This is a genomic window from Rickettsiella endosymbiont of Aleochara curtula (assembly GCF_964030935.1).
Lineage (GTDB): Bacteria > Pseudomonadota > Gammaproteobacteria > Diplorickettsiales > Diplorickettsiaceae > Aquirickettsiella.
In genome coordinates this window covers 403,699-519,041 of record NZ_OZ034990.1, presented here as the reverse complement: position 1 = coordinate 519,041, position 115,343 = coordinate 403,699, and the positions used below count along the sequence as shown (strand labels likewise).

General features: G+C 39.2%; 95 protein-coding genes, 2 tRNA genes, 1 pseudogene and 1 riboswitch (2 of these 99 only partly in view). Of the genes and pseudogenes, 60 read left to right on the top strand and 38 right to left on the bottom strand.

Annotated features, from left to right (window positions below):
* The 18 genes from AAHF87_RS02195 to AAHF87_RS02110 form a co-directional block, all read left to right on the top strand.
* Window positions 1–1,121: the 3' portion of a class I SAM-dependent methyltransferase gene (locus tag AAHF87_RS02195; RefSeq protein WP_342146713.1), read on the top strand. Its footprint begins 64 nt before the window's first position; only the last 1,121 of its 1,185 coding nucleotides appear in the window; its start codon lies off the left edge, out of view; the stop codon is at window positions 1,119–1,121.
* 53 nt (window positions 1,122–1,174) lie between these two features.
* Window positions 1,175–1,393 (top strand): hypothetical protein, encoded by a 219-nt coding sequence (locus tag AAHF87_RS02190; RefSeq protein WP_342146712.1) that lies wholly within the window; start codon window positions 1,175–1,177, stop codon window positions 1,391–1,393.
* 20 nt (window positions 1,394–1,413) lie between these two features.
* Window positions 1,414–1,977, top strand: coding sequence for a Dot/Icm secretion system protein IcmQ (icmQ, locus tag AAHF87_RS02185; protein ID WP_342146711.1), 564 nt, complete (start codon window positions 1,414–1,416; stop codon window positions 1,975–1,977).
* 64 nt (window positions 1,978–2,041) lie between these two features.
* A complete protein-coding gene (gene icmP / locus AAHF87_RS02180) occupies window positions 2,042–3,169 on the top strand; it encodes a type IVB secretion system coupling complex protein DotM/IcmP (RefSeq protein WP_342146710.1) in 1,128 nt (375 codons plus the stop codon).
* Window positions 3,170–3,310: 141 nt separating this feature from the next.
* Entirely contained in the window at window positions 3,311–5,671 is a 2,361-nt protein-coding gene (locus tag AAHF87_RS02175; protein WP_342147861.1) for a TraM recognition domain-containing protein, read from the top strand.
* Window positions 5,672–5,673: 2 nt separating this feature from the next.
* Window positions 5,674–6,195 carry an OmpA family protein gene (locus tag AAHF87_RS02170; RefSeq protein ID WP_342146709.1) on the top strand — a complete coding sequence of 174 codons (522 nt, stop codon included), beginning with the start codon at window positions 5,674–5,676 and terminating at the stop codon, window positions 6,193–6,195.
* Between the two features lie 159 nt (window positions 6,196–6,354).
* A complete protein-coding gene (locus tag AAHF87_RS02165) occupies window positions 6,355–6,582 on the top strand; it encodes a type IV secretion protein IcmL (protein ID WP_342146707.1) in 228 nt (75 codons plus the stop codon).
* A 31-nt stretch (window positions 6,583–6,613) separates the two neighbouring features.
* Window positions 6,614–7,252, top strand: a complete 639-nt coding sequence (locus AAHF87_RS02160; protein WP_342146706.1) for a type IVB secretion system apparatus protein IcmL/DotI — start codon at window positions 6,614–6,616, stop codon at window positions 7,250–7,252.
* 5 nt (window positions 7,253–7,257) lie between these two features.
* On the top strand, window positions 7,258–8,208 hold the full coding sequence (locus AAHF87_RS02155; protein WP_342146704.1) for a DotH/IcmK family type IV secretion protein: 951 nt from the start codon (window positions 7,258–7,260) through the stop codon (window positions 8,206–8,208).
* An 8-nt stretch (window positions 8,209–8,216) separates the two neighbouring features.
* Window positions 8,217–10,574: a TrbI/VirB10 family protein gene (locus AAHF87_RS02150; protein WP_342146702.1), complete on the top strand. Its 2,358-nt coding sequence runs from the start codon at window positions 8,217–8,219 to the stop codon at window positions 10,572–10,574.
* Window positions 10,575–10,766: 192 nt separating this feature from the next.
* The gene (locus AAHF87_RS02145; RefSeq protein ID WP_342146700.1) at window positions 10,767–11,483 is read left to right on the top strand and encodes a hypothetical protein; all 717 of its coding nucleotides are present in this window, start codon (window positions 10,767–10,769) and stop codon (window positions 11,481–11,483) included.
* Between the two features lie 5 nt (window positions 11,484–11,488).
* Window positions 11,489–12,109 carry a type IV secretion protein IcmC gene (locus AAHF87_RS02140; protein WP_342146699.1) on the top strand — a complete coding sequence of 207 codons (621 nt, stop codon included), beginning with the start codon at window positions 11,489–11,491 and terminating at the stop codon, window positions 12,107–12,109.
* A 117-nt stretch (window positions 12,110–12,226) separates the two neighbouring features.
* Window positions 12,227–12,580 (top strand): type IV secretion protein IcmD, encoded by a 354-nt coding sequence (locus AAHF87_RS02135; protein WP_342147859.1) that lies wholly within the window; start codon window positions 12,227–12,229, stop codon window positions 12,578–12,580.
* Window positions 12,581–12,826: 246 nt separating this feature from the next.
* On the top strand, window positions 12,827–13,240 hold the full coding sequence (locus tag AAHF87_RS02130) for a type IV secretion protein IcmD (RefSeq protein ID WP_342146698.1): 414 nt from the start codon (window positions 12,827–12,829) through the stop codon (window positions 13,238–13,240).
* Window positions 13,241–13,243: 3 nt separating this feature from the next.
* Window positions 13,244–13,840 (top strand): type IVB secretion system protein IcmJDotN, encoded by a 597-nt coding sequence (icmJ, locus tag AAHF87_RS02125; protein WP_342146697.1) that lies wholly within the window; start codon window positions 13,244–13,246, stop codon window positions 13,838–13,840.
* Window positions 13,841–13,850: 10 nt separating this feature from the next.
* On the top strand, window positions 13,851–16,874 hold the full coding sequence (locus tag AAHF87_RS02120) for a type IV secretion protein IcmB (RefSeq protein ID WP_342146695.1): 3,024 nt from the start codon (window positions 13,851–13,853) through the stop codon (window positions 16,872–16,874).
* Window positions 16,875–16,940: 66 nt separating this feature from the next.
* On the top strand, window positions 16,941–17,531 hold the full coding sequence (locus tag AAHF87_RS02115) for a hypothetical protein (RefSeq protein WP_342146693.1): 591 nt from the start codon (window positions 16,941–16,943) through the stop codon (window positions 17,529–17,531).
* Window positions 17,459–18,904, top strand: a complete 1,446-nt coding sequence (locus tag AAHF87_RS02110) for a hypothetical protein (protein WP_342146691.1) — start codon at window positions 17,459–17,461, stop codon at window positions 18,902–18,904. The genes AAHF87_RS02115 and AAHF87_RS02110 overlap by 73 nt, the downstream gene beginning before the upstream one ends.
* Window positions 18,905–18,909: 5 nt before the next feature.
* On the opposite strand, the gene AAHF87_RS02105 is transcribed toward AAHF87_RS02110, so the two are convergent.
* Window positions 18,910–19,323 (bottom strand): putative toxin-antitoxin system toxin component, PIN family, encoded by a 414-nt coding sequence (locus AAHF87_RS02105; protein WP_342146690.1) that lies wholly within the window; start codon window positions 19,321–19,323, stop codon window positions 18,910–18,912.
* Entirely contained in the window at window positions 19,320–19,580 is a 261-nt protein-coding gene (locus tag AAHF87_RS02100; RefSeq protein WP_342146688.1) for an AbrB/MazE/SpoVT family DNA-binding domain-containing protein, read from the bottom strand. The genes AAHF87_RS02105 and AAHF87_RS02100 overlap by 4 nt, the downstream gene beginning before the upstream one ends.
* A gap of 126 nt (window positions 19,581–19,706) precedes the next feature.
* On the opposite strand from AAHF87_RS02100, the gene AAHF87_RS02095 reads away from it, so the two are divergent.
* Complete coding sequence (locus AAHF87_RS02095; RefSeq protein ID WP_342146686.1) at window positions 19,707–19,859, top strand: hypothetical protein; 153 nt, start codon at window positions 19,707–19,709, stop codon at window positions 19,857–19,859.
* Window positions 19,860–19,894: 35 nt separating this feature from the next.
* Here AAHF87_RS02095 and AAHF87_RS02090 read toward each other — a convergent pair whose 3' ends face one another.
* Both AAHF87_RS02090 and AAHF87_RS02085 read right to left on the bottom strand, forming a co-directional pair.
* Complete coding sequence (locus AAHF87_RS02090; protein WP_342146685.1) at window positions 19,895–20,161, bottom strand: BolA family protein; 267 nt, start codon at window positions 20,159–20,161, stop codon at window positions 19,895–19,897.
* Window positions 20,158–20,697: a septation protein A gene (locus AAHF87_RS02085; RefSeq protein ID WP_342146683.1), complete on the bottom strand. Its 540-nt coding sequence runs from the start codon at window positions 20,695–20,697 to the stop codon at window positions 20,158–20,160. Before AAHF87_RS02085 ends, AAHF87_RS02090 begins: the two co-directional genes overlap by 4 nt.
* A 196-nt stretch (window positions 20,698–20,893) precedes the next feature.
* On the opposite strand from AAHF87_RS02085, the gene AAHF87_RS02080 reads away from it, so the two are divergent.
* From AAHF87_RS02080 to AAHF87_RS02065, 4 genes are all read left to right on the top strand, one after another.
* Entirely contained in the window at window positions 20,894–21,520 is a 627-nt protein-coding gene (locus AAHF87_RS02080) for an L-threonylcarbamoyladenylate synthase (RefSeq protein WP_342146681.1), read from the top strand.
* Window positions 21,521–21,655: 135 nt separating this feature from the next.
* Window positions 21,656–23,026 carry a glutamate--tRNA ligase gene (gene gltX, locus AAHF87_RS02075; RefSeq protein WP_342146679.1) on the top strand — a complete coding sequence of 457 codons (1,371 nt, stop codon included), beginning with the start codon at window positions 21,656–21,658 and terminating at the stop codon, window positions 23,024–23,026.
* A gap of 147 nt (window positions 23,027–23,173) precedes the next feature.
* Window positions 23,174–25,537: a hypothetical protein gene (locus AAHF87_RS02070; protein WP_342146677.1), complete on the top strand. Its 2,364-nt coding sequence runs from the start codon at window positions 23,174–23,176 to the stop codon at window positions 25,535–25,537.
* A gap of 98 nt (window positions 25,538–25,635) precedes the next feature.
* A tRNA-Ala gene (locus AAHF87_RS02065) sits at window positions 25,636–25,711 on the top strand.
* Between the two features lie 39 nt (window positions 25,712–25,750).
* On the opposite strand, the gene AAHF87_RS02060 is transcribed toward AAHF87_RS02065, so the two are convergent.
* A complete protein-coding gene (locus tag AAHF87_RS02060; protein ID WP_342146675.1) occupies window positions 25,751–28,414 on the bottom strand; it encodes a hypothetical protein in 2,664 nt (887 codons plus the stop codon).
* 236 nt (window positions 28,415–28,650) lie between these two features.
* Between AAHF87_RS02060 and AAHF87_RS02055 the strand changes: the two genes are divergently transcribed.
* Window positions 28,651–29,463, top strand: coding sequence for an HAD family acid phosphatase (locus tag AAHF87_RS02055; RefSeq protein ID WP_342146674.1), 813 nt, complete (start codon window positions 28,651–28,653; stop codon window positions 29,461–29,463).
* An 8-nt stretch (window positions 29,464–29,471) separates the two neighbouring features.
* On the opposite strand, the gene AAHF87_RS02050 is transcribed toward AAHF87_RS02055, so the two are convergent.
* From AAHF87_RS02050 to AAHF87_RS02030, 5 genes are all read right to left on the bottom strand, one after another.
* Window positions 29,472–30,308, bottom strand: coding sequence for an alpha/beta hydrolase (locus AAHF87_RS02050; protein WP_342146673.1), 837 nt, complete (start codon window positions 30,306–30,308; stop codon window positions 29,472–29,474).
* Between the two features lie 81 nt (window positions 30,309–30,389).
* Complete coding sequence (locus AAHF87_RS02045) at window positions 30,390–31,205, bottom strand: M15 family metallopeptidase (protein WP_342146671.1); 816 nt, start codon at window positions 31,203–31,205, stop codon at window positions 30,390–30,392.
* A 29-nt stretch (window positions 31,206–31,234) separates the two neighbouring features.
* Window positions 31,235–32,239: an LD-carboxypeptidase gene (locus AAHF87_RS02040; RefSeq protein ID WP_342146669.1), complete on the bottom strand. Its 1,005-nt coding sequence runs from the start codon at window positions 32,237–32,239 to the stop codon at window positions 31,235–31,237.
* Window positions 32,240–32,410: 171 nt separating this feature from the next.
* Complete coding sequence (locus tag AAHF87_RS02035) at window positions 32,411–36,106, bottom strand: pentapeptide repeat-containing protein (protein ID WP_342146668.1); 3,696 nt, start codon at window positions 36,104–36,106, stop codon at window positions 32,411–32,413.
* A gap of 213 nt (window positions 36,107–36,319) precedes the next feature.
* On the bottom strand, window positions 36,320–38,695 hold the full coding sequence (locus tag AAHF87_RS02030) for an Rne/Rng family ribonuclease (protein WP_342146666.1): 2,376 nt from the start codon (window positions 38,693–38,695) through the stop codon (window positions 36,320–36,322).
* Window positions 38,696–39,504: 809 nt separating this feature from the next.
* Here AAHF87_RS02030 and AAHF87_RS02025 point away from each other — a divergent pair.
* The 4 genes from AAHF87_RS02025 to AAHF87_RS07280 all read left to right on the top strand — a co-directional run bounded on the left by AAHF87_RS02025 (window position 39,505) and on the right by AAHF87_RS07280 (window position 43,733).
* A complete protein-coding gene (locus AAHF87_RS02025) occupies window positions 39,505–39,840 on the top strand; it encodes a hypothetical protein (RefSeq protein WP_342146665.1) in 336 nt (111 codons plus the stop codon).
* A gap of 193 nt (window positions 39,841–40,033) precedes the next feature.
* Window positions 40,034–42,649, top strand: a complete 2,616-nt coding sequence (gene gyrA / locus AAHF87_RS02020) for a DNA gyrase subunit A (protein WP_342146663.1) — start codon at window positions 40,034–40,036, stop codon at window positions 42,647–42,649.
* An 8-nt stretch (window positions 42,650–42,657) separates the two neighbouring features.
* Window positions 42,658–43,191, top strand: coding sequence for an orotate phosphoribosyltransferase (locus tag AAHF87_RS02015; RefSeq protein WP_342146661.1), 534 nt, complete (start codon window positions 42,658–42,660; stop codon window positions 43,189–43,191).
* 38 nt (window positions 43,192–43,229) lie between these two features.
* Window positions 43,230–43,733, top strand: a complete 504-nt coding sequence (locus AAHF87_RS07280) for a CvpA family protein (RefSeq protein ID WP_425287992.1) — start codon at window positions 43,230–43,232, stop codon at window positions 43,731–43,733.
* A 3-nt stretch (window positions 43,734–43,736) separates the two neighbouring features.
* Here the strand turns inward: AAHF87_RS07280 and AAHF87_RS02010 are convergent, their stop codons facing one another.
* Window positions 43,737–45,425, bottom strand: a complete 1,689-nt coding sequence (locus tag AAHF87_RS02010) for an ankyrin repeat domain-containing protein (RefSeq protein WP_342146660.1) — start codon at window positions 45,423–45,425, stop codon at window positions 43,737–43,739.
* Window positions 45,426–45,641: 216 nt separating this feature from the next.
* On the opposite strand from AAHF87_RS02010, the gene AAHF87_RS02005 reads away from it, so the two are divergent.
* The gene (locus AAHF87_RS02005; protein WP_342146659.1) at window positions 45,642–46,154 is read left to right on the top strand and encodes a CvpA family protein; all 513 of its coding nucleotides are present in this window, start codon (window positions 45,642–45,644) and stop codon (window positions 46,152–46,154) included.
* 126 nt (window positions 46,155–46,280) lie between these two features.
* Here AAHF87_RS02005 and AAHF87_RS02000 read toward each other — a convergent pair whose 3' ends face one another.
* On the bottom strand, window positions 46,281–46,820 hold the full coding sequence (locus AAHF87_RS02000; protein ID WP_342146658.1) for a carboxymuconolactone decarboxylase family protein: 540 nt from the start codon (window positions 46,818–46,820) through the stop codon (window positions 46,281–46,283).
* Window positions 46,821–46,845: 25 nt separating this feature from the next.
* Window positions 46,846–47,385, bottom strand: a complete 540-nt coding sequence (locus tag AAHF87_RS01995) for a peroxiredoxin (RefSeq protein WP_342146657.1) — start codon at window positions 47,383–47,385, stop codon at window positions 46,846–46,848.
* 110 nt (window positions 47,386–47,495) lie between these two features.
* On the opposite strand from AAHF87_RS01995, the gene AAHF87_RS01990 reads away from it, so the two are divergent.
* Both AAHF87_RS01990 and AAHF87_RS01985 read left to right on the top strand, forming a co-directional pair.
* A complete protein-coding gene (locus AAHF87_RS01990; RefSeq protein WP_342146655.1) occupies window positions 47,496–48,395 on the top strand; it encodes a LysR substrate-binding domain-containing protein in 900 nt (299 codons plus the stop codon).
* A gap of 138 nt (window positions 48,396–48,533) precedes the next feature.
* Entirely contained in the window at window positions 48,534–49,556 is a 1,023-nt protein-coding gene (locus AAHF87_RS01985) for a hypothetical protein (RefSeq protein WP_342146654.1), read from the top strand.
* Between the two features lie 507 nt (window positions 49,557–50,063).
* Here the strand turns inward: AAHF87_RS01985 and AAHF87_RS01980 are convergent.
* Window positions 50,064–50,915, bottom strand: coding sequence for a UDP-2,3-diacylglucosamine diphosphatase (locus AAHF87_RS01980; protein WP_342146653.1), 852 nt, complete (start codon window positions 50,913–50,915; stop codon window positions 50,064–50,066).
* A 237-nt stretch (window positions 50,916–51,152) separates the two neighbouring features.
* Between AAHF87_RS01980 and gltX (AAHF87_RS01975) the strand changes: the two genes are divergently transcribed.
* Both gltX (AAHF87_RS01975) and cysS read left to right on the top strand, forming a co-directional pair.
* Window positions 51,153–52,556 (top strand): glutamate--tRNA ligase, encoded by a 1,404-nt coding sequence (gene gltX / locus AAHF87_RS01975; protein ID WP_342146651.1) that lies wholly within the window; start codon window positions 51,153–51,155, stop codon window positions 52,554–52,556.
* The gene (gene cysS, locus AAHF87_RS01970) at window positions 52,540–53,940 is read left to right on the top strand and encodes a cysteine--tRNA ligase (protein ID WP_342146649.1); all 1,401 of its coding nucleotides are present in this window, start codon (window positions 52,540–52,542) and stop codon (window positions 53,938–53,940) included. The genes gltX (AAHF87_RS01975) and cysS overlap by 17 nt, the downstream gene beginning before the upstream one ends.
* Window positions 53,941–53,966: 26 nt before the next feature.
* Here the strand turns inward: cysS and AAHF87_RS01965 are convergent, their stop codons facing one another.
* Together AAHF87_RS01965 and AAHF87_RS01960 are read right to left on the bottom strand one after the other, a co-directional pair.
* Window positions 53,967–56,699, bottom strand: coding sequence for a hypothetical protein (locus tag AAHF87_RS01965; protein ID WP_342146648.1), 2,733 nt, complete (start codon window positions 56,697–56,699; stop codon window positions 53,967–53,969).
* 264 nt (window positions 56,700–56,963) lie between these two features.
* Window positions 56,964–58,478 carry an MFS transporter gene (locus AAHF87_RS01960; protein ID WP_342146647.1) on the bottom strand — a complete coding sequence of 505 codons (1,515 nt, stop codon included), beginning with the start codon at window positions 58,476–58,478 and terminating at the stop codon, window positions 56,964–56,966.
* A gap of 101 nt (window positions 58,479–58,579) precedes the next feature.
* Between AAHF87_RS01960 and AAHF87_RS01955 the strand changes: the two genes are divergently transcribed.
* The 3 genes from AAHF87_RS01955 (at window position 58,580) to AAHF87_RS01945 (ending at window position 61,558) form a co-directional block, all read left to right on the top strand.
* A complete protein-coding gene (locus tag AAHF87_RS01955; protein ID WP_342146646.1) occupies window positions 58,580–59,494 on the top strand; it encodes a L,D-transpeptidase in 915 nt (304 codons plus the stop codon).
* Between the two features lie 151 nt (window positions 59,495–59,645).
* Window positions 59,646–60,206, top strand: coding sequence for a DedA family protein (locus tag AAHF87_RS01950; protein WP_342146644.1), 561 nt, complete (start codon window positions 59,646–59,648; stop codon window positions 60,204–60,206).
* 92 nt (window positions 60,207–60,298) lie between these two features.
* Window positions 60,299–61,558, top strand: a complete 1,260-nt coding sequence (locus AAHF87_RS01945; protein WP_342146643.1) for a hypothetical protein — start codon at window positions 60,299–60,301, stop codon at window positions 61,556–61,558.
* Window positions 61,559–61,634: 76 nt separating this feature from the next.
* On the opposite strand, the gene AAHF87_RS01940 is transcribed toward AAHF87_RS01945, so the two are convergent.
* Window positions 61,635–65,045 (bottom strand): UvrD-helicase domain-containing protein, encoded by a 3,411-nt coding sequence (locus AAHF87_RS01940; protein ID WP_342146642.1) that lies wholly within the window; start codon window positions 65,043–65,045, stop codon window positions 61,635–61,637.
* Window positions 65,042–67,693 carry a PD-(D/E)XK nuclease family protein gene (locus AAHF87_RS01935; RefSeq protein WP_342146640.1) on the bottom strand — a complete coding sequence of 884 codons (2,652 nt, stop codon included), beginning with the start codon at window positions 67,691–67,693 and terminating at the stop codon, window positions 65,042–65,044. Before AAHF87_RS01935 ends, AAHF87_RS01940 begins: the two co-directional genes overlap by 4 nt.
* A 429-nt stretch (window positions 67,694–68,122) precedes the next feature.
* Here AAHF87_RS01935 and AAHF87_RS01930 point away from each other — a divergent pair, with 429 nt between their 5' ends.
* Complete coding sequence (locus AAHF87_RS01930) at window positions 68,123–68,479, top strand: DUF4383 domain-containing protein (RefSeq protein ID WP_342146638.1); 357 nt, start codon at window positions 68,123–68,125, stop codon at window positions 68,477–68,479.
* Window positions 68,480–68,590: 111 nt separating this feature from the next.
* On the opposite strand, the gene AAHF87_RS01925 is transcribed toward AAHF87_RS01930, so the two are convergent.
* The 5 genes from AAHF87_RS01925 to thiM form a co-directional block, all read right to left on the bottom strand.
* Window positions 68,591–72,313 carry an ankyrin repeat domain-containing protein gene (locus AAHF87_RS01925; protein WP_342146636.1) on the bottom strand — a complete coding sequence of 1,241 codons (3,723 nt, stop codon included), beginning with the start codon at window positions 72,311–72,313 and terminating at the stop codon, window positions 68,591–68,593.
* Between the two features lie 168 nt (window positions 72,314–72,481).
* Complete coding sequence (locus AAHF87_RS01920; protein WP_342146634.1) at window positions 72,482–73,132, bottom strand: TenA family protein; 651 nt, start codon at window positions 73,130–73,132, stop codon at window positions 72,482–72,484.
* Between the two features lie 99 nt (window positions 73,133–73,231).
* Window positions 73,232–74,104 carry a bifunctional hydroxymethylpyrimidine kinase/phosphomethylpyrimidine kinase gene (gene thiD, locus AAHF87_RS01915; RefSeq protein ID WP_342146633.1) on the bottom strand — a complete coding sequence of 291 codons (873 nt, stop codon included), beginning with the start codon at window positions 74,102–74,104 and terminating at the stop codon, window positions 73,232–73,234.
* Entirely contained in the window at window positions 74,091–74,732 is a 642-nt protein-coding gene (gene thiE / locus AAHF87_RS01910; protein ID WP_342146632.1) for a thiamine phosphate synthase, read from the bottom strand. The genes thiD and thiE overlap by 14 nt, the downstream gene beginning before the upstream one ends.
* The gene (gene thiM / locus AAHF87_RS01905) at window positions 74,729–75,583 is read right to left on the bottom strand and encodes a hydroxyethylthiazole kinase (RefSeq protein WP_342146630.1); all 855 of its coding nucleotides are present in this window, start codon (window positions 75,581–75,583) and stop codon (window positions 74,729–74,731) included. Before thiM ends, thiE begins: the two co-directional genes overlap by 4 nt.
* Window positions 75,573–75,705, bottom strand: a riboswitch (TPP riboswitch). Its footprint overlaps the gene before it by 11 nt.
* 153 nt (window positions 75,706–75,858) lie before the next feature.
* Between thiM and scpB the strand changes: the two genes are divergently transcribed.
* The 3 genes from scpB to AAHF87_RS01890 all read left to right on the top strand — a co-directional run bounded on the left by scpB (window position 75,859) and on the right by AAHF87_RS01890 (window position 78,008).
* Window positions 75,859–76,452, top strand: coding sequence for an SMC-Scp complex subunit ScpB (scpB, locus tag AAHF87_RS01900; protein WP_342146629.1), 594 nt, complete (start codon window positions 75,859–75,861; stop codon window positions 76,450–76,452).
* 46 nt (window positions 76,453–76,498) lie between these two features.
* Window positions 76,499–77,047 (top strand): gamma carbonic anhydrase family protein, encoded by a 549-nt coding sequence (locus AAHF87_RS01895; RefSeq protein ID WP_342146627.1) that lies wholly within the window; start codon window positions 76,499–76,501, stop codon window positions 77,045–77,047.
* A 61-nt stretch (window positions 77,048–77,108) separates the two neighbouring features.
* Complete coding sequence (locus AAHF87_RS01890; protein WP_342146625.1) at window positions 77,109–78,008, top strand: transporter; 900 nt, start codon at window positions 77,109–77,111, stop codon at window positions 78,006–78,008.
* Window positions 78,009–78,193: 185 nt separating this feature from the next.
* Here the strand turns inward: AAHF87_RS01890 and AAHF87_RS01885 are convergent, their stop codons facing one another.
* On the bottom strand, window positions 78,194–80,221 hold the full coding sequence (locus AAHF87_RS01885; RefSeq protein ID WP_342146623.1) for an alkyl/aryl-sulfatase: 2,028 nt from the start codon (window positions 80,219–80,221) through the stop codon (window positions 78,194–78,196).
* A gap of 152 nt (window positions 80,222–80,373) precedes the next feature.
* Here AAHF87_RS01885 and rluB point away from each other — a divergent pair, with 152 nt between their 5' ends.
* Genes rluB through AAHF87_RS01870 form a run of 3 tightly spaced genes read left to right on the top strand, consistent with a single transcriptional unit; the run spans window position 80,374 to window position 81,662 of the window.
* A complete protein-coding gene (gene rluB, locus AAHF87_RS01880) occupies window positions 80,374–81,111 on the top strand; it encodes a 23S rRNA pseudouridine(2605) synthase RluB (RefSeq protein WP_342146622.1) in 738 nt (245 codons plus the stop codon).
* Between the two features lie 18 nt (window positions 81,112–81,129).
* A complete protein-coding gene (locus AAHF87_RS01875) occupies window positions 81,130–81,270 on the top strand; it encodes a hypothetical protein (RefSeq protein ID WP_342146621.1) in 141 nt (46 codons plus the stop codon).
* A gap of 5 nt (window positions 81,271–81,275) precedes the next feature.
* Window positions 81,276–81,662, top strand: a complete 387-nt coding sequence (locus AAHF87_RS01870; protein WP_342146620.1) for a type II toxin-antitoxin system death-on-curing family toxin — start codon at window positions 81,276–81,278, stop codon at window positions 81,660–81,662.
* A 64-nt stretch (window positions 81,663–81,726) separates the two neighbouring features.
* On the opposite strand, the gene AAHF87_RS01865 is transcribed toward AAHF87_RS01870, so the two are convergent.
* Both AAHF87_RS01865 and AAHF87_RS01860 read right to left on the bottom strand, forming a co-directional pair.
* Window positions 81,727–82,251 carry a hypothetical protein gene (locus tag AAHF87_RS01865; RefSeq protein ID WP_342146618.1) on the bottom strand — a complete coding sequence of 175 codons (525 nt, stop codon included), beginning with the start codon at window positions 82,249–82,251 and terminating at the stop codon, window positions 81,727–81,729.
* Window positions 82,252–82,362: 111 nt separating this feature from the next.
* Window positions 82,363–83,490, bottom strand: coding sequence for a glycoside hydrolase family 3 N-terminal domain-containing protein (locus AAHF87_RS01860; RefSeq protein ID WP_342146617.1), 1,128 nt, complete (start codon window positions 83,488–83,490; stop codon window positions 82,363–82,365).
* 269 nt (window positions 83,491–83,759) lie between these two features.
* Here AAHF87_RS01860 and sdhC point away from each other — a divergent pair, with 269 nt between their 5' ends.
* From sdhC to AAHF87_RS01815, 9 genes are all read left to right on the top strand, one after another.
* Window positions 83,760–84,131: a succinate dehydrogenase, cytochrome b556 subunit gene (gene sdhC, locus AAHF87_RS01855; protein WP_342146615.1), complete on the top strand. Its 372-nt coding sequence runs from the start codon at window positions 83,760–83,762 to the stop codon at window positions 84,129–84,131.
* Window positions 84,125–84,481, top strand: a complete 357-nt coding sequence (gene sdhD, locus AAHF87_RS01850) for a succinate dehydrogenase, hydrophobic membrane anchor protein (RefSeq protein ID WP_342146614.1) — start codon at window positions 84,125–84,127, stop codon at window positions 84,479–84,481. Before sdhC ends, sdhD begins: the two co-directional genes overlap by 7 nt.
* Window positions 84,482–84,484: 3 nt before the next feature.
* Entirely contained in the window at window positions 84,485–86,254 is a 1,770-nt protein-coding gene (sdhA, locus tag AAHF87_RS01845) for a succinate dehydrogenase flavoprotein subunit (RefSeq protein WP_342146612.1), read from the top strand.
* A 172-nt stretch (window positions 86,255–86,426) separates the two neighbouring features.
* Window positions 86,427–87,125: a succinate dehydrogenase iron-sulfur subunit gene (locus AAHF87_RS01840; protein ID WP_425287991.1), complete on the top strand. Its 699-nt coding sequence runs from the start codon at window positions 86,427–86,429 to the stop codon at window positions 87,123–87,125.
* Window positions 87,126–87,152: 27 nt separating this feature from the next.
* Window positions 87,153–89,945 (top strand): 2-oxoglutarate dehydrogenase E1 component, encoded by a 2,793-nt coding sequence (locus AAHF87_RS01835; RefSeq protein WP_342146610.1) that lies wholly within the window; start codon window positions 87,153–87,155, stop codon window positions 89,943–89,945.
* Between the two features lie 38 nt (window positions 89,946–89,983).
* The gene (odhB, locus tag AAHF87_RS01830) at window positions 89,984–91,216 is read left to right on the top strand and encodes a 2-oxoglutarate dehydrogenase complex dihydrolipoyllysine-residue succinyltransferase (protein WP_342146609.1); all 1,233 of its coding nucleotides are present in this window, start codon (window positions 89,984–89,986) and stop codon (window positions 91,214–91,216) included.
* A 204-nt stretch (window positions 91,217–91,420) separates the two neighbouring features.
* On the top strand, window positions 91,421–92,596 hold the full coding sequence (gene sucC, locus AAHF87_RS01825; protein WP_342146608.1) for an ADP-forming succinate--CoA ligase subunit beta: 1,176 nt from the start codon (window positions 91,421–91,423) through the stop codon (window positions 92,594–92,596).
* Between the two features lie 62 nt (window positions 92,597–92,658).
* Complete coding sequence (gene sucD, locus AAHF87_RS01820; protein WP_342146607.1) at window positions 92,659–93,528, top strand: succinate--CoA ligase subunit alpha; 870 nt, start codon at window positions 92,659–92,661, stop codon at window positions 93,526–93,528.
* Between the two features lie 43 nt (window positions 93,529–93,571).
* Window positions 93,572–94,540 (top strand): cysteine synthase family protein, encoded by a 969-nt coding sequence (locus AAHF87_RS01815; protein WP_342146606.1) that lies wholly within the window; start codon window positions 93,572–93,574, stop codon window positions 94,538–94,540.
* A 90-nt stretch (window positions 94,541–94,630) separates the two neighbouring features.
* On the opposite strand, the gene AAHF87_RS01810 is transcribed toward AAHF87_RS01815, so the two are convergent.
* The 3 genes from AAHF87_RS01810 to AAHF87_RS01800 all read right to left on the bottom strand — a co-directional run bounded on the left by AAHF87_RS01810 (window position 94,631) and on the right by AAHF87_RS01800 (window position 99,076).
* Window positions 94,631–95,116 carry a hypothetical protein gene (locus tag AAHF87_RS01810; RefSeq protein WP_342146605.1) on the bottom strand — a complete coding sequence of 162 codons (486 nt, stop codon included), beginning with the start codon at window positions 95,114–95,116 and terminating at the stop codon, window positions 94,631–94,633.
* 270 nt (window positions 95,117–95,386) lie between these two features.
* Window positions 95,387–97,147 (bottom strand): glycosyl hydrolase family 18 protein, encoded by a 1,761-nt coding sequence (locus tag AAHF87_RS01805; RefSeq protein WP_342146603.1) that lies wholly within the window; start codon window positions 97,145–97,147, stop codon window positions 95,387–95,389.
* 195 nt (window positions 97,148–97,342) lie between these two features.
* Complete coding sequence (locus AAHF87_RS01800) at window positions 97,343–99,076, bottom strand: hypothetical protein (protein WP_342146601.1); 1,734 nt, start codon at window positions 99,074–99,076, stop codon at window positions 97,343–97,345.
* Between the two features lie 222 nt (window positions 99,077–99,298).
* Here AAHF87_RS01800 and AAHF87_RS01795 point away from each other — a divergent pair, with 222 nt between their 5' ends.
* Window positions 99,299–99,622, top strand: coding sequence for a hypothetical protein (locus AAHF87_RS01795; RefSeq protein ID WP_342146599.1), 324 nt, complete (start codon window positions 99,299–99,301; stop codon window positions 99,620–99,622).
* Here the strand turns inward: AAHF87_RS01795 and ychF are convergent.
* The 3 genes and pseudogenes from ychF to AAHF87_RS01780 form a co-directional block, all read right to left on the bottom strand.
* Window positions 99,608–100,700 (bottom strand): annotated as a pseudogene (gene ychF, locus AAHF87_RS01790) (redox-regulated ATPase YchF). The gene AAHF87_RS01795 and the pseudogene ychF overlap by 15 nt on opposite strands.
* Before the next feature lie 11 nt (window positions 100,701–100,711).
* Window positions 100,712–101,302: an aminoacyl-tRNA hydrolase gene (gene pth / locus AAHF87_RS01785; protein ID WP_342146597.1), complete on the bottom strand. Its 591-nt coding sequence runs from the start codon at window positions 101,300–101,302 to the stop codon at window positions 100,712–100,714.
* A gap of 9 nt (window positions 101,303–101,311) precedes the next feature.
* The gene (locus AAHF87_RS01780; RefSeq protein ID WP_342146596.1) at window positions 101,312–102,022 is read right to left on the bottom strand and encodes a 50S ribosomal protein L25/general stress protein Ctc; all 711 of its coding nucleotides are present in this window, start codon (window positions 102,020–102,022) and stop codon (window positions 101,312–101,314) included.
* Window positions 102,023–102,135: 113 nt separating this feature from the next.
* Here AAHF87_RS01780 and AAHF87_RS01775 point away from each other — a divergent pair, with 113 nt between their 5' ends.
* From AAHF87_RS01775 to AAHF87_RS01760, 4 genes are all read left to right on the top strand, one after another.
* On the top strand, window positions 102,136–103,131 hold the full coding sequence (locus tag AAHF87_RS01775) for a hypothetical protein (protein WP_342146595.1): 996 nt from the start codon (window positions 102,136–102,138) through the stop codon (window positions 103,129–103,131).
* A gap of 177 nt (window positions 103,132–103,308) precedes the next feature.
* Window positions 103,309–103,839, top strand: coding sequence for a TcdA/TcdB catalytic glycosyltransferase domain-containing protein (locus AAHF87_RS01770; RefSeq protein ID WP_342146593.1), 531 nt, complete (start codon window positions 103,309–103,311; stop codon window positions 103,837–103,839).
* 32 nt (window positions 103,840–103,871) lie between these two features.
* A complete protein-coding gene (locus AAHF87_RS01765) occupies window positions 103,872–104,396 on the top strand; it encodes a hypothetical protein (RefSeq protein WP_342146591.1) in 525 nt (174 codons plus the stop codon).
* Window positions 104,397–104,520: 124 nt separating this feature from the next.
* Window positions 104,521–107,067, top strand: coding sequence for a hypothetical protein (locus AAHF87_RS01760; protein WP_342146589.1), 2,547 nt, complete (start codon window positions 104,521–104,523; stop codon window positions 107,065–107,067).
* Between the two features lie 76 nt (window positions 107,068–107,143).
* Here AAHF87_RS01760 and AAHF87_RS01755 read toward each other — a convergent pair whose 3' ends face one another.
* From AAHF87_RS01755 to lolB, 4 genes are all read right to left on the bottom strand, one after another.
* On the bottom strand, window positions 107,144–108,094 hold the full coding sequence (locus AAHF87_RS01755; protein WP_342147857.1) for a ribose-phosphate pyrophosphokinase: 951 nt from the start codon (window positions 108,092–108,094) through the stop codon (window positions 107,144–107,146).
* A 59-nt stretch (window positions 108,095–108,153) separates the two neighbouring features.
* A tRNA-Gln gene (locus tag AAHF87_RS01750) sits at window positions 108,154–108,228 on the bottom strand.
* Complete coding sequence (ispE, locus tag AAHF87_RS01745) at window positions 108,208–109,086, bottom strand: 4-(cytidine 5'-diphospho)-2-C-methyl-D-erythritol kinase (RefSeq protein ID WP_342146588.1); 879 nt, start codon at window positions 109,084–109,086, stop codon at window positions 108,208–108,210. The genes AAHF87_RS01750 and ispE overlap by 21 nt, the downstream gene beginning before the upstream one ends.
* A 144-nt stretch (window positions 109,087–109,230) precedes the next feature.
* Window positions 109,231–109,842 carry a lipoprotein insertase outer membrane protein LolB gene (gene lolB, locus AAHF87_RS01740; protein WP_342146587.1) on the bottom strand — a complete coding sequence of 204 codons (612 nt, stop codon included), beginning with the start codon at window positions 109,840–109,842 and terminating at the stop codon, window positions 109,231–109,233.
* A 39-nt stretch (window positions 109,843–109,881) separates the two neighbouring features.
* Between lolB and AAHF87_RS01735 the strand changes: the two genes are divergently transcribed.
* Complete coding sequence (locus tag AAHF87_RS01735; RefSeq protein WP_342146585.1) at window positions 109,882–110,607, top strand: 16S rRNA (uracil(1498)-N(3))-methyltransferase; 726 nt, start codon at window positions 109,882–109,884, stop codon at window positions 110,605–110,607.
* A gap of 218 nt (window positions 110,608–110,825) precedes the next feature.
* On the opposite strand, the gene AAHF87_RS01730 is transcribed toward AAHF87_RS01735, so the two are convergent.
* Window positions 110,826–111,047, bottom strand: a complete 222-nt coding sequence (locus tag AAHF87_RS01730; protein ID WP_342146583.1) for a hypothetical protein — start codon at window positions 111,045–111,047, stop codon at window positions 110,826–110,828.
* 210 nt (window positions 111,048–111,257) lie between these two features.
* Between AAHF87_RS01730 and rnr the strand changes: the two genes are divergently transcribed.
* On the top strand, window positions 111,258–113,483 hold the full coding sequence (rnr, locus tag AAHF87_RS01725; protein WP_342146581.1) for a ribonuclease R: 2,226 nt from the start codon (window positions 111,258–111,260) through the stop codon (window positions 113,481–113,483).
* Between the two features lie 9 nt (window positions 113,484–113,492).
* On the opposite strand, the gene AAHF87_RS01720 is transcribed toward rnr, so the two are convergent.
* Window positions 113,493–114,305, bottom strand: a complete 813-nt coding sequence (locus AAHF87_RS01720) for a hypothetical protein (RefSeq protein WP_342146579.1) — start codon at window positions 114,303–114,305, stop codon at window positions 113,493–113,495.
* A 290-nt stretch (window positions 114,306–114,595) separates the two neighbouring features.
* Between AAHF87_RS01720 and rlmB the strand changes: the two genes are divergently transcribed.
* A protein-coding gene (gene rlmB, locus AAHF87_RS01715) for a 23S rRNA (guanosine(2251)-2'-O)-methyltransferase RlmB (RefSeq protein ID WP_342146578.1) crosses the window boundary here: on the top strand, window positions 114,596–115,343 show its 5' portion. 5 nt of this gene lie beyond the right edge of the window; the window shows 748 of its 753 coding nt (coding positions 1–748); its start codon is at window positions 114,596–114,598; its stop codon lies off the right edge, out of view.

Sequence of the window (115,343 nt, the reverse complement as noted above, 5' to 3'; positions counted from 1 at the left end):
TGTGTCAATTGATTCGCAAAGAAATACGGCATCAGGTATCGGCTTCCATCAGTTTTGCACGATTTATGCAGTTGGCATTATACGAGCCAAAGTGGGGATATTATACCGCTGCTTTAGATAAATTTGGTAAAGCCGGTGATTTTACTACCGCGCCTGAGATTTCTCCTTTATTTGCGCGTTGCATCGGCCGTCAGTGTCAGCAAGTCTTTTCAAGCTTAGGCGGTCAGTCCGATATTTTAGAAATCGGAGCGGGCACTGGTCAATTGGCCATGGATTTATTGTTTTTCTTGGAAAAAGAGCAGAGTTTGCCTAGGAACTATAAAATTTTCGAAATCAGTCCCACACTCAGACAACGTCAACAAGAACGATTACAGCAACATATTCCGCATTTATTCCCTTTAATACAATGGTTAGACGAATGGCCAGACCTTCCCATTAAAGGAGTGATTCTCGCCAATGAAGTGGTGGATGCTTTGCCCGTGCATCAGTTCTTTTGGTCTAAAAATAGCATACTGGAGGTACGTGTCGGTATTGAAAAGGATGATTTTAAGTATCATCTGGCTCCTATTGATAGCTTACGCGCAAGTCGATTAAGCCAGTTACAGGCGGCTTATTTTCCCGAAGTAAAGGACTATCAGTCAGAAGTGTGTATGGGATTATCTGATTGGGTGGGTAAGCTGAGTGATGCCTTAGAACAGGGGTTGGTGCTAATTATTGATTATGGTTTCCCCGCGCGCGAGTATTATCATCCCGATAGAGCAAATGGCACGTTGCTGTGTTACTACCAGCATCGTGGTCATGCTGATCCCTTAAGTTTAGTAGGCTTACAAGATATTACGGCTTCGGTCGATTTTAGCGGTCTAGCAGGAGCTGCGCTGCAAGCGGGCTTAAATGTGGCTGGCTACACCTCACAAGCCGCCTTCTTGCTTAACAATGATTTGTTACCTTTAATAGAAAAATGTTATGATGAGGTGTCCTCGATGGATGTCAATCGACATGTGCATGTATTAACGTCACCGAGTGAAATGGGAGAGCTTATTAAAGTGATGGGCTTGACCCGAAACTGTGAGTTTTTCCCGCTAAATGGATTTAAATTATACGATAAACGGATGCGTTTGTAGATTGGGTTTATTGAGTTAAAAATTGGTAACGTACAATAAGGATCAAGTTGGCTATGATTTTTTCTGACCGTAAAAATGTTGATAATGATTTTAATGAAGTAGTAAAAACTACTTTAGAAAACTTACGCTACTTAAGTGGTCGGATTAATAGCGTTTCCAAGAAAATAGAAAACCCCAATTTGCTCATTGCAACTAATTGTATTAACTCAATGCGCGATGAAATCCAAACAGTGACTGTTTGCGGGTCTACTCAGACTTTGCACTATAGTTAATTTTCTTAGGGCTTAAATTTATGCTTCAGACTGAGCAAGAAATTCAAGCCGCTTTAGAAATAAAGAAAATATTGGATGAAGGGATCGCAGCGGGTCCATGGCAGGGCAATTTATTTTTAAAAGGGATACAGAAAAAACTAGAAGAGATACGGAATGACTTTGTCACTAAAGTCGGTTTAGATCACCATGAGCAAATGGCAAATGATTTGCTGGCAGCGAGTAGTTGTGAAAATACCGAAGTGTATATTGCCCTTTATCAATCGCAAGGCAGCAACATGAATAAATGGCAAGAAGTTGTCGTTTCATTAGTTAAATATGCTATGGGACGACCAATTTATTGCAATGAAACGGATGTCCGTGCAGCGATTCGTTTAAACGATAGAAATTTAAATCATGCATACGTTGCAGTAAACGTGCACAGCGATGCGATTTTGTCCGATGAGAAGGGCGGCCGTACTGATCGCGAAGGACGTAAGTTAATTAGCTTATCAGAAGCGGCAATACAGCTGAAGAATATCGTGCGCTTGGTACATGCCACGGGACAATATAAGTTGGTTAGAAATTTTTTAGTTAAACAAAATTGAATTAAATAGAAAAACGTACTCCAACAACTCGAGTGTGAAGAGTATACAAAAAAATAAATAACTTATGGCCGCACCAGCACAACAACAGCAATCCGGAGATAACTCACTTGCTCCATTATGGATCATTTTATGCATCTTTTTGTTAGGATGGTTGCTTTGGGCCTTTTTTCACACACAAATTGTTGCCTTTGCCTTACAGATTAAATTCTGGGAATCGCGTTTAATTTCGTTGGTATTGCCTTCTATGGCACTGCTTCCGGCGAGTATCCAGGACTTAATTCCCGCGCAAGTCGCCTTTCCACAATTATTAGATATTAGTCGTGAAGTCGGTAGTTATATACGTTACCCGATTATTGTGGTTCTTGTAGTATTAGCGTTAATTATTTATTTCGGTCATATTAATTTACAGTTTAAAAAGTTTTACAATATGGACACGCTTGCAGAAGCAGAACGGAAAAATTGGCCACAGATTTCGCCGGTCATTAAGCTTGATTTAGTTAAGGAAGATATTGATAAAGGGCCTTGGGCGATGGCATCATCACCGATGCAATTTGCCAAAAAATATCAACTGTTAACGGAAGAAAAAATCATTCCTTCCATGACTATGACAGCAAAAATGCATAATCAAAGGACGGTAAGTATCAAGAGAGAGGCCGCACATCACGTTTTCGTTATGCAATGTGGAGAATATTGGCAAGGTAGCCACTATTTAAAACCGGAGACTAAAGCTTTATTTGCCATATTTGCTGCAAGAGCTAATCGCGATCGCGATGGTGCATTGAAATTATTATTACAAATCGCCGAATCGACCAGCAGTGGACGACTTGATTTTTCGGGGGTTGACGCCTTATTAGAAAAACATAAAAACAATAAATTGGTCCAACGAGTGATGCATAGTCACGCGTATGTTTTAACGGTAATGGCTTCGATGTTAGTTTTAGCAAGGAGGGAAGGGGTTTTAGCAACGGCGGATTTCTTATGGCTTAAGCCGACCGATAGATTATTATGGTTTATGTTAAATTCAGTTGGCCGTCAAACCTCTTTTGCAGAAGTAAGCGGTCCATTTGCGCACTGGAATGTCGAGCGAGCAATGGGCCGAAGACTCATGGTTCCTATGGTAGACGAAGCGGTGAATGGTTTGGAAGCTGCGATTAAAGACATACTTTATATTCCTGATTCGGAAGAAGGGTGAGAGGTATATTATCGTCATTGCGAGCGCGTAGCGCGCGGCAATCTAGAAAATACGTAACTGAATGGATGGCCACGCTCAACTTCGTGAGCTCGCCAGGACGGAATATTAATAAAGCTGAGAGTTGATTACGGTATGGTAGCTATAGCACGTGGTTTAGAACAAAAACACGAACAAGATCCGCGTAAATTATTACGAGATACGCGTACGCTATCCCAGCGTTTTGTCGATTTTTTCAAAAACCCTTCGGCAGTGACGATTTTATTAGTAGGTTTTGCCTCGGGCGCATTTTTTATTCCGGCTATTGCCGATATTATTTTTCTACTCGGTATCTTTTCATTTCTTTATGCTTATACACGGAAAACCAACTTACCGTTTCGGATGCCGCAACGTTCGCATCGATTAGATCACAACGATTTGAAAGCTGGGACCAATAAGCCGCAAAAAGCCCGCGGCATCTGCTTGTTTGGTAATGAAATATCAAGTGGCGAAGAATTATGGTTTAGCAACGATGATATGCGCACACATTGTTTAATCTTTGGCTCTACCGGTAGTGGTAAAACCGAAGCATTAATATCGCTGGCTTTCAATGCATTGGTACAGGGCAGTGGTTTTATTTATGTGGATGGAAAAGGCGATAACAGTTTATTTGCAAAAGTTTTTTCTATGGCCCGTTCCATGGGGCGTGAAGATGACATTTTGGTCGTCAATTTCATGACCGGTGCGCGGGATATTGTCGGACCACAAGAAAAACGCTTGTCGAATACCATGAATCCCTTTGCTAATGGTTCTTCGAGCATGCTATCGCAGCTCGTGGTCAGTTTGATGGATAGCAGTAGTAATACACCAGACGGTGATATGTGGAAAGGTAGGGCGATAGTCTTCGTTGAAGCGTTAATGAAATTATTGGTTTATATCCGCGATCAAGGTGGAATTTTATTAGACGTTAACGTCGTACGTAATTATTTTGAGTTAACACGCGTAGAAAATATTGTTATCGATAAAATATTTCCACGTGATGGTCAAGAGCCTTTGAGCTTAATGGACGTGCCGGAAGTTGTACTAGAACCGATTACCAATTATCTTATTAACCTACCGGGCTATGATAAATCCAAAAAAGGCAAACAAGTCTCGCAAGTATTAGAACAGCATGGATTTATTACCATGCAATTAACCCGTGTGTTTGGTTCCTTAGCCGATACCTATGGCCATATTTTACGAACTAATTTGGCAGAAGTTGATTTAAAAGACGTCGTTTTAAATCGTCGTATACTGTTGGTGTTATTACCTGCTTTTGAGAAATCACCGGACGAATTATCTAATCTAGGTAAAGTAATCATTGCTTCTTTAAAGGCCATGTTAGCCGCTGGTTTAGGTGAGGAAGTGGAGGGAGATTACCGCGATATTATTGAACGTAAGCCCACCAATTCTTTAACGCCTTATTTATGCGTATTAGATGAATATGGTTATTACGCTGTGCCTGGGTTTGCAGTGGTTCCCGCACAAGCACGGTCTTTAGGTTTCTCTATCGTTTTTGCAGGGCAAGATTTACCTGCCTTTCAAAAAGCTTCAAAAGAAGAAGCAGCATCGATAGGTGCAAACTGTAATATTAAACTTTGTATGAAATTGGAAGATCCACTGGAAACCTGGGATTTCTTTTCCAAAAGCGCGGGCGAAGCTTGGGTGACCAAGGTCGATGCTTTTCAAACACGTGCTGAAAGTGTGATGAATAATTATGCTGATACACGCAGTGCATCTTCAGAGAAACGCGCGCGTATCGATTTGCTCGACTTAAAAGAACAGCGTGAAGGTGAAGCACACATTTTATTTAAATCGAAGATTATTCGTGCACGCTTATTTTATGCGAATCCACGACCGGTGGCACGCATGCGGCTTAATCAATTTTTGAAAGTGGGCTTACCGACTAATCGTTATTTGTTAGATTTGCAAACACGTTTGCAAAATTTTCGGCAAGTGACGGATAAAGAACAATTTTCTCTGCAAAAACTCGACGAATCACCCATTATTACCACGTTGTCGCAAACCTTGTCCGAACATTCTGATCTCAGTCCTATTGCTGCTGCCATGCCTGCCTTATTAGCATTAAATGAGCCTACAGAGACCACTAGAGAAGAAAGTGTCATCGAGGAAGAAGTATCATTACCAGTAAATGAATTGAATGTATTTACTCCATTAACCGCGACACCCGAATTAGCTAGTCTGATGGTGGTGGATAATCCAGAGCAATTTAATGCGGCATTTTTGAAACGTGCTGCGACGCAAAAACAAGTTGCCATAATAGAAAAAGTATCGGGTAAATTTGAAAAACATGCTAATAGTATCGCCACTGAGATTGTTCAGGATATGGCGCTAGCAACCCATTACCCACCCACGCTGCATAACATCTTCCCAGGCGCGGAAGTGGCTAAGGACGTAAATAAATTGCTGGCAGCTATTAAGAAAGAGCGTGAAACGAGCGAACAAAAATCGGATGCAGCGAGTTAATTATGAAAAATCGAATTTTTGTAGTATTTATTTTTTTGTTACTTACCGCCTGTGCGAGTACACCCAAAAAACCACTGAGCCCAGCCGCTCAGCACGCAAATTTGTTAAGCGCGATTAGCAAAGCAGGTGTGCGTAGATTGGAAGTGGGCGATGAATTGCGATTAATTCTTCCTAATGCATGTTTCTTTGTAAACGGCACTTCTCGGTTAAAAGTCAGTGCTTATCCTACATTAGGTTTGCTCGTGACCCTGCTGAATCAGCGAAAAAATATGGGTATTGATGTGTTGACGTTTACTCCCACACCCGATTTAGAACAAGAAACCTCGGACTTAGCAAAACAACAGGCCTTAGCTATTCAAGATTATCTATTAGATCATGGCTTAAATACACGAATTATTGTCGCGAGAGCCTGGGATAGAAATGATCAAAGCGATGAGCGAGGCGTGAGATTTGACGGAGATCAACCGCAAATTCTATCGACTGAGATAAGAACCCGGCATTTACTCCCGGAAGATAGTGAGTGAGGGAAGGGCCTAATAAAATTTAGGAAATGAATGAGTAAATAATCATAAAAACCCTTTTTTTTGGGGAAATTAAATAGTGTATTTAAGACTAGCTTTTTTGACGACTATTGGGTTATAGTTCGTTGAAATAAGGCCGAATTTGACAAAAAGAGGGTCACCGTGGGGAACCGGATTGAGTTGCTTAAATCGCGTAAAGGGTTTTATCGGGATAATTACAACCGCGTCTGTAATGCGCTCTTGCTAACGTTATTTATTATTTTGATGCTGAGTGCATTGGTTATTTATCTGACTATTTTTACGCCTACGCCTGATTTTTATGCAAGCTCTCAAGACGGAAAATTAATCCGTTTAGTTTCATCTGATTTCCCTAGCATTGCGCGTACTTAATTAATAAAAATAATTTTAAATTGAGATGACCATGAAAGAAGATGCCTTACAAGTCGTTAAATTACGTAACGAATTTTATCGGGATAATTATAGAAAAGTTGTCGCCGCTTTGATGTTTAGTTTTTTCGTTATGCTAATTTTGGCCGGCGCCCTATTTTATATCGTCGCACACCCACCTGCACCCCGTTATTTTGCCAGCAGTAGTGATGGTCGTATTGTTCCCTTGGTGCCTTTTTCACAACCGAATTTAAGTAATGCCGCGGTATTAGAATGGTCTAATACCGCGGCTACAGCCGCTTATAGTTATAATTTTGTTAATTATCGACAAGCACTACAACAAGCCGCTGATTATTTTACGCCTGAAGGAAAACAAATGTTTTTTTCGGCGATTAAGAGTTCGAATAATTTACAGGCGGTGATCAGCAAAAAGTTAATTGTTTCGGCTGTAGCGACAGGTGTTCCGGTCATATTAGAGCAAGGTCTATTAGCGGATCGTTACACCTGGAAGGTGCAAATTCCGATGCTGATTACTTTCCAAAGTGCTAGTCAGTTTTCTCAGCAAGCAGTGACAGTGACGATGTTGATAGTTCGGGTCTCGACCTTAACATCGCCACGTGGTATCGGTATTGCACAATTTATTGTATCGGGAGGCGGGGGTATAACCGGTTAACAGGTATGTATTTTTTAACTGTCCAAAAAACAAAGTTACGCGCTATTTTTAATTTTTTAGTGTTCATCCTATTGGTCAATATTTCGGGGCTGTCGATAGCTGCAGAAAGTTCAAGCAAACCGGACACCACTGCATCTGGCAATTCCGCCGAGACTACTGCCGATAGTAAAGATTCGGTTTCTATTCAATCATTGAATAAAGCCGCTTTTGGATCGATGGCACAAACCATGCTGCCGATGTCACCGGAGCAAATAAAACGTTTAAGAGAACTGTTCAATCAGACGCAAGCAGCCGCTGCTACTACGCCGGGTACGCCACCACGTCCCACTATTTCATCGCAATATGTGAAATTAGAACCTGGCGCTACACCAACGGTTATCCGTTTAGCCGAAGGTTACGTGACGACACTGGCATTTCTTGATTCCACCGGTCAACCCTGGCCGGTGGATAATTATGATATCGGTAATCCACAAGCGTTTAATATTCAATGGGATAAAAAAAGTAATTTATTGATGATACAAGCAACCTCCTTATATAACGTTGGAAATCTTGCTATACAGCTACGTGGTTTAGAAACACCGGTGATGGTGACACTAATTTCCGGTCAAAAAGCGGTAGATTATCGAATTGATTTACGAATTCCTGGTAATGGACCCAATGCAAAAGCACTCTTAGGTAGAAATTTACCGCAAAGTGCCGATCCGGCCTTATTAAATATTTTAGAAGGTGTCCCGCCAGCAGGAAATACTGCATTAAAAATTTCGGGCGGCCTCGCCCAAGCTTGGCTAGTAGGCGATCATATTTATTTGCGCACACGTTTAACCTTAATTTCACCCGCTTGGATTGCAACCATGTCGAGTCCAGATGGTATGAAGGCATATGAAATGCCTAAAACACCCCTAATCTTGGGTTTTGAAGATGGACAGTCTATCCAATTAAAAGTTGAAGGGTTTTAAATAATTTTATGAAACTTCAATTACAAAATATTACGCGTTTATTTAAAAATATTCGTACGCGCAGCATTATCATACTAACCGGCTGCATACTGTTATTTGGTTTTTTATATGGTTACATTCATCTTTCTAAAAAATCACCCGTCGAAGAATCGTCCATACAATTAAAAGGATCTCCAGCTAATATCCAATCTGTTCCTGGTGGTGTAGAACAATCACCGTCTGCCGACTACCAACGTTTGCAAGCACAACAAAACCTGGAGCAAGCGGCTATAGCCGAAAAAACCGGTGCGAGTGCTATTCCGACCTTATTGGACTCTAACCAGTTTAATCAAATAGGACAGAGTGTTAATGGTAGTTCGCCTTGTCCATCGATGAATAATGGCTGTTCACCTTGTGATGCCTGTGCAAAATACATGGCGTGTGCTGGCGTACAGTTGGCACTAACGCCAGTATCCTCGCTACAGCCTAGCCAATTGAAGTCGGGAACTTTAATCTATGATACGCAAGGAAAAGTGATTGGGCATCTGGGTGTCGATGGCAAAGTACGGGATGCTAATGGGCAAATTATAGGCCAAGTGGGCCCGGATGGTTTAGTCCGATCAGAAGATGGAACGGTTATTGGGAGTGCTGCTGTCCCTGCGATGGGGGATGCCGTTTATGATGTGGCAGGCCGATTAATAGGTACGGTAGGTCGAGACGGAAAAGTGAGGGATGCAAAAGGTCGCGTAATTGGCGTCGTAGGTCCGGATGGTATCGTACGTAATCTAAAAGGCGCAGTGATTGGTAAAGTAGTCGTTCCCAAAGCTAGCATTGTTATTCCGGCTTATGATAAAAAAGGTCATCTCATTGGTACAGTGGATGCCGATGGTAAGCTAAGAGATGCCAATGGACATATTATTGGTGAAGTTGATGCGGATGGTTCGGTTCGAAATGCGGAGGGTGATATTATCGGTAAAACCGGTGTCAATATGACCGGCGCCCCAGTTTATGATCCCGAAGGCCATTTGCTAGGCACTATCGGCGCTGATGGTAAGTTAAGAGACGCTGCAGGAAATATTATCGGAGAAGTCGATGCCAACGGTGTGGTGCATAATCCAGCCGGCAAAATTATCGGCCATGCTTATTTAAAGGGAACCCACGAAAAAAGACATGCCATTCCAGGCACGCCGGTTTACGACCATCAGGGTAAATTATTAGGAACACTGGATAGCGACGCTGAAGTACGCAATGCACAAGGTAAGGTCATTGGTAAATTAGATACTGACGGTTTGGTACGCGGATTACATGGGGAAATAATTGGAAAACTCGGCGCAACCGCACCTGGCACACCGGTATATGACAAGCTAGGCCATTTAGTGGGTACCGTGGGTAGTGATGGGATCGTTAGAGATGTACAAGGTAAAGCTCTAGGAAAATTAGGAGCGGATGGCATCGTTCGCGATTCGCAAGGGAATCCTATAGGGAGTATTACACCACCACACAGAAATACTACTGCATTACCAAGCAACGATAATAATGCAACAACGACTAATGCAGCGGTTAGCTTACTCTCAGAAACTACAAATAAACCCAATCCAGAATTACAAGCCATTTTAGATAGACAAGCACAACAAATCTCAGCTCAGAAAGCCGATCAATTGCAGCAACAAATGCAAGGTTCGATGAGTACACAAGCTAGCCAACTTTTTGCAGCGTGGACTTCGCCGAATCAGCAATATGTCGCAGGAACTCCGGATTTAAATCGTCTCGGGGCTGGTTTAGGTGGCGCATTGACTGGATCTCCAGCAGGCGCCAGAGCCCCTGCTGTAAAAGCGGGAACGATTATGTACGCAGTGCTATTAACGGCGGTCAATAGTGATGAGCCAGGCCCCGTACTTGCTGAGATTGTACAAGGTAAATTTAAAGGCGCCCGTATAATGGGTACCCTAAGTAATCAAGGTCAAAAGGTTTTACTTTCCTTCAATACCTTAACCTTACCCAAATTATCCGAAAGTGTGGCAATTAATACCGTTGCTATTGATGAGAATACCGCCCGTACCGCTTTATCCAGCGATACCAATAATCATTATTGGTTACGTTATGGGACTCTATTTGCTTCTGCTTTCATCCAAGGTTATGGACAATCTTTTATAAATTCGGCGCCAAATTATAATATTTCGCTATTCCCATCGCCAACGCCCGATCAGCCACAAAAAAACAATCTATCGCCACGCGATAGAGTTTTTGTCGGTTTAGGTCAAGTCGGTTTGCAATATTCATCCGTATTGAGAAATATATTCAATACACCGCCGACAGTAAAAGTTTTTTCAGGAACACCCATGGGCATATTATTTCTTTCCGATTTAGCGGCATTACCGACGAGTTAAGTTTTATGCTTAATTATATTTACAGACCTGTGTACAGTACAAAAATTAAAAATAACTCGTCATGGCGAGGCCGAAACGTGAGTGAGGCCGTGGCCTGCCACGCACCTACGGTGGTCGCAATGACGATTAATATTTTACCCGCTCGCAATGAGGGTAAAGCTTTATTACTATTCACAGCAAAATGAGGCGATAATGGATAAGAAAAATTATAATTCTGATGAAGAATACAAACTTCAGGATTCAACAACAGAATCAGAGTCACACTTTTCTGGCGCAACGAATAGCCCCGATCCGGCATCGGCTATTTTGGAAAAGACCCAACGCCATCATATTTTTTTAATTGTATTTATTATTTTTGCTAGTTTGGGCATTTATAAACTAGTAGGAACCATAGTACACAGAATGCATGCTACGTCTAAACTTATCGTCGACCATCCGCCAAAACCTGCTGTACCGGTAATCACAGCGGCGGTGCAAGCTAACATGGCGCTGGATAATCGTTTCAATCATGTAGAGCAAGAACAACGTGAATTACAATCGCATTTGCAAGCGTTTGATTCGGATCTAAGCGATATTAAATCCACTTTAGCGGATCTTAATTCGCGATTAGTCGATATGAATGAGCAAACTCAATTGTTACGGTCGCAACAAGAAGCTTTTTTGCAAAAGCAGCAAAAAACAGAAACTAAACTAACCGAAAGAAAAAAATCCGCGCCTAAACCTATTTATTATGTGCGTGCCATTATTCCGGGTCGTGTGTGGTTAACTTTGCAAGATGGTTCGACGCTCACTTTAGGAATGGGCGATAAATTGGTAGGTTATGGTGTTATAACAGCGATAGATCCCAATCAGGGGACTATCACATTGAGTTCAGGCGCCATTATTGGTTACAACCCAGATGATAGATAATTAATATGCGTTTATTTGAAGGTAACATCAATTTAATGAAAAAGCAGTGGAGAAACGCTCTCTTTCTGCTGTGTTGTTTGTTGCTCAGTGGATGCAGTAAGGGGATTGATTACCCCAATATTGAACACATGCTGCTAACCGTGACGGATCAATTTCCTAATATTTACCGTTTGATTACCGCCTTAGCCTATTTGATGGGCATCGCTTTTATTTTTCGAGGAGTCTATCAGTTAAAGGTGTATGGCGATCTGCGGACCATGATGTCGGTACAAACTAACTTTAAAGCCACTATGATGGTTTTTTTTGCGGGTACAGCACTGCTTTATGCGCCGACCGCCTTTAAAAGCATGATGTTATCGACTTTTGCGACGACTTCGGTGGAAGATCCAATGAGTTATGCGCCGGCTACGAGTCTGTCGACATTATTAGCTTCGCGGGCAGTTTTGCTCTTTGTTCAATTAATAGGTACTATCTCGTTTATTAAAGGCTGGGTGAGCTTAACCCATGTATCGAATCCCAATGGTAGAAGTACCATGGGTAAAGCCGTTACGCATATAGTCGCGGGTCTTTTAGCGATTAATATCGAAGGTACAAAACAAATGCTAGAAGCTAGTTTTGGTATGTGAGTAGAGTGGTTCAATATTATAATTAGTATGCTTGGAGAGAATAAAATGAAGAATAAATTGCGGAAAACTAAGCTGATACAACGCAGCGTGTCTAGCTTGGGCCAATTATCCCTATGGATGAGTGTCTATTTTTATACGAGTTTAGCACTCGCTGCTGATTCAAATGACGATAATTTAGGTAAGGTGGCCAGCACGATTACTAGCTCATTTGGTCAATTAGCTAAGTTGATTACTGCCGGGGCGTATATGGCGGGAATTGGTTTTTGTATGGCTTCGATGCTGAAGTTTAAAGCGCACAAAGATAATCCTACGCAGATCCCGATAGGAACGCCCATCGCGTTACTGTTTATTGGTGCCGCACTGATATTCTTACCGAATATATTCAAAATTGCCGGTTACACGATTTTTGGTGGAACCAGTGGAGCAGGTGGTACGGGCGGTGTTACAGGTCTTCCAGGAGGGGATTTGTAAAGCAACCTTGGAAAACTATATGAGTTATAGGGTGTTTAGCTATAAACACCCTTAACTTATTTTTTATCCTAGGAGTTTGTTGCTGAAGATCATGCTAAAGTTTTCATCCGTTATTGCGAGCATATAGAATAGGATTCGTCATTGCGAGCACCGCAGGTGCACGGCAATCTAGACATTCGTTCACCATGACGGTGATTTTTGCGATATTCTCCTGAATAGAAGAATGATTTAAGGATTAAAAAATGCATGAAGAATAAAAAAATGGTTTTGGTTAAAAAATTAAGTGTCCAGCGCTTAATGTCCTTACTAACGGTGATGTTTTTTACCAGCTTGAGTTATACCGCGGTGAGTAGAGCCGATGTAATGACCTTAGGGGATATGGCTTTAACGATTACCAAATCGTTTGAGGGTTTAGCCAAACTGATTACCGCCGGTGCTTATATGGCGGGGATTGGTTTTGTAATGGCCTCGATGCTGAAATTTAAAGCGCATAAAGATAATCCAACGCAAATTCCGATAGGAACGCCTATCGCTTTATTATTTGTAGGATCAGCGTTAATTTTTTTACCGCATATATTTATTATTGCCGGTTACACGATTTTTGGCGGGACCAGTGGCGCAGCTGGAATTTCGGGTACGACTGGATTGCCGGGTCTTTAAACGATGTATCCAATTAAATTAAATGTAAATCCTCATGGCTGGCGCCTGTTTATGCAACGTAAGTTGGATCGGCGCTTTGAGGAATTTAGTCAAAAAATTTGGCAGCGAGATGAATTTACGTGTCAATTTTGTGGCTTACAATCAAAAAAACATCAAGAGGTAGTTAATTTAGATCAAAATTATCATAACAATAAATTATCTAATTTAGTTACCGCTTGTAGTTTATGTACACAATGCTTTTTTTTAGAATCAGTTGAAACCTATGGCGGAGGTAATTTAATTTATTTGCCGGAAATAACGCAAAATCATTTGAATGGTTTTTGTCATTTGGTGTTTACGGCGATAAATAATGAAACCAAATATAAAGAGACCGCGCAAAATGCTTATCGAAATTTAAAGTTACGCGCTCAGGTTTTAGAAGATGAGTGGGGTGCACAACTGCAGGAGCCTGCAATTTTCGGTCAACTCATCATAGAATCTGAAAATAAAGGTTTGCTGGACAAGAAAATTTTTAGCGCTATACGTTTATTGCCTTCGCGCGCAGGGTTTAGGTATCAGAGTACAGAGTGGTCACGTTCAATAACAACACTTTTACAATAAAAAAAATTGCATGGCTAAATTTCTAGATTCATTTTTAGATGGAATAGATTCCTTCCTAGCCTGGTTGAGTACCTCACTTAAGCAGACGGTGGAATCCTATTGCGATTTAGAAACCGCCGATAGTCCTAGCGTACTCGTCGCCCATGACGGTTCGCTCATTTCAGTGATTCAGATTGTGGGTGTGACACAACTGATAGGAACCACTGAATTTCAGCGCATGCACGAAGGATTAACCCAGACCTTGCAAACCGCACTTTCGCGTTCAGGTCATGCTTTGCAAGTGTTATTTCAATACGATAGGCAAATGGTTTCCGAGCTACTAAAAGAAATTTTAGAGCCTGGCAAGCAAACCAGTCAACGCTTAAATTTAGACTTAAGTGATTTATTTGCCGAGCGAACTAATTTTCTGGCGAAACACTGTGCCTCAGAAAGTGTTTATTTTGTTTGTTGGACGCGTCCGACAAGCTTAACCACAGAACAATATCAGCGCTCAAGCAAAGATAAACTAAAATTTATTCGCGAAAAGAAAATTCTTCCTTCCATATTGACACAAAATGTTATTGCGGCTATTCCTGATTTACGCGACACGCACGATGCATTTATCCGTTCGATTCGCCATGATTTAGCGGATTTAAATATTGCTGCCAACTTATTGGAAGTACATGATGCGTTGCATGCGATACGTTCGGTAGCTGATCCTGCTTTTACTGATAAAGATTGGCGCCCGGCATTACCTGGCGATAAAATTTCACTGAAAGAATATGATCGCTCGCGCAATACTATCTCCGATGTGCTGTGGCCTTCATTGGCGCGCCAAGTATTACCGCGTGATGCCGAGAATTTGGATTTAAGGACCGTTCGCTTTGGCGATAGAATTTATTCTTGTGTGTTTATTGATTTGTTACCGAAAGAAATAAAAACCTTTAATTCCTTACTACAACGTACTTTGTCGGCAAGAATTCCCTGGCGTATCTCATTCTTTATCGAAAGTGATGGGTTACGTACTATAAAATTACGATCGGTATTGGCTTCTATATTAAGTTTCTCATCGGCACAAAATCGCTTACTGAGTGATGCAAATAATTTATTACAATATGTGGCTATTAATACCGATGATGCGGTGGTGAGATTACGCGTAGCCGCATGCACGTGGGCACCCGAGGGACAAATAGGTTTATTACGTACGCGTGCTGCAGAGTTGGCGAAAGCTATCGAAGGCTGGGGTTCTTGCGATGTTTCTGAAGTTTCTGGCGATCCATTTGGCGGTCTTGCTTCAACATTATTAGGTATATCCGCAGAAAGTGTTGCAACACCGACAATACTGCCGTTTTCGCAGGTCGTGTATATGTTACCGATTACCCGACCGGCATCACCCTGGAAAACCGGTGCTCAATTATTCCGTACTCCTGATGGGAAGCCTTGGCCATTTCAACCGGGCTCTAGCGAACAAACCACGTGGATCGATCTAATTTACGCACGTCCTGGTTCAGGAAAATCCGTATTATCCAATACGTTAAATTTGGCATTGTGTTTGGCGGGTGGTTTACAACGTTTACCACGTATTGCCATTATTGATATTGGTCCTTCGAGTAGCGGCTTAATTTCTTTATTGCGCGAGGCATTACCGTTTGCGAACCGGCATTGGGTGGCGTATCACCGTTTACGCATGACAGCGGATTATTCGATTAATCCGTTTGATACACAGTTGGGTTGCCGTTATCCGACACCGCAAGAACGTAGTTTTTTAGTGAATTTTTTAACCTTATTAACTACGCCCTTAGGCGCGGTAAAGCCCTATGATGGTATTTCTGACATGGCTGGATTGGTTATAGATGAGCTTTACAAAAATCTATCGGATGAAGGTATGCCGTATCCTTACACCGCGGGCATTGAACCCTTGGTCGATGGGATATTAGAAGAAATGAGTTTTATTCCTGATCAGCGTACCACTTGGTGGGAAGTCACCGATGCCTTGTTTATTTCTGGATTCCCACATGAAGCGATGTTGGCACAACGCTATGCGATGCCTTTGCTGGCTGATGCCGCCGCCATTTGTCGTACCCCTATCATTGAAGATTTGTATGGAAAAATAACCGCGCCGACCGGCGAGAGTTTAATTAATGCATTTTCCCGTATGATTTCTGGCGCCATACGCGAATATCCGATTCTATCGCGTGTGACGCGTTTTGATTTGGGCGAGGCGAGAATAGTCTCATTAGATCTAGATGAAGTCGCAAAAAGCGGTGGCGATGCATCGGATAGACAAACCGCTGTTATGTATATGTTGGCGCGTTATGTACTTGCGCGACATTATTATTTGAGTGAAGAGAACTTAAATGATATTGCTAGCCAATATCGTGATTATCATAAGCAACGTATTGCTGAGTTGCGTGAAGATCCTAAACGTATTGTATTTGACGAATTTCATCGTACCTCAAAAGCAAAAGCAGTGCGTGATCAAGTGATCGTGGATATGCGTGAAGGTCGAAAATGGAATATTCAAATCGCGTTACTCTCTCAATCCTTAGATGATTTTGATGAAGTCATGGTTGAGTTCGCCACCTCTATTTATATTATGGATGCAGGTCCTGCACAATCAGTGGAAAAATCCGTAGAAACCTTCGGCTTATCACCCACTGCTAAAATTGCATTGCGTACGCGTGTGCACGGTCCACGTGAAGGTGGTGCTACCTTCCTCGCGCAATTTGCTACAAAACAGGGCATGAATACGCAATTACTGACCTTAACCTTAGGTCCTGTCGAATTATGGGCGTTTAGCACTACGGTAGAAGATGTGAGTTTACGTAATCGACTTTATCATCATTTAGGACCAGTAGAAGCACGACGCGTATTAGCACGCTTATTTCCCAATGGCAGTATCAAAAAATTGGTAGAAAGACGTTTAGCGAGCATAAAAGAAGATCACGGTGTTATCACTGAAGATTCTTGCTTAGGAATCATTGAACAAATTGCCGAAGAAATTTTAGTTAATTACCGTAAAGATCCGGAAGTGTCTGCACTTGCTGTCACTTAACGGTGTTTAGCGATCTGTTGATTTAAAACATAACTCAAAGAACATTAACAACAAGGATGAGTCGATATGACGAGAGACAATCAGGAAGATAGTTTTGATTTTTTACAAGAAGATGAAGTCAGCAAATCGAAACAGGAGGTACTCAACACTATCCGTTTTGGAAATAATAGTTTAGATAAACAATTTAAACGCGATATTGAATTAATGAGTTTAGCGATCGTGCAATGCGGTCCGTCAGAGCAAGATAAAATGAAAGCAGATACGTTGTTAAAAGGTATGTTGTTGTTATTTTTTGGTAAGGTTTGTTATCGGCATAAGTCCGATCAGCTTTTTTACCATCTTGAAACTTTAAACGCCTATTTTAAACATACTACATTAACTCATTTTCCTATTGCCGCCATTTTACTGCATGGCAGTCGCATATTGATAGAGTTTCCTAGCGGGATAGCGCGCGAATTTGTGGATTGGTTTATTATCGACAAGAGTAGTTGGCGTTATTTGGCGACGCATGGTATTAGTGCACTAACCGAACCTGAAGTTATACCTAAAAATCTCAAAGATAAAACATCCTATCCAGGAGTTAAATGTTTAAAAGAAGAAAAAGTCAATGGCGCACACAGGCGATTAATTTATTGTCGAATTCCATTTCCGGATTAATGGCCAACGCTTATTTTGGTTTCTCAGCGTGTGCACCCTTACCAGACAAGATGGATATTGCAGAACATTATGGGATCGATTTAGCGTTGGGAGGCGTAGGTAATCAACATTTTGCTTCAAAGAAAATTATTCAAAATAATGGTGAGCATGGCCATTTATACATTAATTTTTACCAAGGTTTGACTGAGAAAAAGCAGTCTGGATTATTATTAGGTATAGAACAATCCGCGCCAGGAAAACCTGATCAATATGGGGGAGAACATGATTTAAGCGCCAGTGATAAAGCATATAGTGCTTCCGGAGGGGATTTTTTTTGCAAAAAACCGACACTATTGGAAATTTATCAAAAAGATTATCGAGGATTAACCGTTCTTCCTTTCGCTAATTATTATGATAGTCTTTGGAACTTTATCACCGAAGAAACCTTTAATTTAATTAAAACTAACTTTGAAAAAAGTAAATGTTTGTTAGGCTTATTAACAAAAGAAAAAAGTCTCGCCTTTATTAATCAAATCCTAGCTGCTCCGGGTGGAGCAAACCAACAAGACTTTGATCAATTATTTGATTATTATTTCGAAGAAATTCCACAAGTCAAATTAAAAGTTAAAAAATCTAGTAAAGTGCAGGATAATTTAAAAGCTTTGCAGCAGGTTGTGCAGCGTTTAAAAATTGAAAATAAGCAACTAAAAGACAGCATCAATGCTGATTTTCTTAATATGAAAACTGAAATGCAATTAGGAAAAAATACTATAAACAAGCAATTTCAAGAATTAACCGCTATTAGAGAATATTTACAAAACTTAAGCATTGAAAAAAATAATTTGGATATAAAGTTACAGGAGTGGTCTGTTGAATTAATCCATCTGCGCGACCAAGAAGTTAAATTACAGGTTGAGAACAACAAGTTATTAATTAGCTTGGCACAATGCTTTATGCAAGACGTGATCTTGCAGATGGGTTGGTCAGCAGATAAATCCCAGAAGAAAAAGATCTTAACAGGCTTACAGCAAAAAACTCAGCTAAATGAGATGAATACCGAACAATTAACTTTTTTGTTAAAAAACTTTATCAGTGTCAGTTTAATGAATCGCTATTATTTCAAAGGAGAAACGCATACCGCTAAAGCAAGTTTGTCATGTTTAAACTCGCCGCAATATCAGTCTTTAGCGTTACTTTTACAAGTTGACAAAAATGCACAATACCAGGATTTATTAGGTTTAGTGTCTGATAGCGATGCGAAAAAAGAATATTTTATTTCAGCAAAATACAAAAAGAATCTGTATCGTTTTTATCAAAAACCGGACTCGAAAAAAATTCAACTCTCAAATGATAAATTTAGCTTAGCGATGCAACGCATAGTCTATATGCCGTAACTTATTCAGGTAGGGTTCAAATATTTTTTTACAAATTCAATAGGATTAATAATTTCAATATCTTTATACCCATTTACGCTCAGTAAATCGTTATCGCCACTAACAATCAATTGGCAATTTGCTGCCAAAGCGACGGCAATAAATTTGTCATCATCAGAATCACGTGAAATAGGTGTTTTCAACTTTATTGGTGTGAAAAGTTCACTGTCTCTTATCATCAAATTAATAAAAGGTGCTATATCAACGTTAGGGTATTTTTTGGCTAAAATATCACTTACTCTACAATATTCATCTAAAATTTCTAAAGAAGATACAATTTTGAGTATTTTCTCGTGCCAAGCATTCAAAATTTTTGCAGGAGTACCTGACCAAAATATTCCAGAAATGAAAACATTCGTATCTAAGATAAGCTTAATCATTTTTTACGTGCTTTTTTAATGGCAGCACTGACAGATGCTTTTGTTAGGCCTGCTCTTTTTACCGCACGGCGTGTTTTTTTAATTAGGGAGTGGTATTCGCTTTGTTCAGGGGGAAATATAGTTTTTAAAATAACAACACCTTCCTCTGCTATTACTATAAATCGATCTCCCGTGTGAAGACCCATTTGTTCTCTAATTTCTTCAGGAATGACTATTTGGCCTTTAGATGATAATCTAGTGGTCGCTAATGTACTCATAATTGCTCCTTGTATTCTTACCAGTAAGAATGATTATAATGAAATAAAGTTTATTTTTCAAATTCTTAATATTTCTGCCAATCGGAGAAATGCTGGTCAAACTTACCGGAGGATAAAGAAACTATCATGACATTTGCACAACTACTTGAAGAAAGAGGCCGTAAAGATGAGCGCCACAAAATGGCTAAAAACCTTTTAGCAGAAGGCTTGTCTTTAGATTTAGTAAGGAAAGTCACCGAACTCTCGGATTTGGATTTAGTTGAATTGGAAAAAGCTTAAATGATAGGTCCGAGTATGAAGGGTATTAATTGCATCTACGGAATGATTTCTATTCTTAAGGCATGAATCTCACTGCCCATGGTATCACCGAGTGCTGCATAAATAAGCCGATGGCAGTCAACTAAAGATTTATTTTTAAATAGAGGTGATGAGATCTGCACAGCAAAATGACCAGCACCTTCTTCAGCGTGCCCTATATGCTGATCACCTTCATCAATCACTTCCAAAAATGTCGTCGCGAGTGCCTGATAGAGTTTTTTGTGTATTGTGGAAGCGGTATCGAGTGTAAGGTTATTTTTCATGTTTTTTCATCAGTTCGAATATATCGCGCTAAATAAATAGCTTGCACGATTATAAATACAAACGTAATTCCCAACAAGCCGAATAACTTAAAATTTACCCAGGTATTGGTATCAAACGTGTAAGCGACCCATAAATTAATTCCGCCCATTAAGGTGAAAAAGATGATCCAATTTCTATTTAAAGAGGACCAAAGGTGTACGGGTAGGACAATATTCGTTTCTAACAGATGTTGGATTAAAGGTTTTTTACCAAAATATTGAGTCACTAACGCGCCACAAGCGAGTAACCAGTAAAGGGCAGTGGGCTTCCATTTTATAAGTAATTCATTATGCAACAACAGAGTCCCGCCCCCAAAGAAGAGGATGAGGACTAAGCTAATAAGCTGTATACTAGGTACGGTACGGTGCTTTATCCAGTAACTGATTACTTGTAACAAACTGATAATAATAGCGGCTGCGGTTGCTACATAGATGCCAAAAAGCTTGTAAGCAATAAAAAAGACAACTATAGGTAGAAAATCGACGAGTAAGTGCATTGAATGAAGGTAGTAGAGACTCGATACACCTTAGTATACTCACAGTAATAGGATTTTTGTCAAGTGCTGTGTCCTTGCAGCAATCCGGTATAGTCAATATGTACATGAGAATTGCGAGTTAGCGGCAACACTGACAAAAAATCAAATGCGAAGAGTATATATAACAGTATGAGTTGTTTAGAAAAGGGTTAGCAATGTGAGCCAGTTTCTCAAGATCCATCCGGAAAATCCGCAGCTGCATTTAATTCGGCTTGCGGCGAATATGTTGATGAAAGAAGGAGTCATTGTCTATCCGACAGACTCGGCCTATGCCTTGGGCTGTCAATTGGGTAATAAAAAAGGCATACAACGCATTAGACAGATACGTCAGTTAAAGGACCAGCATTGCCTGACCTTACTCTGTCGCGATATTTCGGAAATGGCGCTGTTTGCTCAATTAGAAAACCCTATTTTTCGTTTAATAAAAGCCAATACGCCGGGTCCTTACACCTTTTTGTTACCCGTCACTTCACAGGTGCCACGCTATTTAGTCAACGCTAAACGTAAAACCATTGGTATAAGAATTCCTGACAATAAAATTGTGCATGCGCTTATGGAGATGATTGATCAACCCTTAGTGAGTACTACGTTGATTTTGCCCAATTCGGATTTACCTTTAATAGAACCTGAAGCTATGTGTGATATTTTAGGTAAACGCATTGATTTAGTGATAGAGGGTGGTTTTTGCGGTTTAGAGCCGACGACAGTCATCGATTTATCTACTAATACGCCAGAAATTATTCGTTGCGGTAAAGGGGATATTAAACCGTTTCAATCCATTTGATATACTCTTCGCACTTGATATTGTCTGTGTTACCGTTCAAATCGCAATCCTCATGTATAACCCATACATTCCGGTTGCTCATCTTTGCGGCGCCGTGACAAATCCCCTTGCTGTGAGTATAAAAAAGGTTAATTTATGAAAGTTCGTACTCGTTTCGCACCCAGTCCCACCGGTTACTTGCATATCGGCGGTGTTAGAACAGCGCTATATGCTTGGTTGTACTCAAAAAATCAGCAAGGCCAATTTATTTTACGTATAGAAGATACTGACACCGAACGATCCACCGCAGAGGCAACGGATGTCATTTTGCAAGGTTTGCAATGGTTAGGTTTGAATTATGACGAGGGTCCGATCTTTCAAAGTCAGCGTTTACGCCGTTACCAAGAAGTCTTAGAGAAGTTGTTAACGGAAGGTAAAGCTTATCGTTGTTATTGTTCTAAAGAACGTCTAACTGAATTACGCGAAAAGCAACTTGCCGAACACCAAAAACCACGTTATGACGGTCATTGTCGAGATAGAACATCAATATTTCTGGATCAAAGTTACGTAGTGCGCTTTCGTAATCCGTTAAATGGTGAAGTGGTCGTCGATGATCAAGTGCATGGGCAAGTTGTTTTTCAAAATAGCGAATTAGATGATTTAATTATTGCGCGCAGTGATGGCTCGCCGACGTATAATTTTACGGTTGTCGTCGATGATAGTGATATGCAGATTACGCATGTGATACGTGGCGATGATCATTTGAATAATACGCCCAGGCAAATCAATATATTATTGGCATTAGGTGTCCATATGCCAGTCTATGCTCATTTACCGATGATTCTAGGCAGTGATGGTAAAAAACTTTCTAAACGTACCGGTGCGGCGAATATTTTAGAATATCGGGATCAAGGTTATTTAGCGGACGCCGTTTTAAATTATTTGGTTAAATTAGGCTGGTCACATGGTGATCAAGAAATTTTCTCCCGCAAAGAAATGATAAGCTATTTTGATTTGCAGCATTTAAATAAAGCACCCGCTGCGATTAACCCAGATAAACTCATTTGGCTTAATCAACATTATTTAAAAAACGATGACGCAAACCAAATTGCCTCGTTATTAGCGAAAGAATTTCAGCGTTTAAATATTCACACGCAAAAAGGGCCAGACTTAATTGACGTAGTGCTTTTACAGCGTGAACGAGTCAAAACATTAACTGAGATGGCCGAGAAAAGTGCTTATTTTTATTTGGCACCTAGTTTGGATAAGCAAAGCATTTCAGCCGATATAATCGCGATATTAAAAGTTTTGCAGGCTAGGTTTCAAGCATTGGCTGTTTGGACGGACGAATCCATACATAACGTACTGATCGAAACCGCTACTGAACTTTCTTTAAAATTAGGTAAAGTGGCTCAACCTTTACGTTATGTTATGACCGGCTCAAATATATCACCACCCATTAATGCAACCTTACGCGTGTTAGGAAAAGCAGAAGTTTTACACCGTATAAAACGAGCGTTAGATTGAAGCCAGTGTGTGATCTTCATATTACTCCATAATTATATTCTTTAGCCCTTTAATATTTATTTTTTTTAAATTAATTTAATTATTTTAATTGTAAAAAAATAAAAAAAATGCTGTAATAAATAAATGGGAAAATAAAATGGAGTTTATATGATAATGATGCAAAAAAAAGCTGATTTCTCTTCATGGCCGATTTCTAAAAGTTTAAAAGCTTTATTATTAAAACAGGAAAAATGGATTGATTATTTTTCCGTTTCGCCGAATACTTTGTCTATTATTTTAAATACTTTTTATGAACAAATTAAATCCGTCGATTTTTTTTCTCATCCTTCAGAAACTAATTTATTTTTTGAATTTCTAAGAAAATTTGTTGAATCTAAACCGCAAAACGATAATGTGTTGAAAGAGTTTAGTCAAATTACCGCTGAAATTCTGGACAAACTAAGTTTAGAATCTCGTTTCGATAGCCAGCAAGAAAAGGTAGTGATTCATTACCTTAAGCTATTAGCGTTGATGTTAGAACCTGGTTATCGCTATCTCTTTGAAAAAGCTGAAATTAGTATTTGGACTAATGATTTTCAAAAGATTTCTAACCGATCGTTTAACTCGTCTGAACTTTTATCAAATTTTCGCAATACTTTGCAGTTAAGTTTTCAATCCAGGTCGTTTATTAAAAATTATCCTGCTTTAATACGGACTATTAATGAGTTAGCTTGTTCATTAGATAAAACCCACGTTGATTCCAATGAACTGGCGGCGATGAAATTGTTTGATACCTTAGGTGTATTGGATCATACTTTAAAAACTAGCCGCATTTGGAGTGTAAAAGTCAATCACGCCACGATAAAACAATCAATACAAGATACGCGCAATGTACTTTATGATCAATTCAGACCGTATGTAGAAGAGAATTTCTTGAAATACATATTTTATAAATCTTTTTTAGCACAAAGTTACCCCAATTCAACTAATCTTACCGCGTTATGTGACAGCAAAAATTATCGAGCGCAATGTAAGTCCGATTATATCCGTTATAAGGATAACTATAGCTGTGCAACGGATCAATTATCTCATTTTTCCATAGATATCAAAAATAATAACTGTTCTAAATCAGATTTGGATCGTTTGTGCGTTGCCATGAGAAATGTAGAATCCTTTGTTTCTTGGATGGAAGAATTTGGATTTGAACTTAACTATAATGCCAGTGAATATGTGTTACATTTAGCTGATTCCAAAAAGAATTTTTTAATCGATAAATTTATTTTTGAACGTGACGATCCTCCAGAAGCATCCCATACTGTTTTAGCCACATACTTTCCTCCTGAAAAATTCAGTTCTAACAATACTTTATTAGGATCGACCTATACTTACGTGACTGAGCTTTCAGCGCTGAATCATGAATATATTCATCATTTATATGCCCTGTTTGTCAGGGATCTTGAGTTAGATTTGACGTTGACGGAAGGAATTGCTGAATTATATGCAGGTGGTATTTGTCCAAAGAGACAGATCAATGATCTTAGAAATTTTGTAAACGATACGTTTATTTTTGAATTTTTAAAAGCGCGCAGATATCCTTTTTATTTTAATGCACTTAAATGGGTCGGTTATTTAATCAATGAAGATCCGGAATTATTTAAAATTCTAGTCAATTATTTGCAAAAAAATGATTTGGAAGGTTTTTATACCCATATCGATAGCTTCATCGGTAATACTTCAAATATTGACAAGTTTGTGGTTTGGTCGAATCAGCAGGTTAATCTCTGTAATCAGTATCTTAATTTCTATCCAGACGCGCATGAACAGGCATTTATTTATTTAGATTCCATCAAACCATTGTTAAATCTATCAGAAACGCCTTCCTCACCATTGCCAGTATTTCATTCATCTAGAAGAATGGTTAAAAGAAGTTTGAATTCAGCAAATAATGCCGGAGTTGACGAATTAAGCAAGGCATGGCCTTTGTCATTATGGTCATTAGGGGGCGGATTTTTTTCAGCGGGCTTGAATGATGTAGGCCTAGCGAATAAAGAGAGTTGTCCTTCTCTGACCGCGTATATTAATTATGGATTTAGACCTTTTGTGTTTGCATCAGTCAATGCGGGTTTAAATAGTATTTTGTTCGATGAAACGGCAGAAGTAGAAGAAAAATTTGCCCGACTTTTTAGCTATTGGGTAATGGGTAGCCTTGGCGTTATCATAGGTCAACCGCTGACGCAAAAGATGGCTGAAAAAATTCACAATAAATTAGTTTGTTTTTTTGTGCAATCGCTTACTTGGGCCATGTTATGGAACCCTAGTTTATTTATAACGGCAGATAGTAAAATTTTACCTATGCTTTTTCTGCAGTTACTCCAGGGAGTACTTTATAAAATGGGCGAGGAAACCTATCAGTTCACTAAGCGCGCGTGTAATTATACCAGCAGTTTTTGGTATAGAAATGAATTGCCGTTAGCAGTTACTGAGCAGAACCTAAATGATGAGGAAATTAAACAGATAGCTAACAGTCTTTAGCCAAACTTATTACTAAACTAGCTATATTGTGCATTGTTGTGGCTTAGCACTCAATTCGCAGTTGACAGCGTTTTGTGCTGCGGTAAAATGCTGAGCACGGGGCTATAGCTCAGCTGGGAGAGCGCTTGCATGGCATGTAAGAGGTCAGCGGTTCGATCCCGCTTAGCTCCACCAATTTTAATTATTTAAGCTAGACGAATAACCAAGACTCATTTAAAAACTGAGGCTTCTACCCATCGTCGGAATAACATTAATTTTATCTTGTATCGATTTAAATAAATCCCTGAATTTTTTATCATCTATAGTTTGGTCCTTATTTATTTCCGATAAAATATTCTCTTTTAGTAGATCATACTTTTCATCTAATAAATGATGGAGAGCAGTTAATAATATCTGTTTTCTTTCCACAGTCGTTCTAGGGTTAAATTGCTGTCTAAAAAACTGAGAAATTCTAGTTTTAACTTCGGTGTTTGTAGAGAGGCTTAGATGGCTAACATTATGACTTAGATCCAAGACCTCATGCATTTGATTATGCATAGGCTGTATAATTAATAGGCACTCCTTAATTTTCTCGTTTAGCTTTTCGAAAGATTGTTTCAGCGCTACTAATCTTTCAGAAACTTCAGTTTCCTTTATTGGTTTAGGTATATTTGTTTTTTTAGGAGAGGGTATTTCCCCTAAAAAATAAGCCCTTTCTTTGCTCATTCTATTCTTTTCAAATTGTCCAAAATTTAATGAAACCTTTTTGTGAATATCTGAATATTCTAACGTTCTAAATTTTTCAGCTTTATCCCATGCATGATAATGAGTGTTATCTTGAATTTGATTTCTTAGGTTTTTTATAATCTGAAGCGTCATCAGGGCTTTTTCAGCATAAACTTCCATCGCGGATATAAGTGTTATAATTTCAGGTAAAGAAGCATTGATATGCTTATTATTATCATGATCAGTTTGATTAAAAAATCTTGTACCAAACTTATCCGTTGTATTAAGTATGGCGGCGCTGTATTTTTTTTGGTAGATGCGTAAATTATTTTGTAATTGACTGGTAAAATTATCGAATAAACTACTCAGTAAAATTAAAATTACATGTATATCCTGAAGTCGAGGGCCAATCGATAAAATAGTATGTTTGAGTGATTCCAAACCTAAATTTTCATATCCAAGATGTTTATAAATATCCGAGATAATTTGTTGTTCTTTTTCTGAAGGCTGAGCTATATCACCTAAAGATGCTGAAATAGTTTGTTGGATTTGATCTAATGCACATAACCGATTTTGTTTTAATCTTTCCTCTTGTTGAGTTCTTGCAACACTTTCATCTTCAACTTTTTTTAATTGATCTTCATTAAATTTTCTAGCAACTATCTCTGTTTTTTTCTTATTTAATGCAGCTAATTTAGCTTCTAATTCTTCAGTCTCTTTTATTTTTTTGCTTCCATCTTCCTCTATGAGTTCGCTGGAAAATTGTGCTGCGTTCTTTTCATATTCTGAAATAGTGTTCTTTAATTCTTTCCATTTAATACTTAATTCATGCAGTTTTTTCCACACTAAAAAAGTTGATTCTTCATCAACAAAAATTTCTATAATATCGTCATCTATATTTTTATCTATATAGAGTTGTGTAAATTCTGCTATGGAACCGAAAATGTTGTGTTCAGTAAGATTATTTTTTAGTATCTCTAATCGACTATTCAAATCTTTATTTTCGGAAGCGTTTAATTTAGCGATATATTTTTTAAGTATGCGCTCCTTGGTAGTTTTCTGCAATTTTTGTTTATCTATATTTGGATCAAATAATTTCTGCATATATACCGAAATCAGATGTTCTTTATTCATAAGCAGATCATAACTTAGCTGCATTTTTTCCATAATCCCCTGGTAGGATTTGTATTTATCAAATAGATCGACTTTTTGCTCAAGGCTTGCAGCTGAAGATAAACCAACATCTAAAATCTTATCCAGAAAAAATATCAGTTCCTCCAAAAGAGGTAATCGTAAAGATTGCTTATCTCCTAAATTTAATAATCTTTCCTTCAGATTCTTTAAGATTGGAAGTAGCGTATTCTCTTTATGTAGATTTTCATAATAGGTGTATATTGTATCCACAATACTAAGTGGACTGGGCAATATAAGTGATTTGTAATCAGAGTCTAATGGATAGTCAGCGGCTAACATTTGATTGAAATGTTGACACTTTTCTAAAGTATTAAAGGCAAGCATGATTAATTTAAATTGTAACTCCAACTCAGAACGGGTATTACTAACCCACATCATCATCGCGCACAAATAAGTCGCTTGTATTTGCTTAAACAATGGAATATCGCTATCTATGGAGACTAGTTGCTTTAAACTATGAAAATACAATCCGTGCATTTTCTCGCAAGATTTAAACAAGCTAGCTAAATTCCAGCTATTACGACTATCTTGAGAATAATAAGGAAGAAAGGCATTCATTAATACAAAAATTTCTTTTATAGTACTTAATTGTAAGGAATACTCTTTTTGTTTTAAATCACTTAATACCGATGCTATTTCTAAAACCGTCGCCATTTTTTGAATATCTTGATCATCAAGATCACAGGCATTATCAAACAGTTTTTCGAATTCAGGATTGGTTCTTGTTTTAAAACGAACCTGCTCGATTTCTGCTTTTAGTTTGGTGCCCTCTTTACTTATTACATAGTTTTCAAAATGTTTTTTTAGGATTAGAAAATCAATATTGTGGGCATCAGGTTTTTTATCTAAAAGAACAAAGGCAGATTGTGCGGCATAAACTTGCCAAGTTTTAAGAGAGATTTTATCGGGATTTGCAGGGGCGTCTAATATAGTTGTAGGTTTCGATTGGGTAGTTTTTGTTTTTTTACGCTTAGGCATATTTTTTGTCCTTTTTTATTATGCTATGGGACTGGGTAACGCAAAAATACGAGGATTTGTTGGTGGTCGGTCTTCAATATAAATTTCAAAACTATCATAGGTGAAAAAAATGTACTTTTCAATTTAATGAAATATCGGCTTGGACATGGCTTTTTACATAAAAATAAATTATAACTAGGTTAAGACTTTTTAGCAGGGATCGCACAACATTTTAACTATTTGAATTGAGCAAAAACATGAAAAAAATGTTACTGTCCCTACTGTTAGCGCTTTTCAGTAGTATCGCTTTTGCTGGTAATCAATTTGTCATTGTTTGTGCGCCGGCCGCACAAAAAAATCCTAGCATTTTGCAAGCGGTCAAATGGTATCGCGATTCGGCAGAGAAAAAAGCCAGCTATCGACAAGTGTATAACATGGGTTCGGTATATGTTAAACAATGGGTACAAGTGCATCATCCAAAGGCCAAAACTTGGGGCGTGGTGTTAGATATTGATGAAACAACCTTAGATAACTCTTGGTATTTTTATCAATGTGGTAACTTAGCGGCAAATCCGGCAGATTTTTCGCATTTTGTGACCATACCGCAAAAATCCCAGGCTTTACCTGGCGTAGTAGCGTTTACGCAATTAGTTCATCAATTAGGCGGTTACGTCAGTTTAATTTCTAACCGCGATGGTTCGTATGTCGATCAATCTGGAATTACGGCGCTCGAGGCCACTGTTCAGAATTTAAAACAACAACAGCTTGTTTTCGATCAAGTCATTTTAGCAAACAATAAAAAATCACCACATCCAGCCGATAAAAATCCGCGTTTTAATGCGGTGACGCAGGGTTGTTATCAAGCGGATGAGATGGTGTGGTCTAACAAACTGCCTCCACATCCAGTAATCGCTTATTTTGGTGATAATATCCAAGATTTTCCAGAGTTTAAACAAGCAAGCGCCTATGCCTTGCCTGACAGTGCACAGCAATATGCAAAGTTTGGTGATGGTTATTTCATTTTACCGAATCCTTTATATGGTAGCTGGCAAGCTAATCCTTACGCATAACTTGTTAATTAGCCTTGTTTAAAAAAAGCGAGTAGATCGTGGTTGATTTGGTTTTTCTGCGTCGAGCATAAACCGTGCGGTGCATGCGGGTAAATTTTTAATGTAGCATCTTTTACAAGCTTGACCGTAAGTAATGCTGAGCTTTGAATCGGTACGATTTGATCGTCATCTCCGTGCATAATTAGTGTTGGCCTATCAAATTTTTTTAGATCGGTTCTGAAATCAGTTTCAGAAAACGCCTTAATGCAATCAAAAACTGCTTTGAAACCCGCTTGCATGCCGAGTAACCAGAATGAATCTCTGAGTCCCTGAGAGACTTTCGCATCGGGTCGATTAGCGCCATAGAAGGGCGCTGAAAATTCTTTAAAAAATTGTGAACGATCCTTCAATACATTCTGACGAATTTCATCAAATACCTGCATGTCAAGACCGTCAGGATTAGCGACTGTTTTTAACATAAAAGGTGTAACGGCACCTATAAGCACGGCTTTCGCTACTCTTTTTGTTCCATGTCGACCTATGTAACGTGCTATTTCGCCACCGCCAGTAGAATGGCCGACATGGATAACATCTTTTAGATTGAGTTCAGTCACTAACTTAGCCAGATCATCGGCATATGTATCCATATCATTACCATGCCATGCTTGACTGGAGCGACCATGACCACGTCGATCATGTGCAATGCAACGGTAACCCTGCTCGGCGAGAAACAGCATTTGATCTTCAAAGGCATCGGCATTCAGCGGCCAGCCATGGCTAAATACTACCGCTGGTCCCTTGCCCCAATCTTTATAATAGAGTTTGATAGCCGTTTTATGTTCTTCACCAACCTTTATATAACTCATGACGACTCCTCCTTGTGAAAAAATTTTTCTGGCATGCAGCTGGGTGAGCACTGGTTGCTGCGTTCCTTATTTTTCTAATCGTTATCGAATAATCTTTGCGACACACGCCGCGCGCGCAGCAGCATGCGGACAGGTTGAACTTTTTGCCATACAATCGGTATAGGATCTGGCGTATTGTTCAAAGGCATGTCGTGCCTTGCAAGGTGATAAGTTAATGAGCTGCTCGACAAATTTCCGGCTACCAATTTCGAAGTGTTGATAATCAATCGGATAATTCCAATAGCCACCCCAACCAATAAAACCATTTTCAGCAAAGATGTCAATGGCGTCCTCAGCCATACCGGCTCGAAAATCTTTTTTAGGCCGGTAATTTAAGCGATTGATGGACTGTTTTGCTGCCAGCGCAGGTAAAATAGTGGCATGACCTAGTTCATCAAACGAAATATAGGGATTTTGTAATGGATTGACATCAATAGCAACGCCATACGCGTGTAAGGACCAATTCGATCCGCCGGTTATCGGCCGACCATTAAAGGCAGAAGTATTATTATCGTTCATCGAAGCTTGATCATCACCATTATAGGTTTCCATCAATACTGCTTTGTTGATTGGAAATTTTCGCTTGAACAACGTATCAAAAATGCTTTGTGTACGTTCTGCAAGCGCATCGAGTACGACAACTTGCCCTTTATCTTCTCGACCCGCAAAATTGATAAGTGGAAAACTTACCGTTCTTAAGCGGTCGCAGGGGACGGGATTTTTATCGGTGATCACACGCTGCTTTTTCATTTTCTCACACTGCTCGGTGCTTATCGGCTTGATGGCAGCCGTACCAGGAAAACTCAGTGCGTTGGATAAAATCAGTGCACATGCTATTTTTAATATTTTTTTAGGCATCCTATTCACTCCTTGTTATTGTAAAACTTTTAAAAACTAGTAATTTTAGTTTGTTTAAGTGTGCAATATTCCTGTTTTGATGGGCAATTTATTGCAGCGCTGCGACCAAATATAAACGGTTTATTTTCTCTACCATGCCCGAAATAAGGAAAGTAATAAACTGGGATAGTGGTTTTTTTAGCAAAATCTTTAATCACAGTTTTATACATGAGTCGTTGTTCATCGGTAGGATCCAAGGGGTAAAACTGTCCAAACACAATAGCCCTAGGTTTAAAATCAGTTTTGTATAACAGTTGATGCAAGCTACGATCCAGTTGTCTGAAGCTCACGCCGGTATCTTCTAGAATTAATATATCCTTCGTAAAGTCATGCTCATAACGTGTTGCAAAAAAAGCTTGGATTAGCGTGAAATTGCCGCCTAATAGTGTTCCTTGTATGGGTGGTAACGCAAACTGATTTAATGGAATTAAATTTTGATAAACAATACCTTGAGTGAATAAGTTTTTAATCGATGGAATACTTTCTCGATCATTGATATTGATTTTCTCAGTATCTGGCTTGGTCATTTCTTTATTGTAAGCGGCCACCACGGCATGTACTGAGGGCCAGTTTAAAACAGTATTAACAAAATAGTGGATGGCGGTGACATCACTAAAGCCAACAATAATTTTTGGCTTTAGTTTTTTTAACTTATCTGTATTCGCATATAATGCCGGAAATAGGTTGATAGCGCCGGCGCCACCACGAACCATCCAGATAATATCAATATGCTTATCGGATAGTGCTGCGAGCAGCGCGTTCGCGCGACTTTGGTCAGTATTCACATAGCCAAAATCGGAAACAACCTGATTTAAATACTGTGTGTTAACGATATAAGATTTTTTTTCAAGTTCTTGTTTTATTTGCTCAATATTATCTTCATTGTATTGCGTGGAACTTGAAATAAGCGCCACTCTACGGTAGCTTTTTGCTAAAATAGGATTAGCAACGGTTAAACTCAATGCGGTAACAAGAAAAATTATTTTTTTTAACATAGATGTATATCCTTAAGCAGTAACCTTTATTAAATCTATGCTTCTTGATTATAAAATGCAACAGCAATTCCTTGTAGGTTTAGCTTGCAATCAGAAATTGTTTATGAATTTAATGCCTGCTAATAAATACCCACTAAGTTGATTAATGGGTATTTAATTCGACAATTCATATTATCGGGGGATACCCATTCCTAGGGGTTGACCGGGTATTTTATAGTATGTTTGTCTATCGAGTTGTTGTTGTGCGTGCTTTATTTTGGGATTAATATGCGTTCGACTTTCTTTATTCATGCATTTTGCTAAAAATGTGAAAGCAAAAAGCATTTCGTTGCTATTACTAGATGCTGTAGCTTGTGATAGACCCTTAGTTGGTTTGCTTTGTTGGTGATGTGCATGGCTGCCTGCTAACTCTTTTCGAATAGATTGCTCCCTCCATTCCAGACTTTTTACGCCATTAACATTTGTATTAAAAAAACTTGGTGCAGCTATACATAGATTGTTTTTATCAGGGTTTGTGTTGCTCGGTTTATTCTGATGTTGCTGGGTCGGATTAGATTTATAAGTACTATTATTATTGACGCTTATTTTTTCTGATTTTTGCTGAGATGAATTTTCGAGACGCGCGGCTTTTGGTCTGTTTTTTATCTGAGTTAATTCCTGTTTGTACGGAGTTGTTGCAATCATTGCTTGCTTGTTGTGCGTGCTGGCAGGAGCAATCGCTGTTGTTATGTGTGCTTGTTTGATTTTCTTTTTTATTAAACGAGCTTTTTGCTGTTTTAATTGTCCACGATCATAATCTACGTAGTAATTATATGCCGTTTCCCAGGGTTTATCGTGAGTAGATGGGGTAGCAGAAAACATTTTGTCACTCAGCCATTTTACACTCTCTTTAATGGTCTTTACGCTAGTTTGAAGCATTCCAGTTGAGCGAACGCTATTACTTGCTGTGGGCGCCGCTACAGAAGGAGCAGGTGTTAAAGGGATAATGCTAATAGAACGACGTTTTCTTTCCCAGTTTGCATCGGTATCGATATAAAAAATAATCGGATTATAACAATCATCTCGAAAAAGAGAGGAACTGGGGAGCTGCCCCTGCTGATAGGCATTTCTAAATAATGTATTTTTATATTGATGTAAACTTTGATTCCACGAGCTAGCTGCATGGCGTATTTTTTCCGCTTCTTCTAAAAGAACGATTTTTTGGTTAGTAAATTCCAAGGAAAAGCTCAATCCTTTTTCTAATTCTTGGTGAAAACCTTCTAATACTATATTACATAGTTGGTTGATTTCTAAGTTTGGAGTGTACGCATTGGTTAGCACCAAGTCCTCTCCATTATAAAAAAAACTGTGATGATCAATGGTTCTAGGTATAAAAATACGACTGTTTGATTCTAATTGATGAACCGATATGAAATCGGTACTACCAGCGTTTACCTTAAGTTGTAATGGAAGAGGCGTTAACTGCAGGTTTATACCATGTAGCGTTAATTGGGTGGTGGCAGTGTTGGGAATAATCTTTAAATTCCTATACCAGTGATCGCTGCGTGCATTTTTTAAACGCACCGAAATAACCGGCACACTGAATTGAAAAGTTTCATTCTTAGAAATAATTAGACTGCGCTTTAAGATGATATCGTTATCTTTTTTTAATAAAAGAATCGCTAAGCTCGCATTGAAATCTTGTTTAATTTGCTTAGCTAAAGGCCGAAAATCTAATAGGCTATTATATCTACCTTTACTTGTTGCATAGAGAGTCACATTGGGTAAGGGAAAATGATTTTGAGTTAATAGAGTAGGCCCCCCACTAATCACAAATTTTTTGCCATGACTGTTATCCACCAGATGGCTGATATGTACAGGATGATTTTGCAGTATTTGATGGTTGCAATCGCCGATATTGAGCAACTCATTAGTAACAGGATTAAGCATGGTCATACTAATATTAAGACGTTTTGCTAGTTTAGTGTAGGCCGGAGTGAGCGCCGCTAACGTTTGATTATTGATCGTTTCTGCGAGCCAGTTTTTTTCTTTAGCGAACATCATTTTAGTATTATCAGTGAACTGTAAAATATGCCGATTAGGTAAAATAGAGCTTAAATTTTGTGAAAAACTTACGATGGCTTTAGTGGAACTTACTGAATTGACGAGCTGTATCAGCGTATGACGTAGGACATCGTTGTCGGATAAAGTAACGTTCCAACAGCTTTGCTCGCAGCGAGTAAAAACATCTGGAAATTTTTGCAAGAGTGGCGTGTATTGAGTCCTATTCAGCGTGCCCGTTAAGCTAGCAATTTGTTGCTCATTAAAATGAGTTTCTGGTGTTAATTGATAGAAAAAAATAGTCTCCGGCGCTGAAGGCCATTTATAGATCGAAATTGATTTAATTATGCCTAATAACGCTTGAATTTCAGTTGAAAGAAAATCAAAACTGACATCGTAACTTAAAGTACGGTTGGCAATAGCTGCATTTTTTTGGGTAGTGACAGTATTAACATTAAAAAGTGTACTATTTAATGAAACATAAATTGGGTTTGGCTGCATTATGTTTTGTGATTCACTAAAATCAAATTCGAGCGAAGAGGGCGTGGTGACTGACAAATTATCGACCGACGAGCTATTTTTTAAATCTCGCGCTTTACTTTCAATTTCTAGCATCGCCGTATTAAGCATAGGACTTAATTTTTGAAAATGAATTAAATCTTTTATCGTAGTTTGTGCCTGAGTAGTGACGTTTACGACGTCTGCCAAATATAACCATTGGCTTTGCGTCGCTTCATCTTTATATTTTAAATACCAAAGAAACGATTGCCCATTAATCACTATTTCTTTAACATCGCAAGTGTATTGACCGTCAAAAGTGAAAATATCGACATCAGCCCAAGAAATTTTGCAGGCAATTGCTCTAGGCATATCCACCGGTAGACAGCGTTCCATTAACGCCAGTCCTATACTTTTGTCTTGAGTCGATTGCTGCGGACTTAAGGTATATCTGGCAGGATACTTTCGATAGCTGAGTGATTTAATATCTTCCCATTCAAAATAAGCGGTTTGATCATAGGGGATGCTTACTTGATTGATTGAAGTGCCTTCTATGTTAATATCGGTTTTATTGCTACCACTCAGATTAGCCTGATCAAGATTAGCCCCTCTAAAATTAGCGCGACTTAAATTAGCAAAATATAACGAAGCGTTTTTTAAAATGGCTCGAGAAAAATTGACGTCTTGTGCATTAGTTCCCGCTAAACTAGCATCTCCTAAATCGCAATCAGAAAAATTAGCTTCACGTAAATCAGCATTATCAAGCTGACAGCGTTGCAAATCTGCTTTTTCTAGATTAGCTTTTCTTAATTGGCAATTTTTCAGATTGGCTCTTTTTAAAATACTTTTTTTAAAAATCACCTCGTTCAACGTTGCTTGACTTAAATCGGCCTGGGTTAAGTCCGCGCGCGTCATGTCTGAGCCTACTAAGCGCATGGATTTTAACGTTGAGTATTTTAAATTGGTACCGATAAAGTTCGATTCTGAAAAATCTAGATGAGATAATTCTACATTTTCTAAATTGGCATTCGACAAATCTAAATTTTTGAAGAGACTCGTAGCATCATTCGTTTGATTATTATTCCTGGAAAATTCTGCATTAATTTGTGTAAAATTGACTGCACGTAAATCCCAGCCTTTAAAGGTTTTTAATTCAAGACCGGTTAGAAATAGTTTGAATAACTCAGCGGAGAGCTCAGCAGTTGATTTATCTGTGTTGCCGGGTTGGTTAAATGCACTTAATTTTTCTGTATTATTGATTAGATAAGTTTTAAGTTGGAGGACGCTGGGTAAATTTAATTGATCCAATATGTAATAATAGCGCTGCATATTATTTCCTTATTATTGATGGTTTATATCCTTTTCAGCACATATCATACAATAAATTTTTTAAATAAAAAATAATAAATTTTATGAAAATTATTTGCAATATTTAATTTTTCAAAATTAAATAGCTAAAGGGAGAGTAGGCTTAAGCAAGCCCTCGATAATCGATACCGAGGGTGAAAACTTAAATGCATGGGCTAAAAATAGTGGTATGAATTAATTTTTAGTTTTTTGATCTTCATAATGACTATAACTACGATGACGCAATTTGGGCTCGCCACCATATCGTCGTGTATTGCGACGCTGTGTAGTTGGATTACTCGTATTAGTAGGTGTGGTAGAATTGATAGAGTTGTTAGTTATAGCTTCAGCAACTGGTTTTTTCTCTATAGTCGGTGCAGATTTTTCCATCGCTTGTTGTTGAGGAATGACTTTTCTTTCCGTGGTATTTAACGCAGGCTTAGGTGTTATATGCTCTGCTCGATGTGCTTGCTGGTTTGATTTATTTTCGTGTTTATTGATTGTTCTTTCAGCGGGTTTCCTTTTATTAGGTAATGGTTTTCTTTCTACGGGTGCAGCAACCGGGGTAGCAACCGGTTTAGTCGTATGTTGCGGGTTTTGTTGTTGATGAGGTGACTCATTACGTTGCTGATGATGTTTATTATACCGATGATGGGATGGTTTGCTGCCGTTATGATGGTGCTGTCCACCATTGCTTTCGCTGCCATGTTCTCCGTCTTTGTCACGTCTGTCATCGCGGCGGTGATTGCGCAGGCGATTATTACGATTTGGTTTCGAATAACGTCGTTCTGAAGAGTGTCTATGGGGAGCATCTTTGGGATGACTGTGTGTAAACGCGGTGCCGGTCTCTTTTTTCAGGGGTTTATTACTAGGCTCAACTTTAGTTGTTTTGCCTAAATCTTTTAACATGCCTAGCAATCGACTTAATAAGCCTAATTGGGTTTTAGTTTTATGTTTGCTCAGTGCAAAAGTCAGTGGTTTTACAGCCGGGGTTTCTATAGGTTTAAGGTTAGGTGCGTTATAGGGTAGCGGTGATTCTGTGCAAGATTTATCAAGCATTTGATAGCTAGCGTTTTCGCTGGCCTGTAGATTAATGTTATGGCCTAGACCCGTAATTTTATATTGTGGAGATTGCCAATACGGGTTAGGAATTAACAATATGTTTATTTTATAGCGTTGCTCAATTTGCTGTATGGCCAGACGTTTTTCATTAATGAGATAAGTAGCCATATCGACGGGTATTTCGACGCGTATTTGTTGAGTTGATTTCTTTAACGCTTCTTTTTCTACTGCACGCAATAGGGATAAGGTTAATGATTCGATAGTTCGTATGGTGCCTTCACCATTGCATCGTGAACACAGGGTCTCATTGGCCTTTCCTAAGGAATGACGCAAACGTTGTCGTGACATTTCTAACAATCCAAATGCGGAAATTCGACCGATTTGTATACGTGCGCGATCTTTTTTAGTGGCTAAACGTAAACAATTTTCAACTTTGCGTTGATTGTCTTCTGAACTCATATCGATAAAGTCAATGACAATCAAGCCACCTAAATCACGTACGCGTAATTGATGGGCAATTTCTTTAGCGGCTTCAAGATTGGTGGCAACCGCCGTTTCTTCAATATCTTCATTTTTGGTAGAACGACCAGAGTTAATATCAATGGAAACTAAGGCTTCGGTGCGATCGATAACGATGGTAGCGCCTGATGGAAGTTCTATTTTGCGCTTAAACGCAGATTCAACTGCTTCTTCAATATCAAAATACATAAACAAAGGGATAGTATTTTCGTACAGGGTGATTCGGGAAACAAAATCAGGTCGAATTTGCTCGATGTAATGCTTAATTTTTTCGTAGATTTTTTTGTCATCAATAATAATTTCGTCAATATCACGTCTTAAATAATCACGTATCGAACGTGTAATCAGATCGCCTTCTTGAAAAATTAGAAATGGAGCGGAACGCTCGTTAAAGGCTTTTTGGATGGCGTTCCATTGTTGCAAGAGTAAATTTAAATCATTTTGTAGTTCATGGAATTCACGACCGACACCTGCGGTACGCAGAATGAGACCCATTTCCCCAGAAAGTTCCATTTGACTGAGTAGATCCTGCATTTCGCGACGTTCTTCTCCTTCGATACGACGGGAAATACCACCCGCGCCAGGATTATTTGGCATCAGTACTAAGTAACTACCCGGTAAGGTTATATAAGTCGTTAAAGCGGCCCCTTTATTGCCACGCTCTTCTTTTTCAATTTGCACCATCACTTCCTGGCCGACTTTCAGCGAATGTTTAATGGTGTGTGACTCATGATTTCTCCCCTTGCAGTAAGTAGGGGCAATTTCTTTGAAGGGTAAAAAACCATGACGATCAGCGCCATAGTCGATGAATGCAGCCTCTAAGCTGGGCTCAATGCGGCTGATTTTTCCTTTATAGATATTGGATTTTTTTTGTTCTTGACCACTATATTCAATATCTAGGTCGGAGAGTTTGTTTTCTTCGAGCAAAGCAACGCGGATTTCTCCGGGTTGATTAGCATTGATTAATATTCGATTCTTTTCATTATGCATCGTTGAATCCTATTTTGTATGAAGGCTCAACTAAGCTTGCTTATCTGTAAACGTGGTAATCGCGGTTAAAAAAATTAAAACGGTTGCTATACCCTGAAACAATGACCACTTAATGAATTTAAAAAGGGTAAGTGAATCAATAGGATTCTTTGCATAAGCTCTTTTTTGCCTTTGAGCTAAATAGCATAGGTTTCAAATAACTGATTTTTAACACGGATTACACGCTTGCATATTCTCAATATATCTTTTTTATGAACAATAATACTGCCCATAAAATCCGCACCGGAAGAATATCGTTCCAAATAAAAGGTTGCAAACTTAAGAAGCCGGACTAATTTTATGATTTTGGGATTAGTTGATCACCAAAAACAATTTAAATTTATAAAAAATTAAAATTTTTTACTTTAGTTAGCTCTATAGACAAAACGTTGATTTCTTATCATTTCGCTCTGTTTTGTGTCAGTTAAATAGAGGGGATTAACCGAGCTATATGCTGACACGGGAAACTAAATCTAGGATTCATTATAACAGTATTTAGTAGGTTGGCAATCAAAACAGGGCCTGGGGCACAGGGCTTTAGAGCAGTTTTACCAGGGGTGGCTAATCCCCTGGGGGCGGGAGTTATGCTCAGGACTTAAGCACGGTTGAGCCTAATGTTTATCAGATTTTGTTTTACTTGAAAGTTTTGCTATGCTTAAGTTGGCTTCTACTATGAGCTATGGATTTGTCAGTGGGCTTGTCAGCCCTAGGCTGACAACTTGTTCTTTTAATGCTTTTTTGCACTACTTTTTAGATGGGGAATTTTGCTTATGTATAAGAAGTTTTTGGTTTCAATGCTGCTGACGGCGGCGTTAGTCGGCTGTAATCATCAGCCTTCTGATAAGCAAGGAGATCAATCAGATACTGCGATGCCGGTTCAAGACCAAATGGTTAATCCAGCGAATTCATCCAGCTCGGATGAGCAAATACCGGTTAATCCGCATGCTGTGGAGCCTACGCAAACACCACCTACCGATAACACTACGCCCGCTACGCCAGCAACACCGGATACATCTTCTAACAATGGAGCAGCGACCGATACGACTACACCGGCGGCACCTGCTAATAATGGTGATTCAGCTAATTCTGCGGCTGGGGCACAATAAGTCAATTGATATTGGTCACCTGCTTTTTTGAGACTCGTTTAAAAACAAGCGACGAGTGAAAGGCTTCTTGAATCGATCCTGTGTTGTTTAAATGCAGCACAGGATACTCTTCTTACTCGAATTTTTGCTGCTAATTTGTGCCTATTTATGGTACTATTTAACTCTTTTTACGTATCATAGGTTTTGAGCTTTTATGGCAGAATCAGTGGCTAATGAAATCATTTCGGTAACAGTTGAAAAGGAACTAAAGCAATCCTACCTGGCGTACGCTATGAGTGTCATAGTGGGTCGGGCATTGCCGGATGTACGAGATGGCTTAAAGCCCGTACATAGACGGGTTTTATTTGCCATGAGCGAGCTGGGCAATGATTGGAATAAGCCACATAAAAAATCCGCCCGCGTGGTGGGTGATGTTATTGGTAAATATCATCCACATAGTGATGGGGCGATTTATGACACCATCGTGCGTATGGCGCAAACCTTTTCCATGCGCTCTGTATTGATTGATGGACAAGGTAACTTTGGTTCGGTTGACGGTGATTCTGCAGCTTCGATGCGTTATACCGAAATTCGGATGTCGAAGTTGGCACATGCCTTATTGGCGGATTTAGCCAAAGAAACCGTCGATTTTGCTCCCAACTACGACGAAACGGAACAGATTCCTACCGTATTACCGACGCGCGTGCCTAACCTGCTAGTTAATGGTTCTTCAGGTATTGCCGTTGGTATGGCGACTAATATCCCACCGCATAATCTTGCTGAAGTTATCGATGCTTGCGTCGCTTTACTCGCCGATCCAGAATTGACCGTAGAACGCTTAATGCAGTTTATTAAAGGACCTGATTTTCCTACGGCTGGTTTAATTTATGGTAAACAAGGCATCGTTGAGGCGTATCACAATGGTCGTGGGCGAGTATTTGTTCGAGCGCGTATCGAACTTGAATTAGACGAAAAATCGAATAAGCAACGAATTATAGTGACCGAGTTGCCTTACCAAGTAAACAAAGCAAAACTTATCGAAAAGATTGCTGAATTGGTAAAAGAAAAACGTATTGAAGGTATTACGGCATTACGCGATGAATCCGATAAAGACGGTATGCGTATGGTTATCGAAGTCCGCCGTGGTGAAAACGTGGATGTGTTATTGAATAATTTATTTTCGCAAACGCAATTACAAGTCACGTTTGGTATTAATATGGTGGCTTTGGTTGATGGCAGACCGGTCTTACTCAATCTCAAACAATTAATTACTGAATTTTTGGCACACCGACGTGAGGTGGTGACACGGCGCACGATCTTTGAATTACGTAAAGCAAGAGAACGCGCGCATATTTTAGAAGGCTTGGGTATTGCCTTAGTCAATATCGATCCGATGATTGCCTTGATTAAGGCGGCTAAGGATCCAGCGGATGCTAAATCGCAACTGTTAGCGCAAGCCTGGCAGCTAGGTATAGTGGCTGAAATGCTGACTAAAACCGATTTGCTAGAAACGCAATTAAGCGTAGATGCAGCGCATGAATATGGTGTAAAAAAAGGCGAGAATAGTTATCGATTATCGCCCGAACAAGCCCAAGCGATCTTAGAACTGCGTTTACATCGTTTAACGGGTCTCGAGCAAGAGAAAATTTTAAAAGAATATCGCGATCAGTTGGATATTATTATTGATTTACTCGATATCTTAAATCAACCCGAGCGCTTACGTCAGGTTATACACGATGAACTGGTGGCAATTAAAGAAGAATTTGCCGATCCGCGTCGTACTGAAATCATCAGTGTCGATGCTGAAATTAATGAAGAAGATTTGATTCCAGCCGAGGATGTGGTGGTGACATTGTCACATGAAGGCTATGTCAAAAGACAAAGCTTAGATGTTTATCAAGCACAACGTCGCGGCGGTAGAGGAAAATCCTCAGGTGATGTTAAAGAAGAAGACTTCATTGAGCATTTATTAATTGCTAATACGCACGCCACCTTATTGTGTTTTTCTAGTGTGGGTAAAGTGTATTGGCTTAAAGTCTATAAATTACCCGAAGGGAGTCGCATCGCTAAAGGTCGACCCATCGTTAATTTATTGCCTTTAAGCGAAAATGAACGGATCAATGCGGTATTACCCGTGCAGAATTATAGTGCTGAGCATTTTATTTTCATGGCAACCGCGAATGGTACGACCAAAAAAACCAGCTTAATTGATTTTTCACGGCCGCGTAATGACGGTATTATTGCCATTGATTTGCGTGAAGGGGATCGTTTAGTGGGCGTCGCATTAACTGATGGACAGCAAGATGTTTTATTATTTACCGATGCGGGTAAGGTCATACGCTTTAATGAGAGTAAGGTGCGTTGTATGGGACGTACCGCCTGCGGTGTGCGCGGCGTTAAATTACAAGCGGGACAGCAAGTTATTTCTTTAATCATTGCTAAACCAGAAGGATTAATTTTAACGGCAACTACGCATGGGTATGGTAAACGCACACCTGTTCCTGAACATCGTTTAACGAGTCGTGGTGGTAGTGGCGTAGTGGCGATTAAAACCACCGAGCGTAATGGGAATGTTGTGGCAGCGGTGCAAGTATTGCCTTCTGATGAAGTGATGTTAATTACCAATAAAGCGACTTTAGTTCGTACACGGGTTGCTGAAATTCGCGTAGCGGGTCGACATTCACAAGGTGTGCGATTAATCCGCCTGAATGAAGGTGAAACCTTAGTGGGTTTAGAACGTATCGAAGAAGATTTGGTCGCTGCAAGTCCAGAACAAACCGATACATTGATAAATTTAACGGCCGAAAAAACTGATAACGATGTTAATTAGGTTCCTCGATGGAAAAGCAAAAATTACTCGAAGCGCTAATTAACATTGATGTGATTAAATGGGGCGAATTTACTTTACGTAGCGGCGAAATCTCGCCGATCTATATCGATTGCCGTGGCATTATTTCCTATCCACCGCTATTACGCGCCATTGCCAACGTTTTATGGAATAAGGTAAAACACCTTAAACCGGATTTGTTATGTGGCGTACCGTATACCGCATTGCCTATAGCTACAGCTATTTCACTCGATCAAAACCTACCGATGCTAATGTGTCGTAAGGAAATTAAAGAATATGGAACTAAAAAACAAATCGAAGGTGTTTTTAAACCCGGCCAATCCTGTTTAATCGTTGAAGATGTCGTCACCACGGGCGGCAGTGTGTTACAGATAGCACAGAGCTTAAAAAAGCATGCGTTACAAGTAAAAGATATTGTCGTGTTAGTGGATAGGCAACAAGGCGGCACAGAAGCGTTGCAAGCTGGGGGCTATCAATTACACAGTGTCTATACTTTAGATGAACTTATCAGTATGCGTGCATAACAATATCAGCTAAAAAATAAATAGAATAAAGGTTCAATATGCAAGCAGAGTTAAACTGGATGGACGGTGTAATAGTCATTATGCTATGCCTGTCCGTTACGTCGAGCGTAGTACGTGGATTGCGTAATTTTTTTTACGAGTTAGGTACGCTTGTACTTTTGTTTTTTATTCCCTTGTACGCCATTCCATTCTTTAAAGATTTTCAGCCCTCGAATAGCACTATTTTTTTTATTAGTGGTATATTTCTTTTAGGTTTGAGTTGGCGTCTATGGAATAGTATTCGCTACAGAAAACAAAATAGTGTTCAACTGAGTTGCTGCAATAGGACTTTATCAGGAATATTAGGTTTAATCCGTGGTATTTTATTAGTAGAACTCTTAGTATTTATCATTTGTTCTATTAATAGGCAAAGTTTACACGGCTCACTATTAACCAGTTATTTTTTTTCAATGTTAAACAAGTTGCCTGTGGAAAAAATACTATGGATTGTTTGGGTAACGCCTTTATACATTTTTTTCTATCTTCCTTCAAAGCTATTCTAGAATTCAATTTTTTCTTAAAGCGGACATAGTTTCGTGACTGAGAATTTCCTTACGTTGGTTTAATCTGGAAAGCGTGTCATTTCTATGTTCTGCTTTGGGTATTATGGTTAACAATTTATCTTCAAATAAGCTGACTAAAGATAAATTGCTCACTCTTTCAGCGGCCTTTATACTTTCATGATTTTCTTTATGAAGATCAATTTCAGGTTGCTGTAAAAGAAATTTTACTATTTCTTCATGGCCATGTTCACATGCTAAATGCAAGGCTGTATTACCTTTTGAGTTACCGATATTAAGTATATCAGCATCACAGGTTTCTTGTATTTTAGCTAGATCGCCTGTAGCCGCAGCAAGCAGAAAAACAATACTTTTTCTTTTTTGTGCGATAGAAATTTCTTCAGCTGATCCCAAGCAGTGGGTTACCATGGTTTGGCTAGACCGCTGCGCGCTATCTGTTCGCAATGATCTGAATTTATACGCTAGATTTTCTCTATTTTCCATACATTGCTGAATATACGTTTTTTTTGATTTTTTAATTTTTCTATCTGGATTAATCCAGATAATTTCTAAACAGTCTCTAACATCTTCGATATCGGTAGAGATGAGTAACTCATAGGGGCTTTGGTGTTGTGTATTTTTCGCATTTTTATTCGCTTGATTTGCCAGCAATTCATCGACAATCGACGTATTTCCTAACAGAAAAGCGTAATGTAGCGGTGAATTACCGTCTTCATCAGGCCGATTGATATCGACTTTTAGTCCAATTAGTTTTTTTGCAACTTCGAAGAGGCCTACCTTGACCGCTAAGCATAAACAAGTTTTTCCTTCGCTATCGACGAGATTGAAATTAAATTTTGGTTTGGCATGCGTAATTAACAGATCGATAAACTTTACTGCGTCTTTTTCATCTTCGTTAGCAATCAGCGTATGTAAAGCGGTATTTTTGTAAGAACTAGGATTTATTTCATGACTGGCTTGTAGATTCGGATTGACACCTTGTTCTAATAGCCATTGAAATTTCTCCATGGTGTCGACTCGTGAGACCGCAGCACTTTGCAGTAAATTACCCGAACAAAACAGTTTATGCAGATTAAGTTGACCTTTTTTTATGGCGGTTTGTATCTCGGCTAATTTAAATCGATTGCCCGGTAAAAAATAGCGTGCAACGTCCTCGTTAAAAAAATAATCGGAGTCAAAAATTTTCGCATTGCGCACCAGATTGAAGTTTTTTATTTTGAAGGCGGTAAAAGCCCGATTTGCCAGCGCATCTTCATCCTTAAAAGGTAAATGCGGAAGCTTTTCTTTTAATTTACTGACAATAAAACTGCAGCTTTCAGAAAAGGCATAATCTAAGGCAGAATACCCTTCTTTGTCAGTTGAGTTTTTGTGTCCCGCCCCGGCTTTTAATAAACGATAGACGGTTTTTTTATCGCCTTGCTTAGCGGTTAAATGTAGGGGTGTTAGGCCTCGATGATTGGCTACATCCAATTGAATACCAGGGCAGGTTAACAAGAGTTTTGTGACGCCATAATGTTGGTTTTCTATCGACCAATGTAACGCGGTATTGCCATTAGTGCTTTTATGATTGATGAAATTTTTATCGAGTAAGTTCCTAACTTTGTCTATATCACCTTCCGCTGCAGCGCGCCGTAACTGAGTTCCTGCGTCAAGATTAGGTTTAGTTTGTAACATGACGACTTCCTTGTCATTGAATAATTTTAAAAAAAGTAATAGACAGGTAAATTGATTTTTACTTAAAAGCACTATCGATCTTTTTTTGTCCTATAAAAACTGTCTAAACTTTTAAACGCTGAATATCACTACTTAAAAAAGTAGTTTATACTATAGAACCCAATTGGGTTCTATCCACGCTTTTAAAGTTCTTTACACTATTTTAAGGTTTTTCTGATGTCTACATTTAATTGGATCGATTATACCATTATCGCCATCATTGCACTGTCGGTATTGATTAGTGTTATGCGTGGTTTTGTACGTGAAGTGATTTCGTTGGTGATATGGGTAGCTGCGATTGCGGTGAGTTTTATTTTTTATCGCTATATTGCCGATTTATTGGTAAATTTTATTCACTCCGATTCGGTTCGATTAGTGGTCAGTTTTGTCGGTTTATTCCTAGTGACATTAGTATTGGGTATGTTGATTAATTATTTAATTGGCCAACTAGTCTCGAATACTGGCTTAAGCGGCACCGATCGCGTGTTAGGAATTATTTTCGGTATTGCGCGCGGAATTTTAGTCGTCGTCTTATTGATGATGTTAGTTACCTTAACGCCCTTTGCCAAAGAGTCCTCTTGGCAAGAATCGGTGTTAGTACCACATTTTCAACCTTTAGAAGATTGGTTAAGTGGTTTTTTACCCGAGTCTATGCATAGTCATCTCGAACTACAGAAAGATCACTATTAAAAAAACCGTCATGGCGAGCGAATGTTTAGATTGCCGCGCGCTACGCGCTCGCAATGACGACTTATACTTAACGCGCTTGCAATGACACTTATACTTAACCCGCTCGCCAATTGACGAGTGGCATTACTAAATACTAGCTAGGTCGAAGGCTAATGCTGCGGCATTTAATACCGACGCAATGCGCACACTTGATTGTATGCTAAGTTTACTCACACCCATTTTTATCAAGCCATGCGTATGCGCTTCTATACACATGCCGCAACCATTCAGCGCAGATACTGCTAAACAATTTAGTTCATAATTTATTTTATCGATACCTGGGTTGCCAATGACACTCATGCGTAAATTAGCGGGCATACTCGAAAAGTCTTTATCATTAACCAAATGAATGAATCGATAATAAATATTATTCATCGCCATGATAGTGGCTGCGGATTTGGCCGCATTTATTTCTGCATCAGATAATGCAGACTTTACCTCCGATAAAACAGCGTTGATTAAATTTGAATTTTTAATGCTATACGCCGAAGCCAACGCAATACCGCCGATTTGTTGTTTGTTTAAATCTGGCGAACCCGCTTCTGTTAAAATGCTGGATAGATTTAATTTAATATCTTTCGCATTGTCTAACAGTTTGTTTTTGAATGTTTCTATAGTCATGTTCATAATATTCTCCTAAAAAGCTTATGGTTTAATCAACAGCGATGGTGGCTTCGCCTTTTTGCCAATTGCAAGGACATAACTCGTCGGTTTGTAAGGCATCTAATATACGTAATACTTCTTTGGCATTTCGGCCGACACTCAGATCCGTCACCATGACAAAGCGGATGATGCCTTCTGGATCGACAATAAATGTGGCGCGTTGCGCAACACCTTCTTTTTTATCGAGTATACCTAAGCCTTGAGCGAGTTCGCGTTTAACGTCAGCGAGCATCGGGAAGGGAAGGTCATGTAATTCATCTTTTTGCTGTCGCCAGACTAAATGTGCAAACTCTGAATCAGTACTGGCACCTAATAAAATGGCATCCCGGTCTTTAAATTCATTGTTTAATTGGCCAAAAGCAGCAATTTCTGTGGGGCAAACGAACGTAAAATTCTTAGGCCAAAAGAAAAATATTTGCCATTTATTGGCGTAAGTTTTGTTGTGGACCTCAATAAACGCATCTTTTGCGTTAGAGGACACCACGGCTTTGACCGAAAATTCTGGAAATTTATCGCCTATCGTTAACATGGTTTTCTCCTAATTTTTGTGCTTGAAAAGGCATAAATTACTTGAGATCACTCGATAAGTATAATATATTGTTATTATTATATTGATAATTATAACTTATTATAAAGACCATGAATACCCGTGATTTTGAATATCTAATTGCGCTAAGCGAACACCATCATTTTGGTAAAGCAGCGGAAGCCTGTTTTGTCAGCCAGCCGGCATTGAGCATGCAAATCCAGCGTCTGGAAGCGAGCTTAGGCGTAAAATTATTAGAACGCAGCAATAAATCGGTGTTATTAACCGATATCGGCATAGCTATCACTGAACGCGCCAAACAGATTCTGGCGCAAATCAATGAAATCCGGGATCTCGCCAAATTATCCAAAGATCCTTATAGCGGAAGATTAACCATAGGTGTCATTCCGACCTTAGGCCCTTATTTATTACCTTTGATTTTGCCTGCTTTATCAAAAAAATTCCCCCACCTGCATTTTTATCTGGTTGAAGAGCAAACTTCAGCATTGATACAAAAACTTAAAATCGGCAGCTTAGATGCTGCATTGATGGCGCATCCTATCGAAGAGTCCAGTTTTAGCGCTACTGATTTATTTGCTGAAGAATTTTTACTGGCGGTAGCGAACAAGCATGTCTTGGCACAACGAAAATTCATTAATGCCTGTGATCTTCAGCAGCAAAATCTACTTTTACTGGAAGAAGGCCATTGCATGCGCGGCCAAACCTTGGATTTATGCCATAAAATGAATGTGAACGAAGTTCAGAATTTTCGTGCCACCAGTCTAGAAACACTGCGTCAAATGGTTGCAACCGGTAATGATGTCACACTAATGCCTAAACTTGCCCAACAAGCGCGTGACGGGATTTCCTATATTCCGTTTAATGCCCCGCGACCGGTGCGACAGATAGCTTGTTACTGGCGCTCCTCTTCAGTCAAGACCATCGTTTTAGACGCCATGGTTGAACAGATTAAGATATTAAGCGTTAAAAAAGGCCTAACTATCCCCAGATAGCTTGATTAAGCCTAATTGCAACAGAGGAATATTTTAGCCTTATAGTAAGGGTAAGAGTAAGCGTTTAGAGGCGCTTAATGTTTCATTAATGAAAAATCTGTAAAATGTCTTAAATAGATAGATTTTTGAGAAAAAGCTATGGCAACTTTTCAAAATACAAAAAAGTTATGGAAATATATACAGGATAGAGAATCTGATAAAGAAATCACTAAAGATTTAGATTCAACCTATAAAGAGTCTTTTATAAAAGATCTTGAAAGAAGCAATGGAGAGCTTCATATCAATGGAGTATCAATGGATTCAATCCTTAAAAGTGCAAGGGAATCTATTGAATTTCGCGACAAGGATACTCAGCAAGAGATTCCTATAGAGTTTGCTGCGCGCTTAATTTTTGAAGCGCTTTTTAGAAAACAACCCAATAAATCGACCGCTGCTGATATGCAGTCAAGCCAAGTTATAGATTCAATTTTTGACGTACTTGTAAGCAAACAACCAATAAGTAAGCCAGCGATAGAAGAACTTGATCCAGCCCTTACTACGGATGAATTTTTTGAAGAGCTTACTCGCAAACCAACTAAACAAATGTTGCAAGAAACGTCCTTTGAAAAATTTTTAAGAACCTATCTGCATCAGGGGTTTATCTATCCTAATGTCGAAATTCTCTCTAAGGGCCGCTATATTTTTTCTACTCCTGAAAAAAGAACACTTAATTTAACCTACGCAGATGAGAGTTTGTTCATACAAGTTGATTTTTCTACACAAAAAGTTTGCGATACAAGTATCAATGAAATATTAGAAAAAACAGGTGATGATTTTTTTGTTAAAGGAGCAGCGACCTATAAAGTAAATATTAAACCTATTAATAAAGCAGGTTGGATAGCTCAGTTTGATTTAGTAGACTCCAAACTCGAATGTAAAGATGAATATAAAGATATTTTAGATGAAAGAACTGTCTTTGAAAAAATGACTGAATTTTTACAGATAATTTTAGATAAACTTAAAAGTTATTTTAGCTCTAAAAATGCTCTTAACTCAAAGCATGGATCTTTTTTCTTTATATCAGAGGATGGAACCTCAGTATCTGAACAAATTTTAGATGATAATACTGAACCCCTCTCTAATATAATCAAAATAGCGGTAGATGGAATGACTCAAAAATAATGCAATTTAACTAGATCCCATAACTTGCTAGGAAAGAGGTTGGTAGAGACCTGCTTTGTACTGATAGTATTTTTATGTTTAAACAGGTTTTTATTTCTTAGCTAGTATCGATGTTTTAGTTGCATAAACTTCTTTTTGTGCTTCTTGTTGTGGTGTTGAAAACAATAAAGAAGCGGTTAACCTACTAGTGTTAATAGGAACCGGACTTTTAGTTTTTTCAATTGTATTTTCTTGCTTTTTCCTTTCTTTTTTTCTAAACTCGCTCCTGCTGTATTTTTTAGTTCATTAATTGTTAAATAGCTAAAAAGCTTATCTTGCACATCTTCATTTAAGCTAATTTTCTTGTCATCTTTCGAAACAAAAATGCATCTTTTTGCCAAAATAGTGATATGTAATGAAGCCAGGTTAGTCCTAAATTCATCTTTAAAGTAATCTAGGTCGAGGTAAAAATTACCGAATTGTAAAAAGTAAAGAAAAGGCTAGTGAATAGATAAAGTTTCCTTACATTTAACCGAAATATATTAATTTGCAGGTTTGATTCGGTAACGCCACTAATACATTGCCTTTTGTGGGCTGCCAATCGCTTAATACAAAACGTTTTATCCATATATTCTTCGCACTTGAACTTTTGTCTGCGTTGCCGCTCAACTCGCAATCCTCATGTATCTTGAATATATTCGGGTTGCTTATTTTCAAGGTGCCTTGCCCTAAAACCAATTGCTGCGAGTGTATACTTTCTGTTTGTCTTATTAATTGAATACACGGTAAATGCGTATGACCATGAATAATCTGTTGTGTTCCCGGATAGTGTTTTAAGCAAGCCAGAAAATCTGCCATGACTACATCATATTTTGCGGTATTAGTCGGCATGGTGGTGTGTTCTTGCCCGCGTAAATAATTCGCAATTTTTTGTCGCCATACTAAGGGAAGATGTAAAAATAAGCTTTGGAAAAAGGGATAACGCGACCAGCGTCGATAGCGCAGATAATGTTTATCGAGTGTGCACCAACTATCACCATGGGTGAGTAGTGTTGGTCTTCCATACAAATCAATAATGGTTGGATCAGCAAGATAGCGACAGCCGGTTTGCTGAATAAAATGCTTACCGATGAGAAAGTCTCGATTCCCGGGCATGAAGTAAGTCGCAACACCCTGGGCGGTTAGCTCGGCAAGTGCCGCTATAATTTTCTGATAGTATGGGTTTAAATTATCATCACCGATCCAGGTTTCAAATAGATCGCCTAATATATATAAAGCCTCAGCGTGCTTGGCTTGCTGTTGTAAAAAATTCAAAAACAACTGCGTCATAGCAGGCTGGTCGTTACTGAGATGTAAATCGGATATAAAGAGGGTCGACATATGACACAATCATAGCGTAAATTAGTTGGCAGGAGATTATTAAAACATTTTTCGTCATTGCAGTGCTAGCAACCCTCGTCATTGCGAGCACCACGTAAAAGATTAATCGTCATTGCGAGCACCGTAGGTGCGTGGCAATCCATGCGTGGCCGCAGCCTCACTGACGTTTTGCTTTCGCCATGACGGATTATTTTTAATCTGTACCAGGATACCAAAATTTTAAACAAATAGTTGATTATGAAAACTCGTTTTGCACCTAGTCCTACCGGTCATATCCATTTAGGTAATGCTAGAACCGCTTTATTTAATTTTTTATTTGCCCACTCTCAAGCCGGTTGTTTTTTATTGCGCATAGAAGATAGTGATGCAACGCGCTCGCTGCTAACACTGGCTAAAGAATTAGAAGAAGACTTGCTTTGGCTAGGTTTACCTTGGCAGGAAGGCCCTGGTCAAGAAAAAGGTCTGGGACCTTATTACCAATCGCAAAGGCAAGCGATTTACACACTTTATTATGAGCAATTAGTGGGTATCGGGCGTGCTTATCCCTGTTTTTGTAGCGAAGCAGAGTTGCTCATGATGCGTAAACGTCAGTTGGCATTAGGCAAACCACCGCGTTACAGTGGTCAATGTCGTTTGTTGACGGCGGAGCAAGTGGCCGAGAAAAAAGCTCAAGGTCAACTCGCTAGCTTGCGTTTTCATGTTCTGCCGAAACAAGTTATTCGTTTTGATGATTTTGTCAAAGGTGAACAAAGCTTCGCCAGTGATGATATCGGCGATTTTGTGATTCAGCGCAGTGATGGCTCAGCCGCATTTTTCTTTTGTAATGCCATTGATGATGCCTTAATGAATGTGACGCATGTACTGCGCGGCGAAGATCATTTGACCAATACACCCAGGCAGATGATGATATTAGAGGCGTTAAGTTTAACTATTCCGGCTTATGGACACATGGCCTTAATTGTCGGCGATGATGGCGCGCCGCTATCGAAGCGACATGGCAGTTTTAGTATTAAAAGTTTTCGCGAGAGCGGCTATTTTGCTGAAGCCTTACAAAATTATTTGGCGCGCTTAGGTCATACTTATACCGATCCGAATTTTCTGGACATTCACGCCTTGGCAAAACAATTTTCACTGAGTCGTCTCGGTAAATCACCCGCACGCTATGACCAAGCTCAATTATTGTATTGGCAAAAGCAAGCTTTATTACATTTGTCTAATGAAAAGCTTGGCGCATGGATGGATGCTAAAATACAAAATAGTGTGCCGAACGAGGTAAGCGTAGACTTTATAGAATTAATGCGCGGGACGATTTGTTTTCCTGATGAGGCGCTTGAGTGGGCTCGTATTATATTTGGCGAAGCTAACGCTTTAAACTTTTCAGTAGAAACCAAGATTTTTTTGCGAAAAGTCGATCCGCTTTATTGGCAGGCAGTCTTAGATTTATCAGCGCAGGGAAACTCTGATTTTAAAGTCTTAATAAAACAGGTGCAAGAAAAATTAAATCTCAAAGGGAAAGCTTTATTTGCGCCATTACGTTTGGCATTGACTGGACGTCATGATGGTCCTGAGCTGGCTAAATTATTTAGCCTGTTAGGCAATGAAAAAATTCGCGAGAGAATACTCCATGCTAAAAATTTATAATACACTAACCCAAAAAAAAGAAAAATTTACACCGCTGCACGCCAAGAAAGTCGGACTGTATGTGTGCGGCATGACAGTCTATGATTTGTGTCATATAGGTCATGCGCGCGTATTAGTAGCCTTTGATGTCATGTTACGTTACTTAAGTATGCAAGGTTATCAGGTTAATTATGTGCGTAATATCACTGATATTGACGATAAAATTATCAAACGTGCACAAGAAAATAATGAAAGCATGTCAGCATTGACACAGCGCATGATAACCGCGATGCATGAAGATTTTGCGCAGTTAAACATTTTGCCACCGACGCATGAGCCCAGAGCAACGGATGCTATCCCACAGATGTTAGATTTAATTCAAATTTTGCTGGATAAAGCTTATGCTTATCAAGCCGAAAATGGTGATATTTGTTATGCGGTGGAAAAATTCAAAACCTATGGCGAATTAGCCCATCAAAATTTGGAAAAATTACGCAGTGGGACGCGCGTCGCCGTGGATATTACTAAAAAAGATCCCTTAGATTTTGTGTTGTGGAAAAAAGCTAAACCCAACGAACCGAGTTGGGAATCTCCCTGGGGTGCAGGGCGTCCCGGTTGGCATATTGAATGTTCGGCGATGTCGATGGCGGCTTTAGGCGAACATTTTGATATCCATGGCGGTGGTTTAGATTTGGTGTTTCCACACCATCAAAATGAAATTGCGCAATCGGAAGGTGCAACCGCTAAGAAATTTGTGAATACCTGGATCCATGTTGGTTTTGTGCAGACTAATCGCCAAAAGATGTCGAAGTCTTTAGGTAATTTTTTTACTTTACGTGATGTTTTAAAACAATATCCTGCTGAAGTGATCCGATATTTCTTAGTATCGAGTCATCATCGTAGTCCAATCAATTATAGTCAAGAAAATTTGCAAATCGCACACGCAGCATTACAACGCTTGTATACCAGTTTACGCGGTTTAGTCGGCAAAGCACCGTCTCATTTTGATGCCAAGCAATTTACCGGAGAGTATCTAGAAAAATTTCAAACCGCGATGGATGATGATTTTAATACACCCGATGCCTTGGCAGTGTTATTTGAGTTAGCCCGTGAAATTAATCGGGTGCGCGAAACGGATCAGAATCAAGCGCAGCATTATGCTGCCAGCTTGCAATATTTGGCGAGTATTTTAGGTATTTTACAACAGGATCCAGAGCAGTTTCTAAAATTGGGGTTACAACCTGATAAATCTGATTCAGATGAAATAAACCAATTAATTGCTGCTCGCAATGCAGCGCGAATCGCTAAAAATTGGCAAGAAGCGGATAGGATACGGGATGAATTGTTGAATTTGGGTGTAGCACTTGAAGATACTGCTAGTGGAACTGAATGGCGGCGCAAGTAAAAATTTAGCTATACTTAAATTAGCAGTTATTTTGTCCTAAGTCTTGCGACTTTTGGATGTTCATCGGTTAACAAAGCTTTATTGGCTGTCTGATGAATAAAACTTTTAAAGTCGCTATTGTTTAGATTGAATCTGTTGGCATGCGTTTCTAAAAAGCCTGATATATGTGCAGTAGATTCTGGTTGATACTTTAAACTTAAGTCTAGTAAATTTTTTGCGGGGGTATTCTTTTTTCGAAATAACGTTGTGATTAGTTTTAGTTTACAGGTCTTTTGAAATAATGGCTTAAGATCATCAGGAAATGTATCAAAACAGTGATTAATAAAATTCAAAATAATGTTTAAGGAATCGGGTTGAAAACGTGCCGTTAAATGTAAACAGGTATAATCGTGCTTATTTTTTTGCAAGATAATTTCTTTAATTGTCTTCTGTTCGAATTTATCAGAATGATCGCCAATAAAATCTAAAATAATTTTTACCTTAGCCGAATGTAGGTAAGCCGCGCTTAAAAAATGCCAGCCATCAGAATTTTGTTGAAGAAATAATTGTTGCAAGCTTGTTTTATCGAAAAATTCGATGTTATTTCTTATAAATCCAAAAATCGTTTCGAGAGCATCAGCGTCTAGATAATAAGCAGCAAAATGTAAGAAATTATGCAGAGTTTGATTTTTAGCTAAAAATAATTGACACAAAGTAATGGCATTAAATCGGCAGATATGTTGTTGGATAAACTTTAAAATAAGTGTCAGATTAACCGCATTATTATATGCTGCAATGTGTAAACAATTCCAACCCGTATCATTTGACTCTAAAAAGAAATCTTGTAAGGTTTGATCGTCTAGGTGCTTAATGTGTTTACTAATAAAATTTAAAATACTATTCAACGTTGCATGACGAGATTGCACCGCCAGGTGCAATAAATTTCCCGTATGCTTTTTATTTAAAACCATTGCTAACCATTTAATATCGTCAGTAAACCTAAATTTTTCACTAATAAAATCTAAACATACTTTTACTTCGTTCTCAGATTGGTAACGAACTAAAAATTGTAAAAAATCCCATTCAGCATTAATTTTTTGATTGAAAGTCCAACTCAAAATTTCATTATCGAAATAATAGGGATTATGCTTAATAAAATCAAAGATACATGACATCGCATCGGATTGATGTCTAGCCGCTAAGCTAAAAAAGTTCCAACCATCACTATTTTGCTGAACAAATAATTCTGAAATTTTTTCTTTTTCAATACGATCAATATATTTATTTAAAAAATACAAAATAAGCTTGATTGTGTCTGTATGATATCGCGCGGCTGACATTAAAAGATTAGAACCCACACTATTTTTTTTTAATAACAAGTCAAAAAATAATAGATAGGACTTACTCTGCGTTTTGAAAAGAAGATTAAAAAAATCTTTGGTTATTTCGGGACAATATCTGACTGATTTTAATAGTAAATTATAATTTACATTGGGTGGGTAGATGTGTGCGTCAACAATTATCGTACTCAAAACATATTCTTTATCTTGAGAAAAAAATAATGAATAGGTCTGATTTAATTTTTTTAATAAGTCCTTGGCATTAGCCTCGTTACGAGACTGACTTTTTAAAAATTCAAAAAAATTAGCAATATTTTTTATTATAATCGGGGTTTTTATTATTGTTTGCCAATAATCTGGAAATTTATCTTGGATTAAAATTAAGTCTTCAATCAATGCCGCATAGTTTTGCTGAGTAAGATAATGCTGAATATATTTAGTTTCAAGTTCAGAATTAGCTTTTTCTGGAACTAATGCTTGATAGTATGTATAGTCAACTAAGTTAGCTGGGTTTGGTATTGAAATATATTCTTCTTCTATTAATTTTTGAAAAAAAAGTTGTCGGATTAAACGCCAATCAAGATCATAAATCCTTGTTGGGCCATCGAATTCGTCAAAGTTATCTAGAATAAAAAACGGATGAAGTTTATTTGTATTGGGTTTAGCGGGATTAGTTAAAAAAAACTGAATAATAGCCAGCATATATTCGGTAGGGCCGGTGGCATATCCAGTTTCCTCAGCGCCTCTATATCCATGCAAACTTAAAATAAGTTGTAATTGTTCAGTTAATAAGAATGGAATTTTAAGTGCAGTAAAACATTTGGGAAATTCATCGTTTAAAACCCGTCGAATTTTGTCACCGGATAATAAACTTTTATATCGATCTTTTTGAATATTGGGTTCAATGCCTAAGCCCTGTTTATTTGCAACTCGACTAACACGGTCAGCGACATGAACTTGATATATCGATTTAACTGAGTTTGTTAAATTACAAGCAATTTCTTGAACGATGCTTTTTCTAACTAAATATAATAGCTGATTCAACGTAGTAGGTGTTTGGAATGAGTTTACCAACTTATTGACGCGAATGTGAAAACCCGGCGTACATTGTTCTATATCTTCGATTAATGCTAACAAAATTATTTTATTTGATTCATGGTCTAATAACGCTGCGTGTAAATGACCAGAAGTTCGATAGTAAATATATGAGAGTTGCTCAAGTAATGCAGTTTTAAGTTTATATTTAGAATTACGCCCAATATGTTTTAAAAAAATATTTTTCTCTAAATTTGGATTAATTTCGCGGCATTTATTTTCTAACTCAGTCAACCAATCTGTAGGTAGTTGAGGTAAATTATCGATTTGTAGTGTCGATGGAGGTGTATTTTGAAATAATATATTTAGATTTAAACACGGGTCGAAGCTATAGGAAGTCAGCATGAATTTTAATAATTTTTAATTTTAAATTTATGGCTAGTTCCTTGTTGTTAAAGTGAGTCAACTATTTGCTAACAATTATAGGAGTGTAAGTCTAAATTAGATTTCTTAGCTAAAGCTTAAGAGATTGATTTAAAAAATAAATAGATACTAAACAATTTTAGTAAGGAAGAAGTTTTGTTTAATTGATTTTGCGTAGTTAATTAAAATATCTTATTAATAATTTTTCCAAAATTCAAAAAATTGACAGAAGATTAAAAGAATTATTTATTTTTTGCGCGGTATTTTGAATATCAGCATTAAAGTGATTAGCGCAAAAAAGGCTGCCACAAACATAGTGATACTAAAAGCGCTGGTATAAGCTTTAGTAGCAGCGCTTTTTAAGATTTGCAGATTTTCTGCTGAGAAATGGTTGACCGCTTGCATCGCGCGTTGTGATTGCACTAATAGACCGTCGATTTGGTATTCCTTTAGAGAAGCAAAGGGTGCGGTGCTGTGCGTCAAAAAAGCACCGAGTTGCCATTTATTTAAACTGCCTAACAATCCGGCTAATACCGCTAAACCTATGGAGGTGCCAAATTGCCGTGAACAATTCATGATGGCACTGGCAATCCCGCGTTGTTCGGCTTTGACCATATTCATGACCGTTACCATAATCCCAGATAGCATCAACGGCATACCAATACCAAAACCGAGCAAACCAGGGAATAAAATAGCATAGCTTTGATGATGACTAAAAATACCTATCCAAATAAGACTAAATACGATGAGTAGCGAACCCGAGCACATTGGTATTCTAGGCCCATATTTATCACGTAAATAACCACCAACGGGCGCCATAATAATGATCGGTAACATCGCCGGTAATAACAATACACCCGCGGTTAAAGGCGTGTAATGTAAAACATTTTGTAAAAATATCGCCCAAAATATAAACACAATGCCCACGGCCTGGATAATCAACAGCACACTAAATAAAATCGAAAAAGTTAGGTTTTTAAACAGATCTAATTCAACTAATGGATGGCTAATTTTATTTTCCCAGGCAATAAAAGCACAAAGGCTGGCAACACTAAATAAAAATAAACTGATAATCGATACAGAAGTCCAACCCCAATTCGGTCCTTCCATAAAACCTAAAACAAAACCGCTAATAAAAAGTATCGAGATAAAAAATCCCAACCAATCGATATTTAATTTTTCGGTGCGTTGCCAAGCAGGAACAGAAGAAATCGCTAAGAAAATACTGATTAGTGCGATCGGAAAGTTAATCCAAAACACCGCTCGCCAGCTAAAGACTTGGGTTAAAAATCCACCTAATAAGGGTCCTAAGGCGAGAAATACCGCGGCCAGAGCGACATAAATTCCTAAGGCTTTGCCACGTTCGTTATTAGGAAAGGCATTAGTGACTAAAGCGTTGGTCGAGGGCATCATAAAGGCGCCACCGATACCTTGAATAGCACGCATGGTAATTAGCCACCATCCTGATTCGGCCAGGGCACATAATACCGACGAAACCACAAAAACACTCACCCCAAACAAAAAAGCACGTTTATGGCCGAGTCTATCGCCTATTTTTCCACCAAATAAAATAATGGCGCTTAAAGCTAATAAATAAGCGTTGATGACCCACTGCGTGAGGCTATTAGTGAGGTTAAGTTCGCGTTGTATAGCGGGTAGGGCGACGGCTAAGGCTGTTTGGTCAATAAATACCAGTGCCAAGGAGCTTGACATGGCGAGTAGGATCCACCACTTACGATTCTTTTCAGCAAATTTAAGCATGATATTTCTTCTTAGCCTTTAAAAATAGACTATCATTTTAGTAAGAGTAACGCTTTCTTAAAAAGCGAAAGAACCGTCCTCAAAAAGCGGAAGGAGCAATTATGCGTATACTCATAAGATTTAGTTTATTGATTGCATTACTGGTTGTGTTCTTAATTATGCATGGTGATAGCTTTGCCGCACGCGGGTGGTTATTACAAAGTTTGTGTAATGATCCTCGACTCTATTGTTTGGTCGTGGCGAGAGGGGAAACTTGGTATACCTTATTTCCCAATCCACAACGACGCGAACTGGTCCAACGTATTAACCGTATGAATACGGGTATTTGGCCGGGAATGAGGATCGCTGCACCCCGAAATCTCGACGCAACTAATTGGATGGAGTATACACCATTTTCCCCCTACCGAGCGCCTACTGGTAGAAAAATGATCGTTTACTCGCCGGCATTAAATGCATGGGCGGCTTACGGCCCGGCAGGAAATATTATTCGCTGGGGACCGGCATCGAGTGGCCAAAATTGGTGTCCGGATTTAGGCAGACCCTGTCATACGCCTTCTGGAAATTTTAAAATCTATGAGAAACGTGGGCCGGGTTGTGCTTCAACTAAATTTCCTAAACCTTACGGCGGCGCGCCGATGCCATACTGCATGTTCTTTAAGGGCGGTTTTGCTATGCATGGTTCGCGCGGAGTGCCTGGCTATAATGCAAGTCATGGTTGCGTGCGCATGTTTGTTGACGATGCTCAGTGGTTAAATAAAGACTTTGCGGACATAGGTACGCAGGTTATTATTTTACCTTATCCATCCAGTCATTATGCGCAAGTCAGTGATGATGATGACGACGACGATGATGATATAGTCAGCAGCAATGATGATTTCGACATGTTCGATACACAGGTAGCGGATAACCAACTGGGAATAACCAATTCGCTCGATGAGCAAGTGGCGACCAGCCAAGAGGATAAAAATCAAACTGAGCTGAAAAAGATCGAAGATGCGATTACTAAGCATGCTTAAGCGTGTCGTGGCCATCTAGTCTATACTACTGGATTGCCGCGCGCTTCGCGCTCGCAATGACGAAATTTTTGTTGCGTTCGCAAAGACGAGGGTGGGGATGCGCTGGCAATGACGAGATGCATTCAAATAATTATTATATCGAATAAATTTTATGTCTTTATCCTCCTTGTTAGATCATTTTTTACCTTGGTTAGATCACTATGGTAGCGTAGTGATTTTTGTTTGGTTAGCCTTAGGAATTTTTGCATTACCCCTACCCGAAGAATCCTTGCTGTTATTGTTGGGATTTTTAATCGCCAAAGGAAAACTTGCCATCGTGCCAAGTTTAGTAGCCGCCTATGCCGGAAGTTGTTGCGGTATCAGCGGAAGTTATGGTTTAGGTTTTGCGACGGGTCATTTTTTGGTGCAAAGCTGGGGTCGATATATAGGATTGACCGAAAAGCGTTATCAACTTGCACACAATTGGTTCGAACGCTTCGGCAAATGGACGTTAGTGATCGGTTATTTTATTCCCGGGGTGCGACATCTGACGGGCTATACGGCCGGCGCGTTGAGATTACCCTTTCGCTATTTTGCACTGTTTGCCTATTCCGGTGCCATTTTATGGGGCAGTCTGTTTATAGGTATCGGTTATCTTTTCCATAACCACTGGCATAGTGCGGCTGAGACCTTGCATACGCATATCAGTATGCTGTTTAAAACTATCTTGTAGCTTTTTCGTTTCCTTAAGTATTTCTTAAGTTTATCCCGATACAGTGGTAGGGAATAAAAATCCGTCCAGAATGCACTATGCCGGGGGATAATATGAAAGAACTAGTCTTAAACACAAAAACCAATTCTCTGTTCAATGTTATTGAATCCGCTTTACAGATAAAAAAAGAAGTAGAAACAACTTCAAAATCTTCATGGTTAGCTACTATTATAACTCCTTCGTTAATAAAAAACTTACAGACAATCGTTAGAGATAAACCTAATCTTAAGCTAAATAATTTTGCAGTATTTTTGCAAGGTCTGGAAGATACGTTACAGGCAGAGATAAATTTAAAGCAAAAGGAAAATTACCAAGAATCAACTGATAGGGTACACCAAGTTTATTGGAAAATTCTCCAACTTTTAACGGGTAAAAACTTAAAACAACGAGCTGAAGTATTGAAGAACACCTTAGTTTATTTAAAATATTTTGAATTCCTTGGAGAAAATAATTTTTCGAATATCAAGGTGGCGAGCATCATTTATAGTTTAGCTCATTCTGAGCCCTTGCATGCCGCTGATATGCTAGTACTTCTCAATCGTTACCAGTTATTAAATGAAGAGAGTCTAGGAAAAATTACAGCGAATCGTAATTTAAATATTAAGTTATTTACTCGTGTGATAGAGAAATTAAGTTTAAGTGGCGGAACAACTCCTCTCTTAAACCAAGCTAACTTAGATAAATTACTAGATAATCCTGAACTTAATTTAAAAATGCTAGCATACTTCATACAAGTAGATGCTGAATCAAAAATCTTAACCCAAAAAATATTTGGTTTTGTTATCAGCAACCTAAGTTTATTAACAGAAACAGAAATTGATTCTACCCAGTTTGCTAATGTAATTTACTTATTGGACAAAGCTGATATTTTAACGCAGGATAATTTTGATATTATTCTTAGCTTAGAACAAATTGATCGCGCGAATTTATTTTCTGTACTTTCTAAATTTAGTGATTCAAATATTTTAGATCAAGAACAATTTTCTAAGTTTTTAGCAGTTTACAATAAAGTTAAAGTTTTTGATAACCAAAATAGGGATTCTAAAGATGATCTTTCGGATTCATTGACAGATGGATTATGTGCTGCATTTCTGAGAATAGCGGTATTAACAAAAAATATTTGTAAAATAATTGTAGAGTTTTTTATGAACAAAATTAAGCTTCATACTGAAAAGCAAGCAGAAGTAAAAACTGATTTAGGTATTGAGACACAAAATTGTAATTCTTTTTTTGTTAGTGCTTGCAGTAAATCTAAAGTTACTGACCCTGGAGCATTGAGAGCAAATATATCGAATACATGCGGAGTTAAATAGCGGGATTATTCCGAGACAAGAGTATTGATCGTCATTGCGAGCGCCGAGGGCGCGCGGCAATCCAGGAAATACTAAACTATGGATGGCCACGCTCATTACATTCGCTCGCCATGACGGTGACAGTCGTAGATATTTCAGAAAATTCCCATTCACACCAGAGTGAAGTGAGTGGGAAATACAAACCACAGCGTATGGTCTGCTGTTTATCGAACAAGGCTTCCGCATAATTGTTCAATTGTTGTTGATGCTGTTGCATGGCATCACTTAAAAATTCTTCGGGTTTGTTTCCTTGGTAATCTGTCGTTTTATAATCAATAATCCAACGTATCTCTGTATTAGAATCAATAAAGGTTCGATCGATAACCCAATTTTGCAGCTTGCCGTGGAGTAACGCGGTGATAGCATATTCCGATTGTGCAGATTGATGTTGTTGACTTAAAATCCAGCGTCCGCGCGCATTGGTTAGGGTTTTTTCCAAACAGACATTCAATTTATCTAAAGCTTCAGGTATTTGCGATGCGAGCAAGCCGTTTTGTGCCAATAAACCAGCAAACATGCTTTGTGAATCGTTTATTTTTTTACTGTCCCAATGTTGTAAACCGTCTTGACTGATTTGATACAGTAAACGATGGATCACGGTTCCCAACACCCGTTCCGGATGTAATTGCCAATGGTAGGAATAAGCTTGTGGCTTTATTTCACGAGATAAATCGAATTGATTAGCAATAGGTGCTTGCCAAGCGGCGGGTAAGCGTTTCAATAAACCTTGCGTGGTTAAGTCTTGCGTAGTTTTTGCTGATGCAGGCGTTAAAATTTCTTCTGGCTTGATATTCAGAATCGGCCACAACTGGCCTAATAATGACAGTGGAGCAGGGGCTTTTATGTCTGCAGCTTCGTCTAGCGTGAATGTGCCTAACAGATGTAAGGATTGCTTAGCACGCGTGCAAGCGACATACAGTAGGCGCGTTAACTCAGCCGCGTTTTTTTGCTTTTCAGCATCGAACAGATAATTATAAATTAAATCTTGTTCTTCATGACTGGCTTTGATCGGCGCGAGTAAAAAATCTTTTTTTGTTGGTGTTAGCATTTTTTCACTATACAACAATAACGGCGATAGCTCAGAGCGGCCACGGCGCTGTAAACCGGGTAAGATGACATGATCAAATTCTAAGCCTTTGGCTTTATGCATGGTCATGACTTCGACTGCATGTGCGGGTGTTGCGGATGTAGTTTGTGTGTAGATATGGCTCAATTCATCACCCAACTTAAAAAAATCTAGTGCTTCGCCTTCCTGTTTAATTTTATTTTCTAGAAAATTAAAGTACGCATGGATATCATCCATTTCTTGCCAGTTAGACAAAGTGGTCGGTCCGCCTAATGCAATCCAGGTTTGTTTAATCCATGACGGTAGAGGAACACGACCTTGTTGTTGCAAGCATTGTTGTAAAACCGGCACGATGCGGCGTAAACGTTGTTTAGTATCGGCACTGAGTAAAGTTTCTTCAAACTGTTGCAACTGTTGCCAAATAGTAAGCGATTTTTTTTTCTCATCGCTACATTGCGTAAACTGAGATAGATCGCTTAATGACAAACCGCCATAAGGTGATCGTAATAAGGCGAGCCATGCGATCCTATCACCAAAATGATGCAGCGCGCGGGTTAAGACGAGTAGATCTTGCACCGCTGATTTTTCGGCGAGACTGTCTATCTCTATAGCTTGATAAGGGATCGCCTCGCGGCGTAAGGCGGATAAAATATTGCGCAAATGACTACGGGCACGAACCAAAATCGCAATGGAGGTTTGGCTATTCTCTTGTTTAATTTTTTGGATAATTTTTAGGATCTGCTCGGCTTCAGCCTGTTCTGCCGAGGCAGTATCATGATTGGTTTGTTGCCAATACGTAAAAACGGCGTTGCTTTGCGTAGCGTGTGAGTAAGCACTTGCCGGTGAATAGCAGACAGTGCCCTGTTCAAGATCATGAGTGTGTGGGAGTAATTGACTAAACTGTTGGTTGACCCAAGCGACGATGCCGGCCGTGGAGCGAAAATTAACCGACAAATTTAAGGTTTGCAGCTGTAGTGTACCTATGCCGCATTGTTGCACCTGTAAAAATAAACCGACTTCGGCTTTACGAAATCGATAGATCGATTGCATGGGATCGCCGACTAAAAATAAGCTACGACCATCCTGGTTTTGCCAGCCGGCCGTTAATTTTTCGATTAAATGTAATTGTGTACTCGAAGTATCTTGAAATTCATCAACCAGTAGATGTTGGATTTGATAATCTAAAGCCAGTGCTAAATCAGTGGGATTTTCAGCTTGACCCAACGCCGCGCTAGCGGCGAGTAGGATCTCAGTATAATCGACTTTTTGCTGTTGTTGAAAAATAATTTTTAAATGTGCTACCAATACCGGTAACAATTCAAACAGTGACTGCAGAATTTGCCATTGTGTATCGGTATAATGTAAAGGCGGTGCTTGCTTTAAAGCGATTAAGGTGTCTTTTATTAAATCTTGTTGACTTAATTGTGCAATTAAATCCAAACATTGTTTTTTTAGACGTTGAATATCTGTCAGTGTCACTTTATCTTTTATTTCATTTTTGGTAGCAAAACCTTCGGTTTTACGTAATTGTTTACGCCAGGTATTCGATTCAGTTAATAACAATTGACTCGCGGTTTGCCAAAAAGTTAAATCATTATCATGGATTAAAGAGGCGAGCTGACGTTGTTCCAATGAAAAATTCAACAATTGCTTAAGTTCCTGTGCTAAGTCTTTACTGATTAGTTGATTTAATTTTTCGACTAATGTTTGGTTAATGTTAAATAAAGCCTGTTCTAAATCTTCGCGTAAATGTTGTTGATGTAGGAGTAAATAATCTAACCATTGTTCACGTCGCGCTAACATCGGAATGAATAAATTTTCTACCCGTTGAAAATCATTATCACAATGACTCAACAAATGACTCAATGAGCTTTGCCAAGGCAATGGTTCTTCAAGTTGTTTGAGTAGTTCTTGTATCGCTAGTCGATAGAGATATTCCGGATGATCAACGGGCGTTAATTTTTCACCGGATCCAGCCAGTAATGGCATTTGTCGGGTTAAGCTTTGGCAAAAACTATCGATGGTGAGTATGCGCAGTCGATTCGGATTGCTTAATAAATTCCACGCTAAGGCTTGATCCTGTACCAATACTTTTTTGGCTAAATAATAACGTTCGGCTTCTTTGCCGGCGGGAGTTTCGGTACTTACTGCTAGTTCTAAGGCTTGCATAATGCGTAAACGCATCTCATTAGCGGCTTTGCGTGTAAAAGTAATAGCAATAATCGCTTCAGGCGTTACGACGCACGCGAGTAACATCAAATAACGACGCACCAATAATTCTGTTTTCCCGGAACCGGCGGGGGCTTGCACTATAAACGATTGATTTGGATCGAGTGCTTGCAGGCGTTGTTTTGCATCGGCTAATTCTATTGAAGGCTTCATACTAAAGTTGTGTTAAATGACGGATGATTAATTCGACACAGCAATTTTAGATCACAATGTCGACACGTAGTCGGGCCGTGTTTGGGATTGACATCGGAGGCACCCTGTTGGAATTCTATGGCGAGTTTTTCTAGAGAAGTTTGCCAATGCTTGAGCAGATCCGACCAATCATTTAAAACCAAAGTAGTTTTTAATTTTTTTAAAGGCGTGAGTTGCTGCAGTGCCGATGCTTCTGCGCTGATTCCTTGTAGTGTAATTTTATTACTGCGTAAATGCATGATGGCAAAGCTGCGTACGGTTTCTGGATAGCTTAAACAATACAAGGGTAATTGCGGATAATCACAACGTTCTGCTAACCAATCTATTTTACACGGTACACCGGTTTTGTAATCAATAACCATATAGTGTGTTGCGCTGAGCTTGTCGATGCGATCTATTCTTAGTTTGAAAGATAATGGGCCCAGCGCTAATTGTGTTTTTGTTTCATGTTGCGTTTGCGTAAAAGCGGGACGTTGTTTTTCTAAAGCGATGACGTTACTTAATAACGTTTGTAAGCGTCGCCGTTCGATGTCGATAAAAAAAGCTTTAAAAACCAGGGGTCGTTTTTTACTCAATAAGCTTAAGCAATGGTCAATTGCGTCATTAATGATTTTCTCGAGAGCGCTAGGTGTAAGCTGCAATAGACTTGCTTGATCCTCGACGATATTCCAAAATTGTTCTAATACTTGGTGTAACAGATTACCACGCTCTCTTGCATTAAGACCGTTTTGCGGGAAGGAATGAAACTGTGCTTTTAAGCGCCAGCGTGCATAGGCTTGGAACGGACATGCGGCTTGTGATTGCAAAAGTTGTGTGCTCGCGCGGAAGTCATCTTCAGCCGCTAATGGCACGGGTTCATCTCGATAATATTCCCATTGTTGTCTGGCCATTATTTTTTTTGCTAAACTTTGATAGGCTGGAAGTTTCAGATCGCTCAATTCGATTTTTGGTATGGATTTAATTAAGACACTAGGACGTAACATCTGATCCAAATGCTGTGCTGGATGACTGAAAATAATGTTTTTGCTACTGCCGATCAAATTTTTCGTAAGTAGCGAAGCAAAATAGTATTCTCGTTCACTCGAAGCATAAGGTATTTGATGTGTGTGTTGTAAAGCGTAAGGAATAAATGGATTAGGTTTTGCGACTGCTGGCCAAGTTCTATCATCGAGTCCTATGACCCATAATGCATCAAAATACAAGCCGGCGCTGTCCAGTAATCCTAACACTTGTATCGGCGCTTCATGTAATGTTTTGTTCTGGAACAAGATGTTGGCAATTAATTCGTGTAATTGTTGCAATGCTTCTGCCTGCGATATTTCACCAAGTATAAAATCTAAATTGGCGAGCTCTGTCAGCAATTCAGACCAGCGTTCCAACAATTGAAATTCACTATTTAATAAACCATCGCCTGGCCAGGCTAAGGCATGAAGTTTTTTAGCAAAATATTCTGACCAAAAACTTGGCTTAGCTAAAAAATGCGCTGGATATTTTTTTATTATGGGAATGACCGCTGCAATTAAACCACTTAAAAGCGGGCAGGCTAGTTGGTCACTGATCCTAAGTAGTTGAGCTAAGCTCAATCTATTTTCAGCCGTGCAACGCAGCGTGACATCAAGTTGTGCACGTGCGGCTTGTTCTTGTTGTGAACCTCCTAAATAGGGAGAGCGTAGCAATGCATTAATTTGTGAAAATGCATTGATGTATTCTAAGTTGAGTATTTGTGTGGCAGTCTGAATCAAGCCAAATGTTATTAATGGATTACCTGCAGCGATGTTAAAAGGTGGAGGCTGGATATCATTAGGAGCTAACTCAGTGAATACTTCGCTGAAGATATTAAATAAATGGCTGCGTTGCTCAACTAGATTGGGAATGATACAGGCGATATTTTTTTTACCTTGTTGCCAGGACTGATATGCCCAGAGTGCCATCGTATGATACTCAGTTTCTTTATCACTTAAGGGTAGGCGTTGGCGTTTAGTTTCCGCATGAATCGGCGCATAATGGCAAATCTCACAGTGTTGTTCTTCCAAGATCTTCAGTAGTTTTTTATATTGCGGATTTATTTCATTAAACCCAAGCAGGAAAATTCGTGGTGGAGGTTTTAATATTTTTTTGCTGAATAATAGGATGAAGTGGTTAAGTGCAGTGGATAAATCGACAGTGCGATGACTTTGACAAAAGCTGACGAAGTGCCTGGCCCAGGCTTGCCAGGTTTCAGTTTCATTGCTTTGTTTAAAGTGACTGCTTTGATAATCGAGTTGCGCTTGTTGCAGTAATTGCCATGCTTGCTGAGCATTTTTCGCAGTATGAGCGGTATTTAAAAAAGAATAAGCGGATTGCTGAATAATGTTTTTCCATATCAAACATTCTTGTGATTTATTAAGTAAACGCAAACAAAAACCAGTTTGCTCGATGAATTGTTTTTCCCAAAGCGTTTCTAACCAGTGTGTAAAAGTAAAAAATTGTGGTGTAGACCAAACCTGTTTTTTTTGTGTTTGTTGATATCGCGCATAAGCTTTATGTAAAAATGGAATTAAGCGTTTATTACCGGTCAGTAATAAATCCTCGGGATTCAACATTTCGAAAAGTTTGTTATAAATTTCCATAGACTACCTATTGACAAGCTTAAGTTTAGCTAAGAATGGTCAGGACTTTTGCACAAGTTGAGTTAATTTAATTTATTCTAGGTAATCTTAACAGCAGAAAAAATAATTTTCTGATTGACAGGGTATAACTATTTGAAAAAAGGGATTTTTTATCTTTTGTTTAAAGCTTGTACAAATTGTAACGATGACTTATAAATCAAGGTTTTTACTAGCTTCCCCCAACTCTGTCCACAAAGTTATTCACAGAATCTGTGGGTAAGCATGAATTTGTCATCCTATTGCCTAATAATTAAACATTTTTATCCATGTGTGACTTGCAGTGTGGAATGCGAAAATCAATTTGCTTATTTTTAAAAGTATTCTATACTCATGCTTTGGTTATAAAAACCAAAACGTTGCAAAGGGAGTTTCAGCGTGTTCTTAAGAGGTATGGCATTAATTTTTGCTATAGTTTTTATTCTATTAGGCATACTCGGCTTTATTCCTCCTATTACACCCAATCATGTGTTGTTCAATTTTTTTACAGTCGGTATTTTATTGAACATCTTTTATATATTAATCGGTCTGCTGGCCTTGTCTGCTAGCGGTTCGATGTTTTATGCGCGTTTGTATTTTAAATTTTTTGGGATTATCTTTGCCGTAATTGCCATCTGGGGTTTTGCTATGAATGGCAACTTAAGGCTCATCCAAATTAATATCTCGGATAGTTTTTTCTATCTGCTAATGGCCATCATTGCGCTGTATTTGGGCTTTACCAGTAAATTGCCGCGTTCTTATGCGCACTAACCAGAGCTAAGCGAACTCTCATGACCAGCGAATTTAATGAGCTTGGGTCCTCAGTGTTACATTTCCTAAATTGACGCATCACTTACTGCTCGCGATGACGATCAATTAAGTTTAAGCTACCTTAGCATGTTTGACATGCACCGCATCGTTTTCCAAATCAAATTCACAAACATCGTTAGCCTTGAGCGCATTAATTTCTTGGTAAGCAGCAAAAATATGGCTGAGTTTGGAACCGGACTCGGAAAAGGCCCAATACTGATCTTTAAGTTTCAATAAGGCGGGTCCTATATCGAAGTCTTGCCTATCTAATACTCTTTCTAGGGCATGTGCTGCTTCCAATTTTTGCGGTGTCGAGCAGCGCCATTTGAAAAAGGAAAATTTAGTGGTGTAGGTGACTTTCTTAGCTTTTAGGTCTTCAAGCTCATATAAATAATAACTAAATAATTTATCAGTAACGATTTTCAAATTATTAGGTCTTTCGGCAAAAAAGTCTTTATTAAAGTAAATTAATAACAGTGCAAAACAATTTAATGTCACTTTATCAAATAACACTTGGTCTTCGCTGGTTTCTATCGACCATCGAGCAAATTGTTCGAGTATAAAATAGGCGGATAAATCCTGTACCGTGATTAGCGCTTCATTGTTTACCGAATCGGCGAGAAAGTTTAAAACATTTTTCATTATAAAAGGATATTTAGCGCAGGTAGGTCGAAAAATATAATTTTCATCATTATCTTTTTCTGTTAATAAATCAGCGAAAATGTTGATGCCTAGTAACTCAATATGTTTATCTATAAACTTGAGTAGTGCAGAGATTGCCGTACGATCTTCAATTCGTGCAGTCACTGATAAGACACTTTTTCTATAGTCGTAGCGACCACCAAAAAATACTGCATTGGCAGCCTCTTTATCATGGATGCTTTTAAAAATAAAATCCTGTAAGGTCTCTTGGTTGAAAAGATTAATATTGTCAGATAAAAATTCTAATAGTAACTCAACCACTTTAGGTTGGTAGGTGGCTGCTACCATTAATGCATTACATTTATTTTTGTCATGTGCTATAAGAAATTGGTTAATAAACTTAGCTGAAAAAATTTCGGGTCGGCTTTGAATAAAGTTCAGGAAAAATCTAACAACTTCAGGCTTGTATTTTGCTGCTATCATTAATGTGGTAATTCCATTTTTATCGTGTTCTAAAAAAAGTTGGTTAAGATAATCTGCTGAAAATATCTCAGGATGTTTAATAATAAAATTTAGGATATGTATCGCAGCCTCATATTGATTGCGCGCGGCTAACATCAAACTATTATAGGCTAACTCATTTTGTTCTATGATTAATTTTGGCCAAGTTTCTCGAGTAATGAGTTGAGGATTTTTTTCAAATAATTCAAATATAAACGCTAAGGATTTAGCTTTATCTCGGGCTAAGTACATCAATAAAGTAAATCCAGACTTATGTTTTTCCAAGAAGATCTGCTCTAGGCTTACCGGAATCACACCCTCTGGTTGTGCTCGAATAAAATTTATAAGAGACAAGAAGGCTTCAGGATGATGACGTGCTAACAGTAAACTGTTACACCCTTTTTGGTTTTCAGTAAATAATATGTTTTCAATATGCAATTTAAAAAATTTAAAATTACCAATAAAGTTTAAAATGGTTGAAACAAAATATGGCTGAAATTCAGCAGCAAGCATTAGAATGTTGTAGTTTATTAGATTTGTGTCTAGAAATAATTTAATCAGGATTTCTTCAGGGAATAAGCTAATATGTTTATTGATAAATTGAACTAAATATTGTAAAACTATAGGCTGATAGCGTGCAGCCAGCATTAAAATCGTAAAGCCATCTGGATCCTTGTCTAAAAACATTTTCCAGAGAATTTTACGATTAAAACTTTCGATATTTTCAGATATAAATTTTAATATGTAAAATGCGGCTTCTGCTTGATTTTTCACTGCCAGCACTAATGCTGTGCAAGTTTGTTTAGAATTTTCAATAAATAATAATTTACGCAAGGTTTCCCCGTCAATTTTTATATGCTCGGTTATGAACGATAAAACACTTTGTATCCGATCCGGATGATCGCGCGCCGTTAAGGTTACAGCGGTATAGCTATCCTTTTGCTTCTGCGTAAATAGATTTCGCAATGTATCATTAGCAAAACGACCGATGTGTGTGCTTAAAAAACCTAAAATAGCGCCGATTGCTTCGGCTTGCTTACTAGCAGCTAACATAAGTACATTGCAATTATTGGTGCTTTCTAAAAAAAAGTTTTGTAATATTGTATGGTCCAAATCTTGTATATTGTTACCAATAAAATCTAATAGCATTTCTACTGCATTGGCATGATAAATAGCGGCTATCATTAACGCATTTAAATTGTCTTTGTTTTTCATCAAAAACATTTTTTCAATTAATTTCGGAGCATAGATATCGTTATATTTTTTAAGAAAAATTAGGATAGCTTCTAAAAAATCTGGACTATATTGTGCGGCAAACATGAGTAGGTTAAATCCAGATTGATTCTTTACGAGAAAGGCGTCGGCTATTTTTCCAATAATAAAATGTTTACGGTTTAAATCTAAGCGAATGATTAACTGAAAGACTTGTAGGATTTCTGTAGGAGATTCACCACAAATTTTTAGCTGCCGCGTTAAATAATCAATAAAGGCTGAGCAATTTTTGGTAAAAATTTTGTGTTTGCTTATTTTTTGATAATACTTAGGAAATCTACTGTTTAATTCTACTAATTGCTCCACTAAATCAGCATATCTTTCTTCTTTAAAAAGTTTAGAAATAAGTTCGGCGGGCGAATGTAAAGAATGGGGTTTTAAAAATAAATTATGACAAGCACTATCAATTAAGGTATTTATTTTTGGCACGGTGACAAAGTAGTTCTGATCAGACAGGGCAGAGAAAAAAGATCGGTATATCTTTTCCCAATCAAGATTAACTAGGCTAAAGACGAGAGGATTTTTTTTATCGCGAAAGATTTTAAAATAAGTTAGCCAATTATTGGGATGATTGGGAATTGTGTTGATATAATTGGGTAAAAAGCGGCTAATCAAATGAATGATCTTTTCTTTCATTTCCAGACTCAAACCATTTTTATTATTTTTCTCACTTTCTAATTCTGGAATAAATTCCATAAAAGCTGCTATTAATAAAGAGGGTAAATGATAGGGTGTAAATTTTTTATAAAATGCTTGTTGCAAGGTGCATCTAATTGTCTTGTCAGGTAAAGCTCCGATGTAATTGTCCTCAGGAAAATTGGCCTTTATGCCTAGACCATCGATAGCTGCGATGACACTAATACGATTCCAGGCGTGAACTTCGGGAATTTTACCCTCTTCAGAGGCTTTGGGTGCGAGGATAACTGAAGCCACTTCTTCGACTAAGTTTTTACGGACAGTACAAAGTAGTTCTGCTAAGTTGCGCGATTTATAAAATGAGTCGACAATAATATTAACCCGATTATGAAAACCTTCGCTACAGTAGTCGATGTCTTCGGTTAATTTATTAACAATAGCTAGACGCTTATCCGAGGAAAGTTTACCTAATTCGGAATCTAAATTCCCTTGTAGACGATGAAAAATGAGTTGCAATTGTTTCAGTAATAATGATTTTGCCCGATAATTGGATGCTTCATTTAAATGATTATCAAAAATATTTTTTGGTAATTTATTATCAACTTGGCAAATAATTTTTTGTAAATTAGCTAACCAATTTTTAGGTAAAATAGGTAGTTTAGAAAGTTCAATGACTGGAGGCGGTTGATAAGCAAAAACAAGGTTTTTATTAAAGGCAGAATCTACTGGGTATTTTTCTAACATGTAATATCCCTTTGATGTTATGGCAAAATTAATTATTTTCTAAGAAGAATTAAGATAAGAATATCAGGTCAATTTTATATTCACAATAGCGCCAAGATTAAAAAAATTAAATATAATTTAAATTTTTAATATTTTAATTAATATGCGAATAGTTAATATAAATATTTTTTAAATTGGCCAAGTTTGTTGTACATAAGCCCCTTGCCAAAATTGCCATTCACACAACGTGGCTTGTCTAAATGCGAGTAACATTTTTTGTTGACATGGAATACTAGCAGGCATGGCAAGATCATTAAGTGTCGTTATCATTTGTTCCACGGAATAATTAAATTCTTGACTGGAATATAAATCGATCCATTCTTGATAAGGATTATGCGGAATTTTTTTGGCGCCGGCACGGAGTCCTACTTGTTGATAAACCCAAAAACAGGGTAGTAAACTAGCAACGGCTTCTTCTACTGGGGCGTTGCTTGCCATACGCAATAAATAATTGGTATACATAAAGCAAAACGGACTTTGTTTATTGCCAGTAGAGGTAGTGCTAGCATATTTTTTTAAAACGTTTACATGTAGATCACGTTCAGCTTTAAGTGCATTCATGGCAAATTGCATAAATAATTCGCTTTGCTGATCGTGTGGTAGTCGTGTGGAGGTAAGTGCGAGTGCTTTTGAAAAATCTGCAAGATATAAGGCATCTTGTTTTAAATAAAAAATAAATGTTTCTAAAGCTAAATTACCTTGCGCCAGCTCCTGATTAAAAGGATGCTGATAGATTTTAGGCATGATGTCCGCCACAGCATCTTTAAGTTGATTAAACATGTTGTTCTACCTTCTGTAAAAGAGTTTCTCGATGAAGATTTTGAGTATTGGAACAAGGGTTTATTGAACATCAGACACGCATCAGTACATCCCTGTTTACTAAGGTCTTCTATTCAACAAACTTTTATTCCTCGACAGTTTGTATTTACGAAACTTCTGTAAAAAATAAAAATGCTGGACTGGGCCTTGACCATGACCCAGTTTTAAATCTTTTGCGGCTAAAATACATTGCGTCAAATAATTTTTCGCTTTAACAATGGCGTTAATTAAACTTTCACCTTGAGCTAAATACGAAGCGATCGCAGCCGATAATGTGCAACCGGTACCATGTGTATTTTTAGTATTGATACGTTGCGTTGCAAAGCGGTGTATTTGTTGTTGTGGATAATCATAAAGAAAATCCGTTGAGAGCGTCGTTTTTAAATGTCCACCTTTAAGCAATATCGAAACTTTGTAACGTGTTGCGAGCAGTATGGCGGCAGCTTGCATGCTGTGCTCGTCGTTAATGTTAAGGGATAAGATCGATTCGGCTTCTGGAATATTGGGCGTTATCAGTGTTGCCAATGGGAATAAATCATTCACTAAAGCTCGTATGGCTTCTGGTTTTAATAAGGCATGACCGGTTTGAGAAATCATCACCGGATCAAGCACAATAAATGTCGGTTGGTATTTTTTTAAGTTAGCAGCGACTAAATGGATAATATCTTCATGATACAGCATGCCGAGTTTAACGGCGCTTATAGACAAATCAGTAAATACCGCATCGATTTGTTGCTGAATAAAAGCTAATGGAATTTCTTGTATCGCGGTAACCGATTGTGTGTTTTGTGCGACTAAGATGGTAATGATACTCGCTGCATAGCTACCCGTGGCGGATATCGCTTTGATGTCGGCTTGACTGCCGGCACCACCAGAAGGATCGGTGCCAGCAATACTGACGACTTGTGCTAGCGAGGAGTTACGCGGTGACATGACGGCTTTGCAAAATAGTTTGCGCTAATTTTTGACTCATAAGTTGAGGATCGCTTGCCGAAAAAATAGCCGATGCCATAGCTACGCCAGCCACACCCGTTGCTAATACCGATTGAAGATTTTGAGTATTGATGCCGCCTATAGCTATGACTGGAGCACCCAGAGCCGCATTAATATTTTTTAAATTGGCAATGCCGAGCGGTGCTGTGGCATATTTTTTGGTAGCCGTCGCAAAGACCGGACCGACACCAAAATAATCGCAATCATAATGGCAACATTGTTGTGCCTGTTGAATATTTTCAATCGTGAGACCAATGACTTTTTTACTGCCTAATTGTTGACGCACCGTGGTATAAGCTTTATCCATTTGTCCGATGTGTACGCCATCGGCATCAATGGCGAGTGCAATATCCGGATGATCATTAATGATTAAAGGAATATGTCGCACACGCAATAAGCGTAATAGTTGTTTGCCAGTGCGCATGATATTTTCTGGTGTTTGATTTTTCATCCGTAGTTGCACGCAACTAATACCCGTCGTTATCACTTGCTCAACGGCATCGATGATGGATAAGGGCGCACACGCTGCTTCATCGGCAATCAAATAATAAGAATAATCAATCGTCATACAACAACACTTGTCTTTTTAAGTAAGCTTTGTATCTGATCTTTTTGCACGGTATAAAGACTATCGAGTAATTGCGTATAAAAACTTCCCGGGCCATGGGATTTTTTTTCGGCAATTTCACTTACCAGTCCCATCCAGGCCATGGCATGCACGGCCGCATTAAATCGATGCGGATTCACGGCTAAAAAACTGGCAATCATGGCGGTTAAGGAACATCCCATACCCACAACTTTAGTGAGTAGTGGTGTTCCATAATCCAGTGCAACGGACATAGCCTCATTGACAATAAAATCGATTTTTCCGCTGACCACCACGATACATTGGTATTGTTGTGCTAAAGTTTGCGCGGATGTAACAGCATTGCTACTGGCTTGCGTGGTATCGACGCCTTTGGTGGTGATGGAGGTATCGAGCAAAGCCATAATTTCTGAAGCATTACCGCGAATAACTGTGACACCGCGCTTAATAATGCTTGAGGCCGCAGCGGTGCGGTAGGTACTGGCGCCAGCACCCACCGGATCGAATATGATAGGAATACCGCGTTTTAAAGCAGCTAATTGAGCTTTTTCTATAGCCGCTAGCCAAGTTTGATCAAGTGTACCAATATTTATCACTAAGGCTTGTGCCAGGTGGATAATATCCTCTAATTCTTCTTGTGCATGTGCCATAATCGGCGCAGCACCTAAGGCTAGTAACATATTAGCCGTCGTCGGCATAACAACTAGATTGGTAATATTGTGAATTAATGGATGGGTGTGACGGATTAAATCGACGTCATGGAATAACGATGCTAGCGTGAATGCGCTACTGGAGGGTGACGTTAATTTGTCTAAACAATTTTTTGTTTTCAATGCACTTCTTCCTACGCAGGTCTTAGCCTGATCAGGTTATGAGGGTTGAATGGGAACATTCTCTCAGCCTAGAAAGTGTCTGAAATGTAGACGCTTCCTTTAGGGCACCCCTGGTGACTTGTCTATTAGACACGAATTAACGAGTCGGATCAAGCCACTTATCTGACCCGTTATTGCGAGCACCGAAACTTTAACTCGTCATTGCGAGCACCGTAGGTGCGCGGCAATCCAGACTTCGCTCGCCATGACGGGCAGTTTACTGCTATAGTTTGGCTATGGAAAATCAAACGCTTAAGTCAATATGTGAGGCCGCTATTCTTGCTGCCGGTGAGCCGGTGAGCATCGAGCGCTTGTTAGATTTATTTAGCCTAGAAGAACGCCCGACAAAATCTAACCTAAAGAAAGTTCTCCTGGAATTAAGTGAAGATTATCAAGACCGCGGTATCCAATTAAAGCAATTGGCCAGCGGTTATTGTTTCCAAACGACGAGTACCTTAAACGAGTGGGTCAAACGACTCTGGCCGGAAAAACCACCCCGATATTCACATGCCTTTTTAGAAACCTTAAGTATCATTGCTTACAAGCAACCGGTGACACGTGGCGACATTGAAGCGATACGTGGTGTCGGGGTAAATCCAACTATTATAAAAACTTTATTGGAGCAAGAATGGATACAGGTGGTGGGGCAACGTGAGGTTCCGGGACGACCTAATCTGTATGCGACATCGACCTTATTTCTTGATCATTTTGGCTTAAAAGAGTTAGCGGAATTGCCGCCTTTTCCTTTGCCTGGGATTACTGAGCCTAGTGAGATTGCACTGGCGACTGATCATGAATCGAATGCTTCGCTCGATGTCCTTGAAAATTAGACTTATGTCTAACCATGAAATCAGGTCTATCACGCAGGTTATGTAAATGCTTTATTCTTTTGAAGATAGACATCCTACACTATTAGGCGAAGCTATTTTTATTGCCGAGAGTGCAGATGTCATTGGCTCAGTCATCATTCACAATCATGTCATTATTTTACCGCAAGCGGTAGTCCGTGCAGATAATACCGTGATAGAAATCGGCGAAAATACCAATATCCAAGACGGAGCGGTGTTGCATACCGATCCGGATATGCCGATGCATATTGGTAGGAATGTAACGATTGCTCATCATACCATGGTGCATGCGCGTGCAGTGGGCGATTATTCTGTGGTCGCCATCGGCGCTAAAATATTAAATAACGCCGTGATTGGTAAACACTGCTTGATTGCCGCGAATGCCTTGGTGTTAGAGAATCAGCATATTCCCGATGGCTCCTTGGTGATGGGTTCACCAGGAAAAATAAAACCATTGTCACCCCAGCAAATAGCGGATATGCAATGGTATGCACAACATTATGTAGACAAGATTCATCGTTATCAAAAAGGACTTAAACGATTTGATCCCAAGCAGAGTAAAGTTAAAGCCGACTAAACTAAAAAATAATAAGATTTTTTTTAGTTTTATCCTTTTATTCTATGGTTTTGTATCGTGCGTGCGGGCGGGTGAGTTAGGTCATTTTATTCCAAGTAGTTGGGACATTCGAAGCTTTATCTCACCGCCCCCGGGAATTTACTTTACTTTATACAACTATTTATATAGCAGTAATGATTTAAAAGATCGCAATGGAAATTCTATTCAATCGGCGGTTATTAATGGAGTGCCGACGCAGCTTAATATTGATGTGAATACTTTTTTTACGGCACCTACTTTTCTTTGGTCATCCAACAAAAAACTATTCGGCGCTAATTATGCATTGCTGGTCATACAACCGATTGCTAACCCTTCGTTACAAGCTTTTTTGCAAATCCAAAATACCGGAATCGCCGCAAACCAATCCAGTTGGGGTTTTGGTGATCTTTATTTGCGACCGATTTGGTTGACTTGGCATTGGCCTAATCTGGATCTTTCAGCTTCATACGCGCTATATGCGCCGAGTGGACGTTATGCACGTTTCGATCGCAATAATATTGGTTTAGGTTTTTGGACGAATGAGTTACAACTCGCCAGTGGTTTTTACTTTGATAAGCAACACTCTCTGGCGTTTTTATTAACCGCTACTTACGATATCAATCAACGAAAAACCGATGTGGATATTAAGCCCGGAAATTATTTTTCATTAAATTGGGGGATCAGTAAATATATTACGCTCGATCAAGGAATCTTAGAAATCGGTATTCCCGGCTATGATCAATGGCAGGTGAGTCATGATAGTGGATCAGCATTATTAGCGAATCTCGCCGCCACTGATCAAGTGCATGCAGCTGGTGCACAGCTAGGTTATACGGTTAGTCCATGGAATTTAACTATGACTGGAAAGTTTATGCAGGAGTTTAATGCTAAAGCGCGTTTTCAAGGTAGAGTTTATACCTTATCGATAAGTTACCAATTCTAACCAAACAATCGTAAGAAATTAAAAATATCACCGTCATGGCGAGCGAATGCAATGAGCGCGGCCATCCATGGATTGCCACGCACCTACGGTGCTCGCAATGACGGTATATTTTAGATGTTCGCAATGCAATAATATTTTAGGTGCTTGTAATGACGACGAGCGTAATATATTAAATCATTCGTTGCCTATGCATCGGAAGCAATCGGTGTCATGATATTAAACATAAAAGGGAAGTCATCCAATAAGCTCATGAATTCGCTTAATTTATTTTTATCACCTTGAATCTGTATGCTCCCATCTTGTAACGCTTGCTCGATGGTCTTTTGTTTCAATAGTATGGTATTTAATGTATCTCGGCTTAAATTTATCGTCGCATCGGCATAAGAAACTTGTTTATTCGGTGTATAAATTAGTACCGAATTTTCGAGGCTTAGGCCGTAATGTTGGTTCCTATCAGTAAAATTTAAATTAAATCCCATTTTTTTGTTTTGCGCTTTTGCTGCATTTATGCGTATACCCATGTAATCTAAAATCATGGGAATCGGTATGGCTTTTAATACTTCTGGTGTAATGGGACCTTTCATAATGGTTTCAGGCTTACCATGACGTAACTCAAATGCACCCACTAAATATTCATTGCGCCAAGTCGCATTCTCGGTTTGATAACCTAATTGTTCGAGCGCATCGGCTTCGAGTAGACGTGCTTTTTGATTATTCGGATCGGCAAACACGAGATTATTTAACACCTGTGCCACCCAACGATAATTGCCATTTTTATAATCTTGCTGTGCTTTGTTGAGGACAGCGGAAGCACCCCCCATATATTCAATAGTTTTTTGACTCGTCTCAACGGAAGGAAGTGGATCCAAATGAGTGGGATTAGAATCATACCAACCGAGATAAAATTGATAAATGGCTTTGGCATTTTGCGAAAGTGAACCATAGTAACCGCGGTTAAACCATTCATCTGCCAGCTCCGGCGGAAAGTTCATGTGAGACGCTAAATCGTTAGCCGTGTAACCCTTATTAATTAAATTCAAGGTTTGATCATGGATAAATTTATATAAGTCGCGTTGTTTGCGTAACATATTGGTTAAATGCGTTTGGTCCCAGACCGGCCAGGTATGTTGAAAAAAAATTACGTCGGTTTTGTTGCTAAACAATTCGATGGCTTCATCGAGCGCTTTCCACCAAGCCACGGCATCACGTATGCTTGCGCCACGTAAGGTATAGAGATTATGCATGGTATGCGTGGCATCTTCTGCCATACATAGCGCTTTAAATTGCGGAAAATAGATGATCATTTCCGCGGGTGCTTCGGTGTGTGGCGCCATTTGAAAGATCATTTCTACACCATCAATGATTTTTCTCTCGCCAGTTTTTTTAATCAGATCCGTAGGAGCGACCAGCGTAATTTCACCTAATGAAAGCGTTTTTCCTATTCCCGCATCCACTTGCCCAGTTGTGCTACGCGGCAAAATATGTCCATACATATACATTGCGCGTCGATTCATGGCATTCCCAGCATAAACATTTTCACTGACGGCATGCTCTAAAAATCCTTCCGGTGCTAAAACCTTTATTCTGCCAGAGCTGACATCTTTTTCTGAAATAACGCCCAATACACCACCAAAATGATCGGCATGACTATGTGTAAAGATTACGGCTTTGATGGGTTTTTTAGGTCGATGTTGATAATAAAGCTCTAAAGCGGCTTTGGCCGTTTCTGCGCTGAGTAGCGGATCGATAATAATGATGCCGGTTTTGCCTTCAATAATATCCATGTTGGCTAAATCAAAACCGCGCACTTGATAAATAGAATCGGTTACTTGATATAAACCGTTATTCATATTAAGTTGTGCTTGACGCCACAAACTAGGGTTAACCGTAAAAGGCGCGTCATTGTCCGTTAAAAACTCATAAGCTCGTAGTGACCAAACCGTTTGCTGTTCTTTATTTTTAATCGACAATGCCGGAAAGGAAGCAATAAATCCTTTTTTAGCCAGACTATAATCATCCCGTCGCTCAAAAGGAAGTTTATTTAGCACCGCTTGGTTGAGTGTTTTTGTCTGCGCACTAGCCGGTTTCGAGCCATCGGCATTTTTAAAGAAATGCGTGGCGGCGGGTTGATAAATAATCGTATTATGGGTTTGCGTGTAAGTGGTTACCGCGGTGAGTATTAATAATACGGTAATGAATATTCTGGGTAGCATACAACTCCTGTTGCGAACTTTTCATCCTGAAAAGCAGTCTTAAGTATACCATTAACAATTGTTGCAAGAAATCTTTGTTCGAAAGTGAAAAAGAAATACAAACAGGGATTTTTAATTTAGCATAATATGAGAGGATTAACCGGTTAGCTTGTATGAATGAAAAAATCCAAAAAGTATTGGCCAATTTAGGTATCGGTTCGCGTCGCGAAATTGAGCGTTGGATCCGCGAAGGTCGAATTCGTATTAATCATCAGCTTGCTAAGCTGGGTGATAGAATTGATTTGACGGCAAAAATCTTGATCGATGGTAAGCCGGTACCTTTAGTCCCCGCGACTGATTTTCAACGTCGCGTGTTGATCTATCATAAGCCTGAGGGTGAGATCTGTGCACGGTCAGATCCTGAAGGTCGACCGACAGTATTTGAACATTTGCCACGTTTGCGCGGTCAACGCTGGATCATGATTGGTCGTTTAGATATTAACACCCTAGGTTTATTAGTGTTTACCAATGATGGCGAATTAGCGCATCGTCTATCGCATCCTTCTTACGAGATTGAAAGAGAATACGCCGTGCGTGTACTCGGAAAAGTCGATGAGAAAATTTTGGATCGTTTGAAAAATGGAGTGAAACTAGAAGACGGCATGGCAGCGTTTACACGGATTGAAGAGCGAGGTGGATCCGGTGCTAATCATTGGTATCATGTGGTGCTGAAAGAAGGGCGTAACCGGGAAGTCAGGCGTTTATGGGAATCACAGGGTGTCAATGTCAGTCGTTTGTTGCGCGTACGATTTGGCAATGTGACGTTGCCTGAAGATCTGAGCAGAGGCCAATACCGTGAATTAAAAGCCGACGAGATGCAGAAATTAGCGCGTTTAGTCGGTTTAGATTAAATTAGAGGAGATTTGGTTATGAGAAAGAAAAAAATTTTGAATAAAAAAAAACCTAGTGACATAAAAATAGTTTATGCATCAAAATCCGAAGTAGAAAGAGCTACAAAAAAATGCTTGGAAAAATATCCGGATGTGTTTAAAGAATTAGCAAAGCGTTAATGCATATGCATAAAATAAAGACGCTAACCATTGATGAAGTTATTAAAGTCCACGATGACATTCTGAATAACTCAGGCGGGCTTGCGGGTATTTCCTTGCACAAATCCTTAGAGGCTGCCCTAAATCGTGCTGAAAATTATTCATTCTACGAAGACGTTAATGATCTGTTCGAAATAGCATCTATATATTGTATTGCAATAGCTCAAGGCCATTTATTTAATGATGGAAATAAGCGTACCGCTTTTTCTGTCCTGTATAATTTTTTAGAGATAAATGGCTATGAACTTGATGCAAAGTCAGAAGCTATTGTAGATATTATGTTGAAAGTTGCTGAAAAAAAGTTAACCAAGAAAGAACTTTCAAACTGGATTAAAGAAAATGTCCTAAATTGAAAAACCGACGAGATGCAAAAATTAGCGCGTTTAGTCGGTTTAGATTAGAAAAAGTGCAAGCATTTTAAGTGCTGCGTAATTCTAGATGAGTATCATTAATTTGTTGTTCCGCAAATTCTCTTAAGCTTTTTTGTAATGGCTTGGGTAAAGGTAATTGATCAATATGCTGCAGGAATGCAATATTTTTGGATAATGTAAAAAAACAGCATTTTTTTAACGTTTTAAGCTGGTAACGCCCAAATTGAATTTTAAAATAGCTTAAGGAAATTTTTTCATTTGTAAGCAACTCGGTGAAAAATTCTATTTTTTTATTGTTTGTAATTTCTTCAAGGTAAGCTTTCCAGTGAACAAATTCTGCTTCATTCATGCCTTGTAGAAGATTAAAGTTAGCGTCTTGAAATTTTGCATATTTTCCATGTAAAAATACTTCGTCTAGAAAAGTTTGGTTTTTTTCCAAATCAGCGGGAGAGGCTGGGAACTTCTCGTATGCGTTTTGAAGCTGTAATAATAGCTCGAGCATGGTAAAGAAAGTAGCGTGAGGAGGGCAATTGATGAGCGCCTGAGAAAATTTATCGGAATCCGTTTGCATGCGATTCAATATCCGTTAAAGATTTTAATCTTGATATCATTGACACATTTGATTGATTACCCCCCCCCTCCAGCATTAACTGAAGGAAGGATTTAGTCAATTATTTTAAATTTACATTCTCGGTGCGGGAGCTGGTGTTATTCCAGCAGAAGCTTTACAAGCAAACACATCAATAATTTTTTTAGCATGCTCATATTCTGTGTGCGTCGGGAGTGGATTTATCTTTCTCTTAGATAACAGCGCTATTTTTTCTTCTGCCGATTGGTAACGCTGTAGAAAAGCTGGTTCAGCTTGTTTTTGCTCTTCAATAAAAGTAAATAATTTCTGCAGCGTATCTAAATAATCGGGCTCTTGTTTCCCGCCGCCGCCGCAATATAAAATGGCATCACAGCCACTTTCAAGACAGCGTTTGACCCTGTCATTCATGGTGGGTGCTATGGATGCTAAGGCATGCATTTCCAATGCATCGCTAAATAGCGGCATAGCAGGTCTAGCCAATTTATGCACAAAAGTGGTGATGGTTTTTTCTGATAACGTAGCAGGTAATTCATCGACTGCTGTATAAATCACATGGGGTATCATCAATCCATCGTAGTTGAGATATTTATAAGGTGGTAAAGAATGTATGCAAATATCCTCTATACTGCGTGTATCAGTAGCCATCTGGATATGTGTATCATTGGTTACTTGTCCATGATCCGGGAAATGTTTTGCGATGGTATACAGGCATCCGTTTATCCCCTTCAAATAATTTGCAAGTAAAGACGTGCTAACTGGTGGATTCCCATACGATCGACCAATTTTTCCAATAATTGCGGCATCGGGATTATACGTATCGAATACCGGTCCATACAAAATATTAATACCCGCTTGACCGAGTTCATAGGCAGTGACAATACCGCATGCCTTGGCTATTTCCAACGCCGCATTTTCCTGACCGGATAGATACAGCTTACGTAAATCGTCGGGTTTCGATAAGGAGCTAAATCCTTCACCGCGGAGTCTTTGCACTAATCCGCCTTCTTGATCAACCGCGATGTCAATATCGGTGCGGAGAACACGAATGGTATCAGCAAATTGTTTTACTTGATCTTGGGTAATGGCGGCTTTTGCTGGATCATTAAAAATAGAAACTTCTCTAATGATAGGATTTTGGATAAGTTCTTTGTATGCTTCACGAGTGGATGCATTGTCTAACCAATCTTGTAACACTATACCTATTGTTAGTATTCCTGACATAATCAGCTCCAGTGTTATTAAATTAGCGATAAAGTGCTGCCAATAATTTTTTTAAGAAATCCTTAAATAAAATGACAGCTTAGAAAGCTTAGCATAATTTATTGGCTATGATTTTAATTTTTATTATTCCAACTCTAGCGTAGGCTTAACTCCAAGGCCTAGTAAAGTTCTAAGCTTGAAAAAAGTACAAGTAATTTGTATTTGCGCGCTATTTAAGCGTATAATCGCCCAGTATTTTCCCTCTGGTTTCATTAAAAGGCTTACAATCTGTGAGTAAACGACCTGTTAATCTTAACTTATTGACCATTCGCTTTCCTATCACGGCGATCGTGTCTATTTTGCATCGAATCTCTGGCTTTTTCTTATTTTTAATTATCCCGGTTTTTTTAGCTGTCGTGGCGCTTACGCTACGGAGTCCAGAGGCTTTTTTTACTGTGCATACGTGCTTTGCATATCCTTTGACTAAATTGATCCTGTTAGCTTTTTTATTTGCGCTTTTTTACCATTTATTTGCCGGTGTACGCCACTTGTTAATGGATGCTGCGATAGGCGAAGAATTGAAGTCCGCGCGTTTTAGCGCCGGTTTGGTTATTGTGCTGGCGATAGGTGTGACGGGTGTGATGGGAATTTATTTATGGTAAAAAAATTAACCAATGTAACCAGTCTGAGCGGTAACGGCATGCGCGATTGGTTAATCCAGCGAACTACGTCGGTTATTTTGGCTACCTATATTATTTTTTTATTGGCGTTCATTCTGTGCCATCAGCCTCTAGATTATGTGACCTGGCAGAGTTTATTCAGTCATCTCGGTATGCGGTTGTTCAGTAGCTTATTTTTATTAAGTTTATTTTGGCATGCTTGGATTGGCATGTGGACGATAGTGACGGACTATATTAAATCAGCGAGTTTACGTTTAATCAGTCAACTCATCATTATCATTGCACTATTCCTCTATTTTATCTGGGGTTTAGTTATTTTCTGGGGCAACTAATTTATGGCCTTACCGACCTACCTATTTGATGCAGTGATCGTTGGTGCCGGTGGCGCGGGTATGCGAGCAGCTTTGCAATTAGCGCATTCGGGTCAGAAAGTCGCACTGATTTCTAAGGTATTCCCGACACGTTCGCACACGGTTTCCGCGCAGGGCGGTATTACTTGTGCCTTAGGTAATGCACATGAAGATGATTGGCGCTGGCATATGTACGATACCGTTAAAGGTTCCGATTACTTAGGTGATCAAGATAGTATTGAATACATGTGCAAAACCGGTCCCGAAGCGGTGTATGAGTTGGAACATATGGGTTTGCCGTTTTCGCGTATGGACTCAGGAAAAATTTATCAGCGTCCCTTTGGCGGTCAATCCAAAAATTTTGGTGGTGATCAAGCAGCGCGTACTTGTGCCGCTGCAGATAGAACCGGTCACGCCTTACTACACACCTTGTATCAGCAAAACCTAAAAGCTAAGACGCATTTTTTCAATGAATGGTACGCTATTGATTTGGTAAAAACGCCGCAAGGTCAAGTCGCTGGATTGACTGCGTTATGCATCGAAACCGGTGAAGTAGTTTTATTTCATAGTCGTGCCACCATTTTAGCGACGGGTGGTGCAGGGAGAATTTTTCAATCGACAACCAATGCGATGATCAATACCGGTGATGGTATTGGTATGGCCTTACGCGCGGGTTTTCCGGTTCAAGATATGGAAATGTGGCAATTTCATCCGACTGGTATTGCCGGTGCCGGGGTATTAGTTACTGAAGGTTGTCGCGGCGAAGGCGGATATCTCATTAATAAAAACGGCGAACGTTTTATGGAACGTTATGCGCCGCACGCGAAAGACTTGGCTTCGCGTGATGTAGTTGCACGCGCCATGGCTTTGGAATTACGTGCCGGAAACGGGTTTAATCCAGAAGGGATCGATTATTTAAAATTAAAATTGGATCATCTCGGCGGGGATATCATTAAAAAACGTTTACCTGGAATTCGAGAATTGGCCTTGACGTTTGCGCATGTGGATCCCATTACTACACCAATACCGGTCGTTCCTACTTGTCATTATATGATGGGCGGAATTCCTACCAATGTTCATGGTCAAGTGATCACGGTTGATATCGAAGGCCAGGATCAAGTTGTTGAAGGCCTCTATGCTGCGGGTGAATGTGCTTGTGTTTCTGTGCATGGTGCGAATCGATTGGGTGGCAACTCGTTGCTTGATTTAATTGTGTTTGGTCGTTCAGCCGGTTTACATGTCGGTGAATCTTTAATTCAGGATGATTTACCGTTACTCAATATTACCCAGGATGATTTAGATGTGGCTTTGAGCCGATTAAACCGTTGGGAGCAATCCAAACACGGTGAAAGTCTAGTTGAGATTCGGCAAGCCATGCAAAAAGTGATGCAAACCGATTTTGGTGTATTTCGTACCGCGAAGTACATGGAAGAAGGCTTAGTCAAATTAAAACAATTGCAAGAACGTTTAAGGCACGCCGTGTTAACTGATCATAGCCAAGTGTTTAATACCGCGCGTGTGGAAGCCTTAGAGCTCGATAACTTAATGGAAGTGGCCTATGCTTCAGCAGTCTCGGCATTAACGCGCGAAGAAAGTCGTGGTGCGCATAGTCGTGAAGATTTCCCCAAACGCGATGATAAAAATTGGTTAAAACATTTACTATACTTTTCTGATGCGGATACTATAGGATTTAGAGCAGTGAATCGGAGACCTAAGACAGTGCCACCGATGGAACTTAAAGAGCGTTCTTATTGATGCAACATAAAAAGATCACCGTCATGGCGAGCGAATGTAATGAGCGCGGCCATCCAGAGATTGCCGCGCACCTACGGTGCTCCAATGGCGAATAAGCGCTACGTGCTCAGAATGACAACACTATTTTTAATTTGACTCTATTATATAAGGTTACTTATTAGGCTAAAAAATTATGCAATTTTCTATTTATCGATATGATCCTGAGATCGACAAAAAGCCTTACATGCAGGATTACACGCTGGAGATCGCGCCCGGTAAAGACATGATGTTATTGGAAGCTTTGGAATGTTTGAAAGAGCACGATCAAAGCTTGAGTTTTCGTCGTTCGTGCCGCGAAGGCGTCTGTGGATCGGATGGCATGAATATTAATGGTAAAAATGGTTTGGCCTGTATCACGCAGGTTTCATCTTTGCGTTCACCGATCGTTTTAAGACCCTTGCCAGGCTTGCCGGTGATCCGTGATTTAGTGGTGGACATGGAACCTTTTATTCGTCAATACGAAAAAGCGCAACCGTATCTCATCAATGATAAAGAACCGCCCGCCAAAGAACGTCTACAATCGCCTGAGCAGCGCGAAAAATTAGACGGACTTTATGAGTGTATTTTATGTGCTTGTTGCACCAGTGCTTGTCCTTCGTACTGGTGGAATCCAGATAAGTTTTTGGGGCCAGCAGCTTTATTGTGGCTCTGTCGCTTTTTGGTGGATAATCGCGATGATGCTAAAGAACAGCGTTTAGCGGAATTAAATGATCTATTTAGTTTATTTCGTTGTCGGACTATTATGAATTGTACCACGGTCTGCCCTAAGGGCCTTAACCCGGCTAAGGCAATAGGTCATATACGTTCAGAGCTTTTAAAAGAAGAAGTATGAAATTTTTGAGGGTAAAATTCAACCATCATGACTGAGCAATTAAAATCGGCACAGGCCTTACAACAAAACTCCTATTTATTTAGTGGGAACGGTAATTATTTAGAAACTCTCTATGAGCAATATTTGCACGACCCGAGTCAACTCAGTGCCGAATGGCAAACCTATTTTGGTCAACTCAGTGATAAAGAAAATGATGTCTCGCATGCCGATATTCGTACTTATTTCACTGAACTCGCGCAACGTCCAGCCGAAAAAAGAGTCACGCATCAGGCCAGCGATTTACAGTATAAGTTACTGGGATTAATTGATGCCTATCGCCGTTATGGACATTATCAAGCACATTTGGATCCCTTAGCACTAGCGCCAAAACGAGAGATTGTCGATTTAAGTTTAGAAAACCATGATATTAGCTTACAAGATTTAACACGCATCGTTAATCTCAATGGCTTACTTGGTTTGCAAAGTGTGACTGCTGAAAGTTTACTGATGCAGCTTAAAAAGATTTATTGCCGCAGCATAGGCTTTGAATATGAACATATTACCGATCATGCACAACGTTCTTGGCTGCAAGAACGTATTGAAACGGTCGCCGGCGGCACACCCAATTTCTCAGCGCAAGTTAAAAAAACTATTTTAAAGGGTTTAATTTACGCGGACGGTTTAGAAAAATTTTTGGGTAATAAATTTGTTGCACAAAAGCGTTTTTCTTTAGAAGGCGGTGACAGTTTAATTCCTCTGCTCGAAGCATTGGTCGCGCATGCCAGCGCCGCTGCGGTGCAAGAAATTGTCATCGGTATGGCTCACCGTGGCAGGTTAAATGTACTGATTAATATCTTAGGTAAATCACCGGCTAAATTGTTCGAAGAATTTGCCGGTAAGTTAACGCAAGAAAATCGTTCCGGCGATGTCAAATATCATAAAGGTTTTGCTGCCGATATAAAGACTGACCATGGTGTGATGCATGTTGCCATGGCGTTTAATCCTTCGCATCTAGAAATAGTTAATCCTGTGGTGGAAGGCTCGGTACGTTCACGTCAAGAGCGTCGTCAAGATAGCAGTAGAAAACAGGTATTACCTTTATTGATTCATGGTGATGCAGCTTTTTCGGGTCAGGGCATCGTGATGGAAAATTTTGAGTTATCGCAAACCGAAGCTTATGGTACCGGCGGGACCTTACATATAGTCCTGAATAATCAACTCGGTTTTACCACCGATCCGCAAAATGCGCGTTCCAGTTGGTATTGTACCGATCCGGCTAAAATTGTTGATGCACCCATTTTTCATGTTAACGGTGACGATCCAGAAGCCGTATTATTTACTTTACAGCTTGCGTTTGATTTTCGACAGACCTTTAAAAAAGATGTGGTCATTGATTTAGTGTGCTATCGCCGTCACGGCCATAATGAAGCCGATGAGCCAGCTGCGACACAACCGTTAATCTACCAAACCATTAAACAATTACCGACCGCAAAGCAACAGTATGCCGATGTCTTAATTAGACTAGGTGTAGTAACTGCCGAAGAAGTTCAACAATGGTCCGATGAATACAGAAATCGTTTAGATAATGGCCAACCCGTTGTGCAACGTCTTACCAGTGATTATGAGAATCCCTATCGTATCGATTGGCGTCCTTATCGCTATCAAGATTGGCGGTCACCGGCGAATACCGCAGTAGATTTAAATCTACTTAAAAAATTAGCGTCGCAAATAGAAACCTTGCCAGCAGGTTTTGTATTGCAAGCACAAGTCGCTAAAATTATGCAAGATCGACGTAAAATGACCGCCGGTGAATTACCATTGAATTGGGGTTATGCTGAAACCATGGCCTACGCTACGTTATTGCAAGAAGATTACGAAGTGCGTTTGTCCGGTCAAGACAGTGAACGCGGAACCTTTTTTCATCGCCATGCCGTGCTACATGATTTTAATACCAATCAAACGATCGTGCCGTTAGCGCAGCTGGCTAAAAACCCAAATGCGTTTACCGTGATTGATTCGATACTTTCGGAAGCCGCGGTGATGGGGTTTGAATATGGTTATGCTATTTCCAACCCGACTAGTTTAGTGATTTGGGAAGCACAATACGGTGATTTTGTTAACGGCGCGCAGGTGGTGATTGATCAGTTCTTAAGCTCCTCCGAACAAAAATGGGGCAGACTGTGTGGTTTAGTTTTATTTCTGCCGCATGGTTATGAAGGTTCGGGACCTGAACATACCTCAGCGCGTTTAGAACGTTTCTTACAACTCTGCGCGCAAGACAACATGCAAGTCTGTGTGCCTAGTACACCAGCGCAGATTTTCCATTGTTTACGACGACAAATGTTACGACCGTATCGAAAACCTTTAATCCTGATGACACCAAAAAGTTTGCTACGACATAAATTAGCCGTATCGACTTTGCAAGAATTAAGCAGCGGTGCTTGGCAATCTATTATTCCCGATAGCGAAATCGATATCAAAAAAGTAAAACGTGTCGTTTTATGTAGTGGTAAGGTCTATTATGATTTACTCGAACAACGTCGCGCACAAAAACGTGAAGATATTGCACTGATACGCATTGAGCAACTGTATCCATTTCCAGACAGTGAGCTAAGTGCTGAACTAAAACGTTACGCTAAAGTAAAAGATATTGTGTGGTGCCAAGAAGAATCTAAAAATCAAGGGGCGTGGTATGGTATCCAACATCACCTTGTTTCGTGTCTAGCAAAAACTCAAACCTTGCGTTATGTCGGTAGACCCGCTTCCGCAGCCCCCGCGGTGGGTTCACCTTTAGTGCACGCAGAAGAACAACAAACCTTGGTTAAAGAAGCTTTAACCTAAAGCTGAGTTAACATTTATAGTAGTAGAGGAATCCAGAGATGAATATTGAAGTAAAAGTTCCGATGTTACCGGAATCGGTTGCTGATGCGACCATCGTCACCTGGCATAAAAAGCCCGGTGAAAAGGTTAAACGGGATGATAATTTAGTCGATCTGGAAACCGACAAAGTTGTTTTAGAAGTACCGGCACCCGCCGACGGCGTGATGGGCGAAATCTTAAAACAAGCAGGAACTGTGGTTAAAGCGGGTGAAATTTTAGCGCATCTAGATACTGACAAGGAAGCTAGTATGAAAACTGAGAAACCTTCTGCATCTACATCTCCATCCGCTGCGACACCCGTCGCAGAAAAACCTAAAACCGCCGATAGTGCTGCCCATTTGGCGGGACCTGCGGCAAGACGCACTGCTGCTGAACAAGATTTACCTTTAGAAAATATTAAAGGTAGTGGCAAATCGGGTCGTGTGACACGAGCCGATGTTTTGCAACAAGCACAGTCACCCGCGGCACCCGCACCGAATCTTTCCAGTCGTATCTCGGACATGTCTGCAGCGGCTACGCATGATAGTAGCGAGCGCTTGGAAAAACGGGTGCCCATGACACGTTTACGTGCGCGTATCGCTGAGCGACTTGTATCCGCACAGCATAATGCGGCTATTTTAACGACTTTTAATGAAATTAATTTACAAAAAGTCATGGAACTACGTAGTCTTTATAAAGATAGTTTTGAAAAAAGACATGGCACACGTTTAGGCTTTATGTCCTTTTTTACCAAGGCGGTTATCGAAGCCTTAAAACGTTTTCCGGCAGTGAATGCGTCCATTGATGGTAATGATGTGGTATATCATAGTTACTTTGACATTGGGATTGCCGTTTCGACCGATCGCGGCTTAGTAGTGCCTATTTTACGCGATGCGGATCGTTTATCGTTTGCCGATATAGAAAAAACCATTGCTAATTATGGACGTAAAGCCAAAGAAAATCAGATCGCTATTGAAGACATGACTGGCGGTACCTTCACCATAACCAATGGCGGCGTTTTCGGCTCGTTATTAGCCACACCGATCATTAATCCGCCGCAAAGTGCGATACTGGGCATGAATAAAATAGAGGAACGACCCATAGCCGAAAACGGCCAGGTAGTCATTAGACCGATGATGTATGTTGCATTATCCTATGATCATCGTATTATTGACGGCAAAGAATCAGTAAGCTTTTTAAAAACCATAAAAGAGTTACTGGAAGATCCATCCCGTTTATTGATCGATGTTTAAATGAACGCGGCACCTATTATCGTTAATGATGTGCCAGTTATATTTTTTTAAAAAAGTAAACTCACAGCAATGGGGTTTTTGAGAAGGCGCTGCGAGAATGAGTAACCGGAATGTGTTCAACCTACATGAGGATTGCGAGTTGAGCAGCAACGCAGACAAAAATTCAAGTGCGAAGAGTGAAATAATTAGGAGAAAAAGAAATCCATGAATCTACACGAATACCAAGGTAAAGAACTATTTAGCGAATATGGATTACCCGTCCCTCTAGGTAAACCCGCTAGCACAGTCGAAGAGGCCTTGGCTGCTGCCGAAGCGTTAGGTGGAAATGCATGGATGGTCAAAGCACAGGTACATGCTGGCGGCAGAGGTAAGGCCGGGGGTGTTAAATATGTTACTAGTAAAGAAGCGGTAGCCGCAGAAAGTAAACGTCTACTCGGTCGACGTTTAGTCACGTTCCAAACGGATGAACGTGGCCAACCAGTTAATCAAGTACTCATAGCTCAACCTTGTGATATAGAACGCGAATTATATTTAGGTGCGGTGCTGGATCGCAGTACGCGTCGCGTGGTCATCATGGCAAGTACCGAAGGTGGTGTTGAAATTGAAAAGGTAGCAGAGGAAACACCCGAAAAAATATTAAAAATCATCATGGACCCCTTGCTAGGAATTATGCCTTATCAGGCCCGTGATATTGGTTTTAAATTACAACTAACACCTAATCAATTAAAAGAGTTTACGCAAATTTTATTAGGTCTGGGTAGGATGTTTGTCGAGCGTGATCTGAGTTTAGTAGAAATTAATCCCTTGATTATCGACAAAAATGATCACGTGATCTGTTTAGATGCCAAAGTGGTGGTCGATGATAATGCTTTATTTCGCCAAGCACAATTACGTGCGATGCGTGATCCCTCACAAGAAGATGAACGCGAAAACCGTGCCCATGCTTGGGAATTAAACTATATCGCCTTAGATGGAGATATCGGTTGCATGGTGAATGGTGCAGGTTTAGCTATGGCGACTATGGATTTAATTAAATTACATGGTGGTAATCCAGCCAATTTCTTGGATGTGGGTGGTGGTGCTACGCAAGAGCGCGTTACCGAAGCCTTCAAGATCATTTTATCCGATGAAAAAGTCAAAGGGATATTGGTTAACATTTTTGGTGGTATCGTGCGCTGTGACATGATCGCAGATGGAATTATTGGTGCAGTCAAAGAGGTGGGTATTAAAATTCCAGTGGTGGTGCGTTTAGAAGGTAATAATGCAGATATTGGCGCGAAAAAACTATCTGAAAGTGGTTTAAATATTATTGCTGCGACTAGCTTAACCGGTGCCGCAGAGCAGATAGTAGCGGCTGTTAAATCTCCAATGACAGCATGATACTCTGTGCACTTGAGTTTTTGGCTGTAAAATAAAACATATTTTCTTTAAAGGTTAAACCTATGAGTATATTAATCGACAAAAACACGAAAGTCATTTGCCAAGGCTTCACGGGAAAACAAGGAACATTTCATTCAGAACAAGCCATCGCTTACGGCACACAGATGGTGGGTGGTGTGACACCCGGAAAAGGCGGATCCCAACATTTAGATTTACCGGTGTTTAATACCGTGGCTGATGCCGTTGCTGAAACGGGTGCGAATGCCAGCGTCATTTATGTACCGGCGCCTTTTTGTAAAGATTCTATTGTTGAAGCCGCTGCTGCAGGCGTTTCTTTAATTGTCTGTATTACCGAAGGCATACCGGTACTCGATATGTTGGATGTGAAGGTTTACCTAGAAAATAATACGGATGCGCGCTTAATAGGACCGAATTGCCCCGGTGTGATTACACCCGGACAATGTAAGATTGGCATCATGCCAGGTTATATCCATTTGCCCGGTCGTGTGGGTATCGTGTCACGTTCGGGTACCTTAACCTATGAAGCGGTAAAACAGACCACAGACTTAGGCTTAGGCCAAAGTACCTGCGTGGGTATTGGTGGTGATCCGATTCCAGGGATGAATTTTGTGGATGTGTTGCGTTTGTTTCAAGAAGATCCACAAACCGAAGCCATACTGATGGTCGGTGAAATTGGCGGTACGGCTGAAGAAGAAGCCGCAGATTTTATTAAAACCTATGTGACCAAACCGGTAGTCGCTTATATTGCCGGCGTGACAGCGCCCGCTGGAAAACGTATGGGTCATGCCGGTGCAATTATTTCCGGTGGCAAAGGCACTGCCGCTGAAAAATTTAAGGCTTTAGAAGCGGCCGGTGTTCACACGGTGAAATCACCTGCAGATATGGGCAAAATGGTTGCACAATTATTATAATCAATTTTTAATGATGGTAGACCAAAATTCAAGTGCGCAGAGTATGAGTTCTATTTTACAGGCGGTGGGGAATACACCGCTGGTTAAATTAGAAAAAATAGTTCCAAATAAACATGTTACCATCCTAGTTAAATGTGAATTTGCCAATCCTAGTGGCAGTGTTAAGGATCGCATCGTCGATTATATTATTAGCGATGCCGAACAAAAGGGTTTATTAAAACCAGGTGGCACGATCGTTGAAAATACCTCCGGAAATACCGGTGCTGCCATCGCCCTGTTAGCAGCAGTAAAAGGCTATCGCGCTATTTTGACTATGCCAGATAAGGTGAGTATAGAAAAACAAAATACCTTACGCGCGTACGGTGCCGAAATTGTCGTAACGCCGACCGCCGCTGCGCCCGACTCACCTGAACATTATGTTAATGTCGCCAAGCGTATCGCGGCAGAAACACCGAATAGTTTTCGACTCGATCAATATGATAATCCGAAAAATCCTGAAGCACATTATGTGAATACCGCGCCGGAAATCTGGCAACAAACACAAGGTAAAATCGATATTTTTATTGCCTCTGGCAGTACTGGCGGGACAGTTTCTGGCGTCGGTCGTTTTTTGAAAGAAAAAAATCCAGCGATTAAAGTGATGATGCCGGATCCGGTGGGTTCTATTTACTATGAATATTTTAAGACCGGAAAAATTCCACAGGGGGGTAATTGTAATTATTTAGTGGAAGGCGTGGGCGAAGATCACATCGCTAAAGCATTAGATTTTTCGGTATTAGATGAAATTATGCCTTTTACGGATAAAGATGCGTTCTTGATGGCGCGCCGTTTAGCCGAAGAAGAAGGTTTGTTAGTCGGAGGTTCATCGGGTGCCAATGTCTGGGCTGCATTGAAGCTTGCGGCTGAATTAACTCAACCCGCCACCATCGTTACTATTTTACCGGATAGCGGTATTAAATATCTCAGCAAAATTTACAATGATGCTTGGATGCAAGAACAGTATTTGCTTTAAACTAACCTAGCACATTTGGAAGCTCAAAGTCTACTCTGTAAGAGTATCTCACTGAGTAGACACTCTTGAGTTTTATTTCTGATAACTTACTTAGTTAGATAACGAAGGGCTCATTGGCGCTGGTTGATTTTGTACAGGGTTATCATTTTTTACTACTTCAGAAAAGAAACTAATTTTAGAAGAGTTATCAGAATTTTTAGCTGCATGGGTCATGGCATTCTCTTTGTCATACCCATTAGTATTTCTCTCATTTTGCGATAAAGAGAAATCAACCTTTTCTTTACTAACAGGTTTAAGATTATCTTTGCCGTCAAGATTTCTCACAAATTGAGAAAAATATTTGATGCCCGCTGTTAAACATACGGCGGTTAAAACTGCGCAACCTAATACAGCGAGTGTCAAACCCATTGGCGCAGCTAATATATTAGCCATAAATACAGCAGGAAAAATTAGAGCCATTAAAATACTCATGAATATCATATAAGTGTCAACGTTAAAACGACCAGGGTGAAATTTATTTCCTGATTTTTGATGATCATGCACGTTCTTTTTTACTTTTTTAAAGCCTAGTTTCATAATATACCTCTTTATTTTTTATTAAGTAATTGGATATCGAATGACTAAAAAATTTAATTACATAATCTATTTATATTAGAATATATACTTAAATCACTTAAATCCTAACACAGTCTATCGAAAAAAAAAGGTAATATAAAAATTTTCTCACTTACATTAAGCTAGTGTTCGCATACATTGAAAAATGAGTATTTTTTCGATCACATAAAAAAGAGTGCCTAGATTTGGCACTCTGAAATTTCTTATTATTTGTCTGTCAATATTTAGTTATTATTTTTTTACATTCTTACCAGGCATATTAAATTCTTTGCCTTTATTGTATAACGGAGACATAGAAAAATTTTCTTCAGAGACCTTATAGCCCATGCCTTCTCTGCAGGCGTTGGCTAACAGACCATCATCCTGATCGCCAGACCAACTAAAACAGCCGGCTAGACCGTGATCTTTAACATATTTACCTTTGTTTTTTGCGGTTCGCGGCGTATCAAGAGATATGTAATGTTTAGTATTGCTACTATATAAAATATCCGCATCGGCATCGATATCGGTCATTAGCGTAAAACCATTTTTACCTTGGGCGGCGTTTCCTTCTAAGTCTAAAGCATTTTTAATTAAATCAAAGAATTCATACGCGCCATTCTCAAAACTACCTAATGCATTGCCTTGAATGTTATATTTTAACGAGCTTAAATCTGCTTCTGCCGCAGAGCGTGCGTAATTGGCTACACCCAAATGTATCATACTGGTTGGAATACCTTCACTGACCAAGTAACCTATCGCTTTAATCGCAGAAAAATTAGAAAGTTGTGAATTTTCTAAATTACTATGATGCGCTAAGCTAGGTGCCCAACCGGTGCCAAAAAAGTCATAATTCATCAGAAAAATAGAATCGAGACCAGCGGTTTTTAATTTGGCGATACTACTGAATTTCATCTTTTCGATGTCAGCACTCATGGCAATAGTAATGGTTTTTTTATTTTTACCAAATTTTACGTCGAATGCAGTTCGTAATTCTCCAATCAACAACGCATAATTGGAGCCATCATGTTCAGGATCATAATGATTCCCTGCGTTTCCTGGAGCACCAGGATATTCCCAATCGATATCGATACCGTCAAACATCGGAAAGCGTTGAATAAAATCGATGGCACTATCGATAAATTCTTCACGCATTTCTAAGTTTTTAACCATATCCGAAAAAAAGCCCGACAAAGTCCAGCCACCTACGCTGAAAGATAATTTTAAATTGGGATTTTTTTTCTTGAGCTCGCGCATTCCACCTAATAAACCGGCGGCTTTATCTTGTTGATAATATTGTAGATAATTGTCATAGGTTAAGTCCATATGCCCTTGACCTGGACTTAAGCCCACGTTAGTAAAGGTAGCAAGGTCTCCCCAAGGATCCATTAATACAATATGACCTTTTCTCATCGGCGTAGGGGATTGTTTATTCCAACCGTCGACTGATTTTTTCAGAACCTCAGATTTTTCACCGAAGTCCCCGCAAACTCCCATGAAGGAAAAAATAAGCCGATCATAAGCAAATGGATCAATGTTAGACAGATCAAAACCGCGCCCAGCATTGGCAGGAACAGTATCGTTTTGTAACCGCGCATCATACTGACACCAATCGGTTATATAAGCCGATAACTTAGGTTGATGTTCAGATGTTTCGTATAAATTGTAAACAGATTTAGCGACGCGTGCGGAGGTGTAGGAAAGGTTAGTTCCAGACCCGTCCGCTTTATAACCCACTTTTTTATACATGGCTTCTGTTTTTGGATCCTGGCATAATAAATTCGTGCAGTCTGCATCGCTATCGCAACTTGTTGGATTACCTTTGGCAATTTCTTCCTGAGTCGCATTTCGTTGTATGCGCCATGGGTTATGATTAGGATCATCTGCCGCTTTGCCCGGGCAATTGTCAGCTTCGACCCACCATTCATTTTTCCAAACTTTACTATCAAAAATGACATAAAATGTTTCACCACCACTTTGATGGTCCCAAGGTACTACTTCAATGTTTTTCATAATACTTCCTTATATTTATTTGAATGCACTGATTAGTTTAATGAGAACAGTGAAGTTTTCAATTACATAATATGGCGACGGATTTTTATTTTAGGTACGCTAATACTATAGATTTTTGGAGATTTTTTGTATGCAAGGATGCAGAGCGCTTAAAAAATTGCGTCTTATCACCTGATAATCACATCGAAGGTTATTTCATAACGCAAAATAACTTGCTGATGAGGGTGAAGTGCTCAAACAAGAATAATCATTGCATACACGATTAAATTTTATAATTTCAGCGGCTTCGTGTAATGCTGTTTTACATTCTTCTTTATTAGTAGCATCAAAAAAATGCACGCCTAGTGCATGCTTCCATTTTGCTTGCATGGTTGCTGCTTCGCTACCAAAAAGCTCATCCATGCGCTGATAAGCGACGCTACTTTGCTTGCCAGAGCGTATGCGTTGTAAAAGTTCTCTACGGGCCTCGGTTTTCTCTTCGTATTCTCTTTGACTTTTATTCCATAGCAAGAAGCATTTATTTTTATATTCAACAATGCTTGGATCCTCTTGAATTTGATAAAGTCGTATTAAAAGTTGTTGTAAAAAATCTAAATCTGCTGCGTATTTAGACTGCAAATCGGGTGGTAATTTTTTTAATATCAGCTTTGCTACGTTTAGAGGTTTACCGATATATTCATTGTTAAAAAATTGATAAAAAGCCCGATGAATATCATTTCGAGTGTTTTCTTTATGTACATAGATCATAATATTATCTTTAATAAGTATTTTTATCGCGTGTATGGCATATTCAGCAACCGCGGATTGGCATGCAATTGAGAAATTTTTGCGGTATTCGAGTGAGTCTCGACCTGCTTCGAAAAATTTTTTTAACTTTTCTAGATCAAGCGGTTTTTTTGTTAAACTTAATGTGGCAAGCAATTGAAATAGATTAATTGGATAGGTATCGTGTTGTTCTTCTAGCTGTGCTAATAAAAGTAAATCCAAGTTATCCGCGGTAGATTTGTGTTCTTTTATAGGCTCATCATCCATTTCAGATTGATTAGTGTTAAAAACCGAGATAATTAATTGATCGATCAAATTTAACCTTTGTTCTTCTGGACAAAGGCTAAGAAAATATTGGCTATTTTGCTGAAAATTTGGACTATCCGTTAAAAATGTTTCAAAAAAACTATATCTAGCATATTCATCAAGTTCTAAGAGGTGTGATGTTAATATTGGATTTTGATTTTTTAATAATTGGTTAATCAATGTATGTACAAAAATACGAGAAAAAATAAGTTTGGGATTGCGCTCAAAGATAAATGCTAGCAATTGTTCAATAACATAAGCGTTTAAAAAATTATTTATTCCAAATCTCTGAGTGAGTAATTTTTCCTCGCATTCCTGGATAGCTAACGTGAATAATGTCGCTTGATTGGCTATTAATACTTCATCAGATAAAGATAAAATTAGGATTAATTTATCTTCTAATCGAAATTTATCTTTTAAGCGCGCACACCATTTTAAATTTTTAGACGAACAACTATTAACGTTCAATTTGCTAAAATACTCAATATAAAATTTAGTCGGTAATCGTTGCAAGACATCGTTTAGTATGGGTGTTCGGGTATTATCCGGGTTAAAACGCTCAAAAAGCTGTTCTATGAGGCTAGTGGTGATGAGCTGGCTTTTTTTAGTAAAAATCATATTAGTAATTTTTTTGGATAGATTAGTTTCTGATTTATTAAAGGCATATTTTTCAAAAATAAATACTAAATCAGGAAGTTTTTTCCAAGGAAAATTATGATAGCCTGAGTGTTTCAAATTATCGATAAAATCTCGACTTTTAAAATAAAAATCACTAGGGCTCTTAAAAAATGGAAGCCAATAACGCAGTAATAATACCCAGCGTTTCGGTATCATTTGATCTAAATAATTTAAATGCATAGGTGCTCCTTATCCTGGAGTTTGATTTGAAGGATAATCCTTATCTATCAAGGTTAAAGTATAACAAAAATTAAATAAATTAAATACTTTATAAAAAAATTAAAATAAAAAATAAAATTAAAAATAATCTATTTAATTAAAAATATTGTAGAATGCGTTTTTTTATAATTTTATAAAAAATATCGATAAATAATAAATTTAATTTTTCAAAGAGAAAACAATATGCCAATAGAAAATACTACATTAACCAATTTTTCATCCACTTTTTCCACATACAATTTATGTTTATTTCACGGTGTGCAAAAGTTAAGACGATTAAGCTTTTATAGTGCAGATCGAGAAGCAAAATTAGATGATATACAAGAAAATTTCGAGTGTGCCTTACAAAAATATGGAAAAAAAATACAAAAAAATATTGAAGAAGATAAATGGAGTTTGTTGGATCGAACTATTAAAATTTTTTTCTCTAATGGTTCCAATCCTAGGAATGTTTCTACTATAGACAATGAAACAATTTATGCACAAAAAGCATTAAACATTAAATAAAAAATGCATCACATCACCATCCTTGACGAGGTAGGTTTTACCTTCTAGGCGCCATTTGCCGGCCTCTTTTGCGCCTTGTTCACCTTGGTAGTGTATGAAGTCAGCATAACTGATGACTTCGGCGCGGATAAAGCCTTTTTCAAAATCGGTGTGGATACAAGCTGCCGCTTGTGGTGCGGTGGCGCCTTTATGTACGGTCCAAGCACGGACTTCTTTGACGCCTGCAGTAAAATAGGTTTGTAGATCTAATAATTCATAACCGGCACGTATTAAACGATCTAAACCGGTTTCAGTTAAACCACATTCTTGTAAAAATTCTTGTTTTTCGTCATCACTCAAATCGATACAGTCTTCTTCTAATTTAGCGCAAATCGCGACCACTTTGGCTTGGTCTGTTATTGCATAAGTTTCTAATTGCTCGAGTAAGGGATTATTCACAAAACCCTTTTCATCCACATTGGCAATATATAACGTTGATTTAAGTGTTAAGAAAGAATACGGGCGTAATAAGTTTAATTCTTCAGGACTGAAATCGAGTTGACGTAATAAATGACCTTGGTTTAATTCCGGAATGATGCGCTCTAATAAGCGCTTACTTTGCTGTGCCGATTTGTCATTAGATTTGCTGGCTTTATTAAGACGTAGTACCGCTTTTTCAGCACTCTCTAAATCGGCTAAAGCTAATTCAGTATGAATAGTTTGTACATCAGCAACGGGATCCACAAGTCCGGCGACATGGACTACATCGGCATCGTTAAAGCAGCGTACCACATGCACAATCGCATCGACTTCGCGTATATGTGCTAAAAATTTATTGCCTAAACCTTCGCCTTGCGCAAGCTCCTTGCACTAAACCCGCGATATCAACGAACTCCATGCTGGTAGGGATTATTTTTTGCGGTTTTACAATCTTGGCCAGTTCATTAAGACGAGGATCGGGAACAGGAACGATACCGACATTCGGTTCAATGGTGCAAAAAGGGTAGTTGGCGGCTGCAATGCCGGCTTTAGTTAATGCATTAAATAAAGTGGATTTTCCCACATTGGGAAGCCCAACGATGCCGCATTTAAATCCCATAAAATTTCCCGTTATTCTTGTTGAGTGTGTAACATTTGCATGGCTTGCGCTTGATTGCCTTCGACAAACATCGTTAACGTAGTCAGCGCTTGTTCGATAGCGAGCTCTATTCTTTGTTTATCGGCGATAGAAGGCGAGCTTAAAACATAATCGTGCACGCGATCACGATGCCCAGGATGACCAATTCCCAGTCGTAACCGCCAAAAGTCTTTACTGTGTAAGTGCGTAACAATATCTTTTAAACCATTATGTCCACCATCGCCTCCGCCTTGTTTGTAACGGGCTACACCGGGTAATAGATCTAAATCGTCATGGACGATTAATATGGATTCAATGGGGAGATGATAAAAATGGGCTATGGCCTTGATTGCACGCCCCGAATCATTCATATAAGTGTTAGGGATGAGCAACCAACATTTACCCGTGCTAAGCGACCAAGCAGTCACCGAGGCATGGAATTTATTTTCCACCTTTAAAGGAGATAAGGAATACTGATTGAGCAGTGTATTGATCAGCCACGCTCCGGCATTATGCCGGCTTTTTGCGTAGTCCTTCCCAGGATTCGCTAAGCCGGCAATCAGCTGTATGGGATGAGTTGCCATACGACAGAGTTAGTTTTTATCTTTTTCGGCCTTTTCTTTACCTTCACTCACAGCTTGTTCGGTATCATCTTTGACGTTAATTGCTGGTACTTCAGCCGATTCAGGCGCTGCAGTGAGATCTTCTTCGACTACCGCACGTGGTATATGGATATTGACCACCGGCCGGTCATCTTCATGACTGATGGCTGCGGTTAGTTCGACACCTTCCGGTAAATTAAGCTGGGATAATAAAATGGATTCATCGAGCCCTAACTGTGCTACATCGACTTCAATGTATTCTGGAAGTACTCCCGGTAAGCAGCGAACTTCGACACTGTTTAATAGCTTGGTCAGCACACCGCCCGCGTCTTTAACACCCGGCGCAGCTGCTTCGCCTTTAAAATGTAGGGGTACGGACATAGTAATTTTTTCTTTGGCCGATACGCGCATTAAGTCGACGTGCAGGATACGCGGCTTGTAGGCATGCCGTTGCAGGTCTTTTAACACGGCTTTTTGCTCGATGCCATCGATCTTGATAGTTAAAATATGCGAGTAAAAAGCTTCATTTTCCAGCGCGCGTAATATCTGATTATGCTCTAAGGAGACCGGTAAAGGTGGCTCTGAAGCACCATATAAAATAGCGGGTACGCGATTCTCAAGACGGCGGAGACGGCGGCTCGCACCCGACCCAAACACCTCACGAGTTTCAGCGTGGAGTTCAAATAAGTGATTCGTAGACATAGGTTTTCCTCAAAATTCAATAAAATACTCATCCCGCGACCAGGATAAGTGTGGGGTAGTTTACGGGGATTTTCGGCAAACTTCCAGGTGTTTTTTTTAGCTATAGCATGTAATTGGCCTGGCAAAAGCAATCTTTAAACCCCGTATCAGTAAGGCCATTAAATGAGGAGTTTTTTGGTAATAGTTTAACTTATTACCTAATTATTGAGTTAATTAAATCTTATATAATTCAAGCATACACTCAATTTTATTCAGCTATTTTATTCCTCTGGGGGTGTCATATGTTTAGTAGAAGACAACAAGTAGATAGAAAAGAATTTTTTGAAAAACCGGGGATTCAAGATATTACCTCAGCTACCACTCATGTTAGTTTAGAGACTATAAAGCTTAGTTTTTTGCATAATCCTAATCAATCAGTCCCACCGCGTGAGGTTGCTGAATATAAAGATTTTCTTGCATATTGGAATCATTGTCAAAGTGAAATGGCTAAATTATCGCAACTTAATATACGTAATATAAATGGCGTGAATATAATTGAGGGTCAAAAGAACGGCAAATTAATAAAATTGAGCAAACAGAATGTTGAAATATTTTTAAAAAAATATCAACCCGCTGTAGACGGTTTGGAAATATTTAAGCATGAATTCGCCCAGGGCTTAACAAACGCAACGGAACGATTTGAAAAGATATCCTATTTATTATCCTCTAAAGCTACATTATCAACAGAAAAAGATAATAAAAAAATATTGCTTCCATCTGAATGCTATGAACGTGTTTTGGATAATTTGCCTGATAAGGATCTTGATAAGTTCATTATCGGGGTAAAGTCAGATAAAGAACGAGAAATTAAATCAAAGGCCAAAGCAGATGCGACCGGATTAGTCAGCGAAACTCAAGAAAAATCTGGAGCGGTATCGCGACTGACTAACTCAAGATTTTTCGGTGGCGTTTCAGATGTAAAACCAGCTTCAGTACTGGAAAAACAGCAACGAGTAGTTTTTTCTGGATCTCGATTGTATGGATCAACTTTATTTTGTAAAGCTGATGAACAGGAAGTAGATCCAGCAAAACAAAAAGAAAAAGAAACGGCTGCTCCTTACCATCCGTAAACGTGTATTTCCTAAATTGCTGCACGCTACCCGCGGCGTAAAGTAGAGTTAGGTTCTATATCGGCAGACGTGCTTCTTTGTTACTTGATATCAGTTTTTTTAATAATAGCTTAAGTTTTGATTAGTACAATAAATTAAAAATGGCTTATAAAAATAACTCGGTATCAGGCCTGCACTATGCTCAATTCTAATTCTGCACCTCCCTCAGAGATTTTTTTTATCTGGTTAGGTGGTCCCTTACCTAAGAAATATTTAGTTACGCTATTAAAGCTTGCGACATTTGCTCGAGCTTCAAATTTTAAACTAACTTTGTGGGTCGATCATACCTCAAATTATTATAAATCCATAGATAAGTACATGTCTGAGCTGGATTTGTCTGTGCAGAATACATTTATACAAATTAACGATCTGAATGAATTAAAGCAAGCGATGCTAAGCGATGAATTTTTCCTCGAGAAAAATGATCCAACTGAGATCAATAAGGATAGAAAGATGGGTGCGTTTACTCGAAGTTCGGACCGTTTCAGTGATCTTTGGCAGAGTGTTGACAGAGAAATGATTGGTGCAAACAATCTTGCAGCGGCTTCTGATATATTGCGGTATATCATCCTTTATTTAAAAGGAGGGTATTATTTTGATACCGATACGAAATTTAAATTTGATCAAAAAGACAATCATACATTTGAGTCTCTGAACCATTGCTGTTAGGTTTTAAAGCTAACATTCGTTGCAGTTATAGCGTGTTTAATTTTAACGGAAAACAAACCGTCACCTTAAATTCAATTAACGGGAACAACGACATTATTGCGAGTCTACCTAGACATCCCATTATAAGAGAAGTCATAAAGAAGGTCATACGCTTCTATACTCAAGGCGACATAGGTACTTTTGGCAACAAAACGATGATGGATTGCAAGCGTTATACAGAAAAAGTTGAGCATCTTAAGACGCTACGTAGTCAATTAACCATAGCTTTAAGTGGACCGGGTCTTTTAGCCGATACGATTCTAGCGGTTTTGGAAAAAAAATCATTAAATCAAAAACAAATTGATTCAATATGTACGCGGGGTTCTAAATTTTCTCGACAAATTTCTTTTTTCAATATGAATATTGAAGTGTCAACGACAGATATGACCTGGATAAAAAATCATAACTCGGAAAAAGCCTTTGACGATACGACGCTTCCTAAGCGATGTAATTTTTTTCTGCAACCTAAAGCATCTTCTTCAACAGTTGCTGCGAATTCTCTTCGATGTAAAGTCTAGAAGTTCTCTCCCTAGAAATAGACCGTCCTTTAAGTTTTATTTAATACTCCTCAATTAATATATGTAAGACAAATCGTTTTAAAAGTCATTAGCAAAAATAATAAAAATAAATAGGAAATAAGCTATGCCTGCAATGAAATTTTCGTATCAAGCAGAAATGTTTGATTCTGTGCCTATGCAGAATTTGCTTTCTTATTTTGAACAGGAAAAAATTATAGACACCGCTCTTCGTGAAATAGATGGGAAAATTAGTCAAGATCCCAAAGCTAAAAGATATCTTAATATTGTAAATAAACGCGAACAGCTAATTCGGGAATTAGATGAAAATCACCGACGCAGGGATACCGAGATTAAAAAAATTTTAGCGAATGCTGGATTAAAAAAGCAGTTGCGTGATTTTCCGCAAAGAACCTTGCAACTTATCAATACTCAAAAAGAATTAGCTGCAGAGTTGTCTGAAGAAGAAATGAGTGAAGAAGAGGCGGAGGGATTAAAAATCCGAATAAACTATGAGCTCGGTCTTTTATGTTCTGAAGCTCTTCGTGAACTTTATACACAGGACGTTCAAGCTATTTTAGCAAACGGAATTTCTGAGCCTGTTGTACCTTACCTAAAAAAATTATCCCAGCTGGATCATAAAATATGTGAAAAAGTGGGAGTTGAAGTTGATAACTATTCTATACAAAGAGCTGAGGAACTGATAGCGCAACATTCTCTAGTAGCAAACAACACGGCAAAAAAAAACATCATTATAAATGCTGATAGCTTAGGTCTGCGAGGAGAAGTGAGTGAGGATGAACCTATGACACCACTTTATGCTGCAGATTCTGCCGAGTTGGTCTACGATTTAGTGTTAAATGGGGCGGATCCTATTGCAGAAAGTAAGGGTTTAAGCATAACACCTTTAGCGCATCAATTTGCATTAAGGTATGAAATAGAACAGACTTTAAATGGAATAAATATCGGGATAGCAAATGCGCAAGCAGAACTAAAAAATTCTCCTACGAAACAGATAAAAGCTAAGTTAAAAGATCATACTAAAGAGTTAAACGCAGAAGCTAAATTGCTCGATCTCAAATTAAAAAACAAAGAAGACCTCATTAACGCGCATATAAGAGCGATAGTATTAAGAAAGCCAGATGCGGATGCAGAGCACTATCCAGATATTTCTTACTCAGTAAAGTTTCAGCAGACATGGAATGATTGTAAACAAGAAATTAAGATAATGCAGCAAACTAAGTTCACTGAAAATTGTACCTCGCATGATTTTCTAAGCAAAGATTTACAAACATTACCCGCTTTATCAAAGAAAACCTTGAAGTCGATCGCCGCTCAGTTTCCACATTTTGGACCTCTTTTGCGAATGCAAAATGATATTGCAAATAACTATAACTTAGTGCGGGGATCAGTGAAAAATATTAAGATATTAGAAAATAACAATGAGGAAAAATTAATGCCAAACATTTCCAACACAAAACCAGATTTTAAAGCTGAATTAGAGCATAAGCCAGCACAACGAGCTCAAACACAGCGTGAACAAGAAACAGCTGCTTATGAGGAGTTAGTGAATAAACCTTCATCTTCTTCATCAGCAGATCTCGTAATTTATGCCAAACTGGATCTGTTGCCACCCCAAAATGTTTTTCTAGGGAAGCTGGCTGAAGAGCGTACAGATTATGCAGAAGTTTTAACGTATTCTAAATTTATTAAGCAAACAAATCAATTACAAGAAAAGTTACAGTGTAGCTTTGAAGAAATAGAAAAGCTTGAGACGAAAATTAAAAATTGTTTTAAAGATTGTTTTAAAGATGGGGATCTGAAGGTTTTAACTGAAATCAAAAACGAATTAATAAGTGCTAATCAAGAAAAACATAATCTACAATCTGAATTGAAGGAAATTAGGCAGTCGTTGCGCGGTGAATTTGATAGAAATTTTAAACATGAACATGAAAAAGCAACAATATTGGAAGAACAAATTAAAAATGCACATGGTAGTCAGTATGATCAATTAACAGCTGAATTATTTCGTACTAGAGATGCATATGTTTGTTTAATTCAAAAAAACCGAGAGTTTGAAGCGAGCATAGCTAACAGCAGTAAAGATTTAAAATCCGAAAGCAAAGCGAGAGTGGTCTTATTAGATAAACAAGAATTATCGTTACAAGTTGAAATAGAAAAAAGTTTACTAGAAAAAAAAGCTATCATTGAAAAGAACTTAGAAAATACCTTAGCAGTATCCCAGGAAGAAACTGCAGAGTTAAAAACTTATCAGCAGCAATATAGCAACACACTTGAAAAACTAGTAACTTGCAAAGAAAGAATATGCGAACTTAACTACATATTGCCTAACAGTCCCAAAGTGATCGATCAGCAAGCGTCTTCCCAAGTACCGGGAGACAGACTTACTATTTTTGAAGAAAATCCTTTTTATAACGCTGCTCAATCTAATGCTGAGCAAGTATCTACAAACGTTTCCATTCGAGAAGAAACTTCAGAAGCTCCTAAGGTGCGTCGCGATCTTAAACCTGCTCCTGTGGTTGATCGTAAGCTAAAACCTAAACCTTCAAGATTAGCAGGATCACATTTGTTTTCACTTCCTAAAAATATCGATACTGAAGAGGAACAAGATCTTGAAGTTAATAATCAGGTCACGCGCGCTTGCGCCAGTTGACAGTAAAAAAGTTGAACATGGATGTTCAAAAAAATTAATCCAGAAGTATGATACCTTGCCGTTTAAAAACTAATGATTAATCAACAAACATTGAACTGACAGATTCTTCGGAATTAATGCGACAAATCGTTTTCGCTAACATATCACTCAAACTCAGTTGGCGAATTTTCTTGCAATGTCGTGCTGCATCGCTTAAGGGTACGGTATCGGTGACGACCAGTTCATTGATACATGAGTTTTGAATATCGTTAATGGCATTGCCGGATAAGACGGGATGTGTGCAATACCCCATAATTAAATTAGCGCCATTTTCTTTTAAGGATTTCGCGGCTAAACAGAGTGTGCCACCCGTATCGACAATATCATCAACTAATAAACAATTGCGGTCTTTTACTTCACCGATAATATGCATGACTTCGGTTTTATTCGGACCGGTACGGCGTTTATCGATGATGGCAATATCCGCATCATTGAAGCGCTTGGCAATGGCTCGCGCTCTGACGACACCACCGACATCCGGCGATACGACAATTAATTGCTCATCACCTTTATAAATCTTTTGACCTTCCATATCCTTTAAGATTTCAGGTGTGGCGTAGACATTGTCTACCGGAATGTCAAAAAAACCTTGGATTTGATCGGCATGTAAATCGACGGTTAGTAACCGACTAATGCCAACAGCGGTCATCATGTCTGCAACGACACGCGCAGTAATCGGAACACGTGACGAACGTATGCGTCGATCTTGGCGACCGTAGCCAAAATAGGGAACAACGGCGGTAATGCGTTTAGCCGAGGCACGACGCAAGGCATCGGCCATAATGATGAGTTCCATTAAATTAGTATTAACCGGCGGACAGGTTGGTTGCATAACAAATACGTCTTGTCCTCTGACATTTTCTAAGATCTCTACCATGATTTCACCGTCACTAAAGTGACCGACGGTGGCTTTACCTAATTCCTTGCCTAAATGTTTAGCGACTTTTTCTGCTAAAGGTCGGTTAGCGTTACCAGTAAAGAGCATCATTTCAGACACAGAGGAACCTCATCGTGTTAAATAAAAAAATAAGAAGAACGGATGAATGGTGGCTGGGGTGCTAGGATTCGAACCTAGGAATGCCGAGATCAAAACCCGGTGCCTTACCACTTGGCGACACCCCAATTTTTCATTATTTGTCGTAAAGGTGAAGTGGTTAACCCTTTACAGACAAAGCCCCGATAGGGCGCTTTAATTTTTTCTAGCAGCGTTTCAGCGGCTATTTTTGACTTAAGTGTGGCAAAAATAGCCGCTCCGGTCCCTGATAATCGAGCAGGAGCATAATGATTTAAGAAGTCTAAGCCCTCCGCAATCATAGGATATTCCTGCCTAACGATGTGTTCAAAATCATTATGTGTATTTAATGATCCGCCTAAAAAGGTTTGTATTTTGATGGGTGTCGTGTTGTATGTCAATCGCGGATGTGAAAAAAGTTTTGCGGTGGAAATAGTCAGTGGTGGAATCATTACCACAAACCAAGTTTCAGGTAACGGTAACGCTTGTAGTTTCTCGCCAATACCTTCAGCCCAACTGCTTAGTCCATGAATAAATACCGGTACATCGGCGCCGAGTGTGATACCTAAGTTTAATAATTCGTCTAAAGGAAGATGCATGTTCCATAAATGATTTAACACAACGAGTGTTGTTGCTGCATTGGAACTACCACCCCCTAAACCGCCACCTATAGGAATACGTTTTTTGATCAATATATCAACGCCGGGCAAGTTTTTATTTCTATCTTGTAATGAGCGTGCCGCTTTAATGGCTAAGTTATCGGCATCGGGAATGATCGCCGCGCTGACCGGGTTAAGTAATGATAAACACGTGCAATTAATTTGTGGGTCACTGCGCGGTGTAAAACTTAATTCATCGCAGTAGTCAATGAGTTGAAAAACGGTTTGCAGTTCATGATAACGATCGGCTCTACGACCGGTAAGATGTAAAAAAAGATTTAATTTAGCGGGAGCTGGCCAATAGTACACGGTGTTATACTCACAGCAATTGGGTTTTTTTGAGTGGATCGCGTTGAGAAGCAACCTTCGTTCCTGGATTATACATAAGGATTGCGAGTTGAGCGACAATGCAGAAAAAAATTCAATTGCTAAGCGTATAAAAGTATAAGAGTATTAGTTAATGTCCCAATGATTAAGTATGATACGGACTTGCCATTGGCAATTGGACAGATCGATACGATCCGGTAAATCAATTTTTCCAATGTTAGTAAAGTGCCGATAAACCACGCGCCAACCGGATTGCCGTAGTTGCATGAGTCGATTATATGCATCTAGATTGGTGGTATAACGGGATTGTGGCGCCGGTAGACCGCGTAACCAATAATAAAATTGTGATACGGGTAAATTTAAACCTAATTGATCATGTAAGAGTTGTTCTGGGCTTTGCGCATGGTAGGTTTGTTGATGCGTGGTTAAACTGACTTGCTTAGGACTTCCGGTAAGTACCGCGCCTTGTGATCCTAAGGGCCCAAAAAAGCTGAGTTGATAATTAGGATAGGTCTGTTCCCAGCTGAACGAGGCATTCACACCACGGCCGGATGTTTGGTGTATGACAAGGTTGCCATTGACACGAAAATTTTGTATAGCATTCAGTTGCGCTTTGCGTTGTGCCCAGGGAAGATAGTGATTAATTATTTTGGGTTTAGGGAGCGGTGTCGGGGCTTGGTTAAAACTCGCACAGCTGCTCAAGAAAACCGCTAAAATAATGACAAGAATCTTGTGCATAAAAATTTATCAATAGGCTATTGAGGTTGTTAACATTCTATGCGTCTCACTCGTATCTATCAACCACAAGCTTTAAGCGCCGGGCAAATACTCAACTTATCTAAAGAGGCGGCAGGGCATTTAATCCGCGTACTGCGTTTGCAGGTCGGAGATGACTTTATTGTATTCAATGGTAAAGCGGGAGAATTTCGGGCAATTATTATTGAACTAAGCAAAAGCGTGGTAACGGTAAAGCTCGGTGAATTTGATGCTGTGAGCCGTGAATCGTCTTTGCAAATTACCTTAGCGCAAGCCGTATTGCGCTCTGATAAAATGGATTACGTGTTGCAAAAAGCCGTGGAATTGGGTGTGACACGCTTTATACCCTTGATAACAGCACGCAGTACACTCAAATTAGCACCCGAACGTTGGCAAAAACGTAGTTTACATTGGCAAGGTGTGATGCTCGCTGCCTGTGAACAATCGGGAAGAACACGTTTGCCGAAACTCGAAAATCCCATGACCTTTGATGTTGCTACCACGTCGATAAAAGCTGAGCAGCGGATCATTTTACAGCCTTGCGTCAAGCAAAATATCAATTCTTTACCGCGTTGTCAGAGTGTTGCGGTATTGGTGGGACCCGAAGGCGGCTGGTCTGAAAACGAGCTGAAGTGTGCTCGCGTCGCGACTTATAGTCCTATACAACTGGGACCGCGGGTTTTAAGAGCAGAAACCGCCGGTTTAGCCGCAGTGAGTATATTGCAAAGTTTATATGGTGATTTATAGAATACTCTTCGCACTTGAATTTTTTGTTGTGTTTACTGTGAGTATAGATTGCCGCGCGCTCCGCGCTCGCAATGACGTCTTATTATAACGCGCTGTGGCAATGATGAAGAGAAATGACGTCATGGCGAGCGAATGTAATGAGCGTGGCCATTCGATAAATCCAGGAACGATCAGTGCGTGTGGATAATGCGTAACGGAGATGTCAGGAGACAGATGAGTTAACAAGTCTTTGCTGGACCAATGTCGAGTATACGACCTTGATCAACGACTAATAGTCCGTCTTCATAATAGGTAGTGGAAGTTTTTTGGCCCATTGTGCAGGGATTTGCCACAAAATAGAGTAGCGCAGCATGATAGGCCTTAGTGCTTGCAATGGTCATTAACGTTACACTTTCTACGGCTAGGGAATCCTTTCCGAGGTGGACAGTGTTTCTAAACATCCTTTGACTGCATATTTATTATTGTATGTGAGACTAAAATAAAACAAATGCAGGCAGTCATGCGCTATACAGGCGACATAATACTAAATATAGTTTAGGATGAAGTCGTAATGACCTTAGCATCTTATGGCCAGCTGTCATTTAACCGTTGGAACGATTCTGAATTTTCAAGAGTGTGGTGTGCATCCAACTCATTAATTAGTGATAACTATGGCAAAAAAACCGAAACAGTTTGTTGATCCGTATGCGGCACGTGAAGCGGGTAAATACGATAATCCCATTCCTAGTCGCGAATACATTTTAGACTTCTTAAAAAAATGTGGTCATCTGGTCAAACGTGATGAACTCAATCAACTTTTGGGCTTAAGCGATGATCCCGAGCGCCAAGAAGCCTTGCGACGACGTTTGCGAGCGATGGAACGCGACGGACAAATTGTTTTAACGCGGCGTGAAGGTTATGGTTTGCCAGATAAAATGAATTTGGTACGCGGTCGAATTATTGGCCATCGCGATGGATTTGGCTTTTTAGTTCCGGATGATGGCAGTGATGATCTGTATTTAAGTGCGCGACAAATGCAGTTGGTTTTTCATGGCGATAGAGTGTTAGCGCGCGTAATAGGAACCGATAGACGTAATCGACGTGAAGGTGTGATCGCTGAAGTATTAGAACGGAATACGCCATCTCTAGTCGGGCGTTTTTTCAAAGAGAAGGGTGTCGCGTTTGTCGTGCCATCGAATAATCGTATTACACAAGATATTTTAATCGGCGTGGACGATGAAAGTGCGGCAACTTCCGGACAGATTGTTGTTGTCGAAATAACTCGCTTTCCTAGTTTTCGTCAACAAGCGATTGGTCGCATTACCGAGATACTCGGCGAACATATGGCGCCGGGTTTAGAGATAGAAATAGCGATACGTAATTATAATCTTCCGCATGTCTGGCCTGATTCGGTCCAGGAAGAAATTGACGCTTTGCAAGCCGGTGTGTTACCGAGCGATGAAGAAGAAAATCGGGTTGATTTACAAGATTTAGCGTTTGTTACGATTGATGGTGCGGATGCCAAAGATTTTGATGATGCGGTGTATTGTGAACGACAAAAAAAACAATGGCGTTTAGTGGTAGCCATAGCCGATGTGAGTCATTATATCAATCCACAAAGTGAACTAGATAAAGAAGCCGAAGCACGCGGAAATTCAGTGTATTTTCCAAACAGTGTGTTACCGATGTTGCCGGAAGTGCTATCCAATGAGTTATGCTCATTAAAGCCTAAAGTCAATCGACTGTGTATGGTTTGCGATATGTTGATTTCTAGTAAGGGCGAGTTAAAACGCTTTCAATTTTATCCGGCGGTGATCCATTCTAGAGCACGTTTGATTTACAATGAGGTCGCGACATGGTTAAACACGAATAAATGTCCGCCAGCGTATAAAAATTTATTACCGCATTTACAAAATCTGCATAGCTTATACCAGTTGCTGCGCCAAACGCGCGAAGCACGCGGCGCGATTGATTTTGAAACGACTGAAACGCAAGTTATTTTTGGGCCGGATCGAAAAATTAAGCAGATTATTCCCACTGTTCGCACCGTAGCGCATCGTATCATTGAAGAATGTATGTTACTGGCCAATGTTTCTGCCGCGCATTTTTTATTGAAAGCTAAAATTCCGACCTTATATCGTATCCATGCGGCACCGGCTGCGGAAAAATTAGCAGACTTGAAAAGTTTTCTAGCGGAATTAGGTTTACGTTTTCCAAATAAAAAGATCGTCACACCGGAAGATTATTCAACGTTGTTAAAATTAATTGCCGACCGGCCAGATGCGCATTTAATCCAAACGGTGATGTTGCGTTCCTTGAGTCAAGCAATTTATAGTCCGGAAAATATTGGTCATTTTGGTTTGGCATTCGATGCTTATGCCCACTTTACTTCACCGATCCGTCGTTATCCGGATTTGTTAGTGCATCGAGCCATACGCCATGTTTTAGCCAAACGCAAAGCCAAGAATTTTTTCTATGATAAGGTCACGATATCGCGTTTAGGTGAACATTGCTCGACGACCGAACGACGCGCCGATGAAGCGACACGCGAAGTATTAGATTGGTTAAAATGTGAATACATGCGGGATCGTGTCGGTGAAAGCTTTGATGGCATTATCACTAATGTCACCGGCTTTGGTTTATTTGTTGAGTTGAAAAATATTTATGTGGAAGGTTTAGTGCATGTAACCGCCTTGCATAATGATTATTACCAATTTGATGCGAGTCGGCATTGCTTGCAAGGTGAACGTACCGGAATAGTGTATCGTTTGGGCGATAGGATACAGGTGCGAGTAGGGCGTGTTGATCTCGATCAACGAAAAATAGATTTTGAACTGGTCGAACCAGAACTTCAAAAATCCATAAAAAAAGCAAAAAAATATAAAAAGCGAAAATAGTTTGCGTTATCAATGATGTTTAAAACTAATTTCAGAAACTCGAGAGTGATCAGGGCTAGGATGCACAAAAAATGAGGTCGTTGGTCTACTGTGATGGTTGATAGATGGGTTTCCATTAAATAGACGTATCGGTCGTTTAAGTTTTTCTTGTTCTTTTTTAGTGTTCATATGCAAATAGGTATGCATACAACTTGCTAAACATAAACCTAATGCTAAACCTATGGGAGGTAATATTAACACTGAAATAAAGCTTAAGCTGAAAGTGATAAAACTAATCATGGCAATTAATCCAATTAATAGGCCGAATAAGCTAGATATTACCCATACATCCATATTGACATTATGCCGTTGCTGAAGCTTAATTTGTATATTATTCAATTCATTCGGAAGTAATAACCAACCCTTAAATTCTTCAGTTAATTTTTGTTGAAACTGTTCTGCTTCTTCTTCATTAGGAAAAATAAATTTCATATTGATAGGTAAAAGTTTTACTTGTGTGATGTTATCGAAAGTAAAGCGGATTGTGGCAGTACCTCTGGGAAGAATTTTTTCATCATCGAGCGTTTTTATATGTAAATTGAGATGAAAAACAATTTGGTTGTTTTCAGCAACAGCCTTTAATGAAGTTGAAGGGTTTTGGTTAGTGCAAAAATATGAGGTTGATGATAGCAAAGAACAAACCAGTGCTGACAGTCCGCCCGGGAGCCAGACCGGCTCTACTAAGCATAATGTGATAAAGGATAAGGTTTGTTTGTCTTTAATGTGTAAGTCATTTTCAAGTGCAGCTTGTAGATTTTCTAAGCTGATTTTTTCTTGAGGCATTTTTTCTCTTAAGGACTTTGTTATAGCATAAAAAATTCCACGAGAGAGTTCAAATTCGTTTTCTCCAGTGAATTCGAGAAGTTCTTGTTTTTTTAATTGAGATAGTCTGCTATAAGTTTCTTCAATTTCTTGAATAAAACACTGTTGGCTTAGCGATAAAAGATTTTTTTTTTATATTGGTTTAAAAAATTTAAATTTTCTGGGTTAATCTGAAGTGTTAAGATCTGTGGCACTGCTTTATCCTCAGCTTTCTTGTCCATATTATGGTGAAACATTCTATCATGAGTCATATGATTAAAAAAGAATTTATTTTTGGTTTTCATGCGATTACCGCGTTATTAAAATCACATCCAGAAAGAATATGCCAACTCTATCGCCAAGAAGGTCGCGAAGATAAACGTATGTTAGAGATCGTGCAATTGGCTGAATATCAGCATATTCCTATCCAAACGTTATCAAAGCTTAAATGTGAGGTATGGGCTCAGGGTGCGGTGCATCAAGGCGTGTTAGCAGAGATCAAAATTTCGGCGCAACTAAACGAGCGCGATTTGTTTAGTTTAGTCGATCAGTGCCTAGCAAACGAAACGTCACCGCCGTTTTTATTAGTATTAGATGAGGTTCAGGATCCGCATAACTTAGGTGCCTGTTTACGTTCTGCCAATGCAGCGGGCGCAGACGCGGTGATTATTCCACAGGATCGTTCGGTTAGCTTGACGCCCAGTGTGCGAAAAATAGCTGCCGGTGCCGCAGAAATGACGCCACTTTTCACGGTCACAAATTTAGCCACTTGCTTAGAGAAGTTAAAAAAGGCTGGAGTGTGGTGTTATGGTTTAGATCAATCCGCCACCCAACTTATTTATGATACGGCATTAACCGGACCTTTGGCGTTGGTATTAGGTGCTGAAGGTAAAGGTTTGCGCCGTTTAAGCAAAGAGCGTTGCGATGGCTTGATTGCTATTCCGATGGCCGGTAGTGTCAGCAGCTTAAACGTTTCCGTCGCGGCTGGGATCTGTTTATTCGAAGCGGTTAGGCAAAGAC

Excerpts from the sequence above, each read along its gene's own strand:
- AAHF87_RS02190 (WP_342146712.1), top strand. The coding sequence starts at position 1,175 with ATGATTTTTTCTGACCGTAAAAATGTTGATAATGATTTTAATGAAGTA.
- icmQ (WP_342146711.1), top strand. The coding sequence starts at position 1,414 with ATGCTTCAGACTGAGCAAGAAATTCAAGCCGCTTTAGAAATAAAGAAA.
- icmP (WP_342146710.1), top strand. The coding sequence starts at position 2,042 with ATGGCCGCACCAGCACAACAACAGCAATCCGGAGATAACTCACTTGCT.
- AAHF87_RS02170 (WP_342146709.1), top strand. The coding sequence starts at position 5,674 with ATGAAAAATCGAATTTTTGTAGTATTTATTTTTTTGTTACTTACCGCC.
- AAHF87_RS02160 (WP_342146706.1), top strand. The coding sequence starts at position 6,614 with ATGAAAGAAGATGCCTTACAAGTCGTTAAATTACGTAACGAATTTTAT.
- AAHF87_RS02155 (WP_342146704.1), top strand. The coding sequence starts at position 7,258 with ATGTATTTTTTAACTGTCCAAAAAACAAAGTTACGCGCTATTTTTAAT.
- AAHF87_RS02150 (WP_342146702.1), top strand. The coding sequence starts at position 8,217 with ATGAAACTTCAATTACAAAATATTACGCGTTTATTTAAAAATATTCGT.
- AAHF87_RS02145 (WP_342146700.1), top strand. The coding sequence starts at position 10,767 with ATGGATAAGAAAAATTATAATTCTGATGAAGAATACAAACTTCAGGAT.
- AAHF87_RS02140 (WP_342146699.1), top strand. The coding sequence starts at position 11,489 with ATGCGTTTATTTGAAGGTAACATCAATTTAATGAAAAAGCAGTGGAGA.
- AAHF87_RS02135 (WP_342147859.1), top strand. The coding sequence starts at position 12,227 with ATGAGTGTCTATTTTTATACGAGTTTAGCACTCGCTGCTGATTCAAAT.
- AAHF87_RS02130 (WP_342146698.1), top strand. The coding sequence starts at position 12,827 with ATGAAGAATAAAAAAATGGTTTTGGTTAAAAAATTAAGTGTCCAGCGC.
- icmJ (WP_342146697.1), top strand. The coding sequence starts at position 13,244 with ATGTATCCAATTAAATTAAATGTAAATCCTCATGGCTGGCGCCTGTTT.
- AAHF87_RS02120 (WP_342146695.1), top strand. The coding sequence starts at position 13,851 with ATGGCTAAATTTCTAGATTCATTTTTAGATGGAATAGATTCCTTCCTA.
- AAHF87_RS02115 (WP_342146693.1), top strand. The coding sequence starts at position 16,941 with ATGACGAGAGACAATCAGGAAGATAGTTTTGATTTTTTACAAGAAGAT.
- AAHF87_RS02110 (WP_342146691.1), top strand. The coding sequence starts at position 17,459 with ATGTTTAAAAGAAGAAAAAGTCAATGGCGCACACAGGCGATTAATTTA.
- AAHF87_RS02105 (WP_342146690.1), bottom strand. The coding sequence starts at position 19,323 with ATGATTAAGCTTATCTTAGATACGAATGTTTTCATTTCTGGAATATTT.
- AAHF87_RS02100 (WP_342146688.1), bottom strand. The coding sequence starts at position 19,580 with ATGAGTACATTAGCGACCACTAGATTATCATCTAAAGGCCAAATAGTC.
- AAHF87_RS02095 (WP_342146686.1), top strand. The coding sequence starts at position 19,707 with ATGACATTTGCACAACTACTTGAAGAAAGAGGCCGTAAAGATGAGCGC.
- AAHF87_RS02090 (WP_342146685.1), bottom strand. The coding sequence starts at position 20,161 with ATGAAAAATAACCTTACACTCGATACCGCTTCCACAATACACAAAAAA.
- AAHF87_RS02085 (WP_342146683.1), bottom strand. The coding sequence starts at position 20,697 with ATGCACTTACTCGTCGATTTTCTACCTATAGTTGTCTTTTTTATTGCT.
- gltX (WP_342146679.1), top strand. The coding sequence starts at position 21,656 with ATGAAAGTTCGTACTCGTTTCGCACCCAGTCCCACCGGTTACTTGCAT.
- AAHF87_RS02070 (WP_342146677.1), top strand. The coding sequence starts at position 23,174 with ATGATAATGATGCAAAAAAAAGCTGATTTCTCTTCATGGCCGATTTCT.
- AAHF87_RS02060 (WP_342146675.1), bottom strand. The coding sequence starts at position 28,414 with ATGCCTAAGCGTAAAAAAACAAAAACTACCCAATCGAAACCTACAACT.
- AAHF87_RS02055 (WP_342146674.1), top strand. The coding sequence starts at position 28,651 with ATGAAAAAAATGTTACTGTCCCTACTGTTAGCGCTTTTCAGTAGTATC.
- AAHF87_RS02050 (WP_342146673.1), bottom strand. The coding sequence starts at position 30,308 with ATGAGTTATATAAAGGTTGGTGAAGAACATAAAACGGCTATCAAACTC.
- AAHF87_RS02045 (WP_342146671.1), bottom strand. The coding sequence starts at position 31,205 with ATGCCTAAAAAAATATTAAAAATAGCATGTGCACTGATTTTATCCAAC.
- AAHF87_RS02040 (WP_342146669.1), bottom strand. The coding sequence starts at position 32,239 with ATGTTAAAAAAAATAATTTTTCTTGTTACCGCATTGAGTTTAACCGTT.
- AAHF87_RS02035 (WP_342146668.1), bottom strand. The coding sequence starts at position 36,106 with ATGCAGCGCTATTATTACATATTGGATCAATTAAATTTACCCAGCGTC.
- AAHF87_RS02030 (WP_342146666.1), bottom strand. The coding sequence starts at position 38,695 with ATGCATAATGAAAAGAATCGAATATTAATCAATGCTAATCAACCCGGA.
- AAHF87_RS02025 (WP_342146665.1), top strand. The coding sequence starts at position 39,505 with ATGTATAAGAAGTTTTTGGTTTCAATGCTGCTGACGGCGGCGTTAGTC.
- gyrA (WP_342146663.1), top strand. The coding sequence starts at position 40,034 with ATGGCAGAATCAGTGGCTAATGAAATCATTTCGGTAACAGTTGAAAAG.
- AAHF87_RS02015 (WP_342146661.1), top strand. The coding sequence starts at position 42,658 with ATGGAAAAGCAAAAATTACTCGAAGCGCTAATTAACATTGATGTGATT.
- AAHF87_RS07280 (WP_425287992.1), top strand. The coding sequence starts at position 43,230 with ATGCAAGCAGAGTTAAACTGGATGGACGGTGTAATAGTCATTATGCTA.
- AAHF87_RS02010 (WP_342146660.1), bottom strand. The coding sequence starts at position 45,425 with ATGTTACAAACTAAACCTAATCTTGACGCAGGAACTCAGTTACGGCGC.
- AAHF87_RS02005 (WP_342146659.1), top strand. The coding sequence starts at position 45,642 with ATGTCTACATTTAATTGGATCGATTATACCATTATCGCCATCATTGCA.
- AAHF87_RS02000 (WP_342146658.1), bottom strand. The coding sequence starts at position 46,820 with ATGAACATGACTATAGAAACATTCAAAAACAAACTGTTAGACAATGCG.
- AAHF87_RS01995 (WP_342146657.1), bottom strand. The coding sequence starts at position 47,385 with ATGTTAACGATAGGCGATAAATTTCCAGAATTTTCGGTCAAAGCCGTG.
- AAHF87_RS01990 (WP_342146655.1), top strand. The coding sequence starts at position 47,496 with ATGAATACCCGTGATTTTGAATATCTAATTGCGCTAAGCGAACACCAT.
- AAHF87_RS01985 (WP_342146654.1), top strand. The coding sequence starts at position 48,534 with ATGGCAACTTTTCAAAATACAAAAAAGTTATGGAAATATATACAGGAT.
- AAHF87_RS01980 (WP_342146653.1), bottom strand. The coding sequence starts at position 50,915 with ATGTCGACCCTCTTTATATCCGATTTACATCTCAGTAACGACCAGCCT.
- gltX (WP_342146651.1), top strand. The coding sequence starts at position 51,153 with ATGAAAACTCGTTTTGCACCTAGTCCTACCGGTCATATCCATTTAGGT.
- cysS (WP_342146649.1), top strand. The coding sequence starts at position 52,540 with ATGCTAAAAATTTATAATACACTAACCCAAAAAAAAGAAAAATTTACA.
- AAHF87_RS01965 (WP_342146648.1), bottom strand. The coding sequence starts at position 56,699 with ATGCTGACTTCCTATAGCTTCGACCCGTGTTTAAATCTAAATATATTA.
- AAHF87_RS01960 (WP_342146647.1), bottom strand. The coding sequence starts at position 58,478 with ATGCTTAAATTTGCTGAAAAGAATCGTAAGTGGTGGATCCTACTCGCC.
- AAHF87_RS01955 (WP_342146646.1), top strand. The coding sequence starts at position 58,580 with ATGCGTATACTCATAAGATTTAGTTTATTGATTGCATTACTGGTTGTG.
- AAHF87_RS01950 (WP_342146644.1), top strand. The coding sequence starts at position 59,646 with ATGTCTTTATCCTCCTTGTTAGATCATTTTTTACCTTGGTTAGATCAC.
- AAHF87_RS01945 (WP_342146643.1), top strand. The coding sequence starts at position 60,299 with ATGAAAGAACTAGTCTTAAACACAAAAACCAATTCTCTGTTCAATGTT.
- AAHF87_RS01940 (WP_342146642.1), bottom strand. The coding sequence starts at position 65,045 with ATGAAGCCTTCAATAGAATTAGCCGATGCAAAACAACGCCTGCAAGCA.
- AAHF87_RS01935 (WP_342146640.1), bottom strand. The coding sequence starts at position 67,693 with ATGGAAATTTATAACAAACTTTTCGAAATGTTGAATCCCGAGGATTTA.
- AAHF87_RS01930 (WP_342146638.1), top strand. The coding sequence starts at position 68,123 with ATGGCATTAATTTTTGCTATAGTTTTTATTCTATTAGGCATACTCGGC.
- AAHF87_RS01925 (WP_342146636.1), bottom strand. The coding sequence starts at position 72,313 with ATGTTAGAAAAATACCCAGTAGATTCTGCCTTTAATAAAAACCTTGTT.
- AAHF87_RS01920 (WP_342146634.1), bottom strand. The coding sequence starts at position 73,132 with ATGTTTAATCAACTTAAAGATGCTGTGGCGGACATCATGCCTAAAATC.
- thiD (WP_342146633.1), bottom strand. The coding sequence starts at position 74,104 with ATGTCACCGCGTAACTCCTCGCTAGCACAAGTCGTCAGTATTGCTGGC.
- thiE (WP_342146632.1), bottom strand. The coding sequence starts at position 74,732 with ATGACGATTGATTATTCTTATTATTTGATTGCCGATGAAGCAGCGTGT.
- scpB (WP_342146629.1), top strand. The coding sequence starts at position 75,859 with ATGGAAAATCAAACGCTTAAGTCAATATGTGAGGCCGCTATTCTTGCT.
- AAHF87_RS01895 (WP_342146627.1), top strand. The coding sequence starts at position 76,499 with ATGCTTTATTCTTTTGAAGATAGACATCCTACACTATTAGGCGAAGCT.
- AAHF87_RS01885 (WP_342146623.1), bottom strand. The coding sequence starts at position 80,221 with ATGCTACCCAGAATATTCATTACCGTATTATTAATACTCACCGCGGTA.
- rluB (WP_342146622.1), top strand. The coding sequence starts at position 80,374 with ATGAATGAAAAAATCCAAAAAGTATTGGCCAATTTAGGTATCGGTTCG.
- AAHF87_RS01875 (WP_342146621.1), top strand. The coding sequence starts at position 81,130 with ATGAGAAAGAAAAAAATTTTGAATAAAAAAAAACCTAGTGACATAAAA.
- AAHF87_RS01870 (WP_342146620.1), top strand. The coding sequence starts at position 81,276 with ATGCATAAAATAAAGACGCTAACCATTGATGAAGTTATTAAAGTCCAC.
- AAHF87_RS01865 (WP_342146618.1), bottom strand. The coding sequence starts at position 82,251 with ATGCAAACGGATTCCGATAAATTTTCTCAGGCGCTCATCAATTGCCCT.
- AAHF87_RS01860 (WP_342146617.1), bottom strand. The coding sequence starts at position 83,490 with ATGTCAGGAATACTAACAATAGGTATAGTGTTACAAGATTGGTTAGAC.
- sdhD (WP_342146614.1), top strand. The coding sequence starts at position 84,125 with ATGGTAAAAAAATTAACCAATGTAACCAGTCTGAGCGGTAACGGCATG.
- sdhA (WP_342146612.1), top strand. The coding sequence starts at position 84,485 with ATGGCCTTACCGACCTACCTATTTGATGCAGTGATCGTTGGTGCCGGT.
- AAHF87_RS01840 (WP_425287991.1), top strand. The coding sequence starts at position 86,427 with ATGCAATTTTCTATTTATCGATATGATCCTGAGATCGACAAAAAGCCT.
- AAHF87_RS01835 (WP_342146610.1), top strand. The coding sequence starts at position 87,153 with ATGACTGAGCAATTAAAATCGGCACAGGCCTTACAACAAAACTCCTAT.
- odhB (WP_342146609.1), top strand. The coding sequence starts at position 89,984 with ATGAATATTGAAGTAAAAGTTCCGATGTTACCGGAATCGGTTGCTGAT.
- sucC (WP_342146608.1), top strand. The coding sequence starts at position 91,421 with ATGAATCTACACGAATACCAAGGTAAAGAACTATTTAGCGAATATGGA.
- sucD (WP_342146607.1), top strand. The coding sequence starts at position 92,659 with ATGAGTATATTAATCGACAAAAACACGAAAGTCATTTGCCAAGGCTTC.
- AAHF87_RS01815 (WP_342146606.1), top strand. The coding sequence starts at position 93,572 with ATGAGTTCTATTTTACAGGCGGTGGGGAATACACCGCTGGTTAAATTA.
- AAHF87_RS01810 (WP_342146605.1), bottom strand. The coding sequence starts at position 95,116 with ATGAAACTAGGCTTTAAAAAAGTAAAAAAGAACGTGCATGATCATCAA.
- AAHF87_RS01805 (WP_342146603.1), bottom strand. The coding sequence starts at position 97,147 with ATGAAAAACATTGAAGTAGTACCTTGGGACCATCAAAGTGGTGGTGAA.
- AAHF87_RS01800 (WP_342146601.1), bottom strand. The coding sequence starts at position 99,076 with ATGCATTTAAATTATTTAGATCAAATGATACCGAAACGCTGGGTATTA.
- AAHF87_RS01795 (WP_342146599.1), top strand. The coding sequence starts at position 99,299 with ATGCCAATAGAAAATACTACATTAACCAATTTTTCATCCACTTTTTCC.
- pth (WP_342146597.1), bottom strand. The coding sequence starts at position 101,302 with ATGGCAACTCATCCCATACAGCTGATTGCCGGCTTAGCGAATCCTGGG.
- AAHF87_RS01780 (WP_342146596.1), bottom strand. The coding sequence starts at position 102,022 with ATGTCTACGAATCACTTATTTGAACTCCACGCTGAAACTCGTGAGGTG.
- AAHF87_RS01770 (WP_342146593.1), top strand. The coding sequence starts at position 103,309 with ATGCTCAATTCTAATTCTGCACCTCCCTCAGAGATTTTTTTTATCTGG.
- AAHF87_RS01760 (WP_342146589.1), top strand. The coding sequence starts at position 104,521 with ATGCCTGCAATGAAATTTTCGTATCAAGCAGAAATGTTTGATTCTGTG.
- AAHF87_RS01755 (WP_342147857.1), bottom strand. The coding sequence starts at position 108,094 with ATGATGCTCTTTACTGGTAACGCTAACCGACCTTTAGCAGAAAAAGTC.
- lolB (WP_342146587.1), bottom strand. The coding sequence starts at position 109,842 with ATGCACAAGATTCTTGTCATTATTTTAGCGGTTTTCTTGAGCAGCTGT.
- AAHF87_RS01735 (WP_342146585.1), top strand. The coding sequence starts at position 109,882 with ATGCGTCTCACTCGTATCTATCAACCACAAGCTTTAAGCGCCGGGCAA.
- AAHF87_RS01730 (WP_342146583.1), bottom strand. The coding sequence starts at position 111,047 with ATGTTTAGAAACACTGTCCACCTCGGAAAGGATTCCCTAGCCGTAGAA.
- rnr (WP_342146581.1), top strand. The coding sequence starts at position 111,258 with ATGGCAAAAAAACCGAAACAGTTTGTTGATCCGTATGCGGCACGTGAA.
- AAHF87_RS01720 (WP_342146579.1), bottom strand. The coding sequence starts at position 114,305 with ATGCCTCAAGAAAAAATCAGCTTAGAAAATCTACAAGCTGCACTTGAA.